This is a genomic window from Bacillus sp. FSL K6-4563, assembly GCF_038630405.1.
GTDB lineage: Bacteria > Bacillota > Bacilli > Bacillales > Bacillaceae > Bacillus > Bacillus pumilus.
In genome coordinates, this window is the sequence record NZ_CP152030.1 from 2130545 (window position 1) to 2243880 (window position 113336).

General features: G+C 41.9%; 129 protein-coding genes, 1 pseudogene, 1 riboswitch and 1 other annotated feature (2 of these 132 running past the window's edge). Of the genes and pseudogenes, 22 read left to right on the forward strand and 108 right to left on the reverse strand.

From position 1 onward, the window contains the following. The 8 genes from MHH54_RS10590 to MHH54_RS10625 all read right to left on the reverse strand — a co-directional run. On the reverse strand, nucleotides 1-378 hold the 5' portion of the coding sequence (locus tag MHH54_RS10590) for a thiol-disulfide oxidoreductase ResA (protein ID WP_003215793.1). It extends 153 nt beyond the left edge of the window; the window shows 378 of its 531 coding nt (coding positions 1-378); it begins with the start codon at nucleotides 376-378; the stop codon falls past the left edge of the window. A 90-nt stretch (nucleotides 379-468) separates the two neighbouring features. Further along, nucleotides 469-1203 (reverse strand): 23S rRNA pseudouridine(2605) synthase RluB, encoded by a 735-nt coding sequence (gene rluB, locus MHH54_RS10595; RefSeq protein ID WP_034620508.1) that lies wholly within the window; start codon nucleotides 1201-1203, stop codon nucleotides 469-471. A 137-nt stretch (nucleotides 1204-1340) separates the two neighbouring features. Beyond that, entirely contained in the window at nucleotides 1341-1877 is a 537-nt protein-coding gene (locus tag MHH54_RS10600; RefSeq protein WP_003216139.1) for a spore maturation protein, read from the reverse strand. Nucleotides 1878-1881: 4 nt separating this feature from the next. Continuing rightward, nucleotides 1882-2469 carry a nucleoside recognition domain-containing protein gene (locus tag MHH54_RS10605; protein ID WP_003215919.1) on the reverse strand — a complete coding sequence of 196 codons (588 nt, stop codon included), beginning with the start codon at nucleotides 2467-2469 and terminating at the stop codon, nucleotides 1882-1884. After that, nucleotides 2457-3608: a D-alanyl-D-alanine carboxypeptidase family protein gene (locus MHH54_RS10610; protein ID WP_003215903.1), complete on the reverse strand. Its 1152-nt coding sequence runs from the start codon at nucleotides 3606-3608 to the stop codon at nucleotides 2457-2459. Before MHH54_RS10610 ends, MHH54_RS10605 begins: the two co-directional genes overlap by 13 nt. 113 nt (nucleotides 3609-3721) lie before the next feature. Then, the gene (locus MHH54_RS10615; RefSeq protein WP_003215803.1) at nucleotides 3722-4201 is read right to left on the reverse strand and encodes a YpuI family protein; all 480 of its coding nucleotides are present in this window, start codon (nucleotides 4199-4201) and stop codon (nucleotides 3722-3724) included. 113 nt (nucleotides 4202-4314) lie between these two features. Continuing rightward, nucleotides 4315-4908: an SMC-Scp complex subunit ScpB gene (scpB, locus tag MHH54_RS10620; RefSeq protein WP_012010428.1), complete on the reverse strand. Its 594-nt coding sequence runs from the start codon at nucleotides 4906-4908 to the stop codon at nucleotides 4315-4317. Then, a complete protein-coding gene (locus tag MHH54_RS10625) occupies nucleotides 4898-5656 on the reverse strand; it encodes a segregation/condensation protein A (RefSeq protein ID WP_050943826.1) in 759 nt (252 codons plus the stop codon). Before MHH54_RS10625 ends, scpB begins: the two co-directional genes overlap by 11 nt. Nucleotides 5657-5864: 208 nt before the next feature. On the opposite strand from MHH54_RS10625, the gene MHH54_RS10630 reads away from it, so the two are divergent. Together MHH54_RS10630 and MHH54_RS10635 are read left to right on the forward strand one after the other, a co-directional pair. Beyond that, on the forward strand, nucleotides 5865-5957 hold the full coding sequence (locus tag MHH54_RS10630; RefSeq protein ID WP_012010430.1) for a YjcZ family sporulation protein: 93 nt from the start codon (nucleotides 5865-5867) through the stop codon (nucleotides 5955-5957). Nucleotides 5958-6044: 87 nt separating this feature from the next. Then, nucleotides 6045-6569, forward strand: coding sequence for a DUF309 domain-containing protein (locus MHH54_RS10635; RefSeq protein ID WP_342500247.1), 525 nt, complete (start codon nucleotides 6045-6047; stop codon nucleotides 6567-6569). A 24-nt stretch (nucleotides 6570-6593) separates the two neighbouring features. Here MHH54_RS10635 and MHH54_RS10640 read toward each other — a convergent pair whose 3' ends face one another. The 7 genes and pseudogenes from MHH54_RS10640 to MHH54_RS10670 all read right to left on the reverse strand — a co-directional run bounded on the left by MHH54_RS10640 (nucleotide 6594) and on the right by MHH54_RS10670 (nucleotide 10937). Further along, nucleotides 6594-6947 carry a GNAT family N-acetyltransferase gene (locus tag MHH54_RS10640; RefSeq protein WP_003215830.1) on the reverse strand — a complete coding sequence of 118 codons (354 nt, stop codon included), beginning with the start codon at nucleotides 6945-6947 and terminating at the stop codon, nucleotides 6594-6596. Between the two features lie 113 nt (nucleotides 6948-7060). After that, the gene (gene ribE, locus MHH54_RS10645; RefSeq protein WP_342500248.1) at nucleotides 7061-7525 is read right to left on the reverse strand and encodes a 6,7-dimethyl-8-ribityllumazine synthase; all 465 of its coding nucleotides are present in this window, start codon (nucleotides 7523-7525) and stop codon (nucleotides 7061-7063) included. Nucleotides 7526-7600: 75 nt separating this feature from the next. Beyond that, nucleotides 7601-8179 (reverse strand): annotated as a pseudogene (gene ribB / locus MHH54_RS10650) (3,4-dihydroxy-2-butanone-4-phosphate synthase); the annotation flags it as partial. 11 nt (nucleotides 8180-8190) lie between these two features. Then, nucleotides 8191-8841, reverse strand: coding sequence for a riboflavin synthase (ribE, locus tag MHH54_RS10655; RefSeq protein WP_106028742.1), 651 nt, complete (start codon nucleotides 8839-8841; stop codon nucleotides 8191-8193). A 254-nt stretch (nucleotides 8842-9095) separates the two neighbouring features. After that, nucleotides 9096-9237, reverse strand: a riboswitch (FMN riboswitch). Between the two features lie 106 nt (nucleotides 9238-9343). Next, nucleotides 9344-9688, reverse strand: coding sequence for a hypothetical protein (locus tag MHH54_RS10660; protein WP_003215701.1), 345 nt, complete (start codon nucleotides 9686-9688; stop codon nucleotides 9344-9346). A 224-nt stretch (nucleotides 9689-9912) separates the two neighbouring features. After that, a complete protein-coding gene (locus MHH54_RS10665) occupies nucleotides 9913-10146 on the reverse strand; it encodes a DUF2164 domain-containing protein (protein ID WP_003215556.1) in 234 nt (77 codons plus the stop codon). Between the two features lie 209 nt (nucleotides 10147-10355). Beyond that, nucleotides 10356-10937 carry a TetR/AcrR family transcriptional regulator gene (locus MHH54_RS10670; RefSeq protein WP_340989710.1) on the reverse strand — a complete coding sequence of 194 codons (582 nt, stop codon included), beginning with the start codon at nucleotides 10935-10937 and terminating at the stop codon, nucleotides 10356-10358. Between the two features lie 250 nt (nucleotides 10938-11187). On the opposite strand from MHH54_RS10670, the gene MHH54_RS10675 reads away from it, so the two are divergent. Beyond that, nucleotides 11188-12450 (forward strand): MFS transporter, encoded by a 1263-nt coding sequence (locus MHH54_RS10675; protein WP_340989712.1) that lies wholly within the window; start codon nucleotides 11188-11190, stop codon nucleotides 12448-12450. Between the two features lie 38 nt (nucleotides 12451-12488). Here MHH54_RS10675 and MHH54_RS10680 read toward each other — a convergent pair whose 3' ends face one another. Continuing rightward, on the reverse strand, nucleotides 12489-12926 hold the full coding sequence (locus MHH54_RS10680; protein ID WP_003215505.1) for a peptidylprolyl isomerase: 438 nt from the start codon (nucleotides 12924-12926) through the stop codon (nucleotides 12489-12491). 321 nt (nucleotides 12927-13247) lie between these two features. On the opposite strand from MHH54_RS10680, the gene MHH54_RS10685 reads away from it, so the two are divergent. Further along, nucleotides 13248-14132, forward strand: coding sequence for a DUF1002 domain-containing protein (locus tag MHH54_RS10685; protein WP_003215933.1), 885 nt, complete (start codon nucleotides 13248-13250; stop codon nucleotides 14130-14132). Between the two features lie 38 nt (nucleotides 14133-14170). Here the strand turns inward: MHH54_RS10685 and lysA are convergent, their stop codons facing one another. From lysA to MHH54_RS10800, 23 genes are all read right to left on the reverse strand, one after another. Next, a complete protein-coding gene (gene lysA, locus MHH54_RS10690; RefSeq protein WP_003215489.1) occupies nucleotides 14171-15496 on the reverse strand; it encodes a diaminopimelate decarboxylase in 1326 nt (441 codons plus the stop codon). Nucleotides 15497-15612: 116 nt separating this feature from the next. Then, on the reverse strand, nucleotides 15613-17085 hold the full coding sequence (locus tag MHH54_RS10695) for a spore germination protein (protein WP_003215696.1): 1473 nt from the start codon (nucleotides 17083-17085) through the stop codon (nucleotides 15613-15615). Then, the gene (locus MHH54_RS10700) at nucleotides 17039-17647 is read right to left on the reverse strand and encodes a stage V sporulation protein AE (protein WP_003216039.1); all 609 of its coding nucleotides are present in this window, start codon (nucleotides 17645-17647) and stop codon (nucleotides 17039-17041) included. The genes MHH54_RS10695 and MHH54_RS10700 overlap by 47 nt, the downstream gene beginning before the upstream one ends. Before the next feature lie 6 nt (nucleotides 17648-17653). Further along, entirely contained in the window at nucleotides 17654-18004 is a 351-nt protein-coding gene (gene spoVAE, locus MHH54_RS10705) for a stage V sporulation protein AE (RefSeq protein ID WP_003215479.1), read from the reverse strand. Then, complete coding sequence (gene spoVAD, locus MHH54_RS10710; protein ID WP_003215736.1) at nucleotides 18004-19020, reverse strand: stage V sporulation protein AD; 1017 nt, start codon at nucleotides 19018-19020, stop codon at nucleotides 18004-18006. Before spoVAD ends, spoVAE begins: the two co-directional genes overlap by 1 nt. Nucleotides 19021-19032: 12 nt before the next feature. Further along, nucleotides 19033-19485 (reverse strand): stage V sporulation protein AC, encoded by a 453-nt coding sequence (gene spoVAC, locus MHH54_RS10715; RefSeq protein ID WP_003215687.1) that lies wholly within the window; start codon nucleotides 19483-19485, stop codon nucleotides 19033-19035. Nucleotides 19486-19504: 19 nt separating this feature from the next. Next, entirely contained in the window at nucleotides 19505-19921 is a 417-nt protein-coding gene (locus MHH54_RS10720; RefSeq protein ID WP_003215481.1) for a stage V sporulation protein AB, read from the reverse strand. Then, complete coding sequence (locus tag MHH54_RS10725; RefSeq protein WP_003215534.1) at nucleotides 19911-20531, reverse strand: stage V sporulation protein AA; 621 nt, start codon at nucleotides 20529-20531, stop codon at nucleotides 19911-19913. Before MHH54_RS10725 ends, MHH54_RS10720 begins: the two co-directional genes overlap by 11 nt. A gap of 114 nt (nucleotides 20532-20645) precedes the next feature. After that, nucleotides 20646-21413 (reverse strand): RNA polymerase sporulation sigma factor SigF, encoded by a 768-nt coding sequence (gene sigF, locus MHH54_RS10730; RefSeq protein ID WP_003215778.1) that lies wholly within the window; start codon nucleotides 21411-21413, stop codon nucleotides 20646-20648. Between the two features lie 13 nt (nucleotides 21414-21426). Next, on the reverse strand, nucleotides 21427-21867 hold the full coding sequence (gene spoIIAB / locus MHH54_RS10735; protein WP_012010447.1) for an anti-sigma F factor: 441 nt from the start codon (nucleotides 21865-21867) through the stop codon (nucleotides 21427-21429). Next, nucleotides 21864-22217 carry an anti-sigma F factor antagonist gene (gene spoIIAA, locus MHH54_RS10740; protein WP_012010448.1) on the reverse strand — a complete coding sequence of 118 codons (354 nt, stop codon included), beginning with the start codon at nucleotides 22215-22217 and terminating at the stop codon, nucleotides 21864-21866. Before spoIIAA ends, spoIIAB begins: the two co-directional genes overlap by 4 nt. Before the next feature lie 162 nt (nucleotides 22218-22379). Continuing rightward, nucleotides 22380-23567, reverse strand: coding sequence for a D-alanyl-D-alanine carboxypeptidase family protein (locus MHH54_RS10745; protein ID WP_095117837.1), 1188 nt, complete (start codon nucleotides 23565-23567; stop codon nucleotides 22380-22382). Nucleotides 23568-23691: 124 nt separating this feature from the next. Further along, on the reverse strand, nucleotides 23692-24504 hold the full coding sequence (locus MHH54_RS10750) for a purine-nucleoside phosphorylase (RefSeq protein WP_003216045.1): 813 nt from the start codon (nucleotides 24502-24504) through the stop codon (nucleotides 23692-23694). Between the two features lie 13 nt (nucleotides 24505-24517). Next, nucleotides 24518-25702 carry a phosphopentomutase gene (deoB, locus tag MHH54_RS10755; RefSeq protein ID WP_003215717.1) on the reverse strand — a complete coding sequence of 395 codons (1185 nt, stop codon included), beginning with the start codon at nucleotides 25700-25702 and terminating at the stop codon, nucleotides 24518-24520. Between the two features lie 151 nt (nucleotides 25703-25853). Continuing rightward, nucleotides 25854-26744, reverse strand: a complete 891-nt coding sequence (gene xerD, locus MHH54_RS10760; protein WP_003215982.1) for a site-specific tyrosine recombinase XerD — start codon at nucleotides 26742-26744, stop codon at nucleotides 25854-25856. 6 nt (nucleotides 26745-26750) lie between these two features. Beyond that, nucleotides 26751-26978 (reverse strand): YqzK family protein, encoded by a 228-nt coding sequence (locus MHH54_RS10765; RefSeq protein WP_003215798.1) that lies wholly within the window; start codon nucleotides 26976-26978, stop codon nucleotides 26751-26753. Nucleotides 26979-27096: 118 nt separating this feature from the next. Next, nucleotides 27097-27549 (reverse strand): ferric iron uptake transcriptional regulator, encoded by a 453-nt coding sequence (gene fur, locus MHH54_RS10770; RefSeq protein WP_003215577.1) that lies wholly within the window; start codon nucleotides 27547-27549, stop codon nucleotides 27097-27099. A gap of 118 nt (nucleotides 27550-27667) precedes the next feature. Continuing rightward, nucleotides 27668-28315 carry a stage II sporulation protein M gene (gene spoIIM / locus MHH54_RS10775; protein WP_034661156.1) on the reverse strand — a complete coding sequence of 216 codons (648 nt, stop codon included), beginning with the start codon at nucleotides 28313-28315 and terminating at the stop codon, nucleotides 27668-27670. Between the two features lie 116 nt (nucleotides 28316-28431). Continuing rightward, nucleotides 28432-29562 (reverse strand): S8 family peptidase, encoded by a 1131-nt coding sequence (locus MHH54_RS10780; RefSeq protein ID WP_342500249.1) that lies wholly within the window; start codon nucleotides 29560-29562, stop codon nucleotides 28432-28434. Nucleotides 29563-29671: 109 nt separating this feature from the next. Then, entirely contained in the window at nucleotides 29672-29893 is a 222-nt protein-coding gene (locus MHH54_RS10785; RefSeq protein ID WP_003215884.1) for a hypothetical protein, read from the reverse strand. A 68-nt stretch (nucleotides 29894-29961) separates the two neighbouring features. Beyond that, complete coding sequence (locus MHH54_RS10790) at nucleotides 29962-30414, reverse strand: GNAT family N-acetyltransferase (RefSeq protein ID WP_106028737.1); 453 nt, start codon at nucleotides 30412-30414, stop codon at nucleotides 29962-29964. Beyond that, nucleotides 30401-31582, reverse strand: coding sequence for a TIGR00375 family protein (locus tag MHH54_RS10795; RefSeq protein WP_106035401.1), 1182 nt, complete (start codon nucleotides 31580-31582; stop codon nucleotides 30401-30403). Before MHH54_RS10795 ends, MHH54_RS10790 begins: the two co-directional genes overlap by 14 nt. Then, complete coding sequence (locus MHH54_RS10800; protein ID WP_044141058.1) at nucleotides 31579-32136, reverse strand: NUDIX hydrolase; 558 nt, start codon at nucleotides 32134-32136, stop codon at nucleotides 31579-31581. The genes MHH54_RS10795 and MHH54_RS10800 overlap by 4 nt, the downstream gene beginning before the upstream one ends. Before the next feature lie 167 nt (nucleotides 32137-32303). Here MHH54_RS10800 and MHH54_RS10805 point away from each other — a divergent pair, with 167 nt between their 5' ends. Next, nucleotides 32304-33227 carry an aldo/keto reductase gene (locus MHH54_RS10805; protein WP_034620399.1) on the forward strand — a complete coding sequence of 308 codons (924 nt, stop codon included), beginning with the start codon at nucleotides 32304-32306 and terminating at the stop codon, nucleotides 33225-33227. A gap of 80 nt (nucleotides 33228-33307) precedes the next feature. On the opposite strand, the gene MHH54_RS10810 is transcribed toward MHH54_RS10805, so the two are convergent. Together MHH54_RS10810 and MHH54_RS10815 are read right to left on the reverse strand one after the other, a co-directional pair. Then, the gene (locus MHH54_RS10810; protein WP_223251374.1) at nucleotides 33308-33823 is read right to left on the reverse strand and encodes an antimicrobial peptide LCI; all 516 of its coding nucleotides are present in this window, start codon (nucleotides 33821-33823) and stop codon (nucleotides 33308-33310) included. Then, a complete protein-coding gene (locus MHH54_RS10815; RefSeq protein ID WP_003215614.1) occupies nucleotides 33786-34007 on the reverse strand; it encodes a YqkE family protein in 222 nt (73 codons plus the stop codon). Before MHH54_RS10815 ends, MHH54_RS10810 begins: the two co-directional genes overlap by 38 nt. Nucleotides 34008-34132: 125 nt before the next feature. Between MHH54_RS10815 and MHH54_RS10820 the strand changes: the two genes are divergently transcribed. Then, nucleotides 34133-35065: an alpha/beta fold hydrolase gene (locus MHH54_RS10820; protein ID WP_106032599.1), complete on the forward strand. Its 933-nt coding sequence runs from the start codon at nucleotides 34133-34135 to the stop codon at nucleotides 35063-35065. Nucleotides 35066-35091: 26 nt separating this feature from the next. On the opposite strand, the gene MHH54_RS10825 is transcribed toward MHH54_RS10820, so the two are convergent. From MHH54_RS10825 to MHH54_RS10835, 3 genes are all read right to left on the reverse strand, one after another. Next, nucleotides 35092-36354, reverse strand: coding sequence for a tetratricopeptide repeat protein (locus MHH54_RS10825; RefSeq protein ID WP_003215654.1), 1263 nt, complete (start codon nucleotides 36352-36354; stop codon nucleotides 35092-35094). A gap of 305 nt (nucleotides 36355-36659) precedes the next feature. Beyond that, nucleotides 36660-36899 carry a YqkC family protein gene (locus MHH54_RS10830; protein ID WP_003215790.1) on the reverse strand — a complete coding sequence of 80 codons (240 nt, stop codon included), beginning with the start codon at nucleotides 36897-36899 and terminating at the stop codon, nucleotides 36660-36662. A 12-nt stretch (nucleotides 36900-36911) separates the two neighbouring features. Beyond that, on the reverse strand, nucleotides 36912-37238 hold the full coding sequence (locus tag MHH54_RS10835) for an iron-sulfur cluster biosynthesis family protein (RefSeq protein ID WP_003215572.1): 327 nt from the start codon (nucleotides 37236-37238) through the stop codon (nucleotides 36912-36914). Nucleotides 37239-37450: 212 nt separating this feature from the next. Here MHH54_RS10835 and MHH54_RS10840 point away from each other — a divergent pair, with 212 nt between their 5' ends. Further along, entirely contained in the window at nucleotides 37451-38158 is a 708-nt protein-coding gene (locus MHH54_RS10840) for an expansin EXLX1 family cellulose-binding protein (RefSeq protein ID WP_044141052.1), read from the forward strand. Between the two features lie 17 nt (nucleotides 38159-38175). On the opposite strand, the gene MHH54_RS10845 is transcribed toward MHH54_RS10840, so the two are convergent. Together MHH54_RS10845 and MHH54_RS10850 are read right to left on the reverse strand one after the other, a co-directional pair. Beyond that, nucleotides 38176-39150 (reverse strand): GNAT family N-acetyltransferase, encoded by a 975-nt coding sequence (locus MHH54_RS10845; protein WP_226803646.1) that lies wholly within the window; start codon nucleotides 39148-39150, stop codon nucleotides 38176-38178. Continuing rightward, nucleotides 39147-39626, reverse strand: a complete 480-nt coding sequence (locus MHH54_RS10850; protein ID WP_034620502.1) for a GNAT family N-acetyltransferase — start codon at nucleotides 39624-39626, stop codon at nucleotides 39147-39149. The genes MHH54_RS10845 and MHH54_RS10850 overlap by 4 nt, the downstream gene beginning before the upstream one ends. 277 nt (nucleotides 39627-39903) lie before the next feature. Between MHH54_RS10850 and MHH54_RS10855 the strand changes: the two genes are divergently transcribed. From MHH54_RS10855 to MHH54_RS10870, 4 genes are all read left to right on the forward strand, one after another. Next, nucleotides 39904-40353 carry a YfmQ family protein gene (locus tag MHH54_RS10855; protein ID WP_003216110.1) on the forward strand — a complete coding sequence of 150 codons (450 nt, stop codon included), beginning with the start codon at nucleotides 39904-39906 and terminating at the stop codon, nucleotides 40351-40353. 150 nt (nucleotides 40354-40503) lie between these two features. After that, nucleotides 40504-41736 (forward strand): DNA polymerase IV, encoded by a 1233-nt coding sequence (locus MHH54_RS10860; protein WP_106028734.1) that lies wholly within the window; start codon nucleotides 40504-40506, stop codon nucleotides 41734-41736. Between the two features lie 15 nt (nucleotides 41737-41751). Next, nucleotides 41752-42096, forward strand: coding sequence for a YolD-like family protein (locus tag MHH54_RS10865; RefSeq protein WP_003215746.1), 345 nt, complete (start codon nucleotides 41752-41754; stop codon nucleotides 42094-42096). Nucleotides 42097-42284: 188 nt separating this feature from the next. Further along, the gene (locus MHH54_RS10870; RefSeq protein WP_342500250.1) at nucleotides 42285-43520 is read left to right on the forward strand and encodes an MFS transporter; all 1236 of its coding nucleotides are present in this window, start codon (nucleotides 42285-42287) and stop codon (nucleotides 43518-43520) included. Nucleotides 43521-43550: 30 nt separating this feature from the next. Here MHH54_RS10870 and coaA read toward each other — a convergent pair whose 3' ends face one another. Next, entirely contained in the window at nucleotides 43551-44510 is a 960-nt protein-coding gene (gene coaA, locus MHH54_RS10875; protein WP_034620396.1) for a type I pantothenate kinase, read from the reverse strand. 186 nt (nucleotides 44511-44696) lie between these two features. Between coaA and MHH54_RS10880 the strand changes: the two genes are divergently transcribed. Then, nucleotides 44697-46025: a CoA-disulfide reductase gene (locus MHH54_RS10880; protein WP_106035398.1), complete on the forward strand. Its 1329-nt coding sequence runs from the start codon at nucleotides 44697-44699 to the stop codon at nucleotides 46023-46025. Between the two features lie 65 nt (nucleotides 46026-46090). Here MHH54_RS10880 and MHH54_RS10885 read toward each other — a convergent pair whose 3' ends face one another. Both MHH54_RS10885 and MHH54_RS10890 read right to left on the reverse strand, forming a co-directional pair. Continuing rightward, a complete protein-coding gene (locus tag MHH54_RS10885) occupies nucleotides 46091-46867 on the reverse strand; it encodes an SDR family oxidoreductase (protein WP_003215960.1) in 777 nt (258 codons plus the stop codon). 12 nt (nucleotides 46868-46879) lie between these two features. Continuing rightward, nucleotides 46880-47830, reverse strand: a complete 951-nt coding sequence (locus MHH54_RS10890) for an MBL fold metallo-hydrolase (RefSeq protein WP_003215775.1) — start codon at nucleotides 47828-47830, stop codon at nucleotides 46880-46882. Between the two features lie 169 nt (nucleotides 47831-47999). Then, nucleotides 48000-48211: a binding site (T-box leader), on the forward strand. Between the two features lie 41 nt (nucleotides 48212-48252). On the opposite strand from MHH54_RS10890, the gene proC reads away from it, so the two are divergent. Continuing rightward, a complete protein-coding gene (gene proC, locus MHH54_RS10895; protein WP_003215459.1) occupies nucleotides 48253-49080 on the forward strand; it encodes a pyrroline-5-carboxylate reductase in 828 nt (275 codons plus the stop codon). Nucleotides 49081-49233: 153 nt separating this feature from the next. Beyond that, nucleotides 49234-49506, forward strand: a complete 273-nt coding sequence (locus MHH54_RS10900) for an antimicrobial peptide LCI (RefSeq protein ID WP_003216093.1) — start codon at nucleotides 49234-49236, stop codon at nucleotides 49504-49506. A gap of 156 nt (nucleotides 49507-49662) precedes the next feature. On the opposite strand, the gene MHH54_RS10905 is transcribed toward MHH54_RS10900, so the two are convergent. Continuing rightward, on the reverse strand, nucleotides 49663-51276 hold the full coding sequence (locus tag MHH54_RS10905) for a M20/M25/M40 family metallo-hydrolase (RefSeq protein ID WP_003215941.1): 1614 nt from the start codon (nucleotides 51274-51276) through the stop codon (nucleotides 49663-49665). Between the two features lie 140 nt (nucleotides 51277-51416). Between MHH54_RS10905 and namA the strand changes: the two genes are divergently transcribed. Together namA and MHH54_RS10915 are read left to right on the forward strand one after the other, a co-directional pair. Next, complete coding sequence (gene namA, locus MHH54_RS10910) at nucleotides 51417-52433, forward strand: NADPH dehydrogenase NamA (protein ID WP_003215738.1); 1017 nt, start codon at nucleotides 51417-51419, stop codon at nucleotides 52431-52433. 119 nt (nucleotides 52434-52552) lie between these two features. Beyond that, nucleotides 52553-53317, forward strand: coding sequence for an alpha/beta hydrolase (locus tag MHH54_RS10915; RefSeq protein WP_003216052.1), 765 nt, complete (start codon nucleotides 52553-52555; stop codon nucleotides 53315-53317). Nucleotides 53318-53361: 44 nt separating this feature from the next. Here MHH54_RS10915 and MHH54_RS10920 read toward each other — a convergent pair whose 3' ends face one another. Further along, a complete protein-coding gene (locus MHH54_RS10920) occupies nucleotides 53362-54669 on the reverse strand; it encodes an aminotransferase class I/II-fold pyridoxal phosphate-dependent enzyme (protein WP_342500251.1) in 1308 nt (435 codons plus the stop codon). A 139-nt stretch (nucleotides 54670-54808) separates the two neighbouring features. Continuing rightward, nucleotides 54809-55738, reverse strand: coding sequence for a ribonuclease Z (gene rnz / locus MHH54_RS10925; RefSeq protein ID WP_003216125.1), 930 nt, complete (start codon nucleotides 55736-55738; stop codon nucleotides 54809-54811). Nucleotides 55739-55959: 221 nt separating this feature from the next. Between rnz and zwf the strand changes: the two genes are divergently transcribed. Beyond that, a complete protein-coding gene (zwf, locus tag MHH54_RS10930) occupies nucleotides 55960-57435 on the forward strand; it encodes a glucose-6-phosphate dehydrogenase (RefSeq protein ID WP_003216112.1) in 1476 nt (491 codons plus the stop codon). Between the two features lie 46 nt (nucleotides 57436-57481). On the opposite strand, the gene MHH54_RS10935 is transcribed toward zwf, so the two are convergent. The 10 genes from MHH54_RS10935 to MHH54_RS10980 all read right to left on the reverse strand — a co-directional run bounded on the left by MHH54_RS10935 (nucleotide 57482) and on the right by MHH54_RS10980 (nucleotide 67993). Next, nucleotides 57482-58204, reverse strand: coding sequence for a GntR family transcriptional regulator (locus tag MHH54_RS10935; RefSeq protein WP_003215808.1), 723 nt, complete (start codon nucleotides 58202-58204; stop codon nucleotides 57482-57484). A gap of 153 nt (nucleotides 58205-58357) precedes the next feature. Next, nucleotides 58358-59764: a glycoside hydrolase family 1 protein gene (locus MHH54_RS10940; protein ID WP_342500252.1), complete on the reverse strand. Its 1407-nt coding sequence runs from the start codon at nucleotides 59762-59764 to the stop codon at nucleotides 58358-58360. Then, complete coding sequence (gene celB, locus MHH54_RS10945) at nucleotides 59748-61094, reverse strand: PTS cellobiose transporter subunit IIC (protein WP_050943798.1); 1347 nt, start codon at nucleotides 61092-61094, stop codon at nucleotides 59748-59750. Before celB ends, MHH54_RS10940 begins: the two co-directional genes overlap by 17 nt. A 25-nt stretch (nucleotides 61095-61119) precedes the next feature. Next, complete coding sequence (locus tag MHH54_RS10950; RefSeq protein ID WP_012010488.1) at nucleotides 61120-61452, reverse strand: PTS lactose/cellobiose transporter subunit IIA; 333 nt, start codon at nucleotides 61450-61452, stop codon at nucleotides 61120-61122. A 3-nt stretch (nucleotides 61453-61455) separates the two neighbouring features. Next, on the reverse strand, nucleotides 61456-61767 hold the full coding sequence (locus MHH54_RS10955; protein ID WP_003215713.1) for a PTS sugar transporter subunit IIB: 312 nt from the start codon (nucleotides 61765-61767) through the stop codon (nucleotides 61456-61458). 313 nt (nucleotides 61768-62080) lie between these two features. Then, complete coding sequence (locus MHH54_RS10960) at nucleotides 62081-62866, reverse strand: SDR family oxidoreductase (RefSeq protein WP_003215568.1); 786 nt, start codon at nucleotides 62864-62866, stop codon at nucleotides 62081-62083. A 12-nt stretch (nucleotides 62867-62878) separates the two neighbouring features. After that, nucleotides 62879-63727, reverse strand: a complete 849-nt coding sequence (locus MHH54_RS10965; RefSeq protein WP_003216057.1) for a GRP family sugar transporter — start codon at nucleotides 63725-63727, stop codon at nucleotides 62879-62881. 172 nt (nucleotides 63728-63899) lie between these two features. Next, nucleotides 63900-65309: an NADP-dependent phosphogluconate dehydrogenase gene (gene gndA, locus MHH54_RS10970; RefSeq protein ID WP_106029174.1), complete on the reverse strand. Its 1410-nt coding sequence runs from the start codon at nucleotides 65307-65309 to the stop codon at nucleotides 63900-63902. Between the two features lie 98 nt (nucleotides 65310-65407). Then, the gene (locus MHH54_RS10975) at nucleotides 65408-66652 is read right to left on the reverse strand and encodes a DNA polymerase IV (protein ID WP_034620392.1); all 1245 of its coding nucleotides are present in this window, start codon (nucleotides 66650-66652) and stop codon (nucleotides 65408-65410) included. Nucleotides 66653-67000: 348 nt separating this feature from the next. Beyond that, complete coding sequence (locus MHH54_RS10980; RefSeq protein WP_034620496.1) at nucleotides 67001-67993, reverse strand: nitrilase-related carbon-nitrogen hydrolase; 993 nt, start codon at nucleotides 67991-67993, stop codon at nucleotides 67001-67003. 181 nt (nucleotides 67994-68174) lie between these two features. Here MHH54_RS10980 and MHH54_RS10985 point away from each other — a divergent pair, with 181 nt between their 5' ends. After that, nucleotides 68175-68456, forward strand: coding sequence for a hypothetical protein (locus tag MHH54_RS10985; RefSeq protein WP_003215677.1), 282 nt, complete (start codon nucleotides 68175-68177; stop codon nucleotides 68454-68456). A gap of 66 nt (nucleotides 68457-68522) precedes the next feature. Next, nucleotides 68523-69302, forward strand: a complete 780-nt coding sequence (locus tag MHH54_RS10990; RefSeq protein ID WP_044141209.1) for a membrane protein insertase YidC — start codon at nucleotides 68523-68525, stop codon at nucleotides 69300-69302. 36 nt (nucleotides 69303-69338) lie between these two features. On the opposite strand, the gene MHH54_RS10995 is transcribed toward MHH54_RS10990, so the two are convergent. From MHH54_RS10995 to mce, 4 genes are read right to left on the reverse strand one after another with little or no spacing between them, the layout of a single operon-like run. Beyond that, a complete protein-coding gene (locus MHH54_RS10995) occupies nucleotides 69339-69803 on the reverse strand; it encodes a chemotaxis protein CheW (RefSeq protein WP_003215942.1) in 465 nt (154 codons plus the stop codon). Nucleotides 69804-69817: 14 nt separating this feature from the next. After that, the gene (locus tag MHH54_RS11000) at nucleotides 69818-70939 is read right to left on the reverse strand and encodes a M20/M25/M40 family metallo-hydrolase (protein WP_003215948.1); all 1122 of its coding nucleotides are present in this window, start codon (nucleotides 70937-70939) and stop codon (nucleotides 69818-69820) included. Between the two features lie 16 nt (nucleotides 70940-70955). Further along, nucleotides 70956-72425 carry an acyl-CoA carboxylase subunit beta gene (locus MHH54_RS11005; RefSeq protein ID WP_003215739.1) on the reverse strand — a complete coding sequence of 490 codons (1470 nt, stop codon included), beginning with the start codon at nucleotides 72423-72425 and terminating at the stop codon, nucleotides 70956-70958. After that, nucleotides 72412-72834 carry a methylmalonyl-CoA epimerase gene (gene mce, locus MHH54_RS11010; protein ID WP_342500253.1) on the reverse strand — a complete coding sequence of 141 codons (423 nt, stop codon included), beginning with the start codon at nucleotides 72832-72834 and terminating at the stop codon, nucleotides 72412-72414. Before mce ends, MHH54_RS11005 begins: the two co-directional genes overlap by 14 nt. A gap of 114 nt (nucleotides 72835-72948) precedes the next feature. Between mce and MHH54_RS11015 the strand changes: the two genes are divergently transcribed. Continuing rightward, complete coding sequence (locus MHH54_RS11015) at nucleotides 72949-73029, forward strand: hypothetical protein (protein ID WP_257736823.1); 81 nt, start codon at nucleotides 72949-72951, stop codon at nucleotides 73027-73029. 38 nt (nucleotides 73030-73067) lie between these two features. On the opposite strand, the gene MHH54_RS11020 is transcribed toward MHH54_RS11015, so the two are convergent. The 6 genes from MHH54_RS11020 to MHH54_RS11045 all read right to left on the reverse strand — a co-directional run bounded on the left by MHH54_RS11020 (nucleotide 73068) and on the right by MHH54_RS11045 (nucleotide 77602). Further along, entirely contained in the window at nucleotides 73068-73577 is a 510-nt protein-coding gene (locus MHH54_RS11020) for a L,D-transpeptidase (RefSeq protein WP_003215693.1), read from the reverse strand. Between the two features lie 52 nt (nucleotides 73578-73629). After that, a complete protein-coding gene (locus tag MHH54_RS11025) occupies nucleotides 73630-74583 on the reverse strand; it encodes an aromatic acid exporter family protein (protein ID WP_003216109.1) in 954 nt (317 codons plus the stop codon). A 120-nt stretch (nucleotides 74584-74703) separates the two neighbouring features. Beyond that, a complete protein-coding gene (locus tag MHH54_RS11030) occupies nucleotides 74704-75426 on the reverse strand; it encodes an amino acid ABC transporter ATP-binding protein (RefSeq protein ID WP_003215712.1) in 723 nt (240 codons plus the stop codon). Further along, complete coding sequence (locus tag MHH54_RS11035) at nucleotides 75419-76075, reverse strand: amino acid ABC transporter permease (RefSeq protein ID WP_003215691.1); 657 nt, start codon at nucleotides 76073-76075, stop codon at nucleotides 75419-75421. Before MHH54_RS11035 ends, MHH54_RS11030 begins: the two co-directional genes overlap by 8 nt. Nucleotides 76076-76201: 126 nt before the next feature. Continuing rightward, nucleotides 76202-76969: a transporter substrate-binding domain-containing protein gene (locus MHH54_RS11040; RefSeq protein ID WP_003215516.1), complete on the reverse strand. Its 768-nt coding sequence runs from the start codon at nucleotides 76967-76969 to the stop codon at nucleotides 76202-76204. 195 nt (nucleotides 76970-77164) lie between these two features. Next, nucleotides 77165-77602 (reverse strand): BrxA/BrxB family bacilliredoxin, encoded by a 438-nt coding sequence (locus MHH54_RS11045; RefSeq protein ID WP_003215907.1) that lies wholly within the window; start codon nucleotides 77600-77602, stop codon nucleotides 77165-77167. Nucleotides 77603-77772: 170 nt separating this feature from the next. Between MHH54_RS11045 and MHH54_RS11050 the strand changes: the two genes are divergently transcribed. Continuing rightward, nucleotides 77773-78666 carry a YegS/Rv2252/BmrU family lipid kinase gene (locus MHH54_RS11050; protein WP_003215698.1) on the forward strand — a complete coding sequence of 298 codons (894 nt, stop codon included), beginning with the start codon at nucleotides 77773-77775 and terminating at the stop codon, nucleotides 78664-78666. 15 nt (nucleotides 78667-78681) lie between these two features. Here MHH54_RS11050 and MHH54_RS11055 read toward each other — a convergent pair whose 3' ends face one another. The 9 genes from MHH54_RS11055 to MHH54_RS11095 form a co-directional block, all read right to left on the reverse strand. Then, a complete protein-coding gene (locus MHH54_RS11055) occupies nucleotides 78682-78975 on the reverse strand; it encodes a YesK-like family protein (RefSeq protein WP_050943788.1) in 294 nt (97 codons plus the stop codon). 65 nt (nucleotides 78976-79040) lie between these two features. Continuing rightward, entirely contained in the window at nucleotides 79041-80297 is a 1257-nt protein-coding gene (locus MHH54_RS11060; protein ID WP_003216146.1) for a dihydrolipoamide acetyltransferase family protein, read from the reverse strand. A gap of 18 nt (nucleotides 80298-80315) precedes the next feature. Next, on the reverse strand, nucleotides 80316-81299 hold the full coding sequence (locus MHH54_RS11065; RefSeq protein ID WP_003215848.1) for an alpha-ketoacid dehydrogenase subunit beta: 984 nt from the start codon (nucleotides 81297-81299) through the stop codon (nucleotides 80316-80318). Between the two features lie 12 nt (nucleotides 81300-81311). Beyond that, nucleotides 81312-82304: a thiamine pyrophosphate-dependent dehydrogenase E1 component subunit alpha gene (locus MHH54_RS11070; RefSeq protein ID WP_003215622.1), complete on the reverse strand. Its 993-nt coding sequence runs from the start codon at nucleotides 82302-82304 to the stop codon at nucleotides 81312-81314. 17 nt (nucleotides 82305-82321) lie between these two features. Beyond that, complete coding sequence (gene lpdA / locus MHH54_RS11075; protein ID WP_106035392.1) at nucleotides 82322-83746, reverse strand: dihydrolipoyl dehydrogenase; 1425 nt, start codon at nucleotides 83744-83746, stop codon at nucleotides 82322-82324. Beyond that, entirely contained in the window at nucleotides 83736-84863 is a 1128-nt protein-coding gene (buk, locus tag MHH54_RS11080; protein WP_106035391.1) for a butyrate kinase, read from the reverse strand. Before buk ends, lpdA begins: the two co-directional genes overlap by 11 nt. A 27-nt stretch (nucleotides 84864-84890) precedes the next feature. Beyond that, nucleotides 84891-85985, reverse strand: coding sequence for a branched-chain amino acid dehydrogenase (gene bcd / locus MHH54_RS11085; protein WP_003215658.1), 1095 nt, complete (start codon nucleotides 85983-85985; stop codon nucleotides 84891-84893). A gap of 25 nt (nucleotides 85986-86010) precedes the next feature. After that, on the reverse strand, nucleotides 86011-86988 hold the full coding sequence (gene yqiS / locus MHH54_RS11090; protein ID WP_223251154.1) for a phosphate butyryltransferase: 978 nt from the start codon (nucleotides 86986-86988) through the stop codon (nucleotides 86011-86013). 42 nt (nucleotides 86989-87030) lie between these two features. Next, complete coding sequence (locus MHH54_RS11095) at nucleotides 87031-89103, reverse strand: sigma-54-dependent Fis family transcriptional regulator (protein ID WP_003215592.1); 2073 nt, start codon at nucleotides 89101-89103, stop codon at nucleotides 87031-87033. 149 nt (nucleotides 89104-89252) lie between these two features. On the opposite strand from MHH54_RS11095, the gene MHH54_RS11100 reads away from it, so the two are divergent. Then, nucleotides 89253-89489 (forward strand): DUF2627 domain-containing protein, encoded by a 237-nt coding sequence (locus MHH54_RS11100; RefSeq protein WP_050943781.1) that lies wholly within the window; start codon nucleotides 89253-89255, stop codon nucleotides 89487-89489. Between the two features lie 34 nt (nucleotides 89490-89523). On the opposite strand, the gene MHH54_RS11105 is transcribed toward MHH54_RS11100, so the two are convergent. From MHH54_RS11105 to MHH54_RS11235, 27 genes are all read right to left on the reverse strand, one after another. After that, the gene (locus tag MHH54_RS11105) at nucleotides 89524-90261 is read right to left on the reverse strand and encodes a glycerophosphodiester phosphodiesterase (protein WP_342500254.1); all 738 of its coding nucleotides are present in this window, start codon (nucleotides 90259-90261) and stop codon (nucleotides 89524-89526) included. A gap of 225 nt (nucleotides 90262-90486) precedes the next feature. Further along, the gene (locus MHH54_RS11110; RefSeq protein ID WP_003215741.1) at nucleotides 90487-91587 is read right to left on the reverse strand and encodes a Rap family tetratricopeptide repeat protein; all 1101 of its coding nucleotides are present in this window, start codon (nucleotides 91585-91587) and stop codon (nucleotides 90487-90489) included. A 455-nt stretch (nucleotides 91588-92042) separates the two neighbouring features. Then, nucleotides 92043-92846 carry a sporulation transcription factor Spo0A gene (gene spo0A, locus MHH54_RS11115; protein WP_003215740.1) on the reverse strand — a complete coding sequence of 268 codons (804 nt, stop codon included), beginning with the start codon at nucleotides 92844-92846 and terminating at the stop codon, nucleotides 92043-92045. Between the two features lie 285 nt (nucleotides 92847-93131). Next, on the reverse strand, nucleotides 93132-94409 hold the full coding sequence (gene spoIVB / locus MHH54_RS11120; RefSeq protein WP_003215755.1) for a SpoIVB peptidase: 1278 nt from the start codon (nucleotides 94407-94409) through the stop codon (nucleotides 93132-93134). A 198-nt stretch (nucleotides 94410-94607) separates the two neighbouring features. Further along, on the reverse strand, nucleotides 94608-96344 hold the full coding sequence (recN, locus tag MHH54_RS11125) for a DNA repair protein RecN (RefSeq protein ID WP_137054990.1): 1737 nt from the start codon (nucleotides 96342-96344) through the stop codon (nucleotides 94608-94610). Between the two features lie 33 nt (nucleotides 96345-96377). Then, entirely contained in the window at nucleotides 96378-96827 is a 450-nt protein-coding gene (argR, locus tag MHH54_RS11130) for a transcriptional regulator ArgR (RefSeq protein ID WP_003215836.1), read from the reverse strand. Nucleotides 96828-96986: 159 nt separating this feature from the next. Continuing rightward, the gene (locus MHH54_RS11135; protein ID WP_106029159.1) at nucleotides 96987-97841 is read right to left on the reverse strand and encodes a TlyA family RNA methyltransferase; all 855 of its coding nucleotides are present in this window, start codon (nucleotides 97839-97841) and stop codon (nucleotides 96987-96989) included. Next, the gene (gene dxs, locus MHH54_RS11140; protein WP_342500255.1) at nucleotides 97838-99739 is read right to left on the reverse strand and encodes a 1-deoxy-D-xylulose-5-phosphate synthase; all 1902 of its coding nucleotides are present in this window, start codon (nucleotides 99737-99739) and stop codon (nucleotides 97838-97840) included. Before dxs ends, MHH54_RS11135 begins: the two co-directional genes overlap by 4 nt. Before the next feature lie 150 nt (nucleotides 99740-99889). Continuing rightward, complete coding sequence (locus MHH54_RS11145) at nucleotides 99890-100780, reverse strand: polyprenyl synthetase family protein (protein ID WP_113387134.1); 891 nt, start codon at nucleotides 100778-100780, stop codon at nucleotides 99890-99892. Further along, entirely contained in the window at nucleotides 100770-101030 is a 261-nt protein-coding gene (locus MHH54_RS11150) for an exodeoxyribonuclease VII small subunit (protein WP_106029156.1), read from the reverse strand. The genes MHH54_RS11145 and MHH54_RS11150 overlap by 11 nt, the downstream gene beginning before the upstream one ends. Further along, nucleotides 101027-102373 carry an exodeoxyribonuclease VII large subunit gene (gene xseA / locus MHH54_RS11155; protein ID WP_342500256.1) on the reverse strand — a complete coding sequence of 449 codons (1347 nt, stop codon included), beginning with the start codon at nucleotides 102371-102373 and terminating at the stop codon, nucleotides 101027-101029. The genes MHH54_RS11150 and xseA overlap by 4 nt, the downstream gene beginning before the upstream one ends. Before the next feature lie 70 nt (nucleotides 102374-102443). Further along, nucleotides 102444-103295: a bifunctional methylenetetrahydrofolate dehydrogenase/methenyltetrahydrofolate cyclohydrolase FolD gene (gene folD / locus MHH54_RS11160; RefSeq protein ID WP_003215670.1), complete on the reverse strand. Its 852-nt coding sequence runs from the start codon at nucleotides 103293-103295 to the stop codon at nucleotides 102444-102446. An 11-nt stretch (nucleotides 103296-103306) separates the two neighbouring features. Beyond that, the gene (gene nusB / locus MHH54_RS11165) at nucleotides 103307-103702 is read right to left on the reverse strand and encodes a transcription antitermination factor NusB (protein WP_003216031.1); all 396 of its coding nucleotides are present in this window, start codon (nucleotides 103700-103702) and stop codon (nucleotides 103307-103309) included. A gap of 211 nt (nucleotides 103703-103913) precedes the next feature. Next, nucleotides 103914-104321, reverse strand: a complete 408-nt coding sequence (locus MHH54_RS11170) for an Asp23/Gls24 family envelope stress response protein (protein WP_034620383.1) — start codon at nucleotides 104319-104321, stop codon at nucleotides 103914-103916. 25 nt (nucleotides 104322-104346) lie between these two features. Continuing rightward, on the reverse strand, nucleotides 104347-105696 hold the full coding sequence (gene accC / locus MHH54_RS11175; protein ID WP_003215702.1) for an acetyl-CoA carboxylase biotin carboxylase subunit: 1350 nt from the start codon (nucleotides 105694-105696) through the stop codon (nucleotides 104347-104349). Between the two features lie 11 nt (nucleotides 105697-105707). After that, nucleotides 105708-106184, reverse strand: coding sequence for an acetyl-CoA carboxylase biotin carboxyl carrier protein (gene accB, locus MHH54_RS11180; RefSeq protein ID WP_003215926.1), 477 nt, complete (start codon nucleotides 106182-106184; stop codon nucleotides 105708-105710). 196 nt (nucleotides 106185-106380) lie between these two features. Further along, the gene (locus tag MHH54_RS11185) at nucleotides 106381-107013 is read right to left on the reverse strand and encodes a SpoIIIAH-like family protein (RefSeq protein WP_003216063.1); all 633 of its coding nucleotides are present in this window, start codon (nucleotides 107011-107013) and stop codon (nucleotides 106381-106383) included. Continuing rightward, nucleotides 107013-107684 (reverse strand): stage III sporulation protein AG, encoded by a 672-nt coding sequence (spoIIIAG, locus tag MHH54_RS11190; protein WP_012010535.1) that lies wholly within the window; start codon nucleotides 107682-107684, stop codon nucleotides 107013-107015. The genes MHH54_RS11185 and spoIIIAG overlap by 1 nt, the downstream gene beginning before the upstream one ends. Further along, nucleotides 107677-108309 carry a stage III sporulation protein AF gene (gene spoIIIAF, locus MHH54_RS11195; protein ID WP_342500257.1) on the reverse strand — a complete coding sequence of 211 codons (633 nt, stop codon included), beginning with the start codon at nucleotides 108307-108309 and terminating at the stop codon, nucleotides 107677-107679. Before spoIIIAF ends, spoIIIAG begins: the two co-directional genes overlap by 8 nt. Before the next feature lie 14 nt (nucleotides 108310-108323). Then, nucleotides 108324-109517, reverse strand: coding sequence for a stage III sporulation protein AE (gene spoIIIAE / locus MHH54_RS11200; RefSeq protein WP_003215689.1), 1194 nt, complete (start codon nucleotides 109515-109517; stop codon nucleotides 108324-108326). 19 nt (nucleotides 109518-109536) lie between these two features. Further along, a complete protein-coding gene (spoIIIAD, locus tag MHH54_RS11205) occupies nucleotides 109537-109950 on the reverse strand; it encodes a stage III sporulation protein AD (RefSeq protein WP_095117840.1) in 414 nt (137 codons plus the stop codon). Beyond that, nucleotides 109947-110153, reverse strand: a complete 207-nt coding sequence (gene spoIIIAC / locus MHH54_RS11210; RefSeq protein WP_003153142.1) for a stage III sporulation protein AC — start codon at nucleotides 110151-110153, stop codon at nucleotides 109947-109949. Before spoIIIAC ends, spoIIIAD begins: the two co-directional genes overlap by 4 nt. Before the next feature lie 19 nt (nucleotides 110154-110172). After that, nucleotides 110173-110688: a stage III sporulation protein SpoIIIAB gene (gene spoIIIAB, locus MHH54_RS11215; RefSeq protein WP_034661265.1), complete on the reverse strand. Its 516-nt coding sequence runs from the start codon at nucleotides 110686-110688 to the stop codon at nucleotides 110173-110175. Beyond that, nucleotides 110682-111605, reverse strand: coding sequence for a stage III sporulation protein AA (gene spoIIIAA / locus MHH54_RS11220; protein WP_342500258.1), 924 nt, complete (start codon nucleotides 111603-111605; stop codon nucleotides 110682-110684). Before spoIIIAA ends, spoIIIAB begins: the two co-directional genes overlap by 7 nt. Before the next feature lie 66 nt (nucleotides 111606-111671). Then, the gene (locus MHH54_RS11225) at nucleotides 111672-111953 is read right to left on the reverse strand and encodes a YqhV family protein (RefSeq protein ID WP_044140987.1); all 282 of its coding nucleotides are present in this window, start codon (nucleotides 111951-111953) and stop codon (nucleotides 111672-111674) included. 177 nt (nucleotides 111954-112130) lie between these two features. After that, the gene (gene efp, locus MHH54_RS11230; RefSeq protein WP_003215497.1) at nucleotides 112131-112688 is read right to left on the reverse strand and encodes an elongation factor P; all 558 of its coding nucleotides are present in this window, start codon (nucleotides 112686-112688) and stop codon (nucleotides 112131-112133) included. A 25-nt stretch (nucleotides 112689-112713) separates the two neighbouring features. Beyond that, nucleotides 112714-113336, reverse strand: the 3' portion of a protein-coding gene (locus MHH54_RS11235; RefSeq protein WP_170966016.1) for a Xaa-Pro peptidase family protein. It continues 442 nt past the right edge of the window; only the last 623 of its 1065 coding nucleotides appear in the window; its start codon lies beyond the right edge, outside the window; it ends in the stop codon at nucleotides 112714-112716.

Consider the following 113336-nt stretch of genomic DNA (forward strand, 5'->3'; position numbering starts at 1 on the left):
CTTGTCCATGGCAACAGGAAAATTCACGCCATAAGATCCCATAAAATTTTTCACGGCAATATTGGATTCTGCAACATTGACTGCAACAATTTCCACACCGCGATCCTTGAACACTTCATATTGATTTGCCATGTAAGGGAATTCTTGTTTACATGGACCACACCAGGTCCCCCAAAAATTAAGAAAGACACCTTTGCCTTTTAAGTCCTTTAATTCAATCCGTTCCCCATCCACAGATTGAAGGACAAAGTTTGGCGCAATAGATCCTTCTTTGACCCGATCCTGTTTGGCAAATACTGAGTTATACATGGTATAACATAGTGCAGCAAGCATCACGAGGAGAATGCCCGTCCGTATGAAAAACCGTCTTTTTTTCATCTGAAGTACCCCTTCCCCATAGACATTCAGGTAAATTATAGCATTCTCCTTCTTTTGATGCTTCTTCATTTTTTGAAGTTTATGTGAAAATTAAAAAGCGCTTTTCCCGTGATCTGCAATTGCTCTCAGGCGCTTTACTTCATGCGGTGTTAATTCTCTGCGGTCTCCTGGTCTCATGCCTTCAATATGAAGGAACGCATATTGCTCTCTTTTTAGCTTTAACACATCATGACCGATCGCTTCAAACATGCGGCGCACTTGTCTGTTTCTGCCTTCATGAATGGTTAATTGAACGATAGATGTCTGCTTTCGTTTATCGATAGAAAGCATCTTGGCACGAGCACGTGCAGTCTTTTTATGATCTAACATAATCCCTTTTTCTAGCTTTCTAAGCAATTCCTTTGATGGGATGCCTTTTAGCTTCGCTGCATATGTTTTATCAATTTCGTATTTCGGATGCATGAGCTTATGGGCAAATTCCCCGTCATTTGTTATTAAAATCAAACCGCTCGTATCATAATCTAAGCGGCCGATTGGATAAAGGCGCTGCGGGACGTCATCAAAGAAATCTGTGACAACCTTACGTCCTTTATCATCCTCGGCAGCTGAAATGACGCCGCGCGGTTTATAAAGCATAAAGTAAACCGGTTCTTCTCTTTCAAGCTTTAATCCGTTGACTTCAATTTTATCTGAAGAGCCCACTTTTACTCCGAGCTCTGTCACTGTTTGACCATTAACGGTAACTCGTCCTTCTTTAATTAATTCTTCTGCCTTTCGTCTAGAAGCGACGCCGGCATGTGCAATTACTTTCTGTAAACGTTCCATTTTGTCTTTCACCTCATGTACTATCTTACTTGCTTGACTTAAAACAAACAAGCATTCGTGGAAAAATAAGCGATTCGTCTGTTTAATTTCAGCTAAAAAGCAATTTTCCATCCATTGAAAGACAAAAAAGCGCCTCATTAGGCGCCGCTAAATAACAAACTGACGATGATGACAGATGCAATGATGCCAATGAGGTCCGCTAACAGACCTACTTTCAGCGCATCTCCCATTTTTTTTATACCGACTGCCCCAAAATAGACCGTTAAAATGTAGAGAGTGGTATCAGTTGACCCTTGCATGACAGCTGCGAGCTGTCCTATAAAAGAATCTGGTCCATATGTCGCAATGAGGTCTGATGTCATCCCGAGTGCAGCTGTGCCAGATATTGGACGAATAAACGCAAGCGGCACTACTTCTGCCGGGAAGCCGATCGCTGTAAACACGGGTTTTAACAGTCCCATGACAAAATCAAGCGCACCAGACGCGCGGAATATCGTAATGGCCACGAGCATGCCGACTAAATAAGGAATGATTGAAAAGGCAATTTGAATACCTTCTTTCCCGCCCTCAACAAATGTTTCATAGGTCGGTACCTTTTTAATGGTTCCCGCAATTAAAATTCCTGCGATGATCAGTGGGATCAAAGCAAGTGACAGCCAGTTAATAAATGACACGAGATCACCCCCGCCTGCTTCTGCGATAGTGGAAATAGCGATCAATGAGAATGGCACCAATGCCTGAAATGAGTGTCGCCAAAATGGTTGGCCCTACAATGTCTGTTGGCTGATCTGCACCATATGTCATTCTAATTGCAATGACGGTTGTTGGCACGAGTGTGATAGAGGATGTGTTGACCGCTAAAAATGTAATCATGGACCGGCTTGCTTCATTTTTCCCACCGTTTAATGCTTTCATCTGCTCCATTGCCTTAATCCCAAGCGGTGTAGCGGCATTCCCGAGACCAAAGAAATTCGCCATCAGATTGGACAAAATATATCCCATCGCAGGATGGTTAGGCGGAATATCCGGAAATAGCTTTGAAATAAAGGGACGGCACAATTTACTAAAGAAATGTAACAAGCCTGCCTCTTCTGCAATCTTCATCAGCCCGAGCCAAAAAACGAGGACACTAATCAGACCAATTGAAATGGTCACTGCTTCCTTTGATCCCTTAAATACAGCTTCGTTTACTTCCTCCATCGTTCCGTTGAACATCGCGTACACAAGACCGATGACAGTGAGGAATACCCAAATTAGATTGACCATGAAGATCCGCCTATAGATGTCTGAAAGACAGACTTAAACATTTCTTGGAAGCTTTTTTGAGGCATTCGATTTCGTTTATTTTCATAAAAAATCGGTACTTGCTCGATCACCTGATCATCTAATAAAAACGTCATTTTCCCTACAACATCAGGGATGGCTTCGGCGTTTTTTTTCCACTTCTTTTGAGGAGTAAGCATTTCCGTTTCAATTTCTACTAGCTTTTTCTCATCTTCATTTAAAAAATAGTCCACATCACGTTTGATAAATGCCTTTTTTTCGTAAAAGGTTCCTTTTAATGAAGCGAGTCTTCCTTTTTCAGCAAGTACGTACGTTTTATAGTGATCAAATGCATATTCAAACATAGAGATATGATCCTTCCAATCATCTGGCGCATTAATGGTCACAGCGATCAGTGCCGCATCCCCTTTTGCCGCAGTAGAGACAAGTGTCCGTTTTGCAAGCTTCGTATATCCCGTTTTCCCACCAGTTGAATATTTGTATAATCCGGTGACCAGCTTGTTTTTATTTTTCCAATAGCCTTCCATCGTTTTTGCTTTATAGAAAGTCGTGCCTGCAATTTTTTGATATTGTTTATGCTCCATGGCGTATTTTGTTAAGATAGCCATGTCATAGGCTGATGAATAATGATGTTTATGATCATCGAGTCCATGCGGATTTTGAAAATTCGTATTCTCCATTCCTAGTTCAGACGCTTTTTGATTCATCATAAAAATAAATCCTTCTAAACTGCCGCCCACATGCTCTGCAATGGCAACAGCTGCATCATTTCCAGAACGCAGCATAAGCCCGTATGTCAAGTCTTCTAGGCTCACCTTTTGCCCTTCTTTTAAATAAATCGATGAGCCCTCTGCTTGAATCGCGCGCTTTGATACTTTGACGGTGTCTTTCATTTTTCCTGATTCAATGGCTAATACTGCCGTCATAATTTTCGTAATACTGGCGATTCTTCTTTTTTCATGCTCGTCCTTTCCAAATAGGACTCTGCCTGACTGTCCATCTATTAAAATGGCGCTTCTTGCACTCACCGATAATGACATATCTGCTTTGGCATGTGAGGAAAAGGGCAGTAAGAGTGTAAATAGAAGAAGGACTGCTGTTCCAATTTTTAAATAGGGCATGTTCATTCACGTCCTTGTCCGTTTTGTACAAGTGTATGCGCGGCTGAAAAAGTTATGATGCCTCGTCCATAAAAAAAAGCGTCTCTATATGTAGAGACGCTCCTTCCTCTTGCTTATACCATTTTCATTTGCTGATGAGATGTCGTATATTCTAGCTCTTCTCTCATCGCTAAAAAATCTTTTTCTAATGAAGAAAATAATCGTTTGATCTCAGCGGATACTTCATGGTGGAAAACAATGCTGCTCTTTCCTGTATATGCGGAACGGCTGTCTTCATACCATGTATCCTTTTTCGGCGTGAAAAACTCTTCAATACATTGATGATAAATACGGTGAAGCGTCTGCTGCGCGGCTTGCTGCGGGAATGTCTGCTGCTGGCTGATTTTCCTGCAAACTGCCGCTGCATCCTCGCTGTACACTGCAAGCTTCCGTAATGTATTCAATATGTCACAATAATAGGCTTCCGCTTCAGGGTTTAATCGTTTCATACTTGATAAGGTAGCTTCGTTCAGAAAACCATTCATTTCAGTTGCAACCTTTGATAAAAAGACGCCTGCTTGATCAACTTGAGCCTTTACATTCATATGTGCCATTTGTTTTGTGTTTACCTTCCCCTCATGGCTTTATGACCATTTTATCTGACATCAATAGATGTTAGACCTAAAATCTTTTTTATATTTTATCATACATTTTTCATTCTTTTGAACTATTTTATCTCTTCAAATGTTTGATTGAAGTTTTCAAAAAATAGATCAGCTTCTTCTTGTACACCATCTGCTTCCACATTCTCTGGAAGTGGCGGTAATTCATCCAATGCCTTTAAGCCAAACTGCTCTAAAAAGGTAGGTGTTGTCCCATAAAGAATTGCTCGCCCAGGGCCATCGGCACGTCCAACTTCACAGAGCAGCGCTTTGGCTACTAAACTATGGAGCACCCGCTCTGATTTGACTCCTCTGATTTCTTCTACCTCACTGCGTGTGATCGGCTGTTTATAAGAAACGATTGCGAGTACTTCAAGCGCTGCCTGAGACAAACCTTTGGATGGGGTCTCGACTAATTTTTTCAAATAAATGCTGTATTCCTTTTTCGTCAGCAGCATATATGAATCTGCATATTCAATGAGCTCAATTCCTCGTTCTTGTTTTTGATATTCTTCCTTTACGGCAGACATCATATCGAGTAACGCTACCTCTTCTACTTCAAGAACAGACATGAGCTGTTTTTTTGTTAAGCCTTCGTCACCTGCTGCATAAAGCAGCGCTTCTATGATGGCTTTCCAATTCACGATATCAAGCGTCATGAATCGTTTCACTCCCTATAATATAAATGTCTTCAAAGTTTCCTTCCTGCTCTAACATGATTTGATGACCTTTCATCAATTCAAGAACAGCAAGAAACGTCACGACAAGGTGCTCCTTTTGATCATGTTGAAATAGAGTCATGAAATTGGTCCGCTTTTTCGTTTTTCTTAAATGGTTCATAATCTCATTCATTTTGTCTTCAATCGGGATTTCTTGTCTTGTAATCCTAGATGGTGCTGGTTTCGTTATTTTCTTTCGGTTCAATACCTTTTGGAACGCACCTAACATATCATACACCGTGACATGCAGGTTTGTGTCCTTCGCTTCCGATTCTTTTGCAAATTCGCTTAAATCACTCGGAGGTTTTGTAAAGGCATTTTGCCTTTCTTCCTCGCGTTCCTTTAGTTCTTGTGCTGCATCTTTATACTTTCGGTATTCAATCAGTTTGCCAATCAGCTCTTCTCGAGGGTCCTCTTCCTCTTCAAGCAAGTCTTCATCAAATAGCTCTTCCTCTTGTTTCGGAAGGAGCATTCTGCTTTTAATACTCAGGAGGGTTGCAGCCATCACCAAATATTCACTTGCCACATCAAGTTCAAGCTCCCTCATGGTATGGACATATAATAAATACTGCTCCGTAATTTTAGCAACGGGAATATCATAAATATCAATTTCCAACCGGTTGATTAAATGTAAAAGTAAGTCCAATGGACCTTCAAACGAATCTATTTTCACCTGATATTCCAGCATTTTTTCTCACCATTTCTACTGTCTTCTAAGTACCGTTTCACCGGCTAACCTTTAGTATAAGACAGGATAAAGCTCTCGTCCAATATAATTTCGACCATGATGTCCTAGGCAAAATAAGAAAAACAGTGGTTTCGCCCATACCACTTAGGGCATTTATACATAGAATACCATTGTAAACAGAACTGATGAAAAAGGAGGCCGTATCATTATGGGAGATGGCTATAACTTTGGCGGAGGTTTCGCGCTTATTGTCGTGCTTTTCATCTTGCTGATCATCGTTGGCGCGGCTTGGGTTTATTAAAGAAACAGGGCGTCCTTTCACGAAGGGCGCTCTTTCTTCTTTTCTTTTCAATATGTTAGACTGAGAGTGGAAAAGGAGATGACCACTGTGTATCCTGAAGCGTACGTGGCTTTTTTACATGAATTTCATACGACAAGAGATTATTTTGAGTGTCATGAAATTCTTGAGGAATATTGGAAGGAAGACCCGCCTGAGCAGCGCAAAGAATATTGGGTTGGCTTCATTCAGCTTGCCGTTGCTTTGTATCATCAAAGACGGGGAAATGGAAAAGGTGCAAAACGGCTCATTTCAAATAGCCTTCACTTGCTGGAAGCAAACCGGCCCGTATTATCGAACCTCGGTCTGGATGATGAGGCGTTTCTCAAACTTCTGAGAACGCTGAAGAAGAAAATGGCTGAAGACATGTCATACGAAAGTGTGATGCTCCCGATTAAAGATGAAGCGCTCCTGTCTCTATGCCAAGAAATGGCTCAAAAAGAAGGACTGGTCTTTGGCCAGGAGAGCAACTTATCCCACACATTTTTGATCGAAAAACATAGACTGCGTGACCGGACAGATGTATTGCTTGAACGAAAAAAGCAAATCGAACGTAAAAAAAGCAGAGGACTGTAGCCTCTGCTTTTACATGTGTGATATTTAATTTGTTTCGCTGTGACACTTATGAAAGAAGCCTTGCGTTAATTCATTTGGAATGAGTGTTTTGGTTTTGAATACCTCTTCCACGGCTAAAACCATTTCCTTGCCGATTCCTTGATCTCGATGGGATGGATTCACACTAATATGCTCGATTTGTACTTGGTCGTCTGTTTTCAACACACCAATAGCACCTACGATATCCTCGCCATCTTTCCAAAGGAACAGCTGCCGATTTTCATCCATTTCATATGACTTCATCGTCTGCTGAAGCTGTTTGACGTCTTTCTCACCCGGCATGAAGGAGAGTAGCCCCATGGCAATTTTTTCAAAAGACCTCTTATAACGAATTAACATATATACCCCTCAATATTCAAATTATCCTTATGTCCAGCAAATGTCTCACGAATCATTTGCTCATCACACATTATAAACATTTTTATACCGTTTTTAAACTCTTTTTCACTAAATTAACGAAAGGTACGGTTGAGATTCGCCATTTCAATGGCAGCTACAGCCGATTCGCTGCCTTTATTTCCAGCTTTTGTACCGGCTCTTTCGATAGCTTGTTCAATGGATTCTGTTGTTAGTACACCAAAGATAATCGGTACCCCTGTTGACATGGCACTTTGAGCAATTCCTTTAGCTGCTTCATTACAAACATAATCGTAGTGAGTTGTTGCGCCCCTGATTACAGTTCCAAGTGTAATGACAGCATCATATTTCTCTGTTTCAGCTAGTTTTTTTGCCATGTACGGAATTTCAAAAGCACCCGGTACCCACACGACATCAATATCGTCACCGTTTGCTCCGTGTCTGAGCAATGTATCTTCTGCTCCGTCAAGCAGTTTACTTGTAATAAAGTCATTAAATCTCGCGACGACAATTGCAAAGTTTAATCCTTCTGCTACTACATGCCCTTGTATTGTATTCATATGTTGATCATCCTTTTTTGTGATTTTTTATTTTGTTTCGATAGCTGCTGTTTCTTTATTATTTAAATAGGTTTGCAATGCTTCTATTGTCAGCATCTTTAAACCGTGCTGTTTTTGGATTTCTTTTAGTTCTGGAACACGCGCCATTGAGCCATCTACATTCATGATTTCACAAATGACACCCGCTGGCTCTGAACCTGCCAGTTTCGCAAGATCTACCGCCGCCTCTGTATGACCTGGTCTTTCTAGTACGCCGCCTTCTTTTGCAATGAGCGGAAATACATGACCTGGGCGGGCAAATTCTTCTGGTGTTACGTCTTTATTTAACATGGCAAGCATGGTCGTAGAGCGCTCAAAAGCACTAATACCAGTCGTCGTTGTCACATGATCGATGCTCACTGTAAAAGCTGTATGGTGTGCATCTGTATTTTGTTGTACCATTGGATGCAGGTTCAGGTGTTTGGCAATCGACGCATGGACCGGTGTACAAATGAGACCTCTTCCATGTAAAGCCATAAAGTTAATCACTTCAGGCGTGGCATGCTCAGCAAGTGCCACAAAATCTCCTTCGTTTTCTCTGTCTTCATCATCCACTACGATAATGATTTCTCCTTCTTTCAGAGCGTTTACTGCTTCTTCTACTAAATGATACATACAATCGCCTCCTAGAATCCGTGCTCTTTTAAAAATGATGGGGTCAATCGGGATGGCTTCTTTTCGCCTTGTTCTTTTGTTAAAAAGCGATAGATGTATTTACCGATCATGTCACACTCTATATTCACGATCTCTCCCATAGATTTAGTCGGGAAAATAGTTCCTTCAAGCGTATGAGGAATAATAGAGACTGTGACGTGTGAATCTTGCAAATCGAAAATGGTTAAGCTGACACCATCTATTGCGATCGAACCCTTTTGTGCGAGCATATCTGTGAGGGTCTTGTCCATCTCTAAATCATAGTAAATGGCATTACTTTTCTTTTCTATTCGGGTAATGACTGCCGTCCCGTCAACATGGCCTGAGACAAAATGACCGCCGAATCGTCCATTCGAGGACATGGCCCGCTCTAAATTCACTGGACTGCCTGATGTCAGCTGATCCAGTGATGTCGCTTTGACCGTTTCTGGCATCACATCTGCTGCGAACTGTGCTTTTGTAAAGCTTGTGACTGTAAGACATACACCATTGATCGCAATACTGTCTCCGAGGTGAACATCTTCTAGCACACGGTTGCACTGAATGACAATTTCTATGGCATCTGCTGACTTTTTGCTTAATGACTGAACTGCGCCTACTTCTTCAATTATCCCCGTAAACATGTGATCCTCCCTTTCTTTTCATTTGTATTTCTCACTTTTTAAAAAAGCGATGTTAGGGACATGTGATCGATTGAGCACCTTCGTCGCTTTTTATGGTCCATACAAGGTAGATGAGGGATCACCTAATAAACACTGCATGCCGGTCTATTCACTACATGAACATACAGAAAGCCCCGGAAAAAATTCCGGGGCTGTGGCTTTTTTGCATCAGAAATAAAACTATGATCGACAAATATTTTTCGTTCATAGCTTTCTTTATCCTTCTCCCATCCAGACTTTCACTGTCGGCTTCAGCTTTTCACTGAATCAACCGTTAATAAATTAACGGGTCACGGGCTGTAAAGCATTTGCTTTATTACCGTCGGTCGGGATTTTCACCCTGCCCCGAAGGATACAATCGATATTTAGCTGTCCTTAGGGGCTATTATAGCGATCCTTGTTGTCAAATGCAACAATCAAGATTTCTCACAAAAAAAAGCCTCCTTATAGGAAAGGAGACTTGTTAATTAACGACTTTTACTACTTTTATAAGACCATCTATTCTCTTTTCATTACTAAAGTAGGCTTTAATACGATCACCTTTCTTCAAGTCGGCCACATCATCTTCGAACTTCTTTCCACTAAAAATGATTTTTGTGCCGTTTTTTGCTTGACCGTAATATTCATCTCCGTCAATTTTCGTAATGGTATATTCATAGATGGTATAATCTTTATCATTATTTGTTAAGCTTTCACCAATGGCTGTTGGCACATCTTCAATTTTCATGCCATTCATGTATAAATAACCTGCGCCTAAACAAAGCAGTAAAACAAATAAGATGGCCATTTTTAATTTAATTTTCCCCATATTTAGAACCTCCATCATCTGCACTTCGCCTATTTGTATGTTTTATTCCTTCTTTTGATGAAATAAAACCAAAAAAGCTGATTTCCATTAATGGTTACTTATATAACGATTGAGATGGACCTTTGGTTCCACCTTTTCATCATTACATATGATACGAATATGCGTTCTTTATTAAGGGGGTCTCTTTCCTCTTTATCAGTTAGCAAGGCGCACATTATTGATGATCATCTTTTTTCGAGTGCAAATAAATCTTCCTCTAACAATTGCGATCTCTGAACAGCGATGTTCCGGCTGTCACGAACCCCTTGATTATAATAGTAGCTTCCAAGGTTTTTTGTGATAAATTCTAGTATATTGATGGCTGCTAATTCACCAATTTCTTCTTCTCGTTCTTCGGCAAAGTAACGCTGAATGGCAATCATCATTTGATTTTTTTCTTCTTTTGTTAATGGTTTCAAATTATCTCCTGCTTTCTTTCAGCATGACCACGCTTTTTAGATTTGTACTGACAATGTGGCGACACCCACAAATGCGAATGTTTGTTCTCTTATCATATCACAAAATCGAATTTTGTCCACCACTGTCCTAAAAGAAAAAGCGTATTTTGATATTTAGTTCAAAATACGCTATCACTCTTATTGAAGGAGGATACCATAGCATGTTGTCATTATTTTAATATGGAAAGTATCGTCGCTACAGAATGATCTACAAATGAACGTTCTGGACGAGATTTCATGAGGACGGTCAGTCCTATGAAAGAAACGACCAGTGTTTGTGCTAAAGCTTTCGCATTCAGGCTACTTTTGAGCTCACCCGAGCGAATACCTTGAACAATTCTTTCTTCGAAAATGACGGAAAGATACATCTGATGCTCTCTTGTCAGAATTTCAAATTTCTCTTCGTGTGGCGCAAGCTCCACTATTGTATTGATGCAAAAACACCCTTTACTCGGACCATCTCTATATTCCTCTTCTACTAAATCTGCAAATAATGTATGAAATGCTTCCTTGACAGAAAGATTGTTTTGAAGTTTTGTTCGAATATGGGCAGCATGCTGCTTTGTGTATTTGCGTAATGCGGCCTCAAATAATTCCTCTTTATCTCCAAACGCTGAGTATAAACTTGGCCGCTGTATTCCCATTTTTTCAGTCAAATCACTTAATGTAGTGGCCCTATACCCCTTTTCCCAAAAAAGCACCATTGCCTCATCCAACGCTTTTTCCTTGTCAAATTCCCGTTGTCGAACCATCAGCAATTCCTCATTTCAACATTAAAATTTCTTCACAAAGTCAGGTATCTATTTTTTGATATTATTGTCTATTTGATTACCAATCGGTACATTATAATTTTATTTTATCGACGTATGATTGTCAAATTTCCTTCCTCTTTCAAGATGAAAGTATTGACTTTAAAATGTTTTGTTGGTTATCCTTAACAGGAATCATAATATACCGATCAGTATATTATACTTTTTAGTACAAAAGGAGACGAAGACATGCATGGTGAAAGAAAGAATCACTTCCATAGAACATCTTGATTTGGAAACGGCTCATTTACAAAACAAACCGAAGCAAGCGATGACTCGCTATATGGCTCTGCTTTATGCGTCAGCCTGCGGGATGGCAGTTGCAAACATATACTTTGCACAACCGTTATTAGACTCCCTCGCATCCGAGTTTGGCATCACCTATTCATCCATTGGTATCGTCATTACGATTACTCAGCTTTGTTATGCACTAGGACTGCTACTGATCGTACCACTTGGTGATCTGTTCAATCAAAGGCGGCTCATCATGGCTCAGATGCTAGTATCCGTGTTTTCTCTGATTCTAGTCGGCATCGCCCCTACTGCCACCGTCCTGTTTATAGGGCTGGCTGCCGTCGGCATGCTTGCTGTGGTCACTCAGGTACTCGTAGCGTTCGCAGCGACCTGGGCTGCTCCTGAAGAACGAGGCCGTATCGTGGGCTTGGTTCAAAGTGGCATTGTGATTGGTATTCTTCTCGCACGAACGTTTGCTGGTGTACTAACCGATCTCGCCGGCTGGAGGTCAGTCTATCTCGTGTCTGCGGTTATGATGCTCATCATAACCGCCGTGTTATACCGGTATCTCCCGCGGGCTGACAGCGAGAGAGCGTCAATATCCTATATGAAGCTGCTTGCTTCAATGTTTACATTGTTCAGACAAGAACAAATTCTGCGCATCCGAGGCATACTGGGTTTTCTGATCTTTATCGTGTTTGGTACGTTGTGGACTTCGCTCGTGCTGCCTCTCAGCAGCTCGCCACACAATCTTTCACATACAGCGATCGGTGCATTTGGTCTTGCTGGAGTTGCCGGAGCATTAGGCGCTGCCCGGGCTGGAAGCCTTGCTGATCGAGGCTTAGGACAATTAACAACTTGTATAGCCCTTGTCCTATTATTCGTTTCATGGTTTTTTATCTTTTTCACTGAATATTCACTCATTTTATTAATCATCGGTATTATTATTCTTGACCTATCTGTGCAGGCCGTACATGTGACCAACCAAAGTATGATTTTCACAGTGCTGCCTGAGGCGAGAAGCCGGCTCACTGCTGCTTATATGATTTTTTACTCCATCGGCAGTGCGACTGGTTCCATTGCTTCCACTAGCATATACGCAAACAATGGCTGGAGCGGAGTATGTTTATTTGGCGCCTCTGTTAGCGCTATTGCCCTTTTATATTGGTTCATCACCTACCGCCTCACGGAACAAATAACCGTAAAATCAGATTTAAAATAAAAAAACACCGCGTTTTAAGCGGTGTTTTGGATTAAGGATTAAGCATCGAAAACTTCGACTTTTTCCATTCCTTGGCCTTGTTCCATATCTAGAACAGCCTCGATACCAGATGTTACTTTACCAAAAACAGTGTGAACACCGTTTAAGTGCGGCTGCGGGTCATGGACGATAAAGAATTGGCTGCCACCCGTGTCTTTACCAGCATGCGCCATTGATAATGAACCTCTTTCGTGTTGATGTGGATTCCCTTCTGTTTCACATTTAATTGTGTAACCAGGACCGCCTGTTCCATTACCGTTTGGATCGCCACCTTGGCTTACGAAGCCTGGGATGACACGGTGGAATTTCAATCCATCGTAGAAGCCTTCATTCGCTAATTTTTCAAAGTTTGCTACTGTACCTGGAGCAGCCTCTGGGTATAGTTCAAACTCAAGTTTCTTACCATTCGTTAGTTGTATGTATCCTTTTTTTGCCATTTTTCACATTCTCCTTTCAGGTTAAACAACGCTCATTATAGCACATTTTCGGTCATGTTAAACATCCCCTGCTCTTTGATTGTGATTTACCTCTTTTCTTAGGATTGATACAATAGAAGAGCTTGATCCTTTTTTCCTATTAAATTGATGACAGAATGAGCAACAGGTCTTTATTTATTGGAAAAGGAAAACATCTTAAAAAGAAAATTGAAACGTCGAATCGATTTGTTACGTCTATATGATGGAGTACATTTCTTTACGTGTACTCAAAAGATGAGTTTCTCTTGAAAGAGGAACCCTTTCGACTTGAAGGAGGTCAACATGTTTAAAAAATCAATGCTTAGTATGATGGCAGCGCTCCTTTTCCTCATTGGTGCGCCAAAAGTCAGCTTAGCGGATGCAGCTGTCGGCGATGTCATCGTCACACTTGGGCAAGACTTAACTCCGGCTGATCGCCAAAAGGTGCTTGACGAGTTGAATCCACCTGAAAATGCGACAAAAATTGAAGTAACCAATAAAGAAGAGCATGAATATTTAGGAAAGTATATCCCCCGTTCTTCTATCGGGACGAGAGCATTATCATCTTCATCTATCACCATTGAAAAATCAGGTACTGGTTTGACTGTGGATACACATAACATCAAGACCATTACAGATGAGATGTATTTAAATGCTTTAATGACAGCCGGTGTCAAGGATGCCAAGGTTGTTGTGACTGCACCGTTTGAAGTTTCTGGGACAGCCGCACTGACAGGTTTATTAAAAGCCTATGAAGTGTCTAGCGACAAAGCCATTCCAGAAGATGTGAAGCAGGTAGCAAACGAAGAGCTTGTGACAACGTCTAAATTGGGTGACTCCATCGGGAAAGACAATGCTTCTGCCCTTATTGCAAAAATCAAGGATGACATTGCGAAAAATGGTGTCCCTAAAACAACAAAAGAAGTAGAAGAAAAAGTGGATCAGGCTGCTTCTGATTTAAACTTAAATCTAACGCAAGATCAAAAGGATCAGCTTATTTCTCTATTCGATAAAATGAAGAACATCAATATCGATTGGAACCAGGTAGGATCTCAAATCGATAAAGCAAAAGACAAGATTACGAAATTCATAGAATCAGATGAAGGGAAAAACCTACTTCAAAAGATTTGGGATTTCTTTGTCTCCATTTGGAACGCGATCGTCTCTGTATTTACTGGAGGTAAATAAGTCATTATAAAAAGCTGCCTGATGTACAGGCAGCTTTTTTACGTAGATGATTTCACTTTTGATTGATAAGGTAAATCAAGTTTGACAATGTCCGCATATGTTTCACGTTCAACCACAAGCTGCGCTTCCCCGTCTTCTACAAATACAACAGCCGGGCGCGGGATGCGGTTATAGTTATTTGACATACTGTAGCCGTAAGCTCCGGTACAAAAGACAGCTAATAAATCTCCTTGTGATAACTCTGGCAGATCGATATCCCAAATAAGCATATCTCCGCTTTCACAGCATTTCCCTGCAATAGAAACTGTTTGATTGTGCGATTGGCTCATTTTGTTGGCACTTGCCGCTTCATATTTCGCTTGATATAATGCTGGACGAATGTTGTCACTCATTCCCCCATCTACCGCAACATAATCGCGAATGCCAGGTACGTGTTTTGATGAGCCGATCGTATAAAGCGTTGTTCCTGCGTCACCAACAAGAGAGCGGCCTGGCTCAATCCAAATCTCCGGCATATCAAACTCATAGCGTGTCACGTTCTCTTTTACAGCTTGGATAATTTTCTCGACGTATTCTGTCGCAGGAAGTGGTTCATCTTCTTCTGTATAACGGATGCCAAAGCCGCCGCCTAAGTTTAACACGGTCGAAATAAAACCAAATGATTCTCTCCATTCATCCAGCTTCAAAAAGATCTTGTCTGCTGCAAGGACAAAACCAGCTGTATCAAATATTTGTGATCCGATATGGCAATGAACGCCTAACAGTTCGATCACTTCTGATCCAAGCACTTGTTTCACCGCTTCATCTGCTTGTCCATTGTGAAGGTCAAAGCCAAATTTGGAATCCTCTTGGCCTGTTGTAATGTAATCATGCGTATGCGCTTCGACACCTGGTGTGATACGGAGCAGCACTTTCACCTGTTTTGACAGCTCTTGACCAAGCTCTTCAATGAGCTTCATTTCGTAGAAATTATCTACAACGATACAGCCGATCTCGTGCTCTAACGCCATTTTTAATTCATCTCTACTTTTATTGTTGCCATGGAAATGAATTTTTTCTACCGGAAACCCAGCGCAAATGGCTGTGTGAAGCTCCCCGCCTGATACGACATCAAGAGATAATCCTTCTTCCTTGGCAAGCTGAAACATCGCGATGGAGGAAAATGCTTTACTCGCATATGCTACCTGCGCTTTTAACTCTTCTTCTATAAATGCTTTTTGAAAGCTTTTTGCACGCTCCCGTATTAAAGCCACATCATATACATAAAGTGGTGTCCCATACGTTTCAGCTAAAGAAACGGCATCAACACCACCAATTTCTAAATGACCGAGTTCATTTTGTCTGCAAGTGCCGTGTAAATACAATGTCATTCCCTCTTTCTCCGCCTCGGCTGAAAAAAGACAGCTGCGTGAGCTGCCTTTTTGCCGTTTCTCAAAGTTAAAAATACAATATCACAATCTTCAGCCACTTTCAATGAGCGTTAAGAATTTGGCGGAATTTTTGATCTGTTTTGAGGGTGAACAATGCTTGGCCTTACTTTTGAGCCAGGAACAGACGTCCGAATCAGCACTTGCCACAAAGCCTTCCCGTTAAAAGGAAGAAATGGCCACATATAAGGCGTCTGCAATGAACGAATGGATGTTAAGTAGATGAGTAACAACGTAAAACCAATGATGAGTCCATTCAGCTTAAAGATCGCCACGAGCGCTAATATGATGAGTCGTACAATCTTATTGGCGACACTCAGCTCATAGCTTGGGGTTGTAAATGTACCGATTGCCGCTAGTGAGACGTATAAGATGACCTCTGGTGTAAATAAACCGACATCAATGGCAATTTGCCCAATTAAAACAGCCGCAATCAGCCCCATGGCGGTCGACAATGCAGTTGGCGTATGAATTGCAGCCATCCTTAAAAATTCCACCCCAAAATCAGCTAGAAATACTTGTAAAATCACTGGAATATGGGACGGTTTGTTAAAGCCAATATAGCTTAAATGATCTGGCAGAAGACTTGGTTCAAGGATAAACAGAAACCAAATTGGTAAAAGAAACGTTGAACATAAAATGCCTAAAAAGCGTACCCATCTTAGGAACGTACCAACTGCAGGTGCTTGGCGGTATTCTTCTGCATGTTGAACGTGGTGAAAAATGGTGGTTGGCGTAATGATGACACTAGGAGATGTATCCGTAATAATGATGACATGCCCTTCTAGTATATGGTTAGCAGCGACATCTGGACGCTCGGTGTAACGTACAAGGGGAAAGGGATTGTATCCTTGTTTAATAATGAATTCTTCAATTGTTTTATCAGACATCGTCAGCCCGTCGACTTTGATTCCTGACACTTCTTTCTCTATGATATCGACAAGATCTGGGTCCGCAATATCTTCAATGTAGCAAACACATACATCCGCTTTCGAACGTTCGCCTACTTTGAGCATTTTGTATCTCAGTTTTTCATCTCGCACCCGTCTTCGTATAAGTGCTGTATTGACAATAATGTTTTCAACAAAACCGTCTCTTGCGCCCCGGACAACCTTTTCTGTATCCGGCTCCTCTGGCATTCTGCCAGGATAGCTTCTGACATCAATGATAAATGCGTAGTTTTCACCTTCAACTACAACTGCCACAAGGCCCGACAGCACTTGGTCTACCGCTTCATCAAGTGTTTCAACCTTTGAGACCTGCTGATTGACAAGACGATTCTCAATCACACGAGCCATGTCATCTGATTCAGGTTCGTTGTCATTGATTTCAACTAGCTCTTTTAATAAGTAGATGACATATTGTGTATCACACAGTCCATTTACATAGTAAAGTTGGATTTCCTGATCGTGTATATAAATTTTCCGCACACCAAGGTCAAAGCTGAGACCCATTCCGACATTTTCTTTAAAGTAATCTTCATTTTTCTTCGGATCTCGGTACACGTTTACCTTGTCTTTCTTCATGGAAACCACTCCTTTCTAAAATTAATTCAACTGCTTTCATTGTGATCGGAGATCCTTTGCTCAGATCATCTTTCCGTCCCATTTTGCCAATATCTCCAATTCCAACAACAAACGGCAGATCGAGCGAGTCAAGACAATACACGGTATCTCCGCTCATTTTATGAGGCTCCATTTCGGGAAGACCATGCTTGTCGACACCGTATTCTGTCAGTTCACCCTCCCGGTCAATGGAAACATGCACCTTTGTCCATTCAGCTTGATGCGTTTTGGATGCAACGGCGATCGCCCCAATGACTTCAATTTCAGGATGACGCGCCACATGCTTCATCGCTATCTCCCCTGTTCCTTCACCTGTCAGGCCAGAATCATCAAACATGACAAACACTGGATCATTCGGCGTTTTTAAAATCATCTGCACAAGTTCAGGTCCTGTTCGTTTGCTTGGATTTCCTTTTGAGCTGGAAATACATCGCCCACCGACATTTTTAGCAGCAAGCTCAATGGTTTTGGCAGCATATATATCTCCGTCTGTCACTAAAATGACTTTTCGTCTTTGCCCCATATTAGGTTATCCTTTCGGTTTAAAGATAAGAGCGATAATAAATGAGAATAAAATCGCAGCTGAAATTCCAGCAGAAGTTAATTCAAAAATACCGATCCCGATTCCGATGAACCCGTGTACATCTGCCTGATGCATCGCTCCATGAAGCAAGCTATGACCAAAGCTGACGATTGGTACGGTTGCGCCCGCACCCGCAAATTCAATAAATTTATCATAAATACCGAATCCGTCTAAGATGGTGCCCGCCACAACAAAGGTGGTCATGACATGTGCAGGCGTAAGTTTGAGTATGTCTAGTAAAAGCTGACCAATGACGCAAATAAGTCCGCCTGCAACAAAAGCGATAAGATAATCCATTAGCTCTCTCCTCCTGCACGCTCAAATACGACACCGTGCGCAATGGTTGGAATGGTCTCTTTTTGCTGGACCATCATTGGACTTAGAAGCGCTCCGGTTGCCACAACGAGTACTCTTTGCAGATTTCCTGCTTTCATTTCTTGAAAAATGTGACTAAATGTCACAACAGCTGAACAAGCACAGCCGCTCCCACCAGCGAATACATTTTGATCGGGTGTATAGATGATTAAACCGCAATCATCATGCTTTCTCCCAAGCTGAATGCCTTCTTCCTTCAGAAGATCCTTTAAGATTGGTGAACCAATACCAGATAAATCCCCTGTTAAAATCAGATCGTAATCGTCCACCGTTCTTCCGAGGTCTTCTAAATGCTGCTTGATGGTATCTGCCGCTGCCGGAGCCATGGCCGATCCCATGTCAAATGGATCTGTAATTCCAAGATCCATCACCCTGCCTACTGTAGCGCTTGTAATTTGAATTGGAGAGGTCTCCTGGCTAATAATAACGGCCCCGCTCCCAGTGACGGTACTTGTGGCTGTATCTGGCTTTTGTCCGCCGTATTCTGTTGGATTACGAAATTGGCGTTCTGCCGTTGCATTATGACTGCTTGTCGCTGCAATGGCTCTATTGGCAAAACCGCCATCAATGAGTGCAGACGCAATGGCGACCGATTCCATTGAGGTTGAGCATGCCCCAAACAAACATAGAAACGGGATTTTTAGTTCTCTCGCCACATAGTTTGCTGTGACGTTTTGATTAAGTAAATCTCCTGCCAGCAATAGATCAATATCGCTTTTTTGCAAATTTGCTTTTGATAAAGCACTGGATATCGCATCTTCCATCAGTTTTCTTTCAGCCATTTCCCAGTTCTTTTGATCACAATGCATTTCGTCATACGTTTTATCAATTAAATGACCAATCGGTCCTTCTTTTTCTTTCGGCCCTGCAGCTGTTCCCTCTGCATTGACGTAAAGCTTGTGCTCAAAAACCCAAGATTGTTTACCTGTTAGTTTCACGTTTCATTCCTCCTACGAAAACATCTTTTCCAAGACGTATCGAATGATCCCTACGACATATGCCGAGACGACACCAAATACAATGACGTTCCCAGCGAGCTTAAACATATTTGTGGCAACCCCTAAAACAAGCCCTTCACTTCTATGCTCAAGGGCAGCACTTGTCATACTGTTTGCAAATCCTGTCACCGGAACAGCCGATCCCGCTCCGGCAAACTGGCCGATTCTATCGTAAATACCGATACCAGTTAATATAGAAGAAATTAAAATGAGGGTCGCCACTGTTGGGTTCCCTGCTGTTTTTTCATTAAAATCAAAAAAGTGAATATAGAAATGTTGCAGCCCCTCGCCTATGGCACAGATCAATCCACCAACAAGAAAAGCCTTGATGCAGTTGAGGACATAAGGAGGTTTAGGCTGATACGTTTTCACCTTAGATGGATAGTTCTCTTTTAAACTCGACACGGTTGTTCCCTCCAAATTTTTAAATATAAATCAGCCAATGGAATAGTGAACCAAATACTTTGCCTAAGACAATGGCCATGAGAAGCAAAACAATTTTCCCGTCCATTCCAATTCTTTTCGTTAATATAGGAAGTACATTTAATACTTCAGTCAGCGCAGCTGCAAGCATGCCGACGAAAATGCCTGCTAAAAGACCGATCGGGAGCACCAGCCATTTGGATAAATGCAAATGCACCTCGCTCAAGGTTGCCCAGCCGCCAACGACCGCCCCGGTGATGACAGCTGCCTCGTATCCTTGTATGAAGCGCTGCGTTTTCGTTAATTGCATTAAACGAGGGATGATGCCAAGCACTGTGAGAAATGCCACAAACCCTGCTCCTACCGTTAAACCGCCGCCAAGTCCAACTAACGCGACAAAAAGCCACTTACCGATCATGGATATCTTTCATTGTCTCTTTATTTTCTTTAAGGGCGACATAATGATCGAGATCGAGCTGATATTTAAACATCTCCACTTCGAGCGGGCTTGGTTCTTCATTTAAACGCTTTTTAAATACATGATTGAAAAATAAAATCATGCCAAAGCCTAGTCCGAAGCTATATGGAATTTGCAATAAATAAGGATGCTCAACCGTTTTTCCTGTGATCATTTCATATAGGCGGATATGAACGAGCCGCATACTGACATCCTCGTGGAAATTCATAATGGCAAGCGCCGCTCCGACAAATAATAGGAGCCACACGAACACAAATAAAATCGGAGAAAGCTGGCGTTTGCCTGTATCAATTTCAACAATGGCTTCAGCGCCTCCGACGGTTTGAATGTCGATGTCTGGCCATGTTTTTTTGATCGTTTTGACCACATGCATGATATCAAGAACGGCGATGTGACGATCCTTTTTACTGACATGATATATCGGCATCTTGCTAAGCTTTTGTACAGCAAACTCATCACCAGTGATTTGGGCGATATCTTCTAAATAAATGAGCTGATCATTACCGGTCTTAATGCGATGGCGCAGCCGAAGAAAGATTTGTCCGTCCATCCAAGTCACTTCCTATACGATGGGTTAAAAATAGTATGTGGTGAAAAATGGTTCTCATACCGAGAGAACTTGATTTACCGGTAATTACCACACGAAAAAAGCCAGCCGAATTGGCTAGCTCTCTTTTTGATCCATTTGCATTTGGATTTGTTTTAAAATTTTCTTTTCGAGCCGCGAGACTTGTACTTGTGAAATGCCGAGTCTCTCCGCTACCTCAGATTGTGTTTGGTCTTTATAATATCTTAAGTACACAATGAGTTTTTCTCGTTCTTCTAATTCCTTGATCGCTTCTTTTAGCGCGATTTTATCAAACCATCTTTCTTCTGAATGATCGGCAATTTGATCAAGTAATGTAATCGGATCCCCGTCATTTTCATACACCGTTTCATGAATCGACGACGGCGTTCGGACCGCTTCTTGGGCGAGGACGACATCCTCTGGTGTGATATCAAGATATTCGGCTATTTCCTGGACGGTCGGCATTCTTCCGTGAGACTTAGACAATTCATCTCTTGCCCGCCGGATTTTATTACCAAGTTCCTTTAGTGACCGGCTGACTTTGACTGTTCCATCATCTCGAATGAATCGCTGGATTTCACCAATGATCATTGGGACAGCATAGGTCGAAAACTTCACATCATATGACAAATCAAATTTATCAACAGATTTTAGCAGTCCAATACAGCCAATTTGAAACAAATCATCTGGTTCATATCCTCTATTTAAAAAGCGCTGAACAACGGACCAAACAAGACGCATGTTTTTTTCTACGAGGAGGTCTCTTGCTTGCTGATCACCGTCTTGGCTTTTTTTGATGAGCTCTTTGACTTCATCATTTGACAGCTGGGCTTTTTTTGCTTGCTTTTTTACCTCCACATCCATATGAGCAGCTCCTTTAATTACAAAGCGCTTTGCTTTTTGATAGATGCTTTGTTAAACGGATGGTTGTGCCCATTTCTGGAGATGAGTCTATCATGACATCATCCATAAAATTCTCCATAATGGTAAAACCCATTCCAGAGCGTTCTAAGTCTGGTTTTGTCGTGAAAAGCGGCTGTCTTGCTTCCTCAAGATCTGTAATGCCCATCCCTTCGTCACGGATGGTGAGGTACACAACATGGTCATCAAGTGTGACTTCGATATGCACCTTGCCATCTGGATTCCCATCATAGCCATGGATAATGGAGTTTGTCACCGCCTCTGACACAACGGTTTTGATTTCTGTTAATTCATCTAATGTCGGATCAAGCTGGGCGATAAACGCCGCGACTGTCACCCTCGCAAAGGATTCATTTTGACTTAAAGCAGAGAAGGTCAGGTTCATTTCATTCCTCATGATGCCACCCCCAATGTTTGCAATGCCGTTTGCTCTGAAGGCTCCATACGGATGATTTTAAATAAGCCAGACATATCAAATAACCGGTTCACTGCTGGCGAAATAGCACAGACGACCATTTCTCCGCCAAGCTGTTTAATTTCTTTATATCTTCCTAAAATCACTCCGAGACCTGAGCTGTCCATAAACGTTAAATCAGCCAAATTGAGCACGATGTGGCGAATGTCCTCTGTTTCCAAATAATTCGTCACCTTTTGTCTCAATGTTTCTGCGGAGTGATGATCGAGCTCTCCTGTTAATCGAATGCAAAGTACGCTCTCTTTTACTTGAAAATCAATATCAAGGCTCATCTTTTTATTCCTCCTTGCTCTAATTTCGGATAAAGATTGTTTCTCTTTTTTATCAAGTAAATCCTTCACCATGACAAAACTAGTGACCATTCGTCACATTTAGATGTTCTTTTCTTCTTCCTCATAGCAAAAAGACTGCCTGTTTCAGCAGTCTTTCACATTTTATTTCCATTTCACAAATTCAGCCATCGCTCGTTTGAAGAACGTCCAAACGCCCGCTTTTTCCATTCCTTCTTTGGCTTGTACAGGGCTTTCATGCAGCACTTTTCCGTCTTTTTTCAAGACAATGGTTCCAAGTTCCGTTCCTTTTGAGAATGGGGCCGTAACATCCTGAGACAATTTGATTTCTTTTTTAATCTGATCCACATTTTCGCCTTTTTTCGTTAAAAGGGAGATTGGTTCAGAGGTGACAAGCTGAATTTTTTTCTTTGTCCCTTTGCTTACTTTGATTTCGGCTACATCTTGTCCTCGTTTGTAAAGCGGGTGTGTGGTGTATTGACTAAATGCATAGTCTAACATTTTGACCACTTGAGCGTTTCTGTCTTTCGGTGTACTTGCGCCGAAGACAACTGCAATGACGCGCATGTTTCCTTTTTTAGCGGTTGCGGTCAAACAGTATTTGGCTTCGCCTGTAAAACCTGTTTTCAACCCATCGACACCTGGATAAAATTTAATCAATCGGTTCGTATTCACAAGCCAGAATTTTTTATCGGTGTTTTGACGGAGATAGTCTTCGTAGACCCCTGTGAATTTGGTGATTTGTTCATATTTCAACAGCTCTTTTGCCATTTTTGCCATATCATGAGCTGAACTGTAATGGTCTTTTTCAGGAAGTCCTGTTGGGTTTTGAAAGACCGTAGAGGTGAGGCCGAGTTCTTTTGCCTTTTTGTTCATTTGCTTCACAAACTGTTCTTCAGATCCTGCAATATGCTCTGCCATGGCAACTGAAGCATCATTTCCAGACGCAATCGCAATGCCTTTCAGCATTTCTTTCACGGTCATTTCTTCTCCAGGTTCAAGGAAGATTTGTGACCCTCCCATTGAAGCTGCATAGTCGCTTGTTCTTACCTTGTCAGTCATTTTCAGTTTTCCTTGATCAATGGCTTCCATGATGAGAAGCATCGTCATGATTTTGGTCATACTTGCGGGTGCCAGCTTTTCATCGCTGTTTTTGTTGTAAAGCACTTTTCCCGTGTCACGTTCTATTAAGATGGCTGATTTGGCTTCGTGCACCAATTCTGATGTTTGTTTTTCTTCTGGTTTTTCAATCTTTTCTTTTGCTATCGCTGATGGTGAAACCATTGAGATAAGGATCATTAAAATAAACAATGCACATATATGACGTTTCAAGTGGCAGACCTCCATTATCGTAATCCTTTCTATTTTTTCCTCATCGAGGCTGTTTTATTCAGAGATCGTATGATTGCCATAAAAAAAGCCTTCTGTCGATAAACAGAAGGCTTCTTAAAACATGCTATGAGAGTTGTTTGACAATGTCTTTTACTAAATCAAGGAAACTCGCTTTCACTTTTTCGGTTACTTCAATGACTTCATCATGAGACAGCGGCTGATCTAAAATACCTGATGCCGCATTAGAAATGCATGAAATACCTAGCACTTTGATTCCTGCATGACGCGCAACAATCACCTCTGGGACCGTCGACATGCCTACAGCATCTGCGCCAAGTGTTCTAAGGAAACGAACTTCAGCCGGTGTTTCATATGAAGGACCTGTCATCCCTGCATAAACACCCTGCTGTACAGATATGCCTAACCGCTGAGCTGTTTCTTCTGCAAGTGCCAGCAAATCTTTATCGTATGGGGCAGACATATCAGGGAAACGAACGCCTTGACTGTCATTTGGACCAATTAATGGATTGGTCCCCATCATATTGATATGATCTGTAATCAGCATGAGATCGCCTGGATGGAATGAAGTATTCACACCGCCGGCTGCATTTGTCACGATGCATGTCTCAATGCCAATTTCTTTCATCACACGGACTGGAAACGTCACTTGCTTCATATCATATCCTTCATAGAAGTGAAAACGTCCTTGCATCGCACATACGACAGTGCCTTTCAGCGTCCCGATGACGAGCTGTCCTGCATGACCCTCTACTGTTGAAATAGGGAATCCAGGAATATCTTCATATTTCAATTTGATTGGATTTTCAATCTCATCTGCTAAAATGCCAAGCCCTGAACCTAAGATCAATCCAACTGTTGGTACGTATGTCGATGCTTGTTTAATGTATGCCGCCGCTTCTGAAAACTGTGCTCCCACGAGATTTCCCCCCCTATTTGAGTTTAGATAAAAAGCTTGTGCCATATTTTGGCATCGTTGTCTTGAAATTGTCTGCGACCGTTGCTCCAAGATCAGCAAAGGTTTTTGGAGTTGGCAGTTCATTTGCTCCTTGATGCTTTTTGCTGTAAGCAATGAGCGGAACGTATTCTCTTGTATGATCTGTTCCGTGATGAACCGGGTCATTTCCATGATCTGCTGTAATGACAAGAAGATCATCCTCTTTTAACAGGTCAAACACTTCAGGAAGACGGGCGTCAAATTCCTCTAGTGCTTTTCCGTAACCCTCTGGATCTCTTCTATGTCCGTAAAGGGCGTCAAAATCAACAAGGTTTAAAAAGCTGAGTCCCGTAAAGTCTGTTTTAAGTGTATCAACCAGCTTGTCCATTCCGTCCATGTTCGATTTTGTTCTGAGAGAAGAGGTGATTCCTTCTCCATCATAAATATCAGAGATTTTGCCAATCGCAATCACATCGAGCCCATCATCTTTCAGCTCATTCATCACTGTTCGGTCAAATGGTTTTAAAGCATAGTCATGACGGTTCGGTGTTCTGACAAATGCGCCAGGCTCCCCGACAAATGGACGGGCGATAATGCGGCCAACCATGTATTTTTCATCTAATGTGAGCTCACGTGCAATTTCACAAATACGGTAAAGTTCATCTAATGGCACCACTTCTTCGTGCGCAGCAATTTGCAGCACAGAATCCGCAGATGTATAAACGATTAGATCGCCTGTTTTCATGTGCTCTTCGCCAAGCTCGTCTAAAATTTCAGTACCAGACGCAGGTTTATTTCCAATAATGCCTCTGCCTGTTTTTTCTTTTAGTTCATTTAATAGTTCATCTGGGAATCCGTCTGGAAAAACTCTGAACGGTGTGTCTATGTAAAGACCCATGATTTCCCAGTGTCCTGTCATTGTATCTTTACCATTTGATGCCTCTTGCATTTTCCCATAATACGCAAGCGGCTTCTCATCCGCTGGAATTCCTTTGATTTCTTTAATATGACTCAGCCCAAGCTTCGCCATATTCGGCATATGAAGCCCGTTCATTTTTTCAGCAATATGTCCTAGTGTATCTGCACCTACATCATTAAATTCAGCAGCATCAGGTGCTTCCCCAATTCCTACTGAATCCATTACGACGAGGAAAATGCGTTTATACTGATAATCAGGCATTAAAAAGCGCCTCCTTCAATATTCTTGTCTTTTAACCTTTCAAAAAGAGAGGTCTGACATCTCAAGTATAAACCGTTTACAAGCCGGTTGACAACCATAAACGGTGCAAACATGAAAAAGCATGACACACGTTCACCGTGTCATGCTTTACTTATGCCCTTGGATGGAATTTGTGATACACATCTTTCAGTCTTGTTTTCGTCACATGTGTATAAATTTGTGTTGTCGAGATATCGGCATGCCCGAGCATCTCCTGCACAGCTCTTAGGTCTGCACCGTTTTCAAGCAGATGCGTGGCAAATGAATGCCTGAGTGTATGGGGTGTGAGTTCCTTTTGAATCCCTGCTTCGAGAGCTCTTTTTTTCAGATTCTTCCAGAAACCTTGCCGCGACATTTTTTTCCCGTGATGATTGAGAAATAAGGCATCTGCCGGCTGTTTTTTTAACAGCTTGCTTCTTCCCTTTTCGAGATATTCTTCAATCGCACTTGCAGCTGCTTCACCAATTGGCACAATCCGCTCTTTTCTTCCTTTACCGAAACAACGGATAAAGCCCATTGTGAGGTGAACATCGGCAAGGGTCAGATCCAGCATTTCACTGACGCGAATGCCTGTCGCATATAAGAGCTCGAGCATCGCTTTGTCACGGTAGTCAAATGGAGTGTGCTGATTTGGTGTATCAAGCAGCTTTTCGACTTCCCCTAGTGAGAGAACTTTCGGTAATTTCCGCTCTGTTTTTTGCGTTTCAATGTTCCACGACGGATCATCTGTTGTCACTTTTTCCCGGAGCAGAAATTGGTGGAAGGACCGGATCGAGGAGAGATGCCGCACTGACGTTTTGCTCGATTTCCCTTCCTCTTTTAGCTTTTTTAAATAATGAATGATATGCAGGCGTGTGACATCTTTTATATCCGTCAGCTGCTCATGTGTCATTAAAAAAGACAAGTAGTTCTGTAAATCTCGTTTATAAGAAACAATGGTATTTTCAGAGAGTCCTCTCTCTACTGTCATAAAATGAATAAAGTCGGATAATTGATCGTTCAATGATTTCTACTCCCCGTTTTGATAAAAATAAATCAATCGGTCTTGCCAGTTGTCTTGATTCGGCTGATCCATTTCCATCACTTTAATTGCTGCACCCTCTGGTTTATCATAACGATGGTAGCTTTCATATTCTGAATTTATCCATATCATAGCATAATAGAACAGGACGGTAAAACCAGTGAACAAGATAAATACCTTCATCACTTCACCTGTTGTTTTGAGCCATTTTCGCATGATTCTCATGTCCTTTCTCGAGCTTCTCATTACTTCAGCATATGCCAGGTGGGACAAGGAATATACAGCGAAAATGCAAAAAACCTCTTCATCTTAAATGAAAAGGTTCCAATTCGGATTATTTGCCGGATTCATCATCATGACACCGGTGGCAAATACCATGGAATGTCAATCTATGATCCTTAATTTTAAATTTCCAGTCACGTTCAATAATCTCTTCAACATCTTCTAATAAATCATCTTCTATCTCATCGACTGTCCCGCATTCCATGCAGACAAGATGATGATGGAAGTGAGCGGCTCCTTCTTTGCGAAGATCATATCGCGAAACGCCGTCTCCAAAGTTAATTTTATCAACAACTTTCAGTTCAGTTAGCAATTCTAACGTTCGATAAACAGTAGCAAGACCAATTTCAGGAGACTTCTCTTTTACGAGGAGGTATACATCTTCTGCACTTAAATGGTCTTCTTCATTCTCAAGCAGTACTCTTACTGTTGCTTCACGCTGTGGCGTGAGCTTATAGCTGGAAGAATGAAGCTGTTTCTTAATTCGATCAATCCGATTTTCCATTGACTTTCCCTCCTACGCCACATTACTTGATCATTATATCAAATGATGTGCTGGGAGCCAACTATAATCATTTTAAATTGATAAATAAATTGATTATTATTTAATAACAATTATAAATTTATGAGAAAAGAACACCTGCTAGCTTTTTCATGAGCATGAAGGAGACGTACGATTCAAAAAAGGACGAAAGTGCAGCAAGCGCTAAAATCATCAGTAGAACAGATGCATAACGGGCGAACCACTGAACAGGTGCTTGACTGATGGTTTTTTTCATGAACAGCTGCCCAATGAGACGGATGGAAAACGCAATCGCACATGTCCCAATCACTAAATAGGCTGGAATAAGCAATATGTTTTGCGGAAGAACCGATACGAACGAAAGGAAAAAACCACTCAGCCCCATTTGATTTACTAGAAAACCAACTGTAAACCCAACGACAATTCCCTTTAAAAAGATCATGAGAAAGATGAGCGGCAGGCCAATGATAGATATCCCTAGTATCCACATAAGACCTAAATATTTCATATGATGCAAAAAGCTTTGCAAAAACATTTCTTTTGACTCTGCTGCTTTCTCATTTGTCAGCTGACCAAAAAATTGATTTAAATAATAGAATAAATCCTCTTTCTGACTAATTGTCATACTATTGACGATGATGGCCCCAAAAATCACGCCCATTAAAAAGAGTACAGAGACAAACAAATAAATCGATAGATGGTCTTTTACGTGCTGAAGAAGATGTTCCTTCCAAGACTTTTTCCGCATGCGTCTTCCTCCCAAATAGTAAAGGTTACTAGATTCTATGAGAGAGATTACGAAACATGACAGTTTTATTGAAAGAAAAAAGAGAAAGCAGCCTAAACACTGCTCTCTCTTCTCATTTATCGTGCCGCTTTTTGTAAGTTCACAAGCCCGGCACCATAGTAAAAAGGATCTCCAAGCTGTGTAGCCGTTTTTGAAAGTCTCTCGCGCACTTCATCGTTTGTCAGATTCGGATGTTTTGATAGAATGACAGCCGCAGCTCCTGCTACATGCGGTGATGCCATGGATGTCCCGCTCTTGTAGCCATATTCATTATGGGGAATGGTACTGAGCGTTGAAACGCCTGGTGCTGAAACTTCCACTTCTTCGCCTACAGATGAATCAAAAGCTCTTTGTTTTCTTTGGTCAACAGAAGCAACCGCTATCACTGAGCTGTATTTTGCTGGATAGTCAACTGTGTTGAGAGAGCCATAACTTCCTGCATTCCCAGCAGAAGCCACAATGAGAATACCCTTGTCATATGCTCGATCTACCGCTTCTTTCAGCGCTTCAGATTCACTTGCTCCTCCCATACTAATATTGATGACATCTATGTCATTCTCAATAGCCCATTCAATTCCTTTAATGATCCAGCTATAGTAGCCATCACCATTTTCATCTGCCACCTTGACCGCATAGATTGAAGCTTTTGGCGCAACACCAACGACACCTACCTTATTATCTAACGCTGCAATTGTGCCCGCCACATGCGTCCCGTGTTCATGCGGGTCAACAAGCGGATCTGACTCTGTTGGAACAAAGCTGACTCCCCCGGTGACATGTAGATCTTCATGTTTGCCATCAATGCCGCTGTCAAGAACGGCTACTTTGACATTTTGTCCAGCGTATCCCCGTTTATGTACCTTTTGTGCTTTGATGCTTTTGATGCCATATGGGATCGTTTGACCGCTTGTTTTTGCCTTTTGGTCCTCCTCAATGAAGGTCACTTCTTTTGCCTGATTTAGTTTCTTTTTCGATGCCTCATTCAAGGAAACTTTCATCATATCTATCTGCTCTATGGATTCTTTTACATGTCCACCAGCTTCTTCAACAAGCTGTTTTTGTGTATGATCTTGAACGGAAGAAGAAAAGCCGATCATGTACACTTTTTTCGCTTGCTCCTTTGCAGAAATATGTGAGGCTCCGAACGTGACCGATGCCAGCATCATACTTGCCATACAAAGCCCTGCTCCAATTGACTTGATGTTCACAATACTCACTCTCCCTTTCATCTTTTTGTCATTTAACTACATTTTTAGACAAAAAGAAACGACCGTTTGTCCTATTTTTTAAAATTTTTCCATTTATTTGAACTAGTTGTCACAAAAAAGCAAAATAAAAATGCTTATGATCCTCTTGATAGTGATCATAAGCATTCCTTCTTTTATGTTTTTTCATCATGTGCTGCAAGGCTTCTTGTTTTGTTTTTGTTTTTCTTTCATGTGTACTAAAGTGCGGCATGTTTCCTCTCGACAGTTCCGGGTTTCGGCTGTGCTGCCTTTCAATATGTTCTCGTTTTTTCTTTGCATTGCTTTTTCCCATTTGGCAAAACCCCTTTCGTTGACGTTATGATACACGATGTGACATAAAAAAGATAGACGTATACACGCCTATCTTTCTGTTTTCACCATATCAAGATGGGGAATTCCATCTTCATCATAACAATCTGAAACGGCCTTAAAACCAAAGGATTCGTAAAACGACTTCAGGTAGGCCTGCGCCTGAATTTTGACACTTGTTTCACCTAATTCACTCAGCTTTTCCAAAGCCTTGCTAAGTAGCATTTTTCCATAGCCTTTTTTTCGACCTGCCTCTGTCACAAGAACGCGGCCAATGGACGCCTCTTCGTACATGATTCCGCTTTGAAAAATTCGGCAATAAGCCACAATCGTGCCGTTCTCTTTTGCCATCAGATGAAGCGCTTCTTGGTCCCGGTGATCAATTTCAGGGTAAGGGCATGTTTGTTCAACAACAAACACATTGACTCTTTCCATTAAAATCAGGTAAAGATCCTCTTTTGTCAATTGTTCAAACGTTTCACATGTCCAGTTAACTTGATTCATGATTGATATCCACCTTACCGTATACTCCGCCCCCGCCAGCGATCAGTTCGACTTCACCTTTTCTTGCTTTGATGATGTAATTGGCTGTTTTTTCTGGCAGGACAGCTTTTAGTTCTTGTTCTGTTGCTTGATGAAGGATATTCATCTCTGTGTGAAACACGGCTTTTAGCTTCTCCAGCGTTTTGGCTCCAACACCCGGAATAAATTGAAGTGGAAGCTGATGAACATAAGGAGGTCTTGTTCCATTGTCACTTTCTTGGTCAGCAAGCTCCTTTAAACGCTCGCTCACTCCTTTTGTCATCCGGGTATGTCCGCATGCTTGGCACTTTTCTTGATCTAGCGCGCGAGGTCTTACTCCGCACTTCTCGCAGGTTGTATGATAGTACTTCCCAAGACGCGGGGCGAGCCCATAATTTCCTATGATAGCTCTCCCCTCTTTCCCTTCAAGGGCTAGTTTGAATTCGGCAAAAGAGGCATGGTCCATGCGGATTTTTGTATATTCTCGCGCGATTTTCCCTAAAGAATGAGCGTCTGAATTCGTTAAAAATGGATAACGGTTCAGTTCGCTTAACTGGGACGCCATTGACGTATCGCAGCTAAGTCCTAGTTCAACAGCATCAATGAGGTCCGGATCGAATACTTCCGTTAAAGACGTGCTGACTCCTTTGCCAAATAAGCTTTTATGCGGCGTGAAAATATGAGCAGGAATAAATAAGCCTCCTAGCTCCTTGACCTTATGCTGAAGTGTTTTCCCATCCACATAGAGGCGCTGTGAACTTAAATGCACATTTTTCATATGTAGCGCGAGCCATGCGGAGAACTCAGTCATTTTGCGCAGTGTGGGCATAAATGCAAGCACGTGAATTGGACCTTTTGAATGGTTATCGTTAATTTCTAATTCACATCCTAAAAGCAGCACGGTCTGTTCAAATGATAGACCGCCATCACTTAGTTCAGTGTACTTGCCTTCCTCTACACCTTCTATTAATTCTTCTAGGACTTCTGGAGATTGTGCATCAATCACACCAATCATCCCCATCCCTTTACTTTGCGTTGCTTCAATGAGAATTTTGTCAATTGTCAGTGACCTTGCACCTGTAATTTTAACAGCTCTGCCTGTTCTTGTTCTGCCAATATGAATATGGATGTCTGCAAAAAACTCCCTCATTTTGTTGACTTAAGTACCTCTTGCAGTTGTAAGTACTGAATGGCATAGGCTGTTTTTGCATCATAAATATGCTGCTTTTCAATGAGGTGCAAGGCTTCTTCTAATGAAACTTCCATCACTTCAACAAATTCATCTTCATCCAGCTCTCTTTTTTCTTCAAGCGGAACTAGCTGATCTGCAAGATACATGTGGACGATTTCATCTGCAAAACCTGGTGATGTATAAAAGGCTGTCAGCTTTTGAAGCTTCTGAGTGGTGTATCCTGTTTCTTCTTCTAATTCTCGCAGTGCTGTATGTGCCGGCTCTTCCCCTGGCTCTAATTTACCAGCAGGAATTTCAACGATGGCTCTCTCTAGTGCTTTACGGTATTGCTTGACCAAGATGATTTTATTTTCGTCTGTCCGAGCAATGACGGCTACTGCACCAGGATGTTTGATGATTTCGCGTTTGCCTTGTTTTCCATTTGGCAATTGTACATCTTCAAGAACCAAATCAATGATTTTTCCGTTGTATAATTCTTTAGTCGATAATGTTTTTTCTTCAAAGTCCTTCAATTTTGTCAGCTCCTCGTTCTACTTTCACTTTTTACTTCATTCATTTTAACATAGATGATTTAAGAGAAGCGAAATGCGGACGCTTGCTTCAATGCGCCACTTGAAGTCACCTAGCTTGAATTCCAGATTTTTTTCACTTAATGTGAAGGAATAGGAGTGTGATGGAATTGAAAAAAAGACGAATTGGTACAACGGATCTTTTGGTGAGCGAAGCGGCTCTAGGATGTATGTCCCTAGGAACAGAAAAAGGAAAAGCGCTCTCTTTATTAGATGAAGCCATTGATCTTGGAATTAACTATTTGGATACAGCCGATTTATATGATTTTGGGACAAATGAGGAAATTGTCGGGGAAGCGATTAAAAACAGGCGGCAAGATTTAATTTTGGCCACAAAAGGCGGCAACCGCTTTGAAAAAGGCAAATCTGGCTGGGACTGGGACCCTTCAAAGGCATACATAAAAGAAGCCGTAAAACAAAGCCTCAAGCGGCTGCAAACAGATTATATTGATTTATACCAACTGCACGGAGGCACGATCGATGACCCTATCGATGAGACGATTGAGGCTTTTGAAGAATTAGTGGAAGAAGGCGTTATTCGCTATTATGGCATCTCTTCTATCCGTCCAAACGTCATTAAAGAATACGCCAAAAAATCAAACATCGTCAGTGTCATGATGCAATATAGTTTACTCGACCGCCGTCCAGAAGAATGGTTCTCTCTTCTTGAAGAACAAGGCATTAGTGTTGTGGCAAGAGGACCTTTAGCAAAAGGGCTTTTAACCGAAAAACCACTTTCACAAGCAAGTGCAGCGATTCAAAAAAACGGATATCTTCAATATTCATTTGACGAGCTACAGCAGATCATTCCTTCTTTAAAGAAAGTCGCTTATGACCTATCACTCACAGAGCTCTCCATTCAATATTTGCTTCAGCATTCTGCGGTCAGTTCCGTTGTATTTGGCGCAAGCTCGGTGGAACAATTAAAAGAAAATGCGGCAGCGGCCAATGCACGTTCTTTAAGTGACCAAGAAGTAAAAGCATTGACTTACTATACAAAACCATCCGTGTACGAGGCGCACCGGTTTAAATGAGATAAAAAGAGATCATCTGATGTGATCTCTTTTTCATATTCGACAGGCAAAAGCAAGGAGGGGCTAAAGGCCCCGTTGTCTTATCTTGCACTTTCGTAATATGCATAATTTCCAGATTTGCCTTTAAGATAAAATGTCGTACCAAAACGACTGAAACTATTTGCAAAAGAACCGTTATCCGAATACATACATAATCGATTACTTGCGCCTTTAAAAGGAGTTACAGAACAATCTACAATTGAAGTAGCCTTTGTACGCAAATCCGCATTCGTTAAATCATTTGTAGCAAGAGCTTGTCCCGAAACAGGTAAAAGCAATCCTAAAGATAAAGCGACTCCAGCCATTGTTTTTCTCATTTTCATGTAAATCATCTCCGTTCCCAAATATTGTAATACACCTTCATTATAAGTAGTACGACCTTCTATCAAAAGGGTCTTAAATACTATATTTGTTATAAAAAGGGATTTAAATGAAGGAGGAATCGAAGGAACCGGAAGCACTTGCGAGTTGATCAACCTCAATGATGACATAAAAAAGGAAGCATCAATGCTCCCTTTTTTAGCTTTTATATTTTCTCCAGTCCAAATGACTTTCATCTAGCAGCTCGGAGAAGCTTTTGTTTTTTTCTTTTTCTTTCTGCTGCCGAAGGAGGTCTTGTCGTTTTTGTTCTTCTCTTTTTTCTGTCTCGGCGGCCAGATTCTGCTTCATTTGAAGGAGCTGCTGTTTGAGATTTTCGTTTATGCCGTCCTTTAATTTCGCTTGATCATTGTTCTTTTTCATTGTGCCTCTCTCCTTTTGCCTCTAAGTGTATCATCCGTTTTATTTCCTGAGCAAGAGTCACGCCAATCTCCCAACATGTGGTATGATCGTCATAGGAAAAACCTCGGAAAGGAAGAATCAGCTAGATGAAAAAATGGATCGCTATACTTGCCTTCATATTATGTCCGCTCATTGCAATAGGCATTTTTTTCACCAATAAAATGATGTATATTCGAAAATTAACAGATGAAGAGCTCATCAAACGAGAAGCAGATGAAGGGCATTATCATCATGAAGAGTTTCAACAGCTTAACAAAGAGAAAGTGTGTATTCCTTCAGCATTTGGTTATGATCTTCATGGCTATTTTGTGCCGCATCCGCATTCGCATACAACACGCACCATTGTACTTTGTCATGGCGTCACAGTCAGTTTAATAAATTCCGTTAAGTATATGAAATTATTCCAAAAGCTTGGATGGAATGTGATGCTTTATGATCATAGACGACATGGAATGAGTGGCGGGAAAACCACGAGTTATGGATACTACGAAAAAGAAGATTTAGCGAAGGTCGTGAAGTGGCTTAGACAAAAACTTGGGGAAAATGCCATTATCGGTATACATGGAGAATCTATGGGGGCAGTCACGACTTTGTTATATGCCGCAAAGCCGGAAGCAAGCGCCAATTTTTACATAGCTGACTGTCCTTTTGCTTCTTTTGAGGATCAGCTTCTCTATCGATTAAAAACAGATTTTCGTCTTTCAGGGCAATGGATTCTTCCACTAAGTGATCGAGTGTTAAAATGGCGGGATGGATACAGCATTCGGCAAGTGTCACCGCTTGATGTGATCGATCAGGTGAGAGAACCTGTGCTTTTTATCCATAGTCTTCATGATGACTATATTCCATGCGAGCAGAGTCAGCAGCTATATGCTCGAAAAAAAGGTGATAAACAGCTATTTATAGCGCCGCACGGGGCACACGCGATGTCTTTTAGTGAAAATAAAGAAGCTTACGAACAAGAAGTTCAAGTATTCCTTCAACCATTTGAATCAAATAAAGATAAAAGAGGAGAATGAACAGCGGTTCGTCTCCTCTTTTTGAGCTAACTTATGCGATAGTCACTACTGTTGTATGGTGTCTGCCCGCCAGTTCCATATGACTCTCTTCCGATTGCTGCTGACTCATGACCGATAATCCTGCAGTTGCTGCCAATAAAAGAACTATCAAACTCGTTTTCATATAAATGACCCCCATTTTGAATTTTTGATATGGCTTGAATCTTCCGTTCGTAAAACCGTGTCGATGCTTCATACAGTCCAAGCTCATTGTAATAATGAGCCGCATCAAGTGCCAATTCCTCAATGTCTGGGTATAAGCGCTTGTCCTCGAGCAGGTCTAATGTATCGTCTATGATCGTTATTTCTGCATCAACGTATAATGCTTTTAAGAACTGAAATTTGCAGATGTAAATTTCATCTTCTAATTCACAGGCTTTCATAATACCTTTTTGATAGAGGGTTAACGACTCTTCTATTTGTTTTTGTTTAAACAGGATTTGGGTGAGCATAAATAGTGGGTCTAGAGAGCGATTAAGATGGGTTAAATTCTCCTTTTCAAACACTTCAAGAGAGTCTTTCAGATAACGGCTTGCTTCCGCAAGATCGTTCATTTGGTAATAACAGTTACCTAAGTTGAAAAGGGCCGAACCTATGACTCGAGGGTTTCCAATCGATCGTGCTCGATTTAGAGCATTTTTAAAGTAGGGCAATGCATGTTCATAGCATTTCAAATCATCATAGTTTGCACCGATGACAAATTCACAGTGGATGATTCTCAGCGTGTACGTTCTGTAGGCAGAGTACGTATTTAACGCTTGCAAGGCATAGTGCATCGAAAAGTGGGTTTGTTTCATGTGGTAGTATATTTCAGCTAATTTAAAGTAAAATTCTGCTCTTTCTATATCATCTGATATGAGATTGAGCTTTTTTTCTGCTGAACGGTAATAGGCAATGGCACTTAAATAGTTTTGCTGTTCAAACTCAAACATTCCTGTGAAAAAATGAACATAGTATTCAAGCATGTCCGTTAATTTCGTTTGCGAATGTTCGATCGTTTCTAGCAGGTTTTTAATTTCTTCATCATTTGAGGCTTTCTTTGCCGGTTCAAAATATTCAAGCATCACCTTATGGCGAAAATCCATCAGCTGGTAAAACAGCAACAAGTTTTGATCTTGCTCCATCTCCAGAATTTCCTGCTCGATCTCGGCCTTCAGCTTCTCTGCTTTCATGACATGAAATCCGCAAATCTGCCTATACCATTCGTTTATTTTAATTCCAACCTGAGGCGATGACAGCTTGAGCTTCAATTCACTTTAGCACCTCCCTTCTCATATACGATACATGTTGTATTCTATCATATTTCCTCGAATGGAAGAAATATGAAATGTCATTTTTCGCAAAGTTTTCGGTATCCCGCAATAACCGCTTCCATTGCCTATTTTTCGGCATTTATATCCACGATTTTTTCATGTCTATTTTTCTCGTTTTGTCGAATTGGTTGTTATAAAACAGTTTTTTTGCGTTGCAAAAGATCATTTTTCAGATTAGACGTTCCCAGTTGTTTAATGAGATGATGAAGACACGAAAAAAACCCTTTTGTCAAAAAGGGCTTTTATAATACATCTGTTACCTGTTCCATATTCTCTTTGATCCAATTGACAGCTAATTCGAGCGTTGGGAATTCTTCCGTTTCAAATGTGACTTCATCCTGAAGAAGCCAAACATCCTTTTTCACCGAATCCATTCCACCTATTGACCAGTGCAAAAGGGTATAGGGATGATTGTTATTTAAAAACGACACCCATGTTTTATTTTGTGCCGTGTTTTGTATCACTCTAAGCTTCTGATCCACTACGTTTCCACCTTACTTTACAAGTATGCCCATTCTTGGACTGAGTATTTGCTGAGGACTTTTCAGCATCAATGTATTGGCTTTTTCATTAAAATCGATGGTCATTTCCTCATCAAAAAATACCTTCTGTGCAATGTGTATATATAGTTTTAAATGTTGGCTATTTTTAAGTTGTTCCCATTCACCTGTTCTTTCACTTGTTAACCAAAGCATTGGTACGCCACTCACTGCACAGCCACAACCTTCTGAATCGTAGCGAAGCAGTAATTCCTTAGTTTCGTTTCCTGTTTGCTGTTTTTCTATATATGTTTTAGCCTGTTCTGTGATGTGAATATACATGGCGAACATCCTTTTTAAATTGATGCTTACATTGTAACACATAAAACACCATAAAACATGACACACGACTAAATCCGAAAGTCATATTCTTTGAAATACACGCTCTTCTCACTATGATTATATCTATCTATTGGCTCTTTTTGCTTCTTGTTTTTTAGAATTATACTTATGACGCTACCAATTTTTAAAGAATAAACAGGAGGTTTTAGATCGTGAAAAAAAGATTATCTCTCTGCTTCATCGGGGCACTGATATTGATGTTGAGTTTCGCTGTGCCAAACATGAAAGCGGCATCTGTCCTTGATGAAGTACGAGAAAGCTATGCAACTTATACGGGATCTGGTTACTCAGGGGGCGCCGCATTATTAGATCCTATTCCATCTGACATGAAAATTACGGCTTTAAATCCCCATGACTATAACTATAAAGGGATAAATGCGGCACTTGCAGGGGCTTACCTTGAAGTAAAGGGTCCAAAAGGAAAAACCGTTGTGTATGTAACCGATAAATATCCAGAAGGAGCGAAAGGAGCTCTTGATCTTTCTCATAATGCCTTTGCCAAAATCGGCAATATGGCAGATGGGAAAATCCCAATTAGTTGGAAAATTGTAAAAGCACCGATTAGCGGAAATGTAGTTTACAGAATAAAAGAAGGTAGCAGTAAGTGGTGGGCTGCGATTCAAGTGCGCAATCATAAATATCCGATTATGAAAATGGAATATTACAAAGATGGACAATGGGTGAACATGGAAAAGACAGACTACAACCATTTCCTTGGATTTAATATGGGGTCTAAATCTCTTCCTGTTCGAATCACAGATATCCGCGGGGTCATCGTAAAGGATAAATTACCCGCTCTTCCATCTACTGCTGCTTCACAGGCCTATACTGTAAAAGGCAATGTTCAGCTTCCTAATTAACGAGGAAAAGAGGTAGCTTATTTAAGAGCTTCCTCTCCTCCTTCTCTATCCCAGCGATATGCCTCATTTTCTATTACTTTTATGATTTCATTCTTTCCTGCCATATAGCTTTGTATATCTTCCCGATACTGATTTGCTAATTGTTCCTTGACAGACGCATACGCTACAGCTCGTTCTGGATGGGCCCTTAAGTAATCTCGAAACAATAAATGCGTTTTCACATCAGGATGATTTCTCTCATAAATATGGACATGATGCGTACGATTCAAGCCACCCTTTTGAAAAAAACGTCTCCCTTTTATGCCATTTTCACCGAGCGCTTGATATCCAAGATGTTCAAAGCTCTCTCTTTTTCTATCGATCTCTTTTATATGACTTACTTCTATTAAGATATCAATAATGGGTTTGGCAACAAGTCCTTCAACTGACGTACTACCAATATGATGTCCTTCTATCCAGCTCTTTTGAATGATTTGCTTGAGTCGCTGCTTTTCTTGATGGAATTCTTCATGCCATTCTTTTTTGAATTCGACAACCTCAACCTTTCGCCTCGGTGTCCATTTCATTTTTGATAAGGTGAGCTCTTTTGCAACATGAATCACATTTGTTTCAACAAATCCTAACTTTTCGTATAGCCTTTTTGCAGGGGTGTTTTTTTGCCCAGTGGTCAGTTCTATAGGGACATTTTTCTCCATAATTGTAGACATAAGTCTTGTTCCAATACCCTGCTTTAGCGCTTTTGGATGTACAGCCAATCGACTAATGATCAAATAATCTTTCTGCTCTTCATAAGAGGCAACACCTAGTAAGATTCCCTTTTGCTCAAAACCAATAAATTGCTCTTTTGCTTTCATTACATCTTGAATGGTCTCTTTTAATGGCGGAAGATCGGCATAGCCAATTTGTTCAGCTTCTTGTTGGTATGCAGCTAGTTGAATATGTAAGATCTGCTTTGCTACATCTCCTATTGTTTGATCTAAATTGACAATCATGACATCGCCTCTAACTTTTTCACAAATAAAACACGGTCTTCATTTATTCCTTCATATTCTGAAAACACGGAGATTCCTTCTACAGTTTTATCCCCTTTTTCAATTTGAAAGCCCAATTTTGCATGATAGGCAATTGATACTTTATTTACAGGTGCTGTTACCACTTTAATGGTTGTTCTTCCTTCCTGTTTTGCCACATCATAAAAGGCTTGATACAGCATTTTTCCGATCTTTAATTTCCGGTGATCTGGATGTACCCCAACAAAGTGAATATACGCTTCATCTGAACGAGATTGCGATAAAAAACCGACTAAAAAGCCAATCAGTTCACCTTTTTCAACGACGACAAAACTTGTTTGCTGAAAATGTTCAAAAAATAGCTTCGGCAATGTTGCGCGCAAATCTTTACCTCCCCACCAGCTTTGGATGACGGATGTGACGGCGTAAAAATCTGACGGCTTCACTTGACGTATCATGATGACCTCGCCCCTTTTCATTTTTGGCTTACCGCTCTCTTTTTTTACAAAAAACTGTTGTTTCAATAGTCTACCTGTCCGATTAATTGTTTGTAAAGATTACGTGGCAGCCTTTTTTCCTTTCAGCTTTGTTGATTTCGTTCTTTCGCCGTCATCTCCTTGTAAATCTTCACACTTATTTCAAAAAGTTCACTTTTTGTGCGAAAGTTTCATTCTTTTGGTATGTTAAGATGGTTCATATAGGAAATGTAACAAATGTTTATTGGAGATGATGATATTGGTTTGGATTGTTACTTCACTTGTTGTGTTTAGTCTTTTAAAGCTTCTTGTCACTTCGCTACCTTCTGGTGTTGTGGAACGCCTTTTTAGTCGTTATGCAGTGCATGCAAAAGTAACAAGTGATCAAACAACGATCATGTTTGAAGATCGTCCGCTCAATGATCAACAAACATCTGAAATTATTCAACATTTTAATGATGCGATCTTTATTGAACGCTATTATATTTATCCTGGTGATGAAGAGCGCTTTCTTCATCCGCAGGAAGGGCCGGCGCCTCTTACCATGCAAACAAAGCTTGGCAAGCATGATGTGACCCTTTATCTGTATCATTACGATGACCACGTGGATGTGGTGCGGCAGTTTACACATAAGCCTAAGAAAAAACTGATGGCCTATCGTTTGCGTTCTGAGCCCCTCCAAACATCCTACAACTTGGCACATGCTTAAAATATGTTGCATCAAATGAGACGAAGTGTCTTCCACTTCGTCTTTTTTTGTATGGATTTATACTCTTTTCTTTGAATGATTTACCAGTATCAATTTCGCCTCCTGACGGTTAAAATAGAAACAGAACATACGTTCTAAGAGGTGAAAATAATGAATGAACGAGCCATTCTGCTTGTGGATATGCAATCGTTTTATGCGTCAGTCGAAAAAGTGGAGGCTCCCCACTTGAAGGATGTGCCGCTCATCGTCTCTGGAGATCCTGAGCGGCGGAGCGGAGTCGTACTTGCCGCCTGCCCGCTCGCTAAAAAACGGGGCGTTCAAAATGCATCCAGATTATGGGAAGCGCAGGAGAAATGCCCTGAAGCTGTCGTCGTACGCCCTCGTATGCAGCGCTATCTTGATATCTCTGTCATGATCACAGAGCTGCTTGAACAATACACAGATCTTGTCGAACCATATTCAATTGATGAACAATTTCTCGATATTACAGGCAGCCTGACACTACTCGGTTCTCCCCGTGAGATCGCTCAAAATATACAAACAACCATTATGAACCAGACGGGTATTTACGCACGTGTTGGCATCGGTCCTAATAAAGTGCTCGCTAAAATGGCCTGTGACCATTTTGCTAAAAAAAACACATCTGGCATTTATGAACTTCGCGCAGACAGTGTTGCGACTGATTTATGGCCGCTTCCGATTGGAAAATTATTTGGCGTTGGTAAACGAATGGAGCACCATTTAAAACGAATGGGCATCAGTACCATTGGGACGCTTGCTGCTTATCCGTTAGACCGGCTTAAAAAACGCTGGGGAATCAACGGAGAGCTTTTGCAGCGAACAGCTTTAGGACATGATCCCTCTCCGGTCACCGTTCACACACATAATGAGCAAAAAGCGGTGGGACATCATATGACTCTCCCCCATGATTATGCGTCTTTTGAGGATATCAAAGTCGCTCTTCTTGAATTGAGCGAAGAGGTGGCAAGACGTGCACGCTTTAAGCATTATCTTGGGCAAACAGTGTCTGTTGGCGTGAGAGGCGCTGATTTTTCTCACCCGACCGGATTTCATAGACAAATCAAGCTTCATTCACCTACACAGTACGGGACAGATATTGCAGAGGCAGCCATTCAGCTATGCCAGCAGCACTGGGATGGTCAGCCCATTCGCAGTGTCGGTATTACTCTCTCACAGCTGCAGTCTGACAGCCAGTATCAGCTAACTTTATTTGATCATCATGTTCAAAAAGACAAACTCAGCAAAGTATTTGATGCGATCCACATAAAGTATGGACCTGCTGCCCTGCTGCACGCTTCGTCACTGACAAGCGCAGGGCAGGCGTATCACCGCGCCGAAAAAATTGGCGGACATTACAAATAACGGAGGCGAACAGCCATGAATCCCAATAAATTAACACCTGGATACAACCTCATGTGGGAATCAAGCCGAATGATGCTTCCAGAGCACCGGGAGCAGCTGCTTGCTCAAAAACGGCAGAAAAAAAAATACACCCCTCCCCCGCTGAGCACCGATCAACTGGAAGAAATGAATTTTTTGATCACACAGTCGATTACTGAGGATCAAGCGATTTGCGTGACATATGCCGCAGCAGGTAGAAAAGAGCAGTTTTGGGGCTGGGTCAAAGCCATTCATTATGAAACGCAGCGCATAAAAATCGTCAATGATGAAGATGTTCTCAACCTGTCCTTGCAGCAAATCGTCGCGATCGACCTTGATTAAATGGGGTCAAATGACCGCGCGAATCAGTGGCATAAAAGCACCGGCAGAAAAAAGCACGCGTCTCCAAATACGAGCCAATCAAACTTCTCTGCCATATGGCGGATGTCCCCTCCATCAAATTGTGTATTTAATTTGCACAATTTTTCATGTATGATTGGAACATCTTACAAACTCAGGGGAGAAACAGCATGAAAAATAACTTACGTACGCTACATCCGCTTAGTTGGACGATCATCATCGGCACCATATTTGGCCGAATGGCGACGTCCATGAGCATTCCTTTTTTGGCCGTTTATTTAACACAAGTCAAAGGCGCCTCAGCTTCTTCTGCTGGATTAATCATTGCCGTTAGCTCTCTGATTGGGATCGTTGCGAGTTTTTACGGTGGATATATTTCTGATCGTATCGGAAGAAAAAAGGTAATGCTTCTATCAATCTTCGGTTGGACACTTGTCTTTGTTGGTTTTGCATTTGCAGATGCCATTTGGGTCTTCTTTATCATGAACGCTTTAAACGGACTGTGCCGGGCACTATTTGAACCAACATCTAAGGCGCTCTTATCTGATGTCACCCCGTCAAGTATTCGGTTGTTTATGTTTAATTTACGATATACAGCCATTAACATAGGGGTCATCTTCGGTCCGCTGCTTGGCTTATATCTCGGGTCATCGAAAACAACCTTTCCATTTCTCGTCGCTGCCTTCATTTATTTGTTATACGGATTAACGCTGGCCTGGCAATTTCAGAAACATCCAGTTGCTGCTCCAGAAAACACGAAACAAATTGGGGTCAAAAAAGCCCTTTCCATTATCCAAAAAGATACGGTCTTTAGCATTATCCTCATCGGCGTTACCTTATGTTCGTTCGGGTATTCGCATTTGAGCTCAACGCTGCCTCAATATTTATCCGCTTCGCCTATGATTGAGGATGGTCCGAAACTGTTTGGATACCTTTTATCTTTAAATGCAGTTGTTGTCATTGTCGTACAATATCCGCTCATCATGATCGCCAAACGCTACTCCACCATTTTGTCGCTCACCACTGGGAATATTCTTCTTGCGGGCAGTTTGTTTGCCATTGCTTTTTCACAGAGTCTCGGCATGCTTGCTTTCATCATTGTCGTGTTTACAATTGGGGAGGTTCTGCTGTTTGCGATGATGGATCTATTTGTAGACAATGTGGCAAAGCCAGAAGTAAAGGGGTCGTACTTTGGCGCGATGGGATTTTCTCAGCTCGGCAGCGTCATCGGACCATTTGTCGGCGGACTATGCATTGACTATTTTGGCGCAGCCCATCCCTTCTCCATTTTTTCAGTCTTGTCGATCATCACCATCGCAGGTGTTCCGTTCCTACTCATTGGATACTACCGCCTGAAAAAGCGATCCGCAGCTGCCATCGCTGTGAAAGTCAGTGGAGATCATTAAAAAAACCGCTCACGTTTGAGCGGTTTTTCTTTATACTCGGCGGATAGCAATCTCTTCCACCTTATGCTGATCACCTTTTTTCAAAATGAGATCAGCTCGATATTTTGTCGGTAAAATATTTTGATATAAATTAGGGCGATTGACGGTATTCCAAATTGTGCTTGCCATGTGATCTGCCTCTTCATCCGTCAAATCTTTGTATTGATGAAAGAAGGATTCAGGATCTTGGAAAGCTGTTTCCCTCAGCAAACGGAACCGTTCTTTATACCATGATTGAATTTGCGTTTCAGCAGCATCTACATAAATCGAAAAATCAAAGAAATCTGATACAAACACACGCGGTTCATCCTTCAGATCATCCAGCGCTGGGGATTGCAGCACATTGATTCCTTCAATAATAACAATATCGGCATCCTCCACCGTTTCATACACACCATCAAGCCGGTCATAGGTCAGATGCGAATATACCGGGGCATGCACAGTTTGTTTCCCTGATTTTAATTCGTTTAAAAAAGACAACAAGGCTTTGACATCATAGCTTTCTGGGAAGCCTTTCTTTTCCATGAGTCCTCGATCCTTTAATTCTTTTTGAGGATACAAAAAGCCATCGGTTGTCACAAGACTCACTTTCAGTCCATCTCCAAGCCTCGATAAAAGCGTTTCGATGATACGGGCCGTTGTGCTTTTCCCGACAGCCACACTTCCAGCAATCCCAATTAGAAAAGGAATTTTCGCATGATGTGGGTAGTTTAAAAAGGCATTCACATGCTGATTTTTTTGTTTTTCTGCAAAGACATGCAATGTCAGAAAACGAATAAGTGGTATGTAAATATCCTGAACTTCTTCAAGGGATAAATAGTCATTTAATCCTTGAAGTGCTCTTGCTTCCTCTTCTGAAACAGATACCGGCATATATTCTCCAAGAGCAGACCAAGCCTCTCTTGTATGACGTGTATATAAAGTATTAAAATCTAGTCGCGTGTCACTCAAAGTCTTTCCCACCAATCTTCACTAAACTCGTAACCAAAAAGACGATAATCCGATTGTAGCTTAAAATGAAGGCGCTGTCTTTATTTTTCCACTAAAGTTTGCTTCTTTTGCGAAAAAAGCATTAAAAAAAGGAAAATGAGGGTAAATAAGAGTATTCAGTTCGATAGATAGAAGGGAGCACACCAAATGAAATATATGATCATTGGCGGAGATGCAGCAGGAATGAGCTGTGCTATGCAAATATATCGAGAGGATCCAGATGCACATATTGTCGCTTTTGAAAAAGGAGAGATTTTCTCATATGGACAGTGCGGCCTCCCCTACTTGATCGGCGGTCTCATTGATCACCACAGCAAGCTGATTGCACGCAGCGCTGAAACATTTCGCGACAAATATGGAATTGATGCTCGATGCTTACACGAAGTGACCTCCATTGATCCAAAGCAAAAAACGGTGTCAGGTCATCATACGAAAACAAAAGCATCCTTTACCGAAAGCTATGACCGCCTCTTAATTGCGACAGGAGCAAGCCCTGTTAAACTGGATTTAAACAATCAGCCGCTAGAAGGCGTACACGTATTAAAAACCATTCCGCATGCGCTGTCCATTTTAGACCACTTAAAACAAGATATCACACATGTCACCATTATCGGCGGTGGATATATCGGCTTAGAGCTGGCTGAAAATTTAAAGGAACTAGGAAAAAATGTACTTATTATTCAGCGGGGTTCAACACTTGGTCCGGGCTTTGACCCCGATATGGCAAAGCACCTGAAAGAAGAGGCGGGTGCCCAAGGCATTCACGTGACACTCGGGGAAACCGTGCAGACATTAGAGGGCGAATCACATGTCACAGCTGTTCAAACAGACAAACAAACCATAAAAACAGATATGGTCATCATGGCCATCGGCGTCATCCCGCAAACCTCTTTTTTAGACAAAACAGGAATCAAACGGCTTTCAAATGGCGCCATTGTTGTAAATGAATACATGCAAACCAATGTAAAAGACATCTATGCTGCCGGGGATTGCGCAGCCACTTATCACCGCATCAAACAATCACTTGATTATATCCCGCTCGGCACAACGGCGAATAAACAAGGAAGAATCGCTGGTTTTCATATGACGGGAACAAACCGGGCGTTTCAAGGCGTGACTGGAACAGCAGTGATGAAATTTATGAGCGTGACAGCGGGACGAACGGGCTTATCAGAAAAGGAGGCACAAGCAGCTGACATTCCTTTTTCCTCCATCACCATTGACAGTACGGATCACGCTGGATATTATCCAGATGCGCAGAAAATGAAAATCAAACTGATTTACAGAAGTGATGACTACACCTTGCTCGGTGCCCAAATCATCGGAAGAAACGGTGTAGATAAACGGATCGATGTGATGGCAACTGCTCTTTACCAACAGCTAACCATGACAGATCTTGAAGATTTAGATATTAGCTATGCACCGCCTTTTAACAGTGTGTGGGACCCGCTTCAGCAAGCAGCAAGGCGGAGATAAAAAGACGGTCACAATGGCAGCTTACTTCAAAAAAAAGAAACCAGTTCACAACCGGTTTCTTTTTTTTATTTTTTCATCATCGCTTTGCGTGCTACTTTTTCAAATAAAAATGGGAATAATTGATACAATTTACTGCCAGCGTTCATCCATCCAGGCAGATTAATCTCTCTTTTTTTCGTCATCATAGCGGATACGACCTTCTCAGCCACCTTGTCCGCACTAAGCATCATGAATTCCACATTCTTCACATATTCACCGCTGCGATCGGCGATGGTAAAGAAGTCAGTGGCAATCGGGCCTGGATTCACTGTGGTGACGTGAATGCCGATGTCTGACAGCTCCATTCTGAGGCTGTTTGAAAAGCCAAGGACGGCATGCTTGGATGCGGAATAAATGGCTGATTTCGGGGTGGCAATCTTTCCTGCCTGAGAGGCAATATTGATAATATGTCCATGTCCTCTTTGTTTCATCTCTGGAATGACCTTTTTCGTGCAAGCGATTAAACCAAACACGTTTACTTCAAACATCGACACCATTTCCTCAATGGACGCATCTTCAACGAGATCGAACGCACCGAAACCGGCATTGTTAACCAAAATATCAACAGCCCCCACTTCTTCATATGCGCGATCAATGTCCTCAATGTGACTGACATCTAGCTCCACGATGTGACACACTCCGCCAGCACTCATAATCTTTTCTTTTACACCCGTCAGCTTTTCAATTCGTCTTGCTGAAATCATGATCTCTGCGCCTTCTTCTGCTGCCAAATACGCCATTTTTTCACCAATGCCACCAGATGCGCCAGTAATCCATATTCTCTTTCCTGTTAATCGCCCCATGCGTTTCACTCCTTAGTTTGCCCTGTAGTAGAGAATTCCATCTTTTTGCACTTCTTCAATTTGTCCAGCCTCTAAGAGGACATCAAGCTGCCCAACTGTCTCTGACATCGTTAAAAATAAGGCCTCTTCGTACAGCACTGGAAATAGCTTGCGGCAAAGATGAAAGGCAGTCATTTCTTTTCGTTTGAGTAGCTGATACATCGTATTTGCCCGTTTTTCTTGTTTCTTAAATCTTTCTTCGATTAATTCATGATGAGACGTGATGAGCAGCCCGTGTCCTGGATAAATCGTCTTGATCGGCAGATGCAGTAATCGATTGAGTGATGCTTTATATTGAAGCAGCGATTTTTGGCGCTCCTCCCCTTCATACGGCGCTTCCATTAACGGGTTTGAGGAAATAGTCGTCAAAAGTAGGTCTCCACCAATGAAATGGCCCGTTGTTTCATCTAGAAAGGAAAGATGAGATTGTGCATGTCCCGGTGTTTCCATCACAAAGAAGTGTTCATGCCCTTTCAATCGATCGCCTTCTTTGATGACGTCATCTACATGTGCAGTACAAGAATATGTATAAGATTGCTTCACGATTCTTTCACACTCACCTCGGCGAAGCGGCACACCTAACTGCTGAAAAAATCGTTCCATAAAAGCAATTTGACGCTCTTTAAACACAGGGTCCTGGCTAATATACGGCTCATTTAACTCATGTCCGATCACACGGACATGAGGTTTCATCAGATTTAAAAGACCGACATGATCTGCATGATGATGGGTCAACACCACTTGATCAATATCGTCTATTGATAAACGATGCTCCTGTAATTGCGTGACAAAGGCGTGCTCCGCCTCTTCTGTCATCGGCCCGCAGTCTACTAAGGTCACAGCTTCTCCTTTTAAAATATATGCATGTACATCTCCAACAGCAAATGGTGTCGGGATGGATAATTGAATGATGTCTTCTTTCACTTTTTTATGTCATCTCCTGCTTTTTGACTCATGGTTCATTGTAACTCCGTCTTCTTTATTCATTGTATCCTGCAAAGGGCAGACTGTCATGCGGTTTAGGCGGTCAATTTTTTTATCTGTCCCTATTGACACAAACTTGTCCATCGTTGCATAATGAACAACAAATATAAAATGCGTGATGACAAGGATTAGTAAGCAAAATAATGATGCAAGAGAGTGAGGTCCGCCGGCTGTAAGACCTCACCATCCTCTTATTTGCTGAACCTGCCCTTTGAGCTGTTAGGCAAACCTAAACGTTTCCCGCGTTAAGGGACTAGAGCTGAGTATGCATATTTGCATGCTAATTGAGGGTGGTACCGCGAAAAACCTTTCGTCCTTTTCAGGCGAGAGGTTTTTTTATTTTCTACAAGGAGGAGCAGCTTATGAGTAAAATTGGATTTATTGGTGCAGGCTCAATGGCAGAGTCGATGATGAAAGGTTTATTAAAAAGTGGCATCATGTCAAATGAAGATATTATTGTCACAAATAAAACGAATGAAAAACGTCTAGAAGAATTAAAGGTGCGTTATGGGGTCAAAACGGATTTCTCTCGTTCTTTTATTTATGAAGAAGCGGATATTCTCGTATTTGCTTTAAAACCGAAAGATGCGGAAAGCGGGATATCTGAAGTGCGGCCTCATTTACAAGGGCAGCTGATCATTTCGATTTTAGCGGGCATCTCTATTGAAACGATTCAACACTATGCTGGCGAGAAGACTGCGGTGGTTCGCGCGATGCCAAATACATCAGCCGCCATTCAGCAATCAGCAACAGGCATTGCCGTCAGTCAAGAAGTGACAGAGGATCAAAAGAAAAAAGCAATCGAGCTGTTTGAAACGATCGGTCATGTGACGGTATTGGATGAATCACAGCTGAATGCTGTTACAGCTATTGCAGGAAGCGGTCCAGCCTTTATTTATCATTTGATTGAAGGAATGGAGCGAGGCGCTTCGGAACTTGGGATGGACCAAGCAACAGCGAAGCTGCTCATCTGCCAAATGATTGCGGGCGCCGCAAACATGCTTCAAAGCAGCGGTAAAGAACCTGCTGAACTGCGCAAAGAAATCACAAGTGAAGGCGGAACGACAGAAGCCGGCCTGAACACACTTGCTGCCTATCAATTTGAAGAAGCCGTTGTCGATTGTGTCAAAACCGCAACAAAACGCGCAGCAGAATTAAACGAAATGTTTTCAGCAAGCACGTATAAATGATAGAGAAAAGCACCTGTTTTGATGACAGGTGCTTTTTATTTTTATCTAACGAGTGATTTTTCACAAATAATTAACAAATATTAACAAGGGATATATTACCTAATGCAGAATTACTTATATGTACCACAAAAATGAGGAAGAGGAGTGTTTTAAATGAAATTAGTTAAGGTTCTTACTGGATCCGCATTGTCACTCGCTTTACTTTTTTCCGCAGCACCTGCATTTGCTACAAGTGCACATTCTAACGCAAAGGATGTCCACGTTACAAGTGATTTTAAAGCTCAACTTTACACATGGGATATTACCAACAATACTGGTATTTTTGCCAATTCGTTCGAACAAGATGGGATTAAATGGTATATAAAAGGCATCACTAAAAATTCTGATGGAACTTGGACAGCTCATTATGAGGGTAGACGAGTATAATTCTAACTGGGAGCCTACGGCTCCCCTTACTATTTTAAAGTAATAAAACATTCTTCCCCCCTTCTTCTTTTCTCATTAACCTTCATTTACTCTACATCCTTCACTCAAAGCACATAAGCTTTCAAAGACTCTAGAAACCTCATACATAAACAAGACTTATTTTTTCTCTAACAAAGCATGAATCGCTGATTCTAGTAATTCTGGCAAAATGCCGAATGAGAACGGGATGTGCAGCCGCTCTGTCCATTTGTGCGGGTCCTTTCCTAATGGGCCCACGTTAATAACTGGAACGTAAAGTGCTCCCTTTTCTCCTTCCGGTAAAGAATAGCCTTTCTGGTAAAGCGGCATATTGGTCGTGTAATGACCTACTTCCTGTTTTTCGAGCTGTAAGTAACTTAAATCAGATAATCCCGGGAAATATTTCACTTCTTCTATTTCAAGTCCATAACTCTTCTTTGCCTCTATTTGAATCCTCTTTAAGGTTGCTTGGATATGCGGATCTTCCGTTGAGGAAACCGCAGGATAAAATGGTGGACTATAAAATAGAACAATGAGCGGCCCTTCTTCCTTACAAAGCGTCGTCAGCTCAGAGACGATTTTGGTTGAAAAATCACGATCTCCAAGCTCACCTCGATTGGCGAACGCATAGTTCACAATGCGTTCAACCTCCTGTTTACCTGATCGTTCAGCAGCTTTTTGATACAGCTCATGATACGTGAGAACGGTAATCCTCGTATCAATCGGTGTAAAAGGTTTAAAGCGCTGAAATTCTGCTGTTTTTTGTTTAAGATCAGCTTCGATTTGGTCTGCTGCTTGTTTCGCCGTGTGATAAAGAAGTCCGTGCAGTTCTTCACTTGAACGATTCATCATCAGCACATTAAATAAAGAAACAGCTGTGTGAGGTGTTTGAACGGAATAGGCTTCTTTTAAATCCTTTTGCATTAAGTTGGTTGGGGGCGGCGTGACTTCACCATCTACTTCCTCACAATAATCACTATTCAGCTCTAACAGCCGATTTAATGCAGATACCATAAAATTCGCATTTAAGCCTGAGAACGGCTCTCCTACATGTGTTTCAATTCCTTTGCAGAAAAATCCGGCCAGCACCTTCCCTATACTGCCTGTATACATATAATAATGTTCATCACCTGGATACTTTTCAAACATAGGCTCACTGTTTAAGCACGCGGTATAGTCAAGGTCATGCTTTTCCTTAAGCTCCTTTAGTTTTGGAACAGCTTCAAGCATTCCTTGAGAATTCACTTCTTCATCCGGGACTGTGACGAGTAGGACATTTCCATCAAATGTCTCTGCCATAGCTCTTTCCAGCATGGACAGCTGTACAGTAAGACCTGCCTTCATATCCATGGCACCTCTTCCAAACAACCAGTCACCTGAAGCTAGATCTTCTCTTGCTCTTTTTGGGAGAAGCGCACTTTTTTGAGAAAATGACGCCATTAACTCCTCTGGCTTGCATGCCATGTTTTGAAATTCACCGTAATCTTCTGTATCAACAACATCGAAATGACTAAGCAGCAAAACGGTACGAGAAAGAGAACTGCGCTTTACAAGCGCCGTTAAATAATACCGGCCATCTTTCATCGGATGCAAAGCCAAATGATCAGGATTCTGCTTGTAATAAGGCCGCTCCCTCAGTAAATAATATAAATATTCAGCTAACGCCACTTCTCCAGTTGTACCCGATATGCTTTCATACTGCATAAGAGCTGTGAGCAGTTCCTTTCGTTCACTCTCTGTTTGCCATTTCATTCGTTCTCCCCCTTTGCTTTCTCTATTTCTCCATTATACAAAAACGTGTATAAAAGCTATATTCTTTGAGCACCTTTTATGACGAAAGTTTGAATGGCTGTTATAATCGGCTATACAATTCTATGAGGAGGCGAAGGTATTTGGAAACAAAACTCTTTTCACCTTGGACATTAAAAGGTGTTACGCTGAAAAACCGCATCGTGATGTCCCCAATGTGTATGTATTCATCCTATGATCGTGATGGGAAATTACAGCCTTTCCACTTTACACATTATATTTCCCGTGCCCAAGGTCAAGCTGGCCTGATCATGATGGAGGCAAGTGCCGTTTCCCCCGAGGGAAGAATTAGTGATCAAGACCTCGGGATTTGGAGTGATGAGCACATTGAAGGCTTCGCTTCATTAAACGAACAAATCAAAGCATACGGAACCAAGACAGCCATCCAGCTGGCTCATGCAGGACGTAAAGCTGAACTAGATGGTGACATCCTGGCACCATCTAGCATTCCATTTGACGAACAGTCTAAAATCCCTGCCCAGATGTCCGTCGATCAAATCAAAGATACCGTTCAGGCGTTTCAGGATGCAGCTGTCCGGGCAAAAAAAGCCGGCTTTGACATCATTGAAATTCATGGGGCGCATGGCTATTTGATTAATGAATTTCTTTCACCGCTGGCGAACCACCGAACAGATGATTATGGCGGTTCACCAGAGAACCGTTATCGTTTCTTAAAAGAAGTCGTCGATGCAGTCAATGAAGTATGGAACGGACCATTATTTGTCCGTGTGTCTGCCTCTGACTACACGACAAAAGGACTTGATATTGCCGATTATATAGGCGTTGCTACATGGCTGAAGGAACAAGGTGTCGACTTAATCGATGTCAGCTCAGGCGCTGTCGTACAGGCAAAAATCAGCACATTCCCTGGCTACCAAGTGACCTTCGCAGAAAAAATCAAAGAAGGTGCCGGTATTCAAACAGGTGCTGTCGGTCTGATCACATCTGGTGTACAGGCTGAGGAGATTTTACGAAATCAACGTGCAGACTTAATTTTTATAGGCAGAGAATTTTTACGGGATCCATACTTCCCAAAAACAGCTGCCCAAGAGCTTCGTACATCCATCGAAGGCCCGCGTCAATATGACCGCGCTTGGTAAAAATGCATAGGAAAAAGGTGTCTATTTTTTGAAATAGGCATCTTTTTTGATTTTAAGAGAAACATATCTGCCTTTTGTGCCGTCTTTTAGCTAAAGAACCACTTAGAGGAGATGGAAGAATGAACTCGGCAATGATTGAAAGAATGTATCATATAGATGGACATCATTTTTATACAAAACATCGTCAGGGCAAAAGGCAAGCCACCATTATCTTTGAAGCAGGCTACGGCATTTCGGGTGATACGTGGTCGAATATGGCCCGTGATATTGATCCTGAGCTTGGGGTTTTCTTATATGATCGATTAGGAAATGGAAAAAGCAGTGACAGTAGTGAAGGAAGAACATTGCATGATCTTGCAGATGATTTAGATGCACTGCTAGAAGAAGCCAATATTCAGCCGCCCTTTCTCATTGTGGCTCACTCATTTGGCTCTCTTGTCAGCCGGTTATGGGCAAGCCGCAGAGGAGATGAGGTCATTGGCATGGTGCTGTTAGACCCGGCAAGTGAGGAGCAAGAACAGGTCATCCTCCCTCTTTTATCAAAAGAAGAACGCACCTCATATATGGCGCAATTTACAGCAGAATGTACGCATGAGGACTTTCAGCAAATGCTCAGCACAATAAAAGAGGAACAAACCCATTATGGGATGATGCCGCTTCTTGTCATTTCATCAGGTAAGAGCCGATTGTTTCATCCAGCGCACGAGGCTTGGCTCAGACTTCATAAACGGATGCTGTCGTTGTCATCCCAAAGCGGATGGATTCAAGCGCAGAACAGCTCGCACTATATTCATCATGATGAACCGCATATTGTGCAGCTTGCAATCTATGATGTATGGTGCGCAGCCAAACAACCTGTTTCCTATTATCAAACAGCCAATTAAAAACAAAAACTCCTTGACTAGATCTACGTCAAGGAGTTTTTTCTTTATGCCGTTGGGGCTGACTGGCTTTTTTTAGACAGCAGCTTTTCAATGCTGACAAGCTGAACACATAATGTAAAGATGTCAATCGCTTGCTCTAGTTCTTCAAGTGATGGGAACGTTGGCGCAATGCGAATGTTACGATCAAGCGGGTCTTTTCCATAAGGATAAGTCGCGCCTGCACCTGTCATGGTCACACCAGCTTCTTTTGCCTTTTGCACAACAGCTTTTGCACAATGATCAAGCGTATTTAAACTAATAAAATATCCGCCATTTGGCTTGTGCCATTCTGCAATGTCCTTCCCGCCAAGTGTTTCATCAAGAATAGAAAGAACGAGGTCAAACTTTGGCTTAATGATCGCAGCATGTTTTCTCATATGTTCCTTCAAGCCTTCTGGATTCTTGAAGAAACGAAGGTGTCTTAATTGATTGATTTTGTCTGGTCCGATCGTTTGAATCGATAATTGTTTTTGAGTAAAGCTTAGATTATCCGGGCTAGATGCCATGAGTGCAATACCTGAGCCTGGGAATGTAATTTTAGAAGTAGACGCAAACATAAACACACGATTTGGGTGCCCTGCTTCCTCTACTGCTTGAAAAATATCTTTTAACGTATCAGGCGTATCAGTTAGGTGATGGACTGCGTATGCATCATCCCAAAAAATGCGGAAGTCGTCTGCTTTTGTTTTCATCGAAGCAAGGCGGTCAACCACCTCATCTGAATACGTAATGCCATCTGGGTTGCTATATTTTGGTACACACCAAATGCCTTTAATCGCTTCATCTTCTGCGACCAATTTTTCGACCTGATCCATATCAGGTCCATCAGCCTTCATATCTACCGTGATCATCTCTATGTTAAATAGCTCACAAATGGAAAAGTGACGGTCATATCCTGGGCTTGGTGCAAGGAATTTTACCTTTGGCAGCTTTCCCCAAGGTGTTTTGCTGTCATATACGCCGTGGGTCATGGCACGGGCAATGGTATCATGCATCATATTAAGGCTGGAATTACCGCCGATGATGATTTGTTCTGGCTTCAGATTGAGTACATCTGCAAAAAATGTCTTCGTTTCAGGAAGCCCTGTCAAACCGCCATAGTTACGCACATCTGTGCCATCTTCAGCCGTCATCGCATCCTTTGATGTCACAACATCGAGCATGCCCATAGACAAATCGAGCTGTTTTGGTGAAGGTTTTCCTCTTGACATGTCTAAGTTTAAGTTTTTACTTTTATACGTTTCGTATTCATTTTGTAGTGCTGCATATAGGTCATTTAATTCTGCTTCACTTAACGCTGTAAAACCGCTCATCTTTGATTGTGCCTCCCGTATTCTTCATAGTTTCATTCGTCATTTGTTTTTTCTTCACCATTTTACCACTACCTGAAAAAGAGAGTCATTATAAATATCAAAAAAATCACACAACTTTTTTTGACGATTCATCCAATTTTTACAGGGTGCGGTCAATGGAAAAAGAAGAGAAATCCTGCGCAGCTTCTGTCAGCGGGAATATATCGCGGGCCTCTTTCAATAGTTGTTTTAGTGCCTCTTCTCCTTGGTAACGTGCACTAATATGGGTCAAAATTAATCTTTTTGCGCCTGCTTCCTGCGCTGTTTTCGCTGCTTGTTCTGTTGTGCTGTGATAATAATTGTAGGCTAGATCAGCATCTTCTTTACCGAATGTTGCTTCATGGACTAACACATCCGCATCCTTGGCAAGCCTTGTTATATTCTCGCATAAACGGGTATCTCCTGAAAATGCAACGATTCTCCCTTTTTTAGGGGGTTCCAAATAATCGGTTCCATCAATGATTCTTCCATCTTCGAGTGTCACGGTTTCCCCATTTTTTAACTTCTGATACAAAGGTCCAGGTTTTACACCGATTTCTTTTAGGTCTTCGGCTTTTAATGCACCTGGTACATCTTTTTCCACTACCCGATAGCCGTAAGCTGGAATACCGTGAGATACTCGTCTTGCTTCTACTTGAAAGGTATCATCTTCAAATACGATCCCTTCATCTATCTCTATAATATGCAGCGGATATGTCAAATGCGTTTGTGTAGCTGAAAGTGCTGCGCTCACAAACGCTTTGATACCCTTAGGTCCATAGATCGTTAGTTCATCCTCTCCGCCTTGGAAGGATCTGCTGCCGAGCAGTCCTGGGAGACCGTATACATGATCACCATGCATATGAGTGATAAATATTTTCTCAATTTTTCTCGGTTTAATCGTTGTATGTAATATTTGATGCTGCGTCGCTTCTCCGCAATCAAAAAGCCACACTGCTTTTCTTTCTTCTAAAAGCTTTAGCGCAGTGCAAGTGACGTTTCTAGTTTTCGCAGGAATGCCTGCACCAGTTCCTAAAAAGAGCAGTTCCATTACTTTTCCTCCTAAAGCCGGTATACAATATCTTTATTCATATAGAATACATGAAGACAAGGTAAATGTGAATTCAGCGGAATTTTCGAAAAAAGTCAAACGAGAGCAGAAAAAGTCGAATCAAATGTTTGCTTTACGAACAATGAACCTTTAAAATAAAGAAAATGTACATACATTCTCGGTTATTACAACAATGCTACGAATAAAGTGAGGTACTTTTCGTGAATACAGAAACTAACAATCCAAAAGCAGTCATTGTCATTTTTGGCGCAACAGGAGATCTTGCCAAACGCAAGCTCTACCCTTCTATACATAGACTTTATCATAGCGGAAAACTTGGCGATCAATTCGCCGTGGTCGGTGTTGGACGCCGTCCGTGGTCTCATGAGGATCTAAGAGCTGTGGTGAAAGAATCTGTTTCTTCTGATGATGCAGAAGCGAAAATAGAGGAATTCAGTTCACATTTTTATTATCACGACTTTGACGTATCAAGCCCTGCTTCCTATCAATCGCTTAACACACTTCTAGCAGGCCTTGAAGATACGTACAGTATCCCAAACAACCGGATGTTCTATTTAGCGATGGCACCGGAATTCTTCGGAACGATTGCAAAGTTCCTAAAAAGTGAAGGTGTATCAAAAACAACTGGCTGGTCAAGACTTGTCATCGAAAAACCATTTGGCCATGACTTGCCAAGTGCGAAAAAGTTAAATGAAGAAATTCGAGATGCATTCTCTGAAGATCAAATTTATCGTATTGACCACTATCTCGGTAAACAAATGGTTCAAAACATTGAGGTCATCCGTTTTGCAAATGCCATCTTTGAACCACTTTGGACAAACCGATATATCTCAAACATTCAAATTACATCTAGTGAATCATTAGGGGTTGAAGACCGGGCCCGCTATTACGAAAGTTCAGGTGCACTAAGAGACATGGTCCAAAACCATATGCTTCAAATGGTTGCACTTTTAGCAATGGAGCCGCCAATTAAGCTGAATACCGAGGAAATCCGTAGTGAAAAACGGAAAGCATTACGCGCTCTTCGTCCTTTCTCTAAAGATGAGGTCGATCAATTCTTTGTCCGCGGACAGTATGATGCTGGTACGGTTGATGGCGGCATGGTTCCTTCGTATCTTGAAGAGCAAAATGTTGACCCGAACTCAAACACGGAAACATTCGTTGCAGGGAAACTGCTCATTGATAACTTTAGATGGGCCGGCGTGCCATTTTACATTCGTACTGGAAAACGTTTAGAAAAGAAATCTACTCAAATTGTTGTTCAATTTAAAGACATTCCAATGAACCTGTACTATGGTAACGGAAATTCCATGCATCCAAACTTACTCGTCATTCACATTCAGCCAGATGAAGGCATTACCCTTCACCTGAACGCTCGCAAGCTTGATGGCGGTACATTTGCAAAGCCGATTAAGCTCGACTACCAAACAAACTATAACGACATCATGAACACACCAGAAGCCTATGAAAAGCTGATTCATGACTGCTTGCTAGGCGATGCTACGAACTTTGCTCACTGGGATGAAGTAGCGCTTTCTTGGAACTTTGTGGATCCGATTTCTGAGAAATGGGCAGAAAACAAAACATTAAAACCAAATTATCCTGCTGGTTCTATGGGACCGAAAGAAGCCGATCAGCTTCTAGAAAAAGATGGGTATCATTGGTGGAATATATAAAATGATATAAAAAAGAGCAGTCTCCCTTGGGGGTTCTGCTCTTTTTTTAACGTCCTGTTTTCGTAATTTCAACCGTTGAAAAGTCGAACTTATCATAGCGGTGATGACTAAAGGAGTACTCAAACGGCCGGCCTGTGTTTAAATAAGCAACCTGCTCAACCTCTAGCACAGGATCCGTTGGGTCACAGCCTAAATATTGCTGGTCAAGCTCATCTGATTTAGCCGCTCTAATTTTCTTATGCGCTCCTGCCACTTTTAAATTCAAATCATTTGATATGTAGCCATAGATTGAACCCAATAGAACCTCTTCATCTATTCCCTTAATGAGATTGACGGGCATAAACGTTTTTTCTAATACATATGGCTCCTCGTCCACAAGACGGAGACGGATGATGTCATAAATGGGTGTGGTGGAGTCTATGGATAAGTGGGCTGCCACCTCTTTGCTTGGAAAATGGACATCAAAGTGAATGATTTGAGTCGTGACGTTTTTATCCGCCATGACTTTTGTGAACCCTTTATTTTCATGACCAGATACATTAATAGCCCCTTGATTGAGCGCTGCCTTCACAATAAATGTACCGTGACCTCTTTTTCTAAAGAGCAGACCTTCTGCTACGAGAAGATCGAGCGCACGCTTCATCGTCATTCGGCTGCATTGAAATTCAGCGGCAAGCGAGTTTTCATCTGGAATGGGTTGATCTTCTGGATAATATGCTGTTCCTATTCGTTTTCTGATTTCTTCTGAAATGAGTTCGTACTTTTTCATCTCACACCACCAACTGACTTGTTTTTTCATAGCTTCCTCTCATTCTACACTAAGCCTAGTGAGCTTAAAAGGTACCAGCCATTTTTGTTTCATCCACTTACCGTCACATAAGAAAAATACTTGCCCTTTTCAAGGAAAGAGCAAGTATCTTGATTAAAAACCGTTATTTTCTGATACCGATTGAAACCAGTATCCGCTTTTCTTAATTGTACGTTTTCCGTCTTCTTGAAGATCAACTGAGATAAATCCATAGCGATTCTTATAGGCATTCGACCATGACCAGTTATCCATAAACGTCCACAGATGATAGCCTTTTACATTACTTCCTTCTTGAATGGCTTGATGCACCCATTTCAGATGCTCAGAGATAAAGTCAATGCGGTAATCGTCATGAATCATTCCTTCTTCATCCTTAAACCGTTCTTCTCCTTCGACACCCATTCCATTTTCAGAAATAAAGCATTCAATATTATCATAGTCTGTTTGGACTTTTTTCAATATATCATAAATGCCTTTTTCATAGATTTCCCAGCCTCGATACACATTCATTTTTCTTCCCGGCATGTCAAACGCATCAAAATAATGATTTGGCATAAATGGGGCATTTGGATGCGGCATATGCTCTTTCGCCTTCACTCTTCTTGGCTGATAATAGTTGATTCCAAGGAGGTCGACGGTATTCTCTCGAATGAGCTCAAGGTCTCCTTCTTCCATACTCGGCATAAAGCCTTCTTTCTTTAAGACCTCTACTAGTTTCTCTGGGAAATGTCCCTTCACCGCAGGATCTAGGAAGGACCGGTTAAAGAAAGCATCCGCCATCTCAGCTGCTTCTACATCGCGCGGATTCTGGCTTCTCGGATAAGATGGGGTAAGATTGAGGATGATGCCAATCTTACCGCCTTGCTGCAGGCTTTTATAAGCCGCAATCGCCTTTGCATTTGATAAAAGTTCATGATAACCGACCTGCACAGCCTTTTGGAAATCGACTTCGTTTGGATAATGGAAGCTATACATATACCCGCCCTCTACAGGCACGATCGGTTCATTATGGGTAAACCATTTTTTCACCCGGTCGCCAAATAATTGAAAGCACAATTCTGCATAGCTCACATAATCATCTACTACCTGTCTGTTGACCCAGCCGCCTTTTTCCTGCAGCGCCATTGGCATATCGAAATGGTACAGGTTCACAAACGGCTCAATATCATGTGCAATCAGTTCATTGATCACATCATTGTAAAAAGATACTGCTTCTTCATTGACCGCACCTGTCCCTTCAGGCAAAAGACGTGACCATGAAATGGACAACCGGAATGAATTGTGCCCAATTTCTTTCATCAGACGAATATCCTCTTTATATTTTCGGTAAAATTGAGATGTCACGTTCGGTCCTACGCCATCAAAAAAACGAGTCGGCTCTTGCTCAAACCAATGATCCCAAATATTCGGTCCTTTTCCATCACCAGGGACGCTGCCTTCTGTTTGCGTGGCAGAGGCAGAAGATCCCCACCAGAAACCTTCTGGGAATGTATATAATTGCTTGTTATTTTCCATCGACATGTATTGAGTCTCCTTCACCTTTGATGTTGGTTGTCTTCGTTTTTTCCGTTGTGGTTATTTTTTCATTTTTCACATTCATACGGTCAATAAACTTCAGGAACGGGAACCAAATGACAAACACGATCATCAGATTAAACAGCTGAAGCAGACCACCCGCCAGTGAATTGGTTGCCATTATTCCGCTTATAAAGATCGGAACGGTCCAGGGAATATTCACGCCAGTCGGCGGTGGTACAATGCCTGATGCCATCGCAAAATAAGAAATACATGTAATAACCATTGGCGCCAAAATCCATGGAATGAGAATAAGCGGGTTCATGACAATCGGTAAACCGAAGATAATCGGTTCATTGACGTTAAATAATCCTGGTCCTAGGCCGAGCTTTGCTACCTGTTTTAATTGCTTACTTTTCAGGAAAATTAAAATCGTAAACACAACAGCTAGCGTCATACCGGTTCCGCCCATGCCAACCGTATAAATTTCGATAAACTGCTTGCTGATGATATTTGGAACCTCACCAGTTTTTGTATAGCTCTCTAGGTTTTGAATGGACAACGTATTCCAAATGGGGTCCATGACAGAGTTGATAATAATTTGGCCGTGAAGCCCAAAGAACCAAAGAATTTGTATAAAGAAAACAGCGATCAAGGTCGGAATGATACCGCTTCCAAGTCCGACAAGCGGTGCCTGAATCGCATGATAAATCAGGTCATGCATGTTTGTTTTGAAGCCTTGTGTAATGATGATATTGATCAGTAAAAAGGTTGTGAGTGTCAAAGTAGCCGGGATCAGTGCAGCAAAAGACTTAGCAACAGCTGGCGGAACCCCCTGCGGCATATTGATGACAAATTTCTTTTGGACAAAATAACGATAAATTTCAGCAGACAAAAAGCCTGTGATCATGCCAAGGAACATCCCCTTTGCTCCTAAACGATCGACTGGAATCACGCCTGCAATAGATGCACCGCCTTCTTGTTCTAGTAAAAATGGTGTCAGAAGTAGGAAAGAGGCTAATGCAATCACTCCGCCAAATACTGCTTCCACATCATAGCTTTTCGATAAATAGTAGCCAATCCCAAATACAACAAACACACTCATAATGCTGATGGTCGCACTTGGCGCGATATTCAGTGCAGACTGGACGCCTTCCAGTGCGGTTTGACTCATGATTTTATCTAAAAATGGCAAATTCATTAGCACAACCATAATGGAACCAAAAATAGTAAGCGGGAACGCAAGCATAAAGGCATCCCGTAATACACCTAAATAGCGGTTGTTGTTCAGTCTCCCAGCAATTGGAACCAAAATAGCACTTATTTTATCAAACATTGGTTTCCCCCCTTGTTTACACCCTTTATTGTTTAAGTGATTGGAAAATCGGCAGGAGCTCTCCCACAAGCTCCTTGATCGTCATAGTCGACATTAAGTGGTCTTCGGCATGCATGAGCAATAAGGAGAAAGGCGTTTTCTCCCCGCCTGCCTCTTGCTGCACGAGTTGAAAATGGATGCCATGTGCATGACGTAAATCTTCTTCTGCTTCTTTCATAAGACCAAATGCCTCATCTTCTTGACCTTCTCGAAATTGTTTAAGAGATTGAAGCAATTTGCTGCGTGCATTACCGCTGTGTAAGATCAATTGAAAACTGACTTGTTCCTCCGTGAGCCCTTCGAGTGTTTTCTTTTCCATTCTTTACGATTCCTCCATCAATGTAACGGCTTGTTCATACGCTTTTTGTCCATCGGCAAGCCCGTACGCCTGCATATCGATGACCTCTACTGCAATCCCGTATTTTGTTGCTTCTTTTTGAAGATCCCCTTTTAAAAAGCTCATTTGCGGTCCAATTAACACAACATCCGCATTCGCCATTTCTTTTCTCGCTTGATCTTGCCCAACTGCCCAAATTTCTGCCTCGTCCCCTATTGAGTCGGCATGAGCCTTCATCTTTGTAACTAGTAAACTCGTAGACATTCCTGAACTGCATGCTAATAAAATACGTTTCATTTCTCTCACCCCATTGTTGTAATAAAAGCGCTTCCAGTTAATATTATATATTTTTATTTTTAAATGTCTAGACATTTAGATCTATTTGTCTGTATTTTATATAAAAAAAGAGCGTATGGTTGTGTACGCTCTTTTAGATTGTTGACAAAGGGCTAAAATGATGTTTATTTTAGCCCTTTGTCTTCTTTTCAGCGTGAGAGAAAACCTGTGAAGTCTAGGAAGGGTGAGCACCGGCACGCAGACCTGACGACGAATGCGAGGGTTTGTCTACACGTTGAAAGAGCGTATGGGTGTACGCTCTTTGCCTTTCTTCTTATCCTTTTCCTGCTTGGAAGCCAGGATATTTTGTCATGCCGCCGTCCACATAGAGTGTCAAGCCTGTGACGTAGCTTGCCTCTTTTGACGCCAGCCAGACAGCACATGCTGCCACTTCTTCAGGCTTTCCAATATAACCAATGGGGATCAGCTCGATCACACCTTTTTTCAATGCGGGATCATCGAATTTTTCCGCATTGATCGGGGTATCGATGGCGCCTGGTGCAATACTGTTTACACGAATTTTTTTAGGGGCATATTCAAGTGCCAGTGTTTCTGTCAGCAGCTTGGCGCCCCCTTTACTTGCTGCATAATGCACGAAATGAGGCCAAGGGATTTGCTGGTGAACAGACGACATATTGATGATTGATCCTTCTATTCCGTGATCTGTCATATACTTCAGTGCATCGCGGCAGCCGAGAAACATACCTGTTAAATTGGTCGACATGACTTTGTTCCAATTATCTAGCGTCATTTCGGTAGAAGGCACTTCATTTTCAATGCCTGCGTTATTGATCATGACATCAAGACTGCCAAATGTATCAACGGCTTTATCAATCATCGCCTGCATATCCTCTTCCTTTGAGACATCTCCCTTGATTTTCACAGCCTGTCCGCCATTTTTTTGAATATCCGCAATGGTCTCATCTGGACTTTCTTGATCTGAGAAATAATTGATCACCACATTGGCTTTTTCTTGTCCAAACCGGCGCGCCATCGCTTGACCTATTCCTGTACCAGCTCCTGTAATCAGGACTGTTTTCCCTTCTAAATCTGGATACATTCGTTTACCCTCCTATTTTGTAAAACCTAGCAGCACGCCGCCTGCAATGATCATCAAGCAGCCTGCAATGACAAAGCTTGTTCTGGATGCTTTCTCTTTTAATAAGTAAATGCCGCCTAATGTCGAGATAACGATCCCTGTCTGCGACATCGAAAAACTTACGGCGACACCAATGAGCGGAATAGCCAAAAGAAGTCCGAGATTTCCTGTCGACCAAACAAGGCCGGCAATGATATTTCTAAACGTATATTTACTAAACGGGTGCTGCTTGAGACTAATCGCCAAGGATGAAAGCAGCATGCCGACCGATTGCGGAACGAGGGCAGACCAGCCATCAATATGAAACCATCTCAAAATAACAACATATCCGACATAGCCAACGGTTGAGATGAGCAGAATCATGATCCCTTTTTTGAAATTGCCTCCACCGTTCCCGCCGCCATTCTTTTTTTGACCGAGCGATGTCAGCACAACACCTGCAATAATCAGTAAAATGGCACAAGAACCAATGAGTATGACCGTCATCGTTTGCCATTCTTTGAAGACCATAACGCCAAATAAAGTAGTGCTCACAAGTTGCATGCCCGTTGACAAAGGAACCGCCTTCGAGACTCCGAGAAACGCAACACTTGAAAGCTGATTCATTTGTCCAATGCTCCAAAAGATGCCTGAAATGACAGAAACCGCAAAAATAAGCGGTGTCAGCTCTGGCATTTTGATAAAGAAGGCTGCAATTGAAAAGATAAATGCGCCAAGCGTTATACCGAGGGTTTGCTGGTATGCATTCCCGCCAAGTTTGACACTGATAAGAACAATACTTCCCCAAAATATCGCTGGGAGAAGTGCATATAAAATGCCCACTTCGACCCCTACTTTCTTTTCTTTTTTACATAGCATCCCTCTTTTTCGCATTTTTAGCCGAAAAGATGCAAACACAAAAAAACCTTACCAAAGGGCAAGGTTTTAGATTGTTGACAAAGTGCTAAAATGATGTTTATTTTAGCACTTTGTCTTCTTTTCAGTTGTTCTATGTTTATTTCATCCATTCCGTATGGAAGATGCCTTCTTTATCTGTACGCTCATACGTATGGGCACCGAAATAGTCACGCTGCGCTTGAATTAAGTTCGCTGGCAGGACAGCTGTGCGATAGCTATCGAAGTAAGCAAGTGCACTTGACAATGAAGGAACAGGAACTCCTTGCTCCACTGCAAGTGAAATGACTTTACGAAGAGATGATTGATAGCTTTGAGCAATATCCTTAAAGTAAGGATCAAGCAATAGGTTTTTCAGTTCTGGGTTACGGTCATATGCTTCTTTAATTTGTTGTAAGAAGGCTGCACGAATGATACAGCCACCACGGAAGATCATTGCAATTTCACCGTATTTTAAATCCCAGTTATACTCATCAGATGCTGCTTTCATTTGCGCAAAACCTTGTGCATATGAGCAAATTTTACTCATGAATAGGGCTTTTCTAACCGCTTCGATCAGCTCTTTTTTATTCTCTGCTGATTGCGCTGGCTTAGGACCTTCGATTAATTGGCTTGCTTCAACACGCTCATCTTTCATTGCTGAAATGTAGCGCGCGAAAACAGACTCAGTAATGATTGGAAGTGGAACACCTAGATCAAGAGAACTTTGGCTCGTCCATTTTCCAGTTCCTTTTTGCCCAGCTTTATCTAAGATGACATCCACAAGCGGCTGGTTTGTTTCTTCATCCACTTTTGTGAAAATATCAGCTGTAATTTCGATTAAATAGCTGTCAAGCTCGCCTTTATTCCATTCTGAGAATACTTCATGAAGCTCCTCTGCTGATAATCCAGCCACATGCTTCAAGATAAAGTATGATTCAGAAATCAATTGCATGTCTCCGTACTCGATGCCGTTATGGACCATTTTGACATAATGTCCTGCTCCATCTGGGCCGATATACGTTGTACATGGCTCGCCATCTACTTTCGCAGAGATCGCTTCTAAAATTGGTTTCACTAGCTCATGCGCTTCTTTTTGACCACCTGGCATGATCGATGGACCTTTTAGTGCACCTTCTTCACCGCCAGAAACACCTGTACCAATGAAGTGGATACCACTTTCCGCAAGCTCTTGATTACGTCTTTGCGTATCCTTGTAATATGTATTTCCACCATCAATTAAGATGTCACCTTTTTCTAGGTGAGGAAGTAATGATTGAATGGTTGCATCCGTTGCTGCACCAGCTTTTACCATTAAAAGAATTTTACGCGGTGTTTCAAGCGACTGAACAAATTCTTCGATGCTGTATGTGCCTACAACGTTTTTCCCTTTTGATTCTTGAAGAAATTCTTCCGTTTTGCTGCTAGATCTGTTATAAACGGACACGGAGAACCCGCGGCTTTCAATATTAAGGGCAAGGTTTTTCCCCATAACGGCTAGTCCAACCACACCGATTTGCTGTTTTGACATAATTCTGACGTCCCTTCTAACACACTATATTGATTACTGCTGAAATGATGTACCCTTTGAAATTACCACAACACCACCTCTTTTATCAAGTTTTCAGGCTAGTCATTTCCTTTTTCGTCCTGAAAAAAGTCTTTATTAAAACTTGTTCCACTTGTTTTGCTCTCTTTTTCCTTGATGGTCATCCCTCTTTGAACGAGTGATTTTCCATACTTTTCTTTTAGCCCTTCTAAAATGGTTTGAAGAGGCTCTTCTTTTGCATCTTCTGTATAGGAAAATAAATCAAGCTGTTTAACGGCTTCTTTTCGTTCTACAAGATCTGTCCCCGTCACACCTAAGAGTCTCACAGGCTGGTCATTCCAATGTTTAAGGAATACCTGCCTTGCTGCCTCAAATAAGTCTTCCTTCCGATCCGTCGGATTCGTGAGGGTCACACTTCGCGTGATATTTTTCCAGCTTGCGTAACGAATCATGATGAGCAGCCGATTTGCCATCACTTCTTTTCTCCTTAACCTTGCACTCACAGATTGTGACAGCTTATCAATTAACGCGACAAGTTCATCTGGATCGTCAGAATCATGAGGAAGGGTTGACGAATTACCGACGGATTTAAATTCGTATATCCTTTCTGGGTCCACGATGCCGTCATGTTCACCATTCGCCTTTTGCTTTAATCTCGGTCCATTGATGCCTAGTAATTCCTTTAGTGTATACTCATTTGCTTTCGCTAAATCTTCAATGGTATGAATGCCAATCGTTTTCAATTTATCTGCCGTTTTTTGTCCAACTCCGTGCATGTCACCCGCTGGCAGCGGCCATAGCATTTGGGGTACATCTCGTTTACGCAAAATGGTGATGCCCATTGGTTTTTTCCAATTAGACGCCATTTTCGCTAAAAATTTATTCGGTGCAATGCCAATACTTGAAGGAAGCATGAGCTCCTCTACAAGCCTCGTTTGAATATCATGAGCCGTTTTCACCGCATGCTCAGCATATGGCGTATGCGTTAAATCAATATAGCCCTCGTCAATGGATACAGGCTCGACTAAATCGCTGTATTCTCTTAGTATCGTAAACATCTCTTGTGAGGAGCTTCGGTACCGGTCAAAGTTTGGTGTACGGACAATCAGCCCCGGACAAAGCCGCTTCGCTTCCCATAACGGCATCGGGGGCTTTACACCTAGCGCTCTTGCCTCGTAGCTACACGTCACCACAATCCCTTTACGCTCTTTCGCATTTCCGCTAATGGCTAAAGGTTTCCCTCTCAAAGAAGGATCATACGCCATTTCTACATTCGCATAAAACGCATTCATGTCTATATGAAAAATAATATTTGACATTGGCATAACCCCATTTTCTTAAATCCCTATATTTTGATCAGAAGTTCCGAATCGATCAAATATGATTAATCTCTTTTATGCTCAATTATACATTGATTTATTTCATCTTTCCTCAAAAAAACCTTCTCTAAAAAAGAGAAGGTTTCAGATTGTTGACAAAGGGCTAAAATGATTTTTATTTTAGCTCTTTGTCTTCTTTTCAGCGTGAATTGAAAACCCTTGAAGTCTAGGAAGATTGAGCACTGGAGCGGAGCGAATTCAACATTCGTGAGCACCAGCGCGCAGATCTGACAACGAATGCGAGGGTTTGTCTACACGCTAAAACCTTCTCTAAAAAAGAGAAGGTTTCACGAATTACACTTTTTCTTCAAGCATACCATTTTGATATTGAATAGCCTCGTATGTTAACACTTCATTTTTATTGTCATTCAACTGTTTCACAACCGGAGTAGGCTGCTGATTAAAATTCATACTCAAGCTTTGATTGGAATAGTGGCCAGCTGGATCAATATAATACTTGTAATCAATAACTCTTTCCACATCAATGTCTGCGTAAGCAATTCCTTCTGTTTCAGCTGGAACCATATCACTGATCGGTTCTCCATCTGGACCGTAAATGCACGTATGCCCACTCTTAAATGTTTCAAAGTAATCTCTTTGCTCCTGCGTTAAACAAATCATCTCTTTCATTTCTTCCGTATAGATAGAAGAAGTCATCAGCACAAAAGTTTGTGTCGCGATGGCATAATATCTACTTGAAATTTCATCATCAAAATAACCTGGCCAGGACGCTACATGAACCTGTTCATTTTGAGCATTCATCGCCATCAGATCTAGTGGCACTTGATGCTCCCAGCACATCAATCCGCCAAGGTTGCCAATTTCAGTTTGAAAAACTGGCATCATGCTTCCACTTCCATCTCCCCAAATCAGTCTTTCTGCTACAGAAGCTCTCATTTTCCGATGTTTTCCTATTAAATCCCCATTTGGGTTAAACCAAAGTTGAGCTAAATAGAGAGAGCCGCCATCTTTTTCACTGCATGATATACAAACGTACGTTTCATTCCTTTTTGCTGCCTCGCTTATTTTTTGAATAGCTAAGCTAGGGATTTCGACTGCATTTTTATATAATTCGTGATAGAACTTTCTTGTATATTCTGGATGACCAATAAAAGCAAACCAAGGATAACCAGGTAAAAATGCTTCTGGGAATGCTACAAGTTTTGCACCATTTGAAGCTGCCTCGTCGATCAGTTCACATGATTTCTGAACGGTTGCCTCCAAATTTAAGTAGATAGGTGCTGCTTGTACCGCAGCTGCTCGAAACTTCGGGTAAATACTTGTCATATTAAAAACCTCCATTTCTTCTATTCCCCCTCATTATAAAATAGGAATTATGAAGTTTGGATGACAAATACCATTTTATACAAAATAAGGATTTATGCTCAGGTAGAGAAAACACGTGGTCCTGTTAGACATTTCACAATGTGTATAGTACACTGTGAGTAATGAAATGGATGTGATAATCATGATTATTGATACATTCAATGAAGTCTTTTTCCTTGTTGAATTCTTTACGATTATTCTTCCAGCGCTGACGGCCATCGGCATTGCTTTTTTATTAAAAGACTGCCGTATGAACGAACACCTCGGTGGACATCGTTTGGAAGAGTTGGACGCATCTTTATTGAATCGAACAGACTTTCTGTTTATCATATATGATCGCATTACAACTTGGATTAGTAAAGTCATTCGAATGAAACGATCATCAAACGATGATGAAGACCATTCGCTTCCTCTCTCTAATTAATTTTTTAAAAAATGAGGAGGAAACGAATTGAAACGTTTATTAACGATTTGTACGACTTTATGTTTAATGATGATTGCCTCACCTGCTTTTGCAGCGAGTGGGCAAACGAATGCGAGCTCTGATGGGTTTTTCCATCATTATTTTGTCCAGCCTTTTTCTGAGCTGATCATTTGGCTTGCGAACTTCTTCCATGATGATTATGGTTTATCGATTATGTTCGTGACCTTGATCGTCCGTCTGCTGATTTTCCCTCTTTTTGCGAACCAATTTAAGAAGCAAAGAGTCATGCAGGAGAAAATGGCACTAGTGAAGCCTCAAATTGACGAAATTCAAAGCAAATTGAAGAAAACGAAAGAACCTGAAAAACAAAAAGAACTACAAATGGAAATGATGAAAGTATACAAAGAGAACAATGTGAACCCGCTGGCAATGGGCTGTCTGCCTATGCTGATTCAAATTCCAATTGTTCTTGGCTTTTACTCAGCGATCCGCTCAACACCTGAGATCGCAACACATTCGTTCCTATGGTTTAACTTAGGACAAACCGATCTATTGGTCGCGATCTTTGCAGGCGCTATGTATTTCTTGCAATTTTATGTTACGCAAAGGTTTGCGAAGCAATCAGGCACCCAGACAGAGGCTGCGCTGAAACAAGCCAAAGTGATGGGCATGATTTTCCCAATCATGATGCTGTTTATTTCAATCAATGCACCCGCTGCACTTCCTTTATACTGGATGACAAGCGGATTATTACTCACAATCCAAACGATTATTTTAAATGTCATGTACCAAAAATCAAAATCAAAAGCTGAGGCAAACGACCAAGCTAGCCCAGCTGCTGAATAAAAATAATCCCCTTATCATTTGATAAGGGGATTATCTTTATGCCAATTCTTCTTTTAACCGTTCTGGCAATTGATCGAGATCCTCAATTCTCCCAAGGAACTTATTCGGGTCCACTTGTAAAATCATCTTGTTCTCTCTCTCCACAACGCCGAAGAAATATTCAGAGGCTTTCGTGTTCATATGAAATGGCTTGATCTCGCTTAGCTCGATATCGATAATATCTTTTGCATCCGAGACAAGACAGCCTACCATTTGTCCGTTTAATTCAAATAGCAACACCTTGGACTGTTCGTTCACATCAAGAGGCTTTCCGTGAAGCATCACGCCTGTGTCACTGACAGGAATGACCTCTCCCCTTAAAGACATGAGTCCTTTTATTTCTTTAGGAAGGTTCGATACTTCTTGTAAATAAGGGACCTTCTCAATCGAACGAATATGCTCTACACTGATGCCAAAATCCTCTTGCCCCACTTGGAAAATAATGATTTTTTGCGTGCTCACAGAGTCTCCTGCCTTTACGATGGATTTGTCGTTTCTTCGATAATGGCGAGAACCATTTCAGCTGTTTTGACTAATTCTTCAATCGGCATTTTCTCATTTTTTGTATGAATATCTTCATATCCAACAGCTAGGTTGACAGTTGGGACGCCGTTTCCTGCAATGACGTTTGCATCACTGCCTCCGCCGCTCGTCTGTAGTTCTGATGGACGGCCAATTTTCGCAGCCGCTTTTTTCGCCACTTCTACGACTTGATCGCCGTGAGAGAATTTGAAGCCTGGATACATGATGTCAATGTGTACATCGGCACTTCCGCCCATTTCTTTAGCGGTTTTTTCAAAGGCTTCTTTCATCTTCGCTACTTGGGCTTCCATTTTTGCAGGTTCTAAAGAGCGTGCTTCCGCAAGGATATCGACTTGATCGCACACAATATTCGTTTGCGTTCCGCCTTCAAAACGACCGATATTCGCCGTTGTTTCTTCATCAATTCGGCCAAGCGGCATACTGGCAATGGCTTTTGATGCAATGGTAATCGCAGACACACCTTTTTCAGGCGCGACACCTGCGTGAGCTGTTTTCCCGTAAATGGTTGCGCGTACTTTTGCCTGTGTTGGCGCTGCAACGATAATGGTTCCGACCTTGCCATCTGAATCAAGGGCATAGCCGTATGCCGCTGTCATCAACTTCGGATCTAACGCTTTTGCTCCGACAAGTCCTGATTCCTCACCTGCTGTGATGACAAATTCAATCGTTCCATGCGGTAAATTCTTCTCTTTCAGCACACGGATCGCTTCAAACATTGCCGCAAGTCCTGTCTTATCGTCAGCACCAAGAATGGTTGTTCCATCTGTTTTCACATAGCCGTCTTCAATGACTGGTTTTACGCCATTGCCCGGAACAACTGTGTCCATATGAGACGTGAAATAGATGGTATCAGCCTCTTGAGTGCCTTCCAGTGTACAGATGAGGTTGCCTGCACCGTGGCCTGTTTTCGCTTTTGAGTCGTCTTCCACCACTTTTAGTCCAAGCTGCGAGAATTTTTCTTTTAAGACTTCCACAATTTTCTCTTCGTGTCTTGTTTCCGAATCAATCTGAACTAGTTCTAAAAATTCGTCTAGTAAACGTTTTTCATTGATCATGATGATGCTCCTCCTCTTATAGCGGCATGTTGCCATGCTTTTTTAACGGTCTATCTTCTTCCTTCCTGCGAAGCAAATCAAATGAGCGAATCAATCGTTCTCTCGTTTCAGCCGGCATGAAAATATCGTCTATCAGCCCTGCCTGAGCCGCTTTGAATACACTTGGCTCCGTTTCAACCTTGCGCGAAGCAGGATGAACGATTTCGTCAGCGAACGTTTTCCCCATGACATCAATTTCTGCCGCTGGCCATGCATAAACAAAGTCAGCGCCTAATCCCTTGCTATTCATTGCGACATACGCACCGCCATACGCCTTTCTTAAAATCACCGTGATTTTTGGAACGGTCGCTTCAGCGTACGCATATAAAAGCTTTGCGCCGTGACGGATAATTCCCGCATGCTCGGCTTTCTCACCTGGTAAAAAGCCGGGGACGTCTACAAGTGTTAAGAGCGGAATATGAAACGCATCGCAAAATCGAATAAACCTGGCCGCTTTATCAGCAGCATCAAGGTCAAGGCTTCCTGCCAGCACCTTTGGCTGATTGGCAACTATACCAATTGAAGCCCCTTGTAATCTGGCAAACCCTGTGACGATATTTTTTGAGAAACAAGGTTGTGTCTCAAAGAATGAGCCTGAATCGATGATCGCTGTCACCACTTGTTTGACATCATAGGTGCGTGATGGATCCTTCGGCAAGATGTTGCCTGGATCAGCTGCGTCTTGCTTACTCGTTTCAGCGTCCATGACAGTCTGTTGTTTCGTTGGTATGTACGTTAAAAGTGTTCGAACCGCTTTTAACACTTCTTTCTCATCTTTGCCAGTATAGTGCACATTCCCGCTTGTCTGATGCTGAACACTTGCACCGCCAAGACGGTCAGGACAGACCGTTTCTCCTGTTGCCTTTTCTATGACTTTCGGACCTGTTAAAAACATATGAGCTGTCTGTTCTGTCATGAACACAAAATCAGTCAAGGCAGGAGAATAGACTGCTCCTCCAGCACAAGAGCCTAAAATAACGGATATTTGCGGGATTTGACCAGAGTACAGCACATTCCGTTTAAAAATCTGTCCGTATCCTTCTAATGATACCACACCCTCTTGAATTCTCGCACCACCTGAGTCTTTTAGACCGATGACCGGCATCTGATTTTTAGCTGCGAGATCCATTAGAGAAGCAATTTTTTTGGCATGTATTTCGCCTAAAGACCCTCCATGCACTGTTGCATCTTGTGCATAAACACATACCGGCTTTCCATGAATGAGTCCAGTTCCAGTGACGACGCCATCACCGACATGCTCTGACATGCGGCCTGTTGCAAATCCTTGAATTTCCATGAAACTGCCCCCGTCAAGAAGTTCATGCAGCCGCTGACGAACCGTTAGTTTTCCTTTGTTCCGGTGCGCAGCTGCACGTTTCACGCCGCCGCCCATGAATGCTTTTTCGCGCCATGTAGCCAAGTCATTGAACGATTCATTCATTGCCATGTTCCTCTCCTTTCAAGGGCTCGCACAATTCGAATAACACACCGGACGTTTCTTTCGGTGAAATAAAAGCAATCCGCTTCCCGCTCGCGCCTATCTGTGCTGATTGTTGGAGAAGCTCCACGCCAAAATGATCAAGACGGTTAAGGTCCGCCTGTATGTCACCTGACTTTAGCGCAATATGATGGAGTCCCTCTCCTCTTTTTGTTAAAAAGGTATGTAGTTTGCTGCTACCGGACATCGGTTCAATTAATTCAATGTGCACATGATCAAGTGAAGCGAAGGACGCTTTAATCTCCTGCTCAGGAATTTCTTGTATGTCTGAAAAATGCCAGTTAAACAGCTGTTGAAGAATTCGAGATGTGTTTTTTATAGAAAAGACCGCAATGGCAATATGGTCGATTTGATTCATCCGTTCACTTCCTTTGTTGATCACTTGTCGCATTTGAAAAAACGAGCTAGAATAAAGAAAGGTGCGTTCGTCGCAAAAAATCTTCGGTTATAGGGGTGCGATATGTCTCAGAAAATGATGAAATTCATGGTATTGCTCATGATTAGCCTGCTGCTAATATCTTCACTTTTAGCAGGAGCCGCAACCTTTTTATAAGGTTTCAATAAAAGCAGACAAGCAGGTGATTCGTTCAATCAACGAATGGCCTGTTTGTCTTTGGCAAGCTTTTCAAATGAATCGGTTGATGTTGTAATCCACACTTTTGTCCCAACCGGAAGCTGGTCAAATAGAAGCTCTACATCTTGATTATGAAGTCTCACACAGCCTGCCGTGATAAATTTCCCTATCGATGTTTCGTCACTCGTCCCATGAATTCCGTATGTTCTACCATCTGTTCCTCGTGCATCAAATCCAATCCATCTTCTGCCAAGAGGGTTATTCTTCGCACCGCCTTCGATATTCTTTTTTCTGTAATAGGGATCTTTCGCTTTGATCATAATGGTAAATTCCCCTTCTGGCGTTAAATCGGACGTTTTCCCTGTAGAAGCAGGATATATTTTTTGGATTTGTCCTTGATCAATATAGGCAAGTTCATTTGTTTGTTTATTAATAATGACATAAGGATCTCCTGGAAGCGGGTTTTGTCCGAGCGGCCAGATAGGTGAAAGGGACATGGTCAATACGGTATAAAATAAAAGACGCATAGGCTCCTCCTTTTTCATTAGATTGACCAATGAAGGAGGAACTCATGCGTCTCTATTCTTTCATCCCTTTAAAATAGCTTTTCAATACTAAATATTGTTCCATTTCTCCGAGGAAATGAAACAGTGCAGCTCTTGCCTCAAACTCTTCTCTTGTTTGCGGCAGCGGTAGCTTATCGAACTCTTCTTTCATATCAATGAGGCGCCTTAAAAACTTATGCGCCGTGTTCCCTGGGTGAATATGTTCGCGTAAGTCTCTAATGTATTCTGCAATGATTTGTCCATGCTCTGTTGTAATGGAAATGGACGTGATCTTCGGAAGCACACGCTCGATGATTTCGAACTGCTTTTGCCTCATATTGAAATAATGATAATACAGGTTTTCATGTCTTAAGACATGGTTTTCAACATCACGATATGCGAGAGCTTTCGCTTCTTTAATCAATTGATGTGTCTCTGGTATTTCTTTGCCTGTCCAGTCTTGTTTCCCTGTCATTAAGTATTGCTCGATTTCTTCAAAGATTTTTGCAAAGTTGTCTTCAATCTGTTCGCTGTAGCGTTTGAGCTTTTTATCGACACTTGGCATATACAGGTTCATGATAAGTGCCACGCCAACACCAATCGTAATCAGCAGCAGCTCATTCCAGATGAGGTGAAGGGTAATCCCGCCCGACATGTATAAATGGAGGATGATGACTGAACTTGTGACAATCCCTTCTTTAATGCGGAGCAATACGGTTGTCGGAATAAAGACAAGCAGCATCAGACCAATCACAAAAGGATGATACCCAATCAGATCGAAAAATAGATAAGAAAATAAAATGGCAAGGCTGCATGCGGCAAAGCGGGCGCCTGATGCAAGAAGCGACCGTTTCTTTGTCACCTGAATACACAGAATCGTAATAATCCCGGCAGCGGAATAATTTTGAAGGCCAAGCAGTTGCGCAATATAAATGGCGATCGCTGTTCCTAATGCTGTTTTCAGCGTTCGGTAGCCGATTTTAAACATGATGTGAGTCACTCTTTTCTGTCTTGTTTCTATTCACTTATTGTGAAATGATGAACTTTTTTACTTTCCCCATTATAATCAAAAAAAGAAGGAGATGTTAAGTCTCCCTCTCTTTTTTCTTTATAATATTTTTTGTAAGAAGTCTTTCGCACGCTGTGATGACGGTGATTCAAAGAATTGCACAGGGTTTGCATCCTCTACAATTTTCCCATCGTCCATAAAGATCACGCGGTCAGCCACTTCTTTTGCAAAGCCCATTTCATGTGTGACGATCACAAGTGTCATACCAGATTGAGCCAGCTCTTTCATGACCTCTAGCACTTCCTTGACCATTTCTGGATCTAGTGCAGACGTTGGTTCGTCAAACAGCATGATGTCTGGTGTCATCGCAAGCGCACGTGCAATTGCGACACGCTGCTTTTGACCACCTGACAAACGGTTCGGAAAATCATCTTTTTTCTCTAAAAGTCCTACCTTTTTCAGCAGATCTTCAGCTTGTTTGATGCTGTCTTCCTTCGATTGATTCTTCACATTCATTGGCGCATATGTGATATTTTCCAGCACCGTTTTATGCGGGAACAGGTGAAAATGCTGAAACACCATTCCGATGTTCTCACGCACTTTGAGTGCATTGGTTTTTGGGTTTGTGATTTCGGTATCCTGAATCGTAATAACACCAGAAGTCGGCTTTTCAAGCAAGTTGATGCAGCGAAGAAACGTCGATTTTCCTGAACCAGATGGTCCAATGACTGCGACAACTTCCCCTTCTTTAATGGTGGTGTCGATCCCTTTTAATACTTCATTTTTGCCAAAAGATTTTGTGAGTTTCTCTATGTTAATCATTTGATTTTAACTTCCTTTCCACCGATTTGCCGACAAAGGTGAGAACAAGCACGATGACATAATAGATGAGACCCGCAAAAATAAGCGGTTCAAGATAATTATACGTGACGGCACCTGCTTGATAGGCTCGTCTCATGACATCTCCCAGTCCAATGACTGTCACAATAGCTGATTCTTTTGTCAGTGTAATCGTTTCGTTCACAAGTGCAGGTGAAATATTTTTAAATGCCTGCGGAAGCAATAAGTCCTTCATCATTTTAGCATAAGGGATGCCTAAAGCAACGGCTGCTTCTTTTTGACCTTTATCAATGGCATTAATACCAGCACGAATAATTTCAGATACGTAAGCCGCAGAGTTTAGTGAAAATGCCGCTACAGCAGCCCAGTATTGATCGATTTGAAACCCGAGAAGCTGAGGCAGACCGAAATAAATAATGAGCAATTGAAGCACAAGCGGTGTGCCTCGGAAGATGGATGTATAAAAATCTGCAAGCCAAATGAGCGGCTTAAATACACTAATTTTGCAAAGCGTTAATAAAATCCCTAAAATAAATCCAAGAAAAAGTGATACCACTACAATAGAAAGTGTGACCTTAAGCCCTTCTAAAATAAAGGGCATCTGAGGTATTACATCTTTAAAATCTAACATGACAGTCTCCTTTTTTATGCCTTCATACGAAATCAAAAAATAAAACAGGAAAAAAGTTCAACATGAGTTGAACTTTTCAGCGCTTTCTACTGAATTTTCATGAATGACGCTGATCCTTTTCCTGACTTATTTTTCATCAGCAAACCATTTTTTAATTAATTTATCAAGTTCGCCATTGTCTTGCATTTCTTTTAATGATTTATTAAATTTAGCTGTTAAGTCGCTATTTTTCTTGAATGCAATGGCTGAACCATTATTTGTTGACCCACTAAGGTCAAAAGCCTGAAAGTCTTTCTCTTTCTTTAAATAGCCCGCTGCTACTTTATCTTCAATAATAGCTGCATCAAAACGGCCTGCTTTAATCTCTTGAATGATATCAGAGATTTTATTACGGTCTTCCACTTTTAAGTTATATTTCTTTTGCAAACTGTTTGCTTCATCTTGCTGGATTGAACCTAATTGAACGCCGACTGTTTTATCTTTTAAGTCTTTCTCTGTTTTCATTCCGCTAGATTTCTTTGAGACAACTAAGTTTTTAGCATTGTAATAAACATCAGAGAAGTCTACTTGTTTTTTACGCTTTTCATCTGGTGTCATTCCTGCTAGGACAATATCAGCTTTGTTTGTTTTAAGGGCTGAGACAAGGCTTGCGAAATCCATATCTTGAATTTCTAGCTTGTAGCCGTTCTTTTTCGCTAGTGCTGTTGCAAGATCAACATCAAAACCGACAATTTTATCTCCGTCTTTTGATTCAAATGGCGGATAATCTGCTGATGTCGCCATAACGAGTGTTTTGTCATCTCCTGATGCGTTTGAATTATTAGAAGAAGTTCCGCAAGCTGCGAGTGCAGCTGCAAGACCAGCTGTCATAAGTAATAATAACCACTTTTTCATAAGATAGTGCCTCCTAGTATTTAAAATCATGTATTGTTTTGAATATTTATTCACTATAATGTATTTTAAACACTTTCTTTTTAAGATGCAATAGTATTTCGCTAAAATTATTTTGATTCAATGGTCTTATATAACAAAAAGCAGACCGATCTAAAGACCGGACTGCTTTATATGTCATCATTCAAACGTCACATGTTAAATTTCTTTGCAATGCTCATCGAATGCAGCTTGAAGCTTTGACACGACTTCCATTGGTTCGTGCCCTTCAATTTCATGACGTTCGACCATTTTAATGATTTTTCCATCTTTTAATAATGCAAAGGATGGTGAAGATGGCGGGAAGCCTTCAAAGTATTCACGGGCTCTTGCGGTTGCCTCTTTGTCTTGTCCAGCAAACACTGTCAGCAATTGATCTGGACGCTTATCGTAATGAACAGAATAGCCTGCAGCTGGTCTTGCAATACCGCCAGCACATCCGCATACTGAATTCACCATCACAAGTGCCGTGCCTTCTTTAGACAGGGCTTCATCCACTTCTTCAGCTGATGTAAGCTCATTATAGCCAGCCTGTTTGATCTCTTCTCTCGCTTGTTTCACAATATCATTCATAAATAAATTAAAATCAATATTCATTGTCCGTCCACTCCTTTAGCATGCCAAAACCATTTTAACAACATCATATCAAGGAAAACGCCTGCGGGCAAATGTGTTGTCTTTTCATTCCCCACTTTTTCTGAACATCGTTTATACGCCGCGAAATTGGGGAAAAGTGATGATAAAGAGATGAAAGGGAGAACTGCGTGATGGCACAATTCAAAAAAGCGATGCTCATTTATAATGGAAATGCTGGACAAAAAAACATGGAAAAAGTTCTCGGTCAAACAGTACCTCTTCTTTCTCTACATATTGATGAACTCATTCTTAAACCAACAAAGCAGCCAAATGATGCTTATGAATTCTGTCGCACAATTGATGAGACGATAGAATTGCTTATCATATTAGGTGGAGATGGAACTGTGCATGAATGTATGAATGGAATCGGTGGTTTAGAAAAAAGGCCAGCTGTAGCGATTTTACCAGGCGGGACATGCAATGACTTTTCTAGAACGCTTGGTATTCCGCAACAAATGCAGAAAGCCGCTCAAATGATTGTAAACGGCGTAGAAAAAAAGGTCGACTTAATCAAAGCAGGAGATCGATACTTGTTAAACTTTTGGGGCATCGGGCTGATTGCAGACACATCCAACAATATTAATGACAAGGAAAAAGCTGTACTCGGCAAAATTAGCTACTTCACAAGTGCCCTGCGCACCTTACAGCAAACAGATCCTTTTCACGTACGAATTGAAACAGAGGAGGAAAGCTGGGAAGAGGACGCTGTCATCGTTCTTGTCATGAATGGACATTTCATCGGAACAAATAAAATTGATTTGCCGAGTGCAGCGATTGATGATGGGAAAGCGGAAATCTTAATTTGCAGAAATACGAGCTTCTCTGCTCTAAAAGAAATCTTTTCTATGAACCGGGAAGAGCTGGAGGATTTCACCGGCGATCTGTCTCTCATTCAAGCATCCAATATTCAGATTCACACAAAAGAGGAAATGGATGCTGATACAGATGGCGAAGTGTACATGACAGCCCCTGCTTCTTTAGAAGTGTTAAAACAACATTTGACCTTTATTGTTCCAGCAGAATAAAGAAAACGCCCGAGATCATTCTTTTTCGGGCGTTTTTTTGATATAGCGTCTGTATAAATATTCAAGTGCATAGCCAAGCAGCGTCCCGGCAAGAAGAGAAATTCCTAAGAGGCTATTCGCTGCTCCTTTAAATCCACCGACAATCAGCAAGCAATACAAAACTTGAATAATTGAAACGATTGATATGATCAGTAGTAATCTTTCAGGATGATTGCGTGATTTAGAAATATATCGAAGAAAAGCGAACGCAATTGCTGTGATAAACATGAGTCCAATCGTTAAAAACGCAAAAAAGTCTAGTCCAGACATACCATCGCTCCTTTCTCATCATGTGGAAATCCCCCTCTCCTTAGCGGGAGGGGGACATTCTTGTTTTAGTAAACAGATGTTTGCTCATCAATGCCTTCAAGGATTTGTTTAATCCGTTGAAGGAATCTGCCGCATACAAGACCATCAAGAACTCTGTGATCTAATGAGAGACAAAGGTTGACCATGTCTCTTGCTGCAATCATACCATTTACAATCATTGGACGCTTCACGATCGATTCTACTTGTAAAATCGCCGCTTGCGGATAATTGATGATTCCCATAGATTGTACAGAACCAAATGATCCCGTGTTGTTTACAGTGAAGGTGCCGCCTTCCATGTCACTTTGCTTCAGCGTACCTTGTCTCACCTTGGAAGCAAGCTCATGAATTTCCTTGGCGATGCCTTTAATCGTTTTTTCATCTGCATCCTTAATAACTGGAACAAAAAGAGCGTCATCAGTCGCAACAGCAATCGAGACATTGATCGCTTTCTTTTGCACAATTTTATCTCCAGCCCACATGCTGTTCATTTCTGGGAATTCCTTTAAGCCCTGAGCCACTGCTTTGACAAAGAACGCAAAGAACGTCAAATTAAAGCCTTCTTTTGCTTTAAATTGGTCCTTGAGCTGATTTCTTCTAGTCACAAGGTTTGTCACATCAACTTCCATCATCGTCCATGCATGCGGAATTTCATGTTTGCTTCTCAGCATATTTGCCGCAATCGCCTGTCTGATTGGCGTGACTGGCACTTCAACATCACCAGGCATTGTAGAGATGGAAGGCGCCGCTTTTGGTTTTGATGGCTGCACAGGCTCTGGCTTGACCGCCTGTTCATTGCCAGGTGCTGTCTTCTCTTGCATGCCGCCGTTTTCAATGAGCTGAAGTAAATCTTTTCTTGTGATTCGTCCGCCTGCTCCCGTTCCTTGCACTGCCGCTAAATCAATGCTGTGCTCATCTGCTAACCGAAGGACTGCTGGAGAGTAGCGTTTCTTTTGACTTTGATTCTCTTTTGTTTGATCTGCTTCAGGTGCTTCACTTTGCTCAGGTGCCGCTTCTTCTTTCGCACTCTGCTGCGAACTACCTTCTACTTCAATTTCACAGAACACTTCTCCTACTTGCAGTGTATCGCCTTCTTCAGCCGATAGCTTTGTAATCGTTCCTGTAAAAGATGACGGGACTTCTGCGTTCACTTTATCCGTCATAACTTCCGCAATAGGATCGTATTTATTCACATGATCGCCAGGTGAAACGAGCCATTTGCTGATGGTTCCTTCTGTTACACTTTCACCTAACTGAGGCATTTTCATTTGTTCAATTGCCACTTGAAACCCTCCTCTTTCTTAAAACGCCGCTAGCTCTCTCATTTCAGCTTCAACCTTATCTGGGTTGACCATGAAGAATTTTTCCATCGTCGGTGCATAAGGCATTGCCGGGATTTCTGGTCCGGCTAGACGTTTGATTGGTGCGTCTAAATCAAATAAGCAATGCTCTGATATGATCGCCGCTACCTCACTCATGATGCTTCCTTCTTTTGTATCTTCCGTTAGAAGAAGCACTTTGCCTGTTTTTGATGCCGCTTCAATAATGGCTTCCTGATCAAGCGGGTACACTGTTCTCAAATCGAGAATATGCGCAGAAATGCCGTCTTTCGCAAGGCGGTCTGCTGCTTGCAATGCAAAATGGACGCAGAGGCCATATGTAATGACCGTGATATCATCGCCTTCACGTTTCACATCTGCTTTTCCAATAGGGAGTGTGTAATCCTCTTCAGGTACTTCTCCTTTAATAAGACGGTAGGCACGTTTGTGTTCAAAGAACAATACAGGATCTGGATCACGCACCGCAGCTTTTAAAAGACCTTTTACATCATAAGGCGTAGAAGGCATGACAATCTTCAAACCAGGCTGGTTGGCAAAGATCGCTTCAACTGATTGTGAATGATAAAGCGCCCCGTGAACTCCGCCCCCATAAGGTGCGCGGATGACCATTGGACAGCTCCAATCGTTATTTGAGCGGTATCTAATTTTCGCAGCCTCTGAAATGATTTGGTTAATAGCAGGCATGATAAAATCCGCAAATTGCATCTCAGCAATTGGGCGCATTCCATACATCGCTGCTCCAATCCCTACACCAGCAATGGCTGATTCTGCAAGAGGTGTATCCATGACGCGCGCTTCTCCGAATTGCTCATAAAGACCCGCTGTCGCTTTAAATACGCCGCCCTTTTTCCCGACATCCTCTCCGAGCACAAACACTTTCGGATCTCGCTCCATTTCTTCTTTCATCGCCAGTGTAATGGCGTCTATATATGACATAACAGGCATTTTTATTCCCCCTTACTCCGCATACACGTAACGAAGTGCGCTTTCAGCATCAGCATAAGCAGCGTTTTCCGCTTCATCAGTGGCTTCGTTTACGATTTGCATGATTTCTTTTGTCATCTCTTCTTTCATTTCTGAAGTCATGATGTTTCCTTCGGTTAAATACGTTTCATATTGGATGAGCGGATCTTTCTTTCTCGCTTCGAGCACTTCTTCTTTTTCTCGATAGCTTGAATCATCGTCATCACTTGAATGCGCAGTTAAACGGTAAGAGATCGTTTCAATCAACGTTGGTCCTTCGCCTTTTGCTGCACGGTCTCTCGCTTCTTTGACAGCGGCATATACTTCAAGCGGATCATTGCCATCAACGGTTACGCCAGGCATTCCGTATCCAATCGCACGATCTGAAATGCGTTCACATGCTACTTGTTTGTCATACGGTACGGAAATCGCGTACTTATTGTTTTCACACATGAAAATAACAGGCAGCTTATGCACAGCAGCGAAGTTAGCGCCTTCGTGGAAATCACCTTGGTTTGAAGAGCCCTCACCGAACGTGACAAAGCTGACAAAGTTTTTCTGATCTAGACGTCCAGCAAGTGCGATGCCAACTGCATGAGGAACCTGCGTTGTAACAGGTGAAGATCCTGTCACAATTCGATTTGATTTCTGTCCAAAATGCCCTGGCATCTGTCTTCCGCCTGAGCTTGGATCGTCTTGTTTTGCGAAACCTGACATCATTAAATCTTTTGCTGTCATCCCAAATGCGAGGACAACCCCCATATCACGGTAGTAAGGCAAGACGTAATCCTCTTCTCTATTGAGAGCGAAAGCAGCACCGACTTGCTGCGCTTCCTGCCCTTGACAAGAAATGACGAATGGAATTTTACCAGAACGGTTTAAAAGCCACATCCGTTCATCAATTTTTCTTGCTAGAAGCATTGTTCTGTATATATCAATTGCTTGTTCATCTGATAATCCTAATTCATGATGACGCATGTTACTCATCTTATTTCCCTCCTTGATTAAAAATGGATCGCTTTCCCGTCAACAGCAAGGGCAGCCTCGCCAATCGCCTCTGATAAGGTTGGGTGCGGGTGAATTGTTTGCCCGACTTCCCACGGCGTTGCATCAAGTACTTTGGCTAATCCAGCTTCAGATATCATATCTGTGACATGAGGACCAATCATATGAATCCCTAAAATATCATCTGTCTTTTGATCAGCAATGATTTTGACGAATCCATCTGACTCCCCGTACACAAGTGCTTTTCCGATCGCCATAAATGGAAATTTCCCCATTTTGACTTCGAAGCCTTGCTCTTTTGCCGCCTGTTCAGTGAGTCCAACACTAGCGGTTTCTGGGTGAGAATAAACACATTTAGAAACGAGCGTTTCATCGAGCGGCTTCGGATCTTTCCCAGCCATATGCTCCACAGCAATCATGCCTTCGTGTGAAGCCACATGTGCCAGCTGAAGCCCGCCAATAACATCTCCTATTGCATAAATATGTGATTCTTTCGTTTGATAATGTTCATTCACGACAATGCCTTGTTTTTCTGTTTGAATGTCCGTGTTTTCAAGACCAATGCCTTCAATATTTGGTACTCTGCCGACTGATAGAAGAAGTTTTTCCGCTTCAAACGTCTGAATGTCTCCATCCTTTTCTGCTTGAATCGTCACGAGATTCTCCTGTTTTTTGACGGTATCTGGCAGTACTTTCGCATTTGTCACAAAGGTGATGCCTTTTTTAGATAAAAGCTTTTCCATTTCTTTAGAAATGTCATGATCCTCTGTTGGCAATATGCGGTCTGCAAATTCAATCACTGTCACCTTCACACCAAAATCATTGAGCATGGAAGCCCACTCGATTCCGATTACCCCGCCGCCGACAATGAGCATCGACTGCGGAAGCTCTGGCAGTTCTAGTGCATCATCTGATGTTAGAATATGCGTCCCATCTGCTTCAAGTCCAGGCAGCACACGCGGTCTTGAACCTGTCGCAACGATGACCTGCTTTGGAATGAGCATCTCATTTTCATCTCCATTTGCCATTTCTACGGAGATGGTTCCTGGCATTGGCGAAAAGATAGATGGACCAAGAATACGGCCGATCCCTTCATAAACATCTATTTTCCCTTGTTTCATTAAGTGTTTAACGCCGCCTGCTAGCTTCTCTACAATCTCTGCTTTTCTTTTCTGCACATTGGCAAACTGCAAGGCGATGCCATTTGCCTCAACGCCAAAATCAGCAGCACGTTTGACGGTTTGATAGACTTCAGCACTTCTAAGCAGCGCTTTAGACGGAATGCATCCTTTATGGAGACAAGTACCGCCAAGCTTTTCTTTTTCTACAACTGCTGTTTTTAATCCAAGCTGTGAGGCACGAATGGCCGCTACGTAGCCGCCTGTGCCTCCACCAAGAATGACGAGGTCATATTCAGTTGCCATGACTTGTCACTCCTTTCTTCATCCGTTGATCATTTGGGTATTCTTTCGGAGATTCTTCTTTTTTTAAAATACGAAGTGCACCTTCTGCTAAGGATTGCAGTTCATTTTCACCTGGATACACGACAACATCTGAAATCCAGTCAATGTGACCTCTAATACTTGATGTAATTTGTTTGCTGTACGCAAGTCCGCCTGTTAACACAATGACGTCAACTGCGCCTTTTAAGACAGCACTAGCCGCACCGATTTCCTTGGCAATTTGATAGCACATCGCTTCATAAATCAGCGCCGCCCGTTCATCGCCTGCTTCAATCATGCGCTCAACTTTCACAGCATCTGTCGTACCAAGGTAGCCCGCAAGACCACCTTCACCAATAATGCGTTTCAGCATTTCCTCTTGGCTGTACTGACCAGAAAAGCAAAGATTGACGAGGTCACCTGTTGGCAGGGTCCCCGCTCGCTCCGGACTGAAAGGTCCTTCGCCATGCAGTCCGTTATTGACATCAATGACTTTACCTTTTTCATGGACACCAATGGTGATGCCGCCGCCCATATGTGTAATAATCATATTCAAATCTTCGTAGCGCTTCCCAAAGGATGCAGCTGTTTTTCTTGCGACTGCTTTTTGATTTAATGCATGGAAGATGCTTTTTCTTTCAATCGTTGGCAGCCCTGAAATACGAGCAATTGGCTTTAGCTCATCCACTACAACTGGATCGACAATAAAAGCTGGGATGTTCAAACCAAGTGCAATTTCTCGTGCAATGATACCGCCCAGATTTGATGCATGCTGGCCAGCATATCCTTCTTTCAAGTCTTGCACCATTTGCTCATTGACTTCATATGTGCCACCTTCAATCGGACGAAGAAGACCGCCGCGCGCACAAACTGCATCAAACTTTGAGATGTTCATTCCTTGTTCATGCAGCGTCTTCAGGATTGTTTCTTGACGAAATGAAAACTGATCAATGATATGAGGAAACTGCTTTAATTCCTCATCTGTATGTCTGAGTGTCGTTTCAAAAATAGATCGTTCATTGTGAAACACACCAATTTTTGTTGAAGTAGAGCCAGGATTAATTGTGAGAATACGCCATTCTTTTGTCAGCAAAAACAAAACCTCCGTTTCAACTCATTCTTCAAATTAGCGACGACTTAAAATATGTTGGCCATTTTGCAGGAATTGACTTCTTGATTTGCGCATTCTTTCAATTCGCTCCTCCGCCAATCGGTCTGCCGCTTTATAAGTTGGAATGGCATCACGGTTTGAAATTTCAATCACGCGTTCAATATTTTGGTAAATACCTTCTACCTTTTTCATCGCACGATCTGCATTATAGCCATAAAGCTCATCAGCAACGTTAATCACACCGCCTGCATTGATCACATAATCAGGTGCATACACAATACCCATTTCATGAATCAGATCGCCGTGATGCGTTTCTCTCAGCTGGTTATTCGCTGCACCTGCGATGACCTTTGCTTTCAGCTTAGGAATCGTTACATCATTAATTGTTGCACCAAGTGCACAAGGGGCATAAATATCACATGCTTGATCATAAATATCGTCAGGGTCTACAGCTTTTGCGCCAAAGTCTTCTACAGCTCGTTTTACAGAGTCTTTGTTGATATCTGTGACAATTAGCTGTGCGCCTTCTTCGTGCAGATGTTTACACAAATTGTAGGCGACATTCCCAACACCTTGGACTGCAATCGTTTTTCCTTCTAGTGAGTCGGTTCCAAATGCAGCTTTGGCAGCAGCTTTCATCCCTTTATATACACCGTAAGCCGTAACAGGAGACGGGTTTCCGGATGAACCAAATGCAGGAGAAATACCTGTCACAAAGTCTGTTTCTTCATGAATCAGATCCATGTCTTCTACCGTTGTACCGACATCCTCCGCTGTGATATAGCGGCCATTTAATCCTTGTATGTAGCGTCCAAACGCACGGAACATTTCTTCATTTTTATCTTTTCTCGGGTCACCGATGATGACTGTTTTCCCGCCGCCAAGATTCAGGCCTGCTGCTGCGTTTTTATAAGTCATGCCTCTTGCTAGACGAAGTGCATCTTCGATTGCTGCTTCTTCGTTTTCATACGTCCACATTCTTGTCCCGCCTAGTGCTGGGCCAAGTGTTGTATCATGAATGGCAATAATCGCTTTTAAGCCAGATTGTTCATCCTGACAAAATACAAGCTGCTCATAATCGTATCGTTCCATATATTTAAAAAGTTCCATTGTTTATTCCTCCTATAACTTTCGCTTAATTTGATGTACAGATGGCAAGTGCAATTGAATAAAGCTTACTTTCGGCTGTATCCGACCGGCTTGTTAAAGCAATCGGTGCCTTCGCTCCTGCCACCACAGCTCCCACCTTTGCATGTGCAAAGTAGATGAGAGATTTATAAAGAATGTTCCCTGCTTCAATCGTTGGCACAAGCAAAATATCTGCATGACCGGCGACATCACTCGTAATATTTTTATGAGAAGCTGCTGTTTGAGAAATGGCATTGTCTAATGCCAGAGGCCCGTCAATGAGGCAGCCAGAAATTTGACCTCGCTTATTCATTTGCGCCAGGCTTGCCGCTGTCAAAGTGGAATCCATTGCCGGGTTCACGACCTCTACCGCCGATAACACGGCCACCTTTGGCATGTCATTTCCAACAGCTTGCGCTACTTGAACAGCATTGATCGTAATCTCTTTGAACATGTTTAAATCGGGCGCGATGTTCATCCCAGAATCTGTGACATAAATAAACCGATCAAAGCCCGGCACTTCGAATGCCGCGACATGTGATAGTACACTCGCCGTCCGCAGCCCGTACTCTTTATTCAGCACCGCTTTTAATAGAACGGCTGTCGTGACATGCCCCTTCATCAATATATCTGCATGCTTCTCACTCACTGCCTGCACGGCAATTTTGGCTGATTCTTCAGGAGAATCCGAGTGAATAATATCTATCCAGTCTTCATTGATCTCATGCTGTTTCACCAGCTCCTTCAGGTTGCGCTTGTTCCCAACCAGCAGGAAGCGAGCGACCTTTCGTTCAATTGCCATCTTGATGGCATGAAGCACTTCTTCGTCTTCTGCATGAGCCACAGCAGCAGTTTTATTCTGCAACTGGGCGGCTTTCATAATCAGATCGTCAAGCTTCATATATGCCCACCTTTCCTTATGCTCGGGTTCATGGTTTTTATATGCAAGTTCTATGCCAGCTTGAAACGCAGCGAAATAAGGCATTTCGCATGAAATACATGCAGCTTTTTGCAGGCAACGTGCATTTTATTGCATGCTATCTTTTGCAAGTTGATATTTATCCATTTTATAGTAAAGATTCCGAATGCTAATCCCTAACGTTTTCGCTGTTTTCGTGCGGTTGAATTGATGCTTTTCAAGGGTTTGTTTAATGAGCTGCGCTTCAAACGCTTCAACAGCATCCGAAAGGGTCTCTCCCTCAAATTGACTGACAGCCAGTTCCTGCTGCTCTTTTTCTTCCTGCTCTTCTGATTCCATGAAGGAAATATGATCTTCATCGATCCATTCTTCTTGCGGATTCAAAAAGATCATGGCTCGTCCAAGGACATTTTCCAGTTCTCTTACGTTTCCAGGCCAGCTGTAGGATCGAAGTCTATCGAGTGCCCCTTCCGTTAAGCCGCTCACATTTCGACCATAGTCTAAATTGATTTTCTGAATAAGGCGTTTACTTAAGGAGTCAATATCTTCAAGTCGCTGCCTTAGTGGCGGAATCGAAATCGGATATCTGTTCATCCGATAATATAAGTCCTCTCTGAACTTCCCTTCTGCCATCGCTTTTTCAATATTGACATTTGTTGCGGTAATCACACGCACATCAACCGGTATCGCTTTTGTTCCGCCTACTCTAACAATTTCTTTCTCCTGCATCACGCGTAATAATTTCGCTTGTGTACTTGGCGTCATTTCACCAATTTCATCTAAAAAGATGCTGCCGTGATTCGCTTCTTCAAACAGCCCTTTCTTCCCGCCGCGCCTCGCACCAGAAAATGCGCCTTCCTCATAGCCAAAAAGCTCTGACTCTAAAAGAGTTTCTGATAAGGCAGCACAGTTAACTCTTACAAAGCGATTATATTTCCGGTCACTTTCATTGTGTATAGCGTGTGCAAATAGCTCTTTCCCAGTACCTGATTCTCCCCTGAGTAAAATGGTGGCTGGGGTTTTAGCCCCTAGCTTTGCCTGCTCAAGCGCCACAAGCATTTGCTCACTTTCTCCAATAATGTCTTCAAAAGTGTACTTTGCTTCAAGTGTCCGTATGAGCTGTCTTGCTTTATTTAATTCATTCGTGAGTGATTGAATTTCTGATACGTCATGAATGACGCCGACGCTGCCTTTTAAAATACCATCAACGATCACTGGCGCTACGTTGACGATCACATCCTTCTTATTAGGTCCGACTTTCATTCTGACGCCTCGAACCGGCCTTCTTGTTTCAAGCACCTTCAAATGCATGCTTTCCCCTTCAGAAATATCCGCACCTGCTGGTTTGCCCACAACCTCTTTGTCTGTTAACCCCGTCATTTTCGTGTAAGCTCGGTTGATTAAAATTCCTTTCCCCTGCTCATCTACGACGGATATCGCTTCATCTGATGATTGAATGATGGCCTCAAGCATTGTGCGCACTTCTTTCAGGTTTGTGACTTCTTCCGCAAGCTCCACTGCATCTGTAATATCTTTAAAAATGGATAGAGCGCCTAGCATTCTTCCTGCGTCATCAATAATCGGCAAACGCGTTGTGACAATTTGTATTTGCTGATTCAGAAATTGTTTTTGATGAAATTCTGGCTCCCTCGATCTTAAAATATCGGGGAGTTTTGTATTCGGGATCACTTCACGTATGTGCCGGCCAATCGCATCTTTTTGCGATCGTCCAACCATTTTGGCAGCCGATCGATTAAACAGAACGACTTCTTCATCCATATTAATAAAAATCATGCCATCGTTCGTTGCATTAAAAATGCGGTCATGTTTATAGGTTTGTTCCTTTAATATTTGTATAAGCTGATGCTTTTCTGACATTAATTCTGATATGACGTATGCCATCGAACTTGGAACAATGACAGACTGCTCTGTTTTTTCTTCCATCAGTTCTTTCAGCACAGCTGAACTGCCCGTTGTTTCAATGATGATATCAATGTCATCTTTTATGTATTCTTTCCAATCCGTTGTCGTATCAATTCCATTCTTTTTCGCTTCTACCATCCCCGGTGCCTCAAGATCAAGGTCGGCGATTGCAACGATTTGAATCATATTTGTTTTCAGCAATGTTTCAAGCAAAGCTGATCCACCCTGTCCAGCACCGACAATCAAGACTCTCTGCATCCCGTTACCCCTTTATATGAAAAAATTTGCACACCATATTTTTCCGTTGCAAAAAATTGCACAACTCTTATATTACCACGTTTTCCTTTCTTGACAAAATATTTTTTGAATTAGACAATGGAAGTAAATGACGTTTAAGGGGACATTTGATGGGGAGAATACTTGCATTAGTGATTATTTTAATACCTGGTGCGCTTGCTGCACTTGGAATTAAGCTTTTGCGTGACACTGTTTTCGGTATCATCATTGCACCATTTCCATTTTTATGGCTGCAAGGAATTGCAGGGTTGTTTTTTTTAGGAGGAGGTCTTTACGTAGTCGCTGGCTTTATTTTATATAGAGACCGCAAACGAAATAAAGTGACCACCCGCTTTAAACAGAGATAAACATGAAAAAAGACCCGCTGTTGATCGCAGGTCTTTATTTCATTTCTTCTCTTATTTTGACGGCTCTATCAGGGAAATCAGTGAAAATTCCGTCGACACCTAAGGAAAGCATGCTTTTCATTTGCTTTTCACTGTTTACTGTAAATGGTCTGATCACTTGCTGGGCGGCATGGAGAGCCGATACGACTTCTTTTGTTACCCCTGCGCCCTTTATATTCGGGTGATAACCTCTTGCAGGTACTGTTTTTATGTACTTCTCTGGCTGATGAATGACATCCATTGTGAGAACAGCAAGCTCAACATGCGGCATCAGCTTGTGAAAAAGAGCTAAACTCCCATGATGAAACGATGAGACAAGTACACGATCTTCTATTTGAAAGTGTTCAATTTGCTCCTTTACCTTCTCTTCAATACCTGGATATCGATAAATGGAGTTTTTCAGTTCAATATTGATGATGAGTGATGATTGCTGCGTCACGAGCTCCAATACTTCCTCCAAAAGAGGAATGGATAAAGCACCGGTTTCTTCATAAAAAGAATGACTCGCATCTCCTGCTTTTAACTCTTCATATGTATAGTCTTTCACTAAGCCTTTCATATTCGTTGTTCTGTTCAGCTTCTCATCGTGAATGACAGCAAGCCTGCCATCTTTCGTCAGCTGAACATCCAGCTCAATTCCGTCAGCTCCAGAATGGAGTGCATGCTCAAAGGCTATCATGGTATTTTCAGGGTAGATTCCTTTAAAACCTCTGTGTGCAAAAATTTTCGTCATAGGTCACCTCTAAGTATGATGCTTTCTTTCATTATGACGTGTCTCTTTTCGTTTTTCCAGTTTAAGCACATAAAAAAACCTCTTCTGATTCGTACGAAGAGGTTCTGTATAAATTCGATCACGTAATCGCTCTGATGGCTTGCTCTGTCGTCTCTGCGTCAAGAGCAAAAAGGGAAGAAACAACTGCGACTGCTGTAACGACGGTTAAACCTAACAACAACTTTTTCATAAGATAACCTCCACTTTCTTTTGAAGTATTTGTGCATCGAATTTCTTTTCAAGAAAACGAATGGCGTTTTGATAGTCATTTCGTTCCTTGAAGTATTTCGATATTTGTTCAGACAAATCCTCAAGCTCCACATATAATCTATTTTTTTCTATGTAGTCTAATTTTTCAGAGAATACGTCTGCTGCTCCACTATTTTCGCACATTAAATCTAAAATTTCAAATTTTACTATATATTCATTATTTTGGATATCACAGCTATACTGAATGCCCTCTTTAATATATTCTTTCGCCACTTGATCTCCTAGATGAACCAAGGCATTTGCCAGAACGTATAAAGATTGGATGTAATAATGGCTATTGTCACGGTGCATTTGAATGCCCATCCCTTTTTTGGCATATTGTGCGCTTTTTTCGTAATCATGCTTCGCATAATAAAGAACGGCTAAATTGTGATAGCATTTCCCAATCAGCACTTCATTGTTAATGCGTTTACTTTTCTCAAGTGCTTCTTGGTATTTTTCCTCCGCTTCGTCAAATTGGATCAAATCGATACAATTACTTGCATGTAAAATCAAGCTGTCAATCGCCTGCGCTGTATATTCTTCATGCGCTTTGAACGTATCGATGGCTTTTTTAATATGATTAATGGATATGAAATTTTGTTTCAGTTCGTAATAGATTGAAGCAACCTTATGATGAAAAGTCCCTACTTCAAGGTCCTCATTCACACGCTTTAGACGCTGTTCTGCAATTTTGTAAAAACTGATGGCTTCATCATACTTTTTCACATATGCAGCATATTGGCCTTTGTAAAAGTAAAAATAAAAATTAATAATGTCATCTGCTTTCTCATCAAGCGTTCCGACACTCTTCATAATGTGATTGGCTTTTTCAATATTTCCAAGTAACATTTCATGTCGGCCATTCACAAGCTGATAATACAGGAGAACTTCGCGGTCTTCATCTGTATTTTTTAGCAAATTCTGAATTTTCTCTTTATAGATAGCAGATTTTTCTAGGTCATTTTGAGAAATGACCCTCGTCCACTTGCTAATTTCGTTCGCTACCTCAGCAGAGTGGATTTTCAGCTTTCCCATAACCTCACCCTCTTCTTTTCATTATTATAGCATAGTAAAAGAATGTGAAAATTATTAAATTCGACAATGGGAATATTCAGTTCAAATGGCACAATCTCTAAGAAGCCAGTGACTTTAAAACGCCAACCAATCAGGTCAATAGAAATAGAACTTTCGATCTCATTTGCTTTATTTACCAAATTCATCAGACCTTTTCCTCTCATCCTTTTTCTTAAGAATGAGCGTTTCCTTCTTCTATTTTGAAGACCAAACAATTGATTGGCGTAGCTGATTACCACTAATTTATGTCATACCCATTTCTTTCATGCTTTATTGTTCATTTTATTCTGAAAATAAATCAAGCTGAGTTGTTTAAATGAGACAATAAGATGATTGTATCAACACAACCAATTTTTGACAATATTTTTCAAAATAAAAAAACGTCTCTTTGAAGAAACGTTTTTTATGAAAATGAACTAGCTTGCTCTATGCTCTAAGCGCAGACGATCAGCCACCATTGCGATAAATTCAGAATTGGTTGGTTTTGCTTTAGACATGCTGACTGTATAACCAAAGAGTGAGGAAATGGAATCAATGTTTCCTCTGCTCCAAGCCACTTCAATCGCATGACGAATCGCTCGTTCTACTCTGCTCGCGGTCGTGTTAAATTTCTTCGCGATGTCTGGATACAACACTTTTGTGATGCTTCCGAGAAGCTCGATGTCATTGTACACCATCGAAATGGCTTCTCTTAAGTATAAGTAACCTTTAATATGAGCCGGGACGCCAATCTCATGAATAATCGTTGTAATGCTCGCATCTAAGTTTCTGCGTTTCGGTTCAGGTTTGTTTCGAAGGACACTGTTTTGGATAGATGAAGATCGATGGGTGACTTGTGTGCCGTTTCCACTGACTTGACGAATATGACCGACTAGGTTTTCCATATCAAATGGCTTTAAGATGAAATAAGATGCGCCTAGATCAACTGCTTTTTTCGTGACATCTTCTTGTCCAAACGCCGTTAGCATAATCACACTTGGCTGTTTGGTCATGTCATTGTTTTCACGGAGGCGTTCCAGTACAGCAAGACCGTCTAAATGAGGCATGATAATATCTAAGAGGAGAACGTCGGGCTCTTTATCTTTAAATAATGTTAGACATTCCTGACCATTATACGCCACGCCAAGTACTTCCATATCTTCCTGTCCCTCAATATACTCTGTCAAAAGGCCAACAAGCTCTCGATTGTCATCAGCTACACACACTTTAATTTTCTCCACGTTCTTTCCTCCCCAATGTCGATTCCTTTAGTCTTTTGCATTTCTCTTCTGAGTGTTCAATTCGACAAAACCATGCCATCCCCTTTAAAAAACTTTAATTTTCCGAATAATAGAGCATTATCTAGCTTTTTCTACGTTTTTCTTAACGAATCGACGATTATTGCAATTTGACAACATACCATTTTCCATTTTGTCGAAAAATCTCTTTTTCCTTATTTTATAACATGATGGCAGAGAAAGAAAGGGAAGAAAAAAACTGCCGGAAGATTCGCGGCAGTTTGATGATCAGCTTGCTTTTTTGTTTTTTTGATAAAGATCGATGCCTGCTTCTGACAGCATCCATTCAATGTGTACGCCGTAGCCACTTGTCGGGTCATTGACGAAAACGTGTGTGACTGCCCCGATGACTTTTCCGTTTTGGATGATAGGGCTTCCGCTCATACCTTGGACGATACCGCCCGTTTTACTTAAAAGACGCTCATCTGTTACCTTCAATACCATCCCTTTTGTTGCCGGGAATTTCTGCGGAGTCGTGCTGACGATTTTAATATCAAACTTCTCCACTTTATCATGATCCACAACGGTTAAAATTTCTGCTGGACCTTCTTTTACTTCATTTGATAAAGCGACTGGAAGCGGTTTGTCTGATACATGATTTTCAAGCTTTTCGGTTAACGTACCAAAGATACCAAATGGGCTGTTGCGGGATATATCACCTATCGTTTTTCGTTCGGAAGAGAATCTTGCCAATTTTTCTCCAGGATTGCCTCCTGTGCCTTTTTCAATCGATGTTACGGTTGATCTGACAATTTCACCATTGTCGACAACAATTGGTTTTTTTGTATCCATGTCAGAAATGACATGCCCTAGGGCACCATATTTTTTAGAAGATGGTTCAAAGAAGGTCATCGTGCCGATTCCTGCTGCGGAATCTCGAATGTAAAGACCAATTCGATAGGTGCCTTCACTTGCATCTTTTGCGGGTGTTAATGTTGTTTGAAAGGTTTTATGGTCTCTTTTTATGAGTAAACGAAGCGTTTCACCTGTTTTCCCTGCTTTCTGGATAAATGGGGTGAGGTCATTCATTTTCTCCATCTTTTGACCATTGATTTCAATGATCATATCCCCTGATTGAATGCCTGCGGCTTCGCCTGGTGATTTTTTGCCGTCTGCTGTTGTGATTTGATGAAAACCTACAACGAGAACTCCTACAGAGTGGAGCTTGACGCCAATGGATTGTCCTCCAGGAACGACTTTTAATTCAGGGAGAACGTCGACTTTTGTTTTCTTAATAGGAAATCCTTTAAAATCATAAACAATTTCGGCTTTTCCCGCCTTTTGTCCTGTTACTTCAAGCTGATTCTTTTTCTCTGAAAGACTAAAGGCTTGTGAAGAAGCATTGGCTGACGCTTCTATTGATGTGTCAATTGAGTGCTTCTGTTTTTCAAATACAGCAACATTTGTTGGAATGCTGATGTATTCCTTCACTATGCTCATAAACCCTGTACTTATTAAAGAAACAAGGAGAATCACACCAATGGCTTTTCTCATCTTTTCGGGCATTCATTTTTCACTCTCCTCGCTCCTTACCCACACCAGAACACTCATGTTTTGGCTACATCTTTACTTTTGCCTTCTTCGCTTTGATTTATAACCGGCAGCTATAGAAAATGATTGGATAAATTGATAAAAGAAAAAGACGATTTCGTGGGTATATACAGCGATTTTGACACAATATAAAAAAGGCAGCTGGTTTTTCAGCTACCCTGTTGTTTTGACATCATTTGCTTGATGCAGCAATTCTTTTGCGTGCTGTTTTGTCAGTTCAGTGACTTCCACACCCGCAATCATCCTGCCAATTTCACTCACTTTTTCTTCATGACTTAATGGTTTGACGCTTGTCAGTGTTCTGCCTGCTTTAGAGCGTTTAGAAATGAAGAGGTGCGTGTCAGCCATTGCTGCTACTTGCGGGAGGTGCGTAATGCAGAGCACTTGTGAGCCAGCCGCCACTTTGTAAATTTTTTCGGCAATCGCCTGTGCAACTCTGCCGCTTACGCCCGTATCGACCTCATCGAAAATAATGGAAGTGACTTCTTGTTTGGCCGAGAAGATACTTTTCACGGCGAGCATAACACGTGAAATTTCTCCACCCGAGGCAACTTTTGATAAAGATTTCATCGGTTCGCCAGGATTAGTAGAAATCACAAATTGAGCTTGGTCGATTCCGTTTTTTCCAAGCTGGACGGGCTTTCCATCTAGCAGCGGATTATCCGTGCTGCTAAAAGGCGCATACCGAATGGAAAAGGATGTATCAAACGTTGATTTTTCCATATACAAATCCTTTAGTTCTGTTTGAATTTGCTTCGCTAGCTTTTTGGCCCATTTTTTACGAAGCTCCGAAACGTTAAGTGCTTCAAGCAGGGCGTCACGGCTCATTGCATCCAGTTTGTTTTTAAGCGTCTGCAGGTGACTGTCTCGATTTTGAATTTGATCGATTTCTTCTTCAATCTTCGCCGCATACTCCAAAATTTCCTCAACCGTTGTCCCGTACTTTCGTTTTAACTGCTTCATTTCATTCAGCCTAGACTCAATAAAATCAAGACGTGCTGGGTCGAACTCTAATTGATCCAGCATGCTTCGCATTTGGAACGTCGAATCCTCTAATAAATAGTAAGAGTTCGACACTTGTTCGGATAGCTTTTTCAGATCGTCGTTGATCTCAGAAACCTGCTCGAGCTCGCTTGATGACATGCCAACCCAATCAAGTCCCCCCTGCTCATTTCGCAAGGCATTATAGGCGTTTTGGAGTGAGGAAAAGATTTTTTCGTAGTTGCTGATCTGATGGCGCTCTTCTTGAAGCTTCTCGTCTTCTCCCGGCTCTAATTGTGCCGCTTCAATCTCTTCTAGCTGAAATTGCAATAAATCTAACCGGTGCACCATTTCCTGCTCATTCTCAGAGAGCTGTTTTAGCTTTTGGGCTGTCTTTGTATATTGCTCGTATGCTTCTTGATATTGTGACAACGCAGGTGCAATTTCTTCTGCTCCAAATTGATCGAGTAAATGCAGATGATTTTCATCCTCCATCAATAACTGGTTATCGTGCTGTCCATGTATATCGAGCAAAAGGCGTCCTACTTCGCGTAAAAGTGAGATTGTAACGAGCTTGCCATTGATGCGGCATATGCTTTTCCCGTTATTGTTCATATCACGGCGAAGAATCATCATTTCATCCGTTGCGTCAATTCCATGCTCTTCGCATAAAGCAAATACAGGGTGGTCAGCTGCTGGCACAAGAAAAAGCCCCTCCAGCTCAGCCTTTTTCTCACCATAACGAACAAATTCAGACGACCCTCTACCTCCCACAAGAAGTGAGACAGCATCAATCATGATGGATTTCCCTGCACCTGTTTCCCCTGTTAGGACTGTGAGTCCTTTTTCAAATGAAACTGTTAACTCTTCAATGATTGCAAAGTTTTTAATGGTTAGTTCTGCTAACACTCATTTGACACCTCTTTTTGTAAACCTGATTCTTTATAGAAGCTCTAAAATTTTGCTTGAAACTGTTTCCGTATCATCTGGAGTGCGGCAAATGATCAAAATGGTGTCATCTCCGCAAATGGTTCCCATGATTTCTTCCCAATCTAAATTATCCATTAAAGCCCCAATCGCCTGTGCATTACCCGGCATGGTTTTGAGGACGATTAAATGACTGGCAGCATCCATTTTAATAAATGCATCCATTAAGGATCGCTTTAGTTTAGACAGCGGATTAAACCGCTGATCCGCTGGAAGGCTGTATTTATATGTTCCATTGTTCGTTGGCACTTTCACTAAATGCAATTCTTTAATATCTCTTGAAACGGTCGCTTGTGTAATGTTATATCCATCGGATTTTAAAATATCGACTAGTTCATCTTGTGTTTCAATCTCTTGGCTCGCGATGATTTCTCTAATCTTGATATGCCTTTGACCTTTATTCATTTTTGACCCCCCTAGGCGTTTGATCTCAGTTTGTCTTTACGTTCTATGTTATATGAACCACAGTTCAAAAAACAAGCGTTACGTGAGAAACGGCCAATTCTCATCTTTTGACCATGTAAAAAGGAATAATAGCGAGCTATTATTCCTTTTGTTTCAACCTCATGTGTCAGCCGGCTCAGGACTGTTTTTCTTTTCTTTCAATACAGAATGGGCTTCCTTGACGATCTTTTCAAGCTCTGAAACCGGAAGTGCCGCATTCTCTTCTTGATCGGGATGAAGCACTAAATGGAGAAGGAACTCAATATTCCCGTCTCCGCCAGTAATAGGCGAAAATGATACATCCTTCACATCATAGCCTTCTTTTGCAGCAAATTCATTCATCTCTTCGAGTACACCAAGGTGGACCGATGGATCTCGCACGATGCCTTTTTTCCCAACAAGCTCTCTGCCTGCTTCAAATTGAGGCTTGACGAGTGCAATACAGTCTCCGCCCGGGACAAGAATGTGCTTTAAAGCCGGAAGGATGAGTTTAAGTGAAATAAAAGAGACATCAATTGACGCTACTTCTGGCAATCCTTCAGTAAAATCTGCTGGGACGGAATGACGGAAATTGGTGCGCTCCATGACGATTACCCTGTCATCCTGCCTTAATTTCCACGCAAGCTGATTGTAGCCAACATCAACAGCATATGATTTGACTGCTCCATTTTGAAGCGCACAATCTGTAAATCCACCTGTTGATGAACCAATATCAATTAGCAATTTTCCTTCAACGGTTAAGTCGAATTCTTTTAGCGCTTTTTCCAGCTTTAATCCGCCGCGGCTCACATATTTCAGAGGGTTCCCTTTCACAGTGAGCGGTGTATCACGAGCGATTTTCTCTCCTGGTTTATCCAAACGGTTTTCATTTGAGTAAACGATCCCTGCCATAATGGCACGCTTTGCTTTCTCTCTCGTTTCCATTAGTCCTTGTTCGACTAATAAAACGTCAAGTCGTTCTTTCTTTGATGTCATGATCCAATTCCTTTTCTTGGTGCTGCGGGAAGCAGGTCACGTAAAGTGTCAGCAACCTGTGCTTTCGTCAAACCAATTTCTTCAAGCAGGGCATCAACACTTCCATGCTCAATAAATTCATCTGGAATGCCCATACGTTCTACTTTTATATGAGATGCTTTCTTATCGTGTATATATTCTAAGACGCTGCTGCCAAATCCGCCTTGGAGCACAGCTTCTTCAATCGTTAAAATTGGAATACCTTCAGAAAAAATGTCATTTAACATCGCTTCATCAAGAGGCTTAATAAAACGAGCATTGACAACACGAACCGATTTCCCTTCTTTTTGAAGTTCTTCTGCAGCTTGGAGCGCCATTTTAATTGTCGTACCAAATGTTAAAATCACAGCATCCTTCCCTGGACGAAGAACCTCCCAGGACCCAATCGGAATGGTTTTCAGCTGATCATCCATTTTGACACCTAGCCCATTACCGCGCGGGAAGCGCATAGCAATAGGACCGTCATCATACTGAATGGCTGTATTGACCATGTGCTGTCCTTCATTTTCATCTTTTGGCATCATGAGCACCATATTCGGCATATGACGCATAAAGGCAATATCAAACACACCTTGATGGGTTTCTCCATCTGCACCGACAAGTCCCGCACGGTCAATGCCAATAAATACGTTAAGGTTCTGACGGCAAATATCGTGTAGCACTTGGTCATAGGCTCTTTGCAGGAACGTTGAATAAATCGCTAAAAATGGCTTCATGTCCTGCGTCGCAAGCCCAGCTGCCATTGTGGCTGCATGCTGCTCGGCAATTCCTACATCAAACATCCGCTCTGGAAATTCCTTCGCAAAGCCTTCAAGCTTTGAACCAACAGGCATCGCAGGCGTGATCGCAACAATCCGCTCATCTTCCCGCGCCAGGTTTCTGACCGTTTCACTAACGAGACCACTCCAAGACGGAGCTGCTGCTGCCGGTTTTACAAAATCACCTGTATCAATTTTGTATGGACCTGTACCGTGCCAAGTCCCGATTTTATCGGATTCTGCCGGCTGATAGCCTTTTCCTTTTTTCGTGATGACATGCAGAAGAACCGGACCTTTTGTTTTCTTTGCATATTCAAGATTTTCAAAAAGATCTTCATACGAATGTCCATCGACAGGACCTAAGTAGGTAAATCCCATTTCCTCAAAGAACATGCCAGATACAAGTAGATATTTGAGGCTGTCTTTGATACGCTCTGCTGTGGCAGCAAGCTTTCCACCTACAGCTGGAATGCGCTTGAATAAATATTCAAGCTCGTCCTTTACCCATTGGTATTTGCCAGCTGTACGTAATCTGCCAAGCATTGTGTGAATCGCACCGACGTTTGGTGCAATACTCATTTCATTGTCGTTTAATATGACAATCATATCTTTCTTTTCATCACCGATATGATTCAAAGCTTCTAGCGCCATACCTCCGGTTAGTGCACCGTCTCCGATAATCGGCAGGATATATTCATCTGTCCCTTTGATATCACGCGCTGCCGCCATACCCATCGCGCCAGATAACGAGGTTGAACTGTGACCTGTCTCCCACACATCATGCTCGCTTTCATTTCGTTTAGGAAAACCGCAAAGCCCTTTATATTGACGAAGTGTATCAAACTCCGCCCCTCTTCCCGTTAACAGCTTATGAACGTACGACTGATGTCCAACATCCCAGAGGAATTTGTCTTTTGGGCTGTCAAATACTTTATGAAGCGCAACAGTCAGTTCAACGACTCCTAGGTTCGGACCGATATGCCCACCAGAGTTAGCTAAGGACTCAATTAAAAACATGCGAATGTCAGCGCTAAGCTCCTCTAATTCTGCATTTGACATTCCTTTTAGAAACGTTGGATTTTTTATTGATAAAAGATCCAATTAGGATCAACTCGCTTTCAACAAAATTTCTATATACATCTATAATGCCTCATTCCTTTGAAAACCAATAGGGAATAAGAGTTGTCTCATCATAATAAACTGTTTACAGTTTACCACAATTGCTCGAGGAGCCTCAAATCTAGGCTGTTTTTAATGATCTCTTGAGGCAATTAGATCACATAAATCATGCAACAATTGCTGCTCTAATTGAAGATTTGAGACAATTTCTTTTGCACGTGTGATGTGCTCATGCAGCTTTTCTTTTGCTCCTGAAAGCGTTAATAAAGAAGGATATGTCGACTTTTCATTTGCTGTATCAGAGCCGACCCGTTTTCCGATTTTTTCTTCGCTTCCTTCGAGATCTAAAATATCATCACGGATTTGAAACGCAATGCCAATATGATAGCTGAATTCCCTTAGCTTTTCGATATCGTCATCTGATGCTCCTGCCAGCATTGCACCTGCTGCGACGCTGAACGTAAGGAGTTTTCCTGTTTTACGGGCGTGAATGGATTCTAGTTCAGCAAGCGATACTTGTTTTTGCTCTGCTTCCATGTCGTCAAATTGACCGCCAACCATTCCTAGAGCACCTGCTGACTTTACAAGCTCATCCACAATTCTGAGCTTTTTGTCAGCAGAGACGCTGCTAGACAGCTGAGATGTAATCAGGCGGAAGCTTTCTGTTAAAAGGGCATCACCTGCGAGAACCGCTGTTGCTTCTCCGTACACTTTATGATTCGTCGGTTTTCCTCTGCGAAGGTCATCGTCGTCCATGCAAGGAAGGTCATCATGTATCAATGAATACGTATGAATCATCTCAACCGCACAGCCGACAGGTATACCGTCTTCTTCGTTTTTACCGTAGGCATTTAGAAGAGCAAGAACGAGAACAGGTCGAAGCCTTTTCCCGCCCGCTTTAAGAGAATAGAGCATAGAAGATTTCAGGTCTTCAGGAATCGTCAATTCCTGAACATATGTAAATAAATTATCTTCAATGGTCTGTTTTCGTGTTGTTAAAAATTCATTTAAATTACTTGTCACCAGCATCGGCCTCCTTCACTGAGAAGGGAGCTAGCTCACCGTCCTCTTTTAAAATGAAATCCATTTGCTTTTCAACATGCTGTAATTTTTCATGACAAAGCTTCGAAAGGGTCATCCCTTCTTGGAAATAATGAATGGCCTGCTCAAGTGGTACATCTCCTTCTTCGAGCTTTCCCACAATCTCCTCAAGACCTTTCATCGCCTCTTCAAATGTCATTTGTTCTTCTTTTGGTTTATTGGATTCTGTCATGTTGATTGCCCCTCCTTCTCAATAACCTCACAAATCAGACGTCCATCCTTCATCGTGATGGTCAGCTGATCCTGCGTCTCTACTTGGTTCACACTTTTTATTAGTTCATCTTCTTTATAGGCTAAGCTATAGCCTCTTTCCATCACTTGAAGTGGATTTAATGCATTTAGTTTACCAAGAACCGATTGGAACTGCGAATGAATTGTTTTCATTTGCACATTCATACTGCGAATGAGCTGTTCTGTTTCATTGGCGTGGCGTTTTTTCGCTTGAAGCAGCTGCTCTTTAGGGTGAAGCGGCTTCAGCCTGTAGGTCTGGCGGTCTAGCTGACTGCGTTTTAGCTCAATTTGACTCGATAGCTGTTTTTGAAAACGGTCAAATACCAAATCGAATTGCTGCTCTTTTTGCTCCTGTAATCGTTTTGGAAAACGGAAGGCATAAGAGGATTGCAGCGCCACAAGACGATCCTTCGCTTGTGAGGTTCGATTCTTTACCGCTCTTGTTAGCCGTATATCGATTGATTTGATTCGTTCAATTAAATCGGTCGTGCTTGGAACAGCAAGTTCGGCTGCTCCTGTTGGTGTGGGTGCTCTCATATCTGCAGTGAAATCACTGATCGTAAAGTCTGTTTCGTGTCCAACTGCAGATATGATTGGAATGTCTGATACGAAGATGGCTCTTGCGACAGCTTCTTCATTAAAAGCCCAAAGCTCTTCAATCGAACCGCCTCCTCTTCCGACAATCAAGACATCACAGAGCTGTTTTTCATTCGCTTCCTTAATCCGCTCTACGATGGAACGGGTCGCATGCTCACCTTGAACGAGCGCCGGAAGCACAATGATTTTCGCCTGCTGATAGCGCCGATTAATGGTCGTAATGACATCTCGAACAGCCGCTCCTGTTGGAGACGTAATGACACCAACAACCTCTGGATATTCAGGGATTGGCTTTTTATAGCGCGCATCAAATAAGCCTTCACTTGCTAGCTTTTTCTTCAGCTCTTCATAAGCGAGATGAAGAGCACCAACACCATCAGGCTGCATTTCTTTTGCATATAATTGATAGTTGCCGCTTGGTTCATAGACTTGAATTCCGCCGCGTACAAACACCTTCATTCCACTCTTAGGTGAAAAAGGCAGCTTCGCCGCAGAGCGCTGAAACATGACAGCTTGCATGCGTGCGTTTTCGTCTTTTAAGGTGAAGTACACATGTCCTCTTGAATGAATCTTGACATTGGATAGCTCACCTTTGATCCAAATATCTTCTAAATGCGGATCAACATCAAATTTTCTTTTTATGTATTTTGTAAGGGCTGTGACCGTCACAAAGGCTTTTTCACTCATGACGTATTCCTCCTCTTCAAAAACGCACATTCATCCACCAGCAGCATGCAGGTGGATGAATGGATAAAGCTTATGCTAATGTACGTTTTGCTGATTTAACCGTATTATGTGCAAGCATCGTAATCGTCATTGGACCGACTCCGCCAGGGACTGGTGTGATATAAGAAGCTTTTTCTTTTGCCTCTTCAAAATCAACATCTCCAACAAGCTTTCCATTATCCAACCGATTGACTCCTACATCGATCACAATAGCGCCTTCTTTAATTTGGTCAGCTTTAATAAAGTTTGCTCGACCGACGGCAACAACTAAAATATCCGCTTTCAACGTATGTTCTGAAATATTCGCTGTTCTTGAATGGCAATAAGTAACCGTTGCGTTTTCGTTTAACAGTAATTGTCCTACTGGTTTACCGACAATATTGCTACGTCCGACAACAACGACTTCTTTTCCAGAAAGACTGACGCCCGTTTTATTTAGTAATTCAACAATGCCTGCTGGTGTGCATGGAAGGAATGTGTCTTCCCCAAGGAGCATTTTCCCGATATTCAATGGATGGAAACCATCAACATCTTTTTCAGGCGAAATACGTTCAATCACGGCTTTTTCAGAAATATGTTTTGGCAGTGGAAGCTGAACAAGAATCCCGTGGAATTGATCGTTCGCATTGTACTGATCAATCAGCTGAAGCAATGCTTCTTCTGTTAAAGAAGCATCTAAATGATCTAGCTGGAAATGCATCCCCATTGCTTCTGCTGCTTTTTTCTTCCCGCGTACGTAAGAAAGTGAAGCCGGATCATCACCGATTAGAATAACGGCAAGACCAGGTGTGACACCTTTTTGTTTTAGCTCTTCTACTTCTTTTGCTAATTGCTCACGCTTTTCTTTTGCTGTTTCTTTCCCATCGATGATTGTTGCTGTCATGTCGAATCCTCCTATTGCTGCTTTAGGTCGTTTTTAATGTTTGAAAGTACTCCATTTACAAATTTCGATGCTTTATCGTCACCGAATAATTTGGCCAGTTCAATCGCTTCATTCATTGAGACACTAACCGGGATATCTTCTTGATACACCATCTCGTACACAGACAGCCTTAAAATGGCTCTGTCTACGTTTGCAATACGATCGAGTTTCCAATTCACTAGATGCTGTGAAATCATGTCATCGAGCTTGTCCTTTTGTTCAAGCACACCGAAAACCAGCTCCTCGAAAAAAGGATCTGATTCTTGTTCATCCAGCGCATGTGTAATGGCCTCTTTCGGATCAATATTGCTCACATCAATTTGAAATAATGTTTGTAGCGCCTTTTCTCTTGCAGTTCTTCTTTTCATTATTTACTCCTTTAACCACTTTATCCGCTTGTCGTTAAGCCATACAGAGATCATAACATATTTTGACCGTGGTCGCACCAAGATCCATGCGAGCTGTGACGAAAAACGAATCAATCAACGTGTGAGATCTTTATTATTCGGAAATGACCCAAAAATGGGCTTTAAAAAACCAAAGAGGCAATGCCTCCTTGGTTTCACTTGAACTCTTTTTTTACATTTCTTGATCTACTTCAGCCTCAGATGCTTTAGTATCAAATTGAATACCAACGACATGAATATTGATTTCATTAATCGTTAAAGCAGTCATGTTCAAAAGAGTTTGACGGATATTTTCTTGTACAGCAGTGGATACCTTTGGAATGGATAGGCCAAATTCAACCACACAATATACATCGATTGTGATGCCTTCATCAGAGACATCTACTTTCACACCTTTACGGTGATTTTTCTTACCAAAGCGTTCTGCTACATCAGCAGCGAAATTGCCGCGCATTTCGGCAATGCCTTCGACTTCTGAAGCGGCGATCCCAGCAATGACCTCAATCACTTCTGGTGCAATTTGCACTTTTCCCAATTGATCTTCATCAAGGTTCATTTCAAGCAAATTGTTTTCTGACACGATCATTCACCTCCGAAAGCTGTGATTATTTCATGATTTGGTATGTTTCTAAAAACTTCGTATTAAAATTACCACTCACAAATGTTTCATGCTCAAGCAATCTTAGATGGAATGGGATCGTTGTGTAGACTCCTTCAATGACGAATTCTTGAAGCGAGCGTTTCATTCTCGCAATCGCTTCTTCTCTCGTCTTACCATATGTGATCACCTTTGCAATCATACTATCGTAATATGGCGGAATCACATAGCCCGGATAAGCGGCAGAATCAACACGTACTCCTAGACCGCCTGGCGGAAGATACATTTTAATTTCACCAGCTGAAGGCATGAAGTTTTTCTCTGGGTTCTCTGCATTAATACGGCATTCGATTGCCCATCCTTCATATACGACATCCTCTTGTGTAAGAGAAAGCTTCTCACCTGATGCGACTTTAATTTGTTCTTTGATCAAGTCAACACCTGTGACCATTTCTGTTACAGGATGCTCTACTTGAATACGGGTATTCATTTCCATGAAGTAGAACTTCTCTTCATTATAATCATAAATGAATTCGACTGTTCCAGCACCAGTGTATTCAACAGCTTCTGCAGCTTTTACGGCTGCTTCACCCATTTGCTCACGGATGTCTGCATTCAGCGCTGGTGATGGCGTTTCTTCAAGAAGCTTTTGCATTCTTCTTTGAATCGAGCAATCACGCTCTCCTAAATGAATGGTATTGCCATGCTGATCTGCAAGCACTTGGATTTCAACGTGTCTAAAGTCTTCAATGAACTTTTCTAAATAGACGCCAGGGTTACCAAAGTTTTGCGCTGCTTCCTGCTGCGTGATGGTGACACCGTTAATAAGCTCTTCTTCGGTACGAGCTACACGGATTCCTTTACCACCGCCGCCGGCAGTTGCTTTTATAATCACAGGATACCCAATACTTGCTGCTGTTGAAACAGCATCATCAAGATCTTTTACAATTCCTTGAGAACCAGGAACAATCGGAACGCCAGCATCTTTCATTGTTTCCCTTGCGACATCTTTCGTTCCCATTTTGGAAATCGCTGACGCAGTTGGCCCAACAAAGATGACATTGCATTCCTCGCAAAGCTCTGCGAAGTCTGCATTTTCAGCAAGGAAGCCGTATCCTGGATGGATGGCATCTGTCCCTGTTAATTTGGCTACACTAACAATATTCGTGACATTTAAATAACTATCTTTTGAAGCAGTCGGTCCGATGCAATATGCTTCATCAGCCATTTGAACATGAAGCGCATCGCGATCCGCTTCAGAAAATACCGCAACTGTTTCAATTCCAAGCTCTTTACAAGCGCGGATAATTCTAACTGCGATTTCTCCTCTGTTTGCAATTAATAGCTTTTTAATCATGATCGTACTCCTTACTCTGCTTTCACTAGAAAGAGGGGTTGTCCGAATTCTACAAGCTGACCGTTCTCAGCTAATACTTCGACGATTTCACCTTTTACTTCTGCTTCGATTTCATTAAACAGTTTCATCGCTTCTACGATGCACACAACTGTGTTTTCCTTCACCTTAGAACCTGATGTCACATATGGATCTGCTTCTGGTGAAGATGAAGCATAAAATGTGCCAACCATTGGGGATGTGATTTTATGCAGATTTTCAGACGCAGCTGCCTCTTGTGCAGGGGCTTCGGTCTGAGCTGGAGCTTGTGCTTTAGGAGCTTGTTGAGCTGGAGCTGCTTGGACAGGAGCCACTGGTGCCGCTACTTGCTGAACGACTTCTTTATTTTTCTTCAGTTTGATTTTTGCACCTTCGTTTTCGTACGTAAATTCATCAATTGTTGATTCGTCAATTAATTTAATCAGTTCATGAATTTCTTCAATTTTTAACATGGATTTGCACCCCTATGTATGGATTTATCTTTTTCTTTATAGGCTAGTACTAAAAGTACATACTATAACCATCTTACAGGAGGATTTCATTGAATTCAACTACTATTGTGGCGAAGCGCTTTGCGAGAGCACCTTGGAGAGGGCGCCAAACCGCATCAAAAAACGCCCTTTACGGCAAAGGGCGCCTGTTCATTTTTTATTCATTGGAGGGCTCAAAAGTGACCGCTACGTTATCAAGACCTCTCATTTCTTTTGTGACCATATCAATAATATCGGCCGCTTGGGACTTTGATTTTTTGTCAGAACGAACTGTGATGCTCACTTTATCTCCCTCTGCACTCACTAGCGCATCTTTATAACCTTTTGTTTTAATTAAGGTTTCGAGCTGACGCTCCGTTCCTTCTGCCTCACTAAGCGCTGTCATTTGGTCATACGCTTCGCTTTTTTCTTGTGCTGTTGCATCATCACTGGATACGATTTCGTTGAACTCTTCACGCTGTTTGCTTCGTTTATCTTCAAGCTCTAATCTGTATGTTGTAAAAAGCTCATCGTCTGTTTGCTCTGACACAGCCTTTCCTTCTTCACCGCTTGTTTCAATATCCTCTTGTTTACCATTTGTTTCTTTGTCAGTGGACTTCTCATCAGCGCCTTTTTCCGTTCCTTTGTCCATCCCTTTTTCTGGTTCAGTCTTTTTCTCTTCCGTTCCTTTTGATTTCATCTCTTCTACTGTCACTGCATTTTCACCTTGTGGAGACATGATATAGTACACACTTAAGACGACAACTAAACTTAGCATCGTTAATAGCCAAACCGTTTGTTTTTTTAACATCATTCCGAATCCTCCTTGATTTTTTTAGGGGCAACAGCCACTCTATGGCTCGGTACATCAAGCACTCGTGTAACCGCTTCAATGATGGTTTTCTTTATTTGAACGTTGTCTACTCCTTGAGCAACAACGAGAACACCTCGAATATCTGGTTTTTTCGTTTGCACCACGACTGGCGTTTCTTCATTGCCATTTTTGATGATGACGATTTCTTCTTCTTTTGTTTGATCGGTGACACTTCGCACGCCGCCTTCTTTATCTGTTTCTTCGGTCGTTGTGCTTTTATTGGATTTGTTTTTTTCAAACACTTTTAAAGAAGTGGCGTCTACATTGACCACAATCGATACATCCTCAACGCCAATAATGGTCTCTAAAATTTCTTTCAGCTGATTTTCGTATTCTTGCTCAACATCTTCAATCGAATTCTTTGATTTACTTGACGATGCCGGCTTGAATACCTCCTGCTCTTGTGAGGTTGTTTTTTTAGAAGCAGGAACAGCAGCTTGTTCTTTGCTTGATGGCGGTGACAAGATCTGACTGACTAACATGAAAGATACGCCGATGATGAATACAAGCAGCAAGTAATGGTGCTTCGTTAATTTTGGTTTCCCTTCACCTTTTTCAGGCGGCTGCAAGAATGATTTCAGCTTTTGTTTCCAGTCCTTGTTATTCATGATCTGCTGCGTCACCTCCCTCAATGTTCAGCGCAATGTGCTCAGGACTCGTATTCCAAACTTCAGCAAGCGTCTCTTTCACCCTCTTGATCTCTTTGCTAGAAGATCCAGCGCTTTCCTCCTTTTGCCTGGAGAGATCAATGTCCACCTTTGCCACCGTTTCTACAGCATCACCTGTGAGCGGGGAAAGAACTGCTTTGATGCGAAATTGATCCGCCTCCATATTCTGATCCAGCTGCTCTTCATCTGCCAGCACTTCTACGTGTTTCATTTCGTAGCTCTCCTTCTCCAGTGGCTCCTTTGCGCTTTTTTCTAGTTGGACAGCCATTTGCTTTAAAATATATGCACGCTGAGAGGCTTGTATTTCTTTTTTTTCTAAATTCATCTGATTTTTTATTTCTTCTGACTGTGCTTCTTCCTTTCCCTTCATCAATTCTGAGAAAATTTGGTCAGGATCTGCCCGAAATAAAGCAAAAATCGGATTGAGCATCACCACAATCAATAGGAGGCTGACGACCATTTTGGCATATTTTTGCATGCTTGAATTGGGAAGCAGAAGATCAATGACAATCGCAAATAAGATAAAGAGAATAATACTTGTGATCCATTCCGTGAGAAAACTCAAAAGGTGTCCCCTCCTTACTTCATCATCATGGTCAGGTTGCCAGCAGTGATAATGACGGTAATGCTTAAAAAGAACATGAGCGACACGACAGCAAGTGCAGCAAAGATATAAAGCACACTTTTTGAAATGACATCAAGGCAGCTGATAATCGGTCCGCCTCCTAATGGCTGAAGAATGGCTGCGGCAAGCTTATATATAAGGGCTAGCGAGAGCACTTTGATCGCAGGGAAAGCGGCAATTGAAATGAGAATAGCAACGCCAACAAGTCCGACCGTATTTTTAAGTAATACAGAGGCACTGATGACGGTATCCGTCGCATCTGTAAACATTCTACCAAGGACGGGGATGAAATTTCCGGTAATAAATTTGGCTGTACGAAGTGCGATACCATCCGTAACCGCAGCAGATGCACCTTGCACAGAAATGACGCCAAGAAAGACAGTTAAAAAAACGGCTAACCCGCCTATCGCCACATTTCTTAACAGCTGGGCAAGCTGGGTAACCTTGTATTGTTCAGTCAGCGTACTGACAATGCTCAATATCGCTGATAAAAAAATAAGCGGAAGAACGACATATTGAATAAAAACGCCGCTCGTATTCATTAAAAATAAGATAACAGGATGAAAGAATCCGGCTGAGACAAGCCCGCCTGATGAAGCAATCAGTGCTAATAACAGAGGAATAAGAGCAAGAATAAAACTGGTCATCGTTTGAATCGCTTCTGTTGCATAAGAAATCGCCACATGAAAGCTGTTAAGTGCAATAATGATCAGCACCATATAAACAAGTGCGTATGCGACTTTACTGACAGTGCTTTGTTCAAATGCATTCTGCAAAAGCTGTAAAAGCGAACAAAAGATGGTGAGTAAAATCAGTGTACCAAGGAGCTTTCCGTTTGCGATGACCTCGTGAAAAAGATAATGAACAAAGGCTTTCAGCCATGTCTGGGGAGACAGCTCTTTATCGCCATCAATCATTTCCTTCACTGTTCCTTTTTGGCTTTCTGGCAGAAAGCCGCCATACTCGTCCAATATGGTTTCCCAAAAGTCACTAATGGAATGAAGCTCAAGTGCATCAGCCTGTCCAGTTGCCACTTCTTCTGCTGCTGGTGCTTCATTTGATAACGGCTCTTTTTCTTCTGCACCTGCGTGCGGAGCGAACAGCCAGAAGAAAAGCATCAGTCCCATAACAGCTGTCACCCGTTTCATTATCATCACCTCTTTTCAATTAAGTCATGGACGGGATCATACCTAAGATGGTCTCAATGATGACTGTTAAAATGGGGACTGCCATGACCAAGATGAGAATTTTGCCGCCAAGCTCTATTTTTGATGCAATGGCGCCTTGTCCAGCATCTTTTGTCAGCTGGGCGCCGAATTCCGCAATATAGGCAATGCCGATAATTTTTAAAATGGTTTCAACATACTTCATATTGACGCCGGCACTTGCCGCAATTTTTTCTATCATCGAAATAATGGCATAGATTTGATCTATTAAATAAAGAAAGATCACACACCCTGTAAATACAACAAGCATAAAGGCGAAGGTTGGCTTTTGTTCTTTGACGATTAAGGCTAAAAAAGTAGCGATTAAACCAAGTCCAACAATTTGTATGATGTCGATTTGTAAGCCCTCCCCTATCCTTGAAATAGAAATACGGCTTTAATCTTTTTAAACAAATCATCTACAATGGTTGCCACCATAAACAAAATGTAGATAAACCCAAGCAGCGTGACCCACTGAGCGTACTCCTTTTTCCCCATTTGATCTAAAATCGTATGGAGGAATGCCACAACGATGCCTACTCCCGCAATTTGAAAAATGACGTTTACATCAACGCCCATGCTCTCGACTCCCTTCCTCTCACATCAATAAAAGAATCAGTAGTAATCCGCTTAAAAATCCGAGGCTTCTGACCATTTTTTCATTTTTGGCTTGGGCGATTTCAGCTTCCTTCTCCTCCGATTCCAAATGACCTAAAGCAAGCTTGATATATTTTTGCTGAGACGTGACATCATGCTGGCCAAGTGTTTCTCCAAAGTGCTTCAGTGCCTCATATTCGCCTTTTTTTAAGACGGTTTTTTTCCAAACATCCTCAAGACTCTCATTCCATGCATGCCGCGCGGAAAAGGTTCCAACTTTCAGCTTTTCTGCAAATTGTTCAAATAACCGATTCACAGGAGGACCTACTTGCGACGCAATTTGCTCTGCTGCACGCGCTAGCGGTGTTTGACCATACATAATTTCAGCTTCAAGAGACTGGAGCGCAAACCGGAGCTGCCGAATTTGTTTCGGCCGGTCGCTATATCGTTTGGCAAACTCGAACCCTCCCCAAGTCGTAGCCGCGACAATCAAGATAGCGCCAATGAGCTTTAACATACGTCCACTCCCCGCCTCCATTTCATCTCTTGTCCGCCTTGGTCATATATCCGCCCGATCGTGCCGGGACCGTCCTTGCGATTTAATTCAACATAACGTTCAAACACTCGAAGCTCCCATAACAGCTTCAATGATGGACGTTTATACACATTTTCAAGTGAATAGCCATGAACGGAAACGATAATGGTGACCCCAGCATGAATCGCTTCTAAAAGTGCCTGCACATCCTCGCTTTTTCCGATTTCATCGACGATCATGACCTCTGGACTCATAGACCGAATCATCATCATCAAGCCCTCAGCCTTTGGACATGCATCGAGCACGTCAACCCGGTGTCCAAACTGGTGCTGCGGCACCCCTCTTATACACCCAGCGATTTCTGAACGCTCATCTATAATGCCTGTTTTTTTAGGAGGAATTGCTTTTGTGCCCGTACTAGCCAGTCTTGCTATATCGCGCAATAATGTCGTTTTCCCTGTTTGCGGTGGACCGATGATCAGTGTATTGCACCAGTGCTCGTCATATAAATAGGGAAGAAAGGGAAGCGCAATCCCGACTTTTTCTTTTGCGATGCGGATATTAAATGAAGAGATATCTCTTAATCCTTTGACAATGCCGTTTTCAACGATCACCTTTCCTGCAAGTCCCACCCGGTGTCCGCCTGAAATGGTGATGTAGCCTTGCTTTAGCTCTTCTTCAAGTGTGTACATACTATAATTGCTCAGCCTGCCTAATAGCTGAGACGCATCTTCTCCTGTTGTGTGATAAGAAAGAAAGCGCGGTTTTCCTCTTTGCATTAATTCAATAGGACGATCCGTGCGAATGCGGATTTCTTCTATTTGATCCCATTCTGCTTCTTTTAGCAGTCTAAGTTCTTGTCCAATCGAGTACGGGAGAATATCCAACAAACTCCGCAACGAATTCCCCTCCTTTTTTTCTTCTCTAAAATGTATGATGGGAGACGTTAATTATGCCAAGCCGTTTTACTTATAGATCCCAACAAGAATAAATACGACACCAATGAAAATAAAGACGAGCTTGGCATAGGATAACTGCCCTGCGATTTGATAGATTCCAATCGTCATCGTGATAATAAAAATGAGCGGCCCAATGATCGCCAATATACTATTGATGATAACCGCTTTTCGAACGTCATTTGTGACTAAAATGAGGATGGCGGCCGTCAGTTCAATCGCTGCCGATAAAAACCTCATGCCTGCCATCGCAGCGACTGATGGATGTAGACCTGGGAGAAATTGTTTCATATAGAACCTCCAGCTTTTTTTACACTATATGCTTGTCTAGCTGGAAGTAGTCTTGTTTTTCAGGAAGGAAAAGAGATGAATGAGAGAATTGAGAGAAGGCGTACCTTTTGGGGAGTCTTACATGTTTTACAATAAAAAAAGACTGTAAACACAAGGTTTACAGTCTTTCTTCGTTCATTACGCTCTTGACACGTATGAACCGTCTGATGTATTAATGACTAGTTTATCTCCTTGGTTCACAAAGAAAGGAACGTTGACGATTAAACCAGTTTCTGTTTTTGCAGGTTTTGATCCGCCTGATGTTGTGTCGCCTTTAATACCAGGCTCTGTTTCTACTACTTCTAGTTCTACCGTGTTTGGAAGTTCTACTCCAAGTGTTTCAGCACCGTACATCACAATATGAACCGACATATTTTCTAGCAAATATTTCAGCTCATCTTTAATTTGTGTTTCACTTAGTTCAAGCTGCTCATAAGAACTTGTATCCATGAAGACATGCTGGTCGCCATTTGCATACAAGTATTGCATTGTTTTTGTTTCGATTTGAGCTTTCGCTACTTTTTCGCCTGCACGGAATGTTTTTTCTTGAATAGCACCAGTACGCAGGTTACGCAGTTTCGAACGAACAAACGCTGCGCCTTTCCCTGGCTTTACGTGTTGGAAATCCACTACACGCCAAATACCGCCGTCCACTTCAATTGTCAGGCCTGTACGAAAATCGTTTACTGAAATCATTTTGTCATCCTCCTACATTTCACCATCATAATATGATAAGTTCTTTCGGTGAGTGGGTCAATCGTTTATTGCCGTCAGCTGTCAGGACAATATCATCCTCAATTCTCACGCCGCCGACATCCGGTAAGTAAATTCCCGGCTCAACTGTCACGACCATTCCTTTTTCTAAGACGACCTCTGATCGTGAGGAAAGGCCTGGCGCTTCATGCACTTCCATCCCTAGCCCGTGGCCAGTTGAATGCCCGAAGTATTGACCATAGCCATACTTTTCAATGATGTCACGTGTGATGCGATCAGCTTCTTTTCCTGTTAAGCCAGGCTTGATTCTATCCACACCAGCGTTTTCTGCTTCTAATACGATATGATAAATTTCCTTTAGCTTATCGCTCGGTGTGCCAACAGCGATCGTTCTTGTCATATCAGAGCAATATCCTTTATAGTAAGCACCGAAATCGAGTGTGACTAAATCACCAGATTCAATCACCTTTTCACTCGCTCTTCCGTGCGGCAGGCTTGAACGAACACCTGAGGCGACAATCATATCGAATGAAGATCCTTCAGCGCCTTCTTTTCTCATGAAAAATTCAAGCTCGTTCATGACAGCAATTTCCGTCAAGCCCGGCTTGATGTAAGTGAGAATATGATCAA

What these genes read in the sequence shown, in the direction of transcription:
- spoIIAB (WP_012010447.1), bottom strand. Translation starts at nt 21,867, where the DNA reads ATGAGGAATGAAATGAACCTGACCTTCTCTGCTTTAAGTCAAAATGAA.
- MHH54_RS10700 (WP_003216039.1), bottom strand. Translation starts at nt 17,647, where the DNA reads ATGGGGCAAAGACGAAAAGTCATTTTAGTGACAGACGGAGATATATAT.
- bcd (WP_003215658.1), bottom strand. Translation starts at nt 85,985, where the DNA reads ATGGAACTTTTTAAATATATGGAACGATACGATTATGAGCAGCTTGTA.
- MHH54_RS10990 (WP_044141209.1), top strand. Translation starts at nt 68,523, where the DNA reads ATGATGATTGCCTCACCTGCTTTTGCAGCGAGTGGGCAAACGAATGCG.
- MHH54_RS11135 (WP_106029159.1), bottom strand. Translation starts at nt 97,841, where the DNA reads ATGACATCAAAGAAAGAACGACTTGACGTTTTATTAGTCGAACAAGGA.
- MHH54_RS11020 (WP_003215693.1), bottom strand. Translation starts at nt 73,577, where the DNA reads ATGCGTCTTTTATTTTATACCGTATTGACCATGTCCCTTTCACCTATC.
- MHH54_RS10790 (WP_106028737.1), bottom strand. Translation starts at nt 30,414, where the DNA reads ATGAATCAAGTTAACTGGACATGTGAAACGTTTGAACAATTGACAAAA.
- MHH54_RS10630 (WP_012010430.1), top strand. Translation starts at nt 5,865, where the DNA reads ATGGGAGATGGCTATAACTTTGGCGGAGGTTTCGCGCTTATTGTCGTG.
- MHH54_RS10820 (WP_106032599.1), top strand. Translation starts at nt 34,133, where the DNA reads ATGAAAAAATGGATCGCTATACTTGCCTTCATATTATGTCCGCTCATT.
- MHH54_RS10940 (WP_342500252.1), bottom strand. Translation starts at nt 59,764, where the DNA reads ATGTCGATGGAAAATAACAAGCAATTATATACATTCCCAGAAGGTTTC.
- spoIIIAG (WP_012010535.1), bottom strand. Translation starts at nt 107,684, where the DNA reads ATGAATAACAAGGACTGGAAACAAAAGCTGAAATCATTCTTGCAGCCG.
- MHH54_RS10985 (WP_003215677.1), top strand. Translation starts at nt 68,175, where the DNA reads ATGATTATTGATACATTCAATGAAGTCTTTTTCCTTGTTGAATTCTTT.
- ribE (WP_106028742.1), bottom strand. Translation starts at nt 8,841, where the DNA reads ATGTTTACGGGGATAATTGAAGAAGTAGGCGCAGTTCAGTCATTAAGC.
- MHH54_RS10685 (WP_003215933.1), top strand. Translation starts at nt 13,248, where the DNA reads ATGTTTAAAAAATCAATGCTTAGTATGATGGCAGCGCTCCTTTTCCTC.
- MHH54_RS10610 (WP_003215903.1), bottom strand. Translation starts at nt 3,608, where the DNA reads ATGCCCTATTTAAAAATTGGAACAGCAGTCCTTCTTCTATTTACACTC.
- MHH54_RS11045 (WP_003215907.1), bottom strand. Translation starts at nt 77,602, where the DNA reads ATGAATATTGATTTTAATTTATTTATGAATGATATTGTGAAACAAGCG.
- MHH54_RS10670 (WP_340989710.1), bottom strand. Translation starts at nt 10,937, where the DNA reads ATGGTTCGACAACGGGAATTTGACAAGGAAAAAGCGTTGGATGAGGCA.
- fur (WP_003215577.1), bottom strand. Translation starts at nt 27,549, where the DNA reads ATGGAAAATCGGATTGATCGAATTAAGAAACAGCTTCATTCTTCCAGC.
- accC (WP_003215702.1), bottom strand. Translation starts at nt 105,696, where the DNA reads ATGATTAAAAAGCTATTAATTGCAAACAGAGGAGAAATCGCAGTTAGA.
- celB (WP_050943798.1), bottom strand. Translation starts at nt 61,094, where the DNA reads ATGTTTGATAAAATAAGTGCTATTTTGGTTCCAATTGCTGGGAGACTG.
- MHH54_RS10810 (WP_223251374.1), bottom strand. Translation starts at nt 33,823, where the DNA reads ATGAAAGTCATTTGGACTGGAGAAAATATAAAAGCTAAAAAAGGGAGC.
- MHH54_RS11055 (WP_050943788.1), bottom strand. Translation starts at nt 78,975, where the DNA reads ATGTCTGGACTAGACTTTTTTGCGTTTTTAACGATTGGACTCATGTTT.
- MHH54_RS10975 (WP_034620392.1), bottom strand. Translation starts at nt 66,652, where the DNA reads ATGCCAATGTCAAATATTATTTTTCATATAGACATGAATGCGTTTTAT.
- accB (WP_003215926.1), bottom strand. Translation starts at nt 106,184, where the DNA reads ATGTTAAAAATTGAAGAAATTCATGAACTGATTAAATTAATTGACGAA.
- MHH54_RS10885 (WP_003215960.1), bottom strand. Translation starts at nt 46,867, where the DNA reads ATGGGGCGATTAACAGGAAAGAGAATATGGATTACTGGCGCATCTGGT.
- MHH54_RS10785 (WP_003215884.1), bottom strand. Translation starts at nt 29,893, where the DNA reads ATGGGAAAAAGCAATGCAAAGAAAAAACGAGAACATATTGAAAGGCAG.
- MHH54_RS10725 (WP_003215534.1), bottom strand. Translation starts at nt 20,531, where the DNA reads ATGGACGGACAAATCTTTCTTCGGCTGCGCCATCGCATTAAGACCGGT.
- efp (WP_003215497.1), bottom strand. Translation starts at nt 112,688, where the DNA reads ATGATTTCAGTAAACGATTTTCGTACAGGCCTGACAATTGAAGTGGAC.
- MHH54_RS11065 (WP_003215848.1), bottom strand. Translation starts at nt 81,299, where the DNA reads ATGCCTGTTATGTCATATATAGACGCCATTACACTGGCGATGAAAGAA.
- MHH54_RS10845 (WP_226803646.1), bottom strand. Translation starts at nt 39,150, where the DNA reads ATGATTGTCAATTTAGATCAAACAATAGGAGATGTAGCAAAGCAGATC.
- MHH54_RS10720 (WP_003215481.1), bottom strand. Translation starts at nt 19,921, where the DNA reads ATGATCGGTAAGTGGCTTTTTGTCGCGTTAGTTGGACTTGGCGGCGGT.
- spoVAE (WP_003215479.1), bottom strand. Translation starts at nt 18,004, where the DNA reads ATGGATTATCTTATCGCTTTTGTTGCAGGCGGACTTATTTGCGTCATT.
- MHH54_RS11000 (WP_003215948.1), bottom strand. Translation starts at nt 70,939, where the DNA reads ATGATCAATGAAAAACGTTTACTAGACGAATTTTTAGAACTAGTTCAG.
- MHH54_RS11040 (WP_003215516.1), bottom strand. Translation starts at nt 76,969, where the DNA reads ATGAAAAAGTGGTTATTATTACTTATGACAGCTGGTCTTGCAGCTGCA.
- MHH54_RS10605 (WP_003215919.1), bottom strand. Translation starts at nt 2,469, where the DNA reads ATGGTCAATCTAATTTGGGTATTCCTCACTGTCATCGGTCTTGTGTAC.
- MHH54_RS10795 (WP_106035401.1), bottom strand. Translation starts at nt 31,582, where the DNA reads ATGAGGGAGTTTTTTGCAGACATCCATATTCATATTGGCAGAACAAGA.
- MHH54_RS11105 (WP_342500254.1), bottom strand. Translation starts at nt 90,261, where the DNA reads ATGACGAAAATTTTTGCACACAGAGGTTTTAAAGGAATCTACCCTGAA.
- deoB (WP_003215717.1), bottom strand. Translation starts at nt 25,702, where the DNA reads ATGCCTGATTATCAGTATAAACGCATTTTCCTCGTCGTAATGGATTCA.
- proC (WP_003215459.1), top strand. Translation starts at nt 48,253, where the DNA reads ATGAGTAAAATTGGATTTATTGGTGCAGGCTCAATGGCAGAGTCGATG.
- MHH54_RS10955 (WP_003215713.1), bottom strand. Translation starts at nt 61,767, where the DNA reads ATGAAACGTATTTTATTAGCATGCAGTTCAGGAATGTCTACGAGTTTA.
- MHH54_RS11185 (WP_003216063.1), bottom strand. Translation starts at nt 107,013, where the DNA reads ATGTTAAAAAAACAAACGGTTTGGCTATTAACGATGCTAAGTTTAGTT.
- MHH54_RS11030 (WP_003215712.1), bottom strand. Translation starts at nt 75,426, where the DNA reads ATGATTAACATAGAGAAACTCACAAAATCTTTTGGCAAAAATGAAGTA.
- MHH54_RS10880 (WP_106035398.1), top strand. Translation starts at nt 44,697, where the DNA reads ATGAAATATATGATCATTGGCGGAGATGCAGCAGGAATGAGCTGTGCT.
- spoIVB (WP_003215755.1), bottom strand. Translation starts at nt 94,409, where the DNA reads ATGCCCGAAAAGATGAGAAAAGCCATTGGTGTGATTCTCCTTGTTTCT.
- spoIIIAE (WP_003215689.1), bottom strand. Translation starts at nt 109,517, where the DNA reads ATGAAACGGGTGACAGCTGTTATGGGACTGATGCTTTTCTTCTGGCTG.
- MHH54_RS11100 (WP_050943781.1), top strand. Translation starts at nt 89,253, where the DNA reads ATGGGGAGAATACTTGCATTAGTGATTATTTTAATACCTGGTGCGCTT.
- scpB (WP_012010428.1), bottom strand. Translation starts at nt 4,908, where the DNA reads ATGACGCTTGATATCGTGAATTGGAAAGCCATCATAGAAGCGCTGCTT.
- yqiS (WP_223251154.1), bottom strand. Translation starts at nt 86,988, where the DNA reads ATGCCTTATTTCGCTGCGTTTCAAGCTGGCATAGAACTTGCATATAAA.
- MHH54_RS10915 (WP_003216052.1), top strand. Translation starts at nt 52,553, where the DNA reads ATGAACTCGGCAATGATTGAAAGAATGTATCATATAGATGGACATCAT.
- MHH54_RS10905 (WP_003215941.1), bottom strand. Translation starts at nt 51,276, where the DNA reads ATGAAATGGCAAACAGAGAGTGAACGAAAGGAACTGCTCACAGCTCTT.
- MHH54_RS11225 (WP_044140987.1), bottom strand. Translation starts at nt 111,953, where the DNA reads ATGAAACAATTTCTCCCAGGTCTACATCCATCAGTCGCTGCGATGGCA.
- MHH54_RS10680 (WP_003215505.1), bottom strand. Translation starts at nt 12,926, where the DNA reads ATGGCAAAAAAAGGATACATACAACTAACGAATGGTAAGAAACTTGAG.
- MHH54_RS11015 (WP_257736823.1), top strand. Translation starts at nt 72,949, where the DNA reads ATGATGAAATTCATGGTATTGCTCATGATTAGCCTGCTGCTAATATCT.
- MHH54_RS10870 (WP_342500250.1), top strand. Translation starts at nt 42,285, where the DNA reads ATGAAAAATAACTTACGTACGCTACATCCGCTTAGTTGGACGATCATC.
- folD (WP_003215670.1), bottom strand. Translation starts at nt 103,295, where the DNA reads ATGACAGCAACAATCATCGATGGGAAAGAAACAGCAAAAGAAAAGCGT.
- spoIIIAB (WP_034661265.1), bottom strand. Translation starts at nt 110,688, where the DNA reads ATGTTAAAGCTCATTGGCGCTATCTTGATTGTCGCGGCTACGACTTGG.
- MHH54_RS10615 (WP_003215803.1), bottom strand. Translation starts at nt 4,201, where the DNA reads ATGGCACATATGAATGTAAAGGCTCAAGTTGATCAAGCAGGCGTCTTT.
- MHH54_RS11025 (WP_003216109.1), bottom strand. Translation starts at nt 74,583, where the DNA reads ATGTTTAAAATCGGCTACCGAACGCTGAAAACAGCATTAGGAACAGCG.
- MHH54_RS10850 (WP_034620502.1), bottom strand. Translation starts at nt 39,626, where the DNA reads ATGATACGTCAAGTGAAGCCGTCAGATTTTTACGCCGTCACATCCGTC.
- MHH54_RS10920 (WP_342500251.1), bottom strand. Translation starts at nt 54,669, where the DNA reads ATGAGCGGTTTTACAGCGTTAAGTGAAGCAGAATTAAATGACCTATAT.
- MHH54_RS10660 (WP_003215701.1), bottom strand. Translation starts at nt 9,688, where the DNA reads ATGGGGAAAATTAAATTAAAAATGGCCATCTTATTTGTTTTACTGCTT.
- MHH54_RS10900 (WP_003216093.1), top strand. Translation starts at nt 49,234, where the DNA reads ATGAAATTAGTTAAGGTTCTTACTGGATCCGCATTGTCACTCGCTTTA.
- MHH54_RS11070 (WP_003215622.1), bottom strand. Translation starts at nt 82,304, where the DNA reads ATGAGTAACATGCGTCATCATGAATTAGGATTATCAGATGAACAAGCA.
- MHH54_RS10815 (WP_003215614.1), bottom strand. Translation starts at nt 34,007, where the DNA reads ATGAAAAAGAACAATGATCAAGCGAAATTAAAGGACGGCATAAACGAA.
- MHH54_RS10960 (WP_003215568.1), bottom strand. Translation starts at nt 62,866, where the DNA reads ATGTATCCAGATTTAGAAGGGAAAACAGTCCTGATTACAGGAGCTGGT.
- MHH54_RS10935 (WP_003215808.1), bottom strand. Translation starts at nt 58,204, where the DNA reads ATGAAAAAGTACGAACTCATTTCAGAAGAAATCAGAAAACGAATAGGA.
- rnz (WP_003216125.1), bottom strand. Translation starts at nt 55,738, where the DNA reads ATGGAACTGCTCTTTTTAGGAACTGGTGCAGGCATTCCTGCGAAAACT.
- spoIIAA (WP_012010448.1), bottom strand. Translation starts at nt 22,217, where the DNA reads ATGAGCCTTGATATTGATTTTCAAGTAAAAGAGAGCGTACTTTGCATT.
- xseA (WP_342500256.1), bottom strand. Translation starts at nt 102,373, where the DNA reads ATGAGTGAAAAAGCCTTTGTGACGGTCACAGCCCTTACAAAATACATA.
- ribE (WP_342500248.1), bottom strand. Translation starts at nt 7,525, where the DNA reads ATGAATACAATACAAGGGCATGTAGTAGCAGAAGGATTAAACTTTGCA.
- rluB (WP_034620508.1), bottom strand. Translation starts at nt 1,203, where the DNA reads ATGGAACGTTTACAGAAAGTAATTGCACATGCCGGCGTCGCTTCTAGA.
- MHH54_RS11050 (WP_003215698.1), top strand. Translation starts at nt 77,773, where the DNA reads ATGGCACAATTCAAAAAAGCGATGCTCATTTATAATGGAAATGCTGGA.
- MHH54_RS10835 (WP_003215572.1), bottom strand. Translation starts at nt 37,238, where the DNA reads ATGTATATTCACATCACAGAACAGGCTAAAACATATATAGAAAAACAG.
- MHH54_RS11035 (WP_003215691.1), bottom strand. Translation starts at nt 76,075, where the DNA reads ATGTTAGATTTTAAAGATGTAATACCTCAGATGCCCTTTATTTTAGAA.
- spoIIM (WP_034661156.1), bottom strand. Translation starts at nt 28,315, where the DNA reads ATGCGGAAAAAGTCTTGGAAGGAACATCTTCTTCAGCACGTAAAAGAC.
- MHH54_RS10695 (WP_003215696.1), bottom strand. Translation starts at nt 17,085, where the DNA reads ATGAAGAAAGACAAGGTAAACGTGTACCGAGATCCGAAGAAAAATGAA.
- gndA (WP_106029174.1), bottom strand. Translation starts at nt 65,309, where the DNA reads ATGTCAAAACAGCAAATCGGTGTGGTTGGACTAGCCGTTATGGGGAAA.
- MHH54_RS10865 (WP_003215746.1), top strand. Translation starts at nt 41,752, where the DNA reads ATGAATCCCAATAAATTAACACCTGGATACAACCTCATGTGGGAATCA.
- mce (WP_342500253.1), bottom strand. Translation starts at nt 72,834, where the DNA reads ATGAATCAAATCGACCATATTGCCATTGCGGTCTTTTCTATAAAAAAC.
- MHH54_RS10950 (WP_012010488.1), bottom strand. Translation starts at nt 61,452, where the DNA reads ATGGAAAAGAAAACACTCGAAGGGCTCACGGAGGAACAAGTCAGTTTT.
- nusB (WP_003216031.1), bottom strand. Translation starts at nt 103,702, where the DNA reads ATGAAAAGAAGAACTGCAAGAGAAAAGGCGCTACAAACATTATTTCAA.
- MHH54_RS11095 (WP_003215592.1), bottom strand. Translation starts at nt 89,103, where the DNA reads ATGCAGAGAGTCTTGATTGTCGGTGCTGGACAGGGTGGATCAGCTTTG.
- MHH54_RS11005 (WP_003215739.1), bottom strand. Translation starts at nt 72,425, where the DNA reads ATGGCAATGAATGAATCGTTCAATGACTTGGCTACATGGCGCGAAAAA.
- MHH54_RS10640 (WP_003215830.1), bottom strand. Translation starts at nt 6,947, where the DNA reads ATGTTAATTCGTTATAAGAGGTCTTTTGAAAAAATTGCCATGGGGCTA.
- spoIIIAC (WP_003153142.1), bottom strand. Translation starts at nt 110,153, where the DNA reads ATGGGCGTTGATGTAAACGTCATTTTTCAAATTGCGGGAGTAGGCATC.
- MHH54_RS11150 (WP_106029156.1), bottom strand. Translation starts at nt 101,030, where the DNA reads ATGACAGAATCCAATAAACCAAAAGAAGAACAAATGACATTTGAAGAG.
- MHH54_RS10980 (WP_034620496.1), bottom strand. Translation starts at nt 67,993, where the DNA reads ATGACAAGTATTTACCCGAAGTTTCGAGCAGCTGCGGTACAAGCAGCA.
- MHH54_RS10675 (WP_340989712.1), top strand. Translation starts at nt 11,188, where the DNA reads ATGGTGAAAGAAAGAATCACTTCCATAGAACATCTTGATTTGGAAACG.
- MHH54_RS10765 (WP_003215798.1), bottom strand. Translation starts at nt 26,978, where the DNA reads ATGCGAAAATGGCTCAAAACAACAGGTGAAGTGATGAAGGTATTTATC.
- MHH54_RS10860 (WP_106028734.1), top strand. Translation starts at nt 40,504, where the DNA reads ATGAATGAACGAGCCATTCTGCTTGTGGATATGCAATCGTTTTATGCG.
- sigF (WP_003215778.1), bottom strand. Translation starts at nt 21,413, where the DNA reads ATGGATGTGGAGGTAAAAAAGCAAGCAAAAAAAGCCCAGCTGTCAAAT.
- lpdA (WP_106035392.1), bottom strand. Translation starts at nt 83,746, where the DNA reads ATGGCAACTGAATATGACCTCGTCATTCTTGGTGGAGGCACAGGCGGC.
- MHH54_RS11110 (WP_003215741.1), bottom strand. Translation starts at nt 91,587, where the DNA reads ATGGGAAAGCTGAAAATCCACTCTGCTGAGGTAGCGAACGAAATTAGC.
- argR (WP_003215836.1), bottom strand. Translation starts at nt 96,827, where the DNA reads ATGAATAAAGGTCAAAGGCATATCAAGATTAGAGAAATCATCGCGAGC.
- MHH54_RS10625 (WP_050943826.1), bottom strand. Translation starts at nt 5,656, where the DNA reads ATGCTGGAATATCAGGTGAAAATAGATTCGTTTGAAGGTCCATTGGAC.